99 protein-coding genes, 10 tRNA genes, 1 other RNA gene and 1 pseudogene (2 of these 111 cut by a window edge) are annotated in these 115,343 nt (G+C 52.0%); 53 read left to right on the top strand and 58 right to left on the bottom strand.

Annotated features, from left to right (window positions below; genetic code table 11):
* Positions 1 to 128, top strand: the final stretch of a protein-coding gene (gene yvcK / locus ACMV8I_RS00845; RefSeq protein WP_498863344.1) for a uridine diphosphate-N-acetylglucosamine-binding protein YvcK. 781 nt of this gene lie to the left of the window's left edge; only the last 128 of its 909 coding nucleotides appear in the window; the start codon falls outside the window, past its left edge; its stop codon occupies positions 126 to 128.
* Here yvcK and ACMV8I_RS00840 read toward each other — a convergent pair.
* Positions 125 to 484, bottom strand: coding sequence for a VF530 family DNA-binding protein (locus ACMV8I_RS00840; protein WP_498863343.1), 360 nt, complete (start codon positions 482 to 484; stop codon positions 125 to 127). The two genes, yvcK and ACMV8I_RS00840, sit on opposite strands and share 4 nt — an antisense overlap.
* Positions 485 to 682: 198 nt before the next feature.
* A complete protein-coding gene (gene uvrB / locus ACMV8I_RS00835; RefSeq protein ID WP_498863342.1) occupies positions 683 to 2,689 on the bottom strand; it encodes an excinuclease ABC subunit UvrB in 2,007 nt (668 codons plus the stop codon).
* Positions 2,690 to 3,671: 982 nt separating this feature from the next.
* Between uvrB and ACMV8I_RS00830 the strand changes: the two genes are divergently transcribed.
* Complete coding sequence (locus ACMV8I_RS00830) at positions 3,672 to 4,382, top strand: ABC transporter ATP-binding protein (protein ID WP_498863341.1); 711 nt, start codon at positions 3,672 to 3,674, stop codon at positions 4,380 to 4,382.
* Here ACMV8I_RS00830 and bioD read toward each other — a convergent pair.
* The 4 genes from bioD to bioB form a co-directional block, all read right to left on the bottom strand.
* The gene (gene bioD / locus ACMV8I_RS00825; protein WP_498863340.1) at positions 4,372 to 5,052 is read right to left on the bottom strand and encodes a dethiobiotin synthase; all 681 of its coding nucleotides are present in this window, start codon (positions 5,050 to 5,052) and stop codon (positions 4,372 to 4,374) included. The two genes, ACMV8I_RS00830 and bioD, sit on opposite strands and share 11 nt — an antisense overlap.
* Positions 5,053 to 5,194: 142 nt before the next feature.
* Positions 5,195 to 5,986, bottom strand: coding sequence for a malonyl-ACP O-methyltransferase BioC (bioC, locus tag ACMV8I_RS00820; protein ID WP_498863339.1), 792 nt, complete (start codon positions 5,984 to 5,986; stop codon positions 5,195 to 5,197).
* A complete protein-coding gene (gene bioF / locus ACMV8I_RS00815) occupies positions 5,970 to 7,121 on the bottom strand; it encodes an 8-amino-7-oxononanoate synthase (RefSeq protein WP_498863338.1) in 1,152 nt (383 codons plus the stop codon). The genes bioC and bioF overlap by 17 nt, the downstream gene beginning before the upstream one ends.
* Before the next feature lie 3 nt (positions 7,122 to 7,124).
* Positions 7,125 to 8,162: a biotin synthase BioB gene (bioB, locus tag ACMV8I_RS00810; protein ID WP_498863337.1), complete on the bottom strand. Its 1,038-nt coding sequence runs from the start codon at positions 8,160 to 8,162 to the stop codon at positions 7,125 to 7,127.
* A gap of 250 nt (positions 8,163 to 8,412) precedes the next feature.
* On the opposite strand from bioB, the gene bioA reads away from it, so the two are divergent.
* Positions 8,413 to 9,687 (top strand): adenosylmethionine--8-amino-7-oxononanoate transaminase, encoded by a 1,275-nt coding sequence (gene bioA, locus ACMV8I_RS00805; protein WP_498863336.1) that lies wholly within the window; start codon positions 8,413 to 8,415, stop codon positions 9,685 to 9,687.
* 57 nt (positions 9,688 to 9,744) lie between these two features.
* Here bioA and ACMV8I_RS00800 read toward each other — a convergent pair whose 3' ends face one another.
* Entirely contained in the window at positions 9,745 to 10,707 is a 963-nt protein-coding gene (locus tag ACMV8I_RS00800; RefSeq protein WP_498863335.1) for a LysR substrate-binding domain-containing protein, read from the bottom strand.
* A 153-nt stretch (positions 10,708 to 10,860) separates the two neighbouring features.
* Between ACMV8I_RS00800 and ACMV8I_RS00795 the strand changes: the two genes are divergently transcribed.
* A complete protein-coding gene (locus tag ACMV8I_RS00795) occupies positions 10,861 to 12,015 on the top strand; it encodes a methionine aminotransferase (protein WP_498863334.1) in 1,155 nt (384 codons plus the stop codon).
* 40 nt (positions 12,016 to 12,055) lie between these two features.
* Positions 12,056 to 12,835, top strand: a complete 780-nt coding sequence (locus ACMV8I_RS00790; RefSeq protein WP_498863333.1) for an ABC transporter substrate-binding protein — start codon at positions 12,056 to 12,058, stop codon at positions 12,833 to 12,835.
* 71 nt (positions 12,836 to 12,906) lie between these two features.
* On the opposite strand, the pseudogene aphA reads toward ACMV8I_RS00790, so the two are convergent.
* A pseudogene (gene aphA, locus ACMV8I_RS00785) lies at positions 12,907 to 13,032 on the bottom strand (acid phosphatase AphA); the annotation flags it as partial.
* Positions 13,033 to 13,335: 303 nt separating this feature from the next.
* Between aphA and curA the strand changes: the two are divergent.
* From curA to ACMV8I_RS00765, 4 genes are all read left to right on the top strand, one after another.
* Entirely contained in the window at positions 13,336 to 14,379 is a 1,044-nt protein-coding gene (gene curA, locus ACMV8I_RS00780; protein WP_498863332.1) for an NADPH-dependent curcumin/dihydrocurcumin reductase, read from the top strand.
* Positions 14,380 to 14,423: 44 nt separating this feature from the next.
* The gene (locus tag ACMV8I_RS00775; RefSeq protein ID WP_498863331.1) at positions 14,424 to 15,116 is read left to right on the top strand and encodes a type 1 glutamine amidotransferase domain-containing protein; all 693 of its coding nucleotides are present in this window, start codon (positions 14,424 to 14,426) and stop codon (positions 15,114 to 15,116) included.
* Between the two features lie 54 nt (positions 15,117 to 15,170).
* On the top strand, positions 15,171 to 15,653 hold the full coding sequence (locus ACMV8I_RS00770) for a kinase inhibitor (RefSeq protein WP_498863330.1): 483 nt from the start codon (positions 15,171 to 15,173) through the stop codon (positions 15,651 to 15,653).
* Between the two features lie 92 nt (positions 15,654 to 15,745).
* Complete coding sequence (locus ACMV8I_RS00765; RefSeq protein WP_498863329.1) at positions 15,746 to 17,059, top strand: putative acyl-CoA thioester hydrolase; 1,314 nt, start codon at positions 15,746 to 15,748, stop codon at positions 17,057 to 17,059.
* 117 nt (positions 17,060 to 17,176) lie between these two features.
* Here ACMV8I_RS00765 and pgl read toward each other — a convergent pair whose 3' ends face one another.
* The gene (pgl, locus tag ACMV8I_RS00760; protein WP_498863328.1) at positions 17,177 to 18,193 is read right to left on the bottom strand and encodes a 6-phosphogluconolactonase; all 1,017 of its coding nucleotides are present in this window, start codon (positions 18,191 to 18,193) and stop codon (positions 17,177 to 17,179) included.
* Positions 18,194 to 18,373: 180 nt separating this feature from the next.
* Here pgl and ACMV8I_RS00755 point away from each other — a divergent pair, with 180 nt between their 5' ends.
* Entirely contained in the window at positions 18,374 to 19,195 is an 822-nt protein-coding gene (locus tag ACMV8I_RS00755; RefSeq protein WP_498863327.1) for a pyridoxal phosphatase, read from the top strand.
* A 64-nt stretch (positions 19,196 to 19,259) separates the two neighbouring features.
* On the opposite strand, the gene modC is transcribed toward ACMV8I_RS00755, so the two are convergent.
* The 4 genes from modC to ACMV8I_RS00735 form a co-directional block, all read right to left on the bottom strand.
* Entirely contained in the window at positions 19,260 to 20,321 is a 1,062-nt protein-coding gene (modC, locus tag ACMV8I_RS00750) for a molybdenum ABC transporter ATP-binding protein ModC (RefSeq protein ID WP_498863326.1), read from the bottom strand.
* A complete protein-coding gene (gene modB, locus ACMV8I_RS00745; RefSeq protein WP_498863325.1) occupies positions 20,321 to 21,010 on the bottom strand; it encodes a molybdate ABC transporter permease subunit in 690 nt (229 codons plus the stop codon). Before modB ends, modC begins: the two co-directional genes overlap by 1 nt.
* 273 nt (positions 21,011 to 21,283) lie before the next feature.
* Entirely contained in the window at positions 21,284 to 22,057 is a 774-nt protein-coding gene (gene modA, locus ACMV8I_RS00740) for a molybdate ABC transporter substrate-binding protein (protein WP_498863324.1), read from the bottom strand.
* Positions 22,058 to 22,227: 170 nt separating this feature from the next.
* Complete coding sequence (locus ACMV8I_RS00735; protein ID WP_498863323.1) at positions 22,228 to 22,386, bottom strand: AcrZ family multidrug efflux pump-associated protein; 159 nt, start codon at positions 22,384 to 22,386, stop codon at positions 22,228 to 22,230.
* Positions 22,387 to 22,576: 190 nt separating this feature from the next.
* On the opposite strand from ACMV8I_RS00735, the gene modE reads away from it, so the two are divergent.
* From modE to ACMV8I_RS00690, 9 genes are all read left to right on the top strand, one after another.
* Positions 22,577 to 23,359 carry a molybdenum-dependent transcriptional regulator gene (gene modE / locus ACMV8I_RS00730; RefSeq protein ID WP_498863322.1) on the top strand — a complete coding sequence of 261 codons (783 nt, stop codon included), beginning with the start codon at positions 22,577 to 22,579 and terminating at the stop codon, positions 23,357 to 23,359.
* 125 nt (positions 23,360 to 23,484) lie between these two features.
* Complete coding sequence (modF, locus tag ACMV8I_RS00725) at positions 23,485 to 24,957, top strand: molybdate ABC transporter ATP-binding protein ModF (RefSeq protein WP_498863321.1); 1,473 nt, start codon at positions 23,485 to 23,487, stop codon at positions 24,955 to 24,957.
* Positions 24,958 to 25,199: 242 nt separating this feature from the next.
* Positions 25,200 to 26,216: a UDP-glucose 4-epimerase GalE gene (galE, locus tag ACMV8I_RS00720; RefSeq protein ID WP_498863320.1), complete on the top strand. Its 1,017-nt coding sequence runs from the start codon at positions 25,200 to 25,202 to the stop codon at positions 26,214 to 26,216.
* A gap of 33 nt (positions 26,217 to 26,249) precedes the next feature.
* On the top strand, positions 26,250 to 27,299 hold the full coding sequence (gene galT / locus ACMV8I_RS00715; protein WP_498863319.1) for a galactose-1-phosphate uridylyltransferase: 1,050 nt from the start codon (positions 26,250 to 26,252) through the stop codon (positions 27,297 to 27,299).
* Entirely contained in the window at positions 27,299 to 28,447 is a 1,149-nt protein-coding gene (gene galK / locus ACMV8I_RS00710; protein ID WP_498864680.1) for a galactokinase, read from the top strand. Before galT ends, galK begins: the two co-directional genes overlap by 1 nt.
* On the top strand, positions 28,441 to 29,487 hold the full coding sequence (gene galM, locus ACMV8I_RS00705; protein ID WP_498863318.1) for a galactose-1-epimerase: 1,047 nt from the start codon (positions 28,441 to 28,443) through the stop codon (positions 29,485 to 29,487). The genes galK and galM overlap by 7 nt, the downstream gene beginning before the upstream one ends.
* 181 nt (positions 29,488 to 29,668) lie before the next feature.
* The gene (locus ACMV8I_RS00700) at positions 29,669 to 30,001 is read left to right on the top strand and encodes a PsiF family protein (RefSeq protein ID WP_498863317.1); all 333 of its coding nucleotides are present in this window, start codon (positions 29,669 to 29,671) and stop codon (positions 29,999 to 30,001) included.
* Positions 30,002 to 30,155: 154 nt separating this feature from the next.
* Positions 30,156 to 30,908, top strand: coding sequence for a 2,3-diphosphoglycerate-dependent phosphoglycerate mutase (gene gpmA, locus ACMV8I_RS00695; RefSeq protein WP_498863316.1), 753 nt, complete (start codon positions 30,156 to 30,158; stop codon positions 30,906 to 30,908).
* A 114-nt stretch (positions 30,909 to 31,022) separates the two neighbouring features.
* Entirely contained in the window at positions 31,023 to 32,480 is a 1,458-nt protein-coding gene (locus tag ACMV8I_RS00690; RefSeq protein ID WP_498863315.1) for an MFS transporter, read from the top strand.
* Between the two features lie 46 nt (positions 32,481 to 32,526).
* On the opposite strand, the gene aroG is transcribed toward ACMV8I_RS00690, so the two are convergent.
* Positions 32,527 to 33,579, bottom strand: coding sequence for a 3-deoxy-7-phosphoheptulonate synthase AroG (aroG, locus tag ACMV8I_RS00685; RefSeq protein ID WP_498863314.1), 1,053 nt, complete (start codon positions 33,577 to 33,579; stop codon positions 32,527 to 32,529).
* Positions 33,580 to 33,802: 223 nt separating this feature from the next.
* On the opposite strand from aroG, the gene ACMV8I_RS00680 reads away from it, so the two are divergent.
* The 4 genes from ACMV8I_RS00680 to zitB all read left to right on the top strand — a co-directional run bounded on the left by ACMV8I_RS00680 (position 33,803) and on the right by zitB (position 39,048).
* Positions 33,803 to 34,144 carry a protein YbgS gene (locus ACMV8I_RS00680; RefSeq protein WP_498863313.1) on the top strand — a complete coding sequence of 114 codons (342 nt, stop codon included), beginning with the start codon at positions 33,803 to 33,805 and terminating at the stop codon, positions 34,142 to 34,144.
* Positions 34,145 to 34,271: 127 nt separating this feature from the next.
* Positions 34,272 to 34,886, top strand: coding sequence for a response regulator (locus ACMV8I_RS00675; RefSeq protein ID WP_498863312.1), 615 nt, complete (start codon positions 34,272 to 34,274; stop codon positions 34,884 to 34,886).
* Positions 34,883 to 38,086, top strand: a complete 3,204-nt coding sequence (locus ACMV8I_RS00670) for an ATP-binding protein (protein WP_498863311.1) — start codon at positions 34,883 to 34,885, stop codon at positions 38,084 to 38,086. The genes ACMV8I_RS00675 and ACMV8I_RS00670 overlap by 4 nt, the downstream gene beginning before the upstream one ends.
* A gap of 8 nt (positions 38,087 to 38,094) precedes the next feature.
* Positions 38,095 to 39,048: a CDF family zinc transporter ZitB gene (gene zitB / locus ACMV8I_RS00665; RefSeq protein WP_498863310.1), complete on the top strand. Its 954-nt coding sequence runs from the start codon at positions 38,095 to 38,097 to the stop codon at positions 39,046 to 39,048.
* A 74-nt stretch (positions 39,049 to 39,122) separates the two neighbouring features.
* On the opposite strand, the gene pnuC is transcribed toward zitB, so the two are convergent.
* The 26 genes from pnuC to sdhC all read right to left on the bottom strand — a co-directional run bounded on the left by pnuC (position 39,123) and on the right by sdhC (position 61,420).
* Positions 39,123 to 39,845, bottom strand: coding sequence for a nicotinamide riboside transporter PnuC (pnuC, locus tag ACMV8I_RS00660; RefSeq protein ID WP_498863309.1), 723 nt, complete (start codon positions 39,843 to 39,845; stop codon positions 39,123 to 39,125).
* Positions 39,846 to 39,895: 50 nt separating this feature from the next.
* Positions 39,896 to 40,957, bottom strand: a complete 1,062-nt coding sequence (nadA, locus tag ACMV8I_RS00655) for a quinolinate synthase NadA (RefSeq protein ID WP_498863308.1) — start codon at positions 40,955 to 40,957, stop codon at positions 39,896 to 39,898.
* Between the two features lie 241 nt (positions 40,958 to 41,198).
* Positions 41,199 to 41,313: non-coding RNA, RtT sRNA (locus ACMV8I_RS00650), on the bottom strand.
* 14 nt (positions 41,314 to 41,327) lie between these two features.
* Positions 41,328 to 41,403 (bottom strand) — tRNA-Lys (locus ACMV8I_RS00645).
* 49 nt (positions 41,404 to 41,452) lie between these two features.
* Positions 41,453 to 41,528 (bottom strand) — tRNA-Lys (locus tag ACMV8I_RS00640).
* A gap of 50 nt (positions 41,529 to 41,578) precedes the next feature.
* Positions 41,579 to 41,654 (bottom strand) — tRNA-Lys (locus ACMV8I_RS00635).
* Positions 41,655 to 41,703: 49 nt separating this feature from the next.
* Positions 41,704 to 41,779, bottom strand: a tRNA-Lys gene (locus ACMV8I_RS00630).
* Between the two features lie 183 nt (positions 41,780 to 41,962).
* On the bottom strand, positions 41,963 to 42,760 hold the full coding sequence (cpoB, locus tag ACMV8I_RS00625) for a cell division protein CpoB (RefSeq protein ID WP_498863307.1): 798 nt from the start codon (positions 42,758 to 42,760) through the stop codon (positions 41,963 to 41,965).
* Positions 42,761 to 42,769: 9 nt separating this feature from the next.
* The gene (gene pal / locus ACMV8I_RS00620) at positions 42,770 to 43,279 is read right to left on the bottom strand and encodes a peptidoglycan-associated lipoprotein Pal (protein ID WP_497232852.1); all 510 of its coding nucleotides are present in this window, start codon (positions 43,277 to 43,279) and stop codon (positions 42,770 to 42,772) included.
* A gap of 44 nt (positions 43,280 to 43,323) precedes the next feature.
* Positions 43,324 to 44,616, bottom strand: coding sequence for a Tol-Pal system beta propeller repeat protein TolB (gene tolB / locus ACMV8I_RS00615; protein WP_498863306.1), 1,293 nt, complete (start codon positions 44,614 to 44,616; stop codon positions 43,324 to 43,326).
* Positions 44,617 to 44,748: 132 nt separating this feature from the next.
* A complete protein-coding gene (gene tolA / locus ACMV8I_RS00610) occupies positions 44,749 to 45,963 on the bottom strand; it encodes a cell envelope integrity protein TolA (protein ID WP_498863305.1) in 1,215 nt (404 codons plus the stop codon).
* 127 nt (positions 45,964 to 46,090) lie between these two features.
* Positions 46,091 to 46,522 (bottom strand): colicin uptake protein TolR, encoded by a 432-nt coding sequence (gene tolR, locus ACMV8I_RS00605; RefSeq protein ID WP_140470461.1) that lies wholly within the window; start codon positions 46,520 to 46,522, stop codon positions 46,091 to 46,093.
* A 12-nt stretch (positions 46,523 to 46,534) separates the two neighbouring features.
* Complete coding sequence (gene tolQ / locus ACMV8I_RS00600) at positions 46,535 to 47,224, bottom strand: Tol-Pal system protein TolQ (protein ID WP_188469651.1); 690 nt, start codon at positions 47,222 to 47,224, stop codon at positions 46,535 to 46,537.
* Positions 47,221 to 47,625, bottom strand: a complete 405-nt coding sequence (gene ybgC, locus ACMV8I_RS00595) for a tol-pal system-associated acyl-CoA thioesterase (protein WP_498863304.1) — start codon at positions 47,623 to 47,625, stop codon at positions 47,221 to 47,223. Before ybgC ends, tolQ begins: the two co-directional genes overlap by 4 nt.
* A 137-nt stretch (positions 47,626 to 47,762) precedes the next feature.
* Entirely contained in the window at positions 47,763 to 48,068 is a 306-nt protein-coding gene (gene ybgE, locus ACMV8I_RS00590; protein WP_498863303.1) for a cyd operon protein YbgE, read from the bottom strand.
* The gene (gene cydX / locus ACMV8I_RS00585) at positions 48,068 to 48,187 is read right to left on the bottom strand and encodes a cytochrome bd-I oxidase subunit CydX (protein ID WP_498863302.1); all 120 of its coding nucleotides are present in this window, start codon (positions 48,185 to 48,187) and stop codon (positions 48,068 to 48,070) included. Before cydX ends, ybgE begins: the two co-directional genes overlap by 1 nt.
* A gap of 27 nt (positions 48,188 to 48,214) precedes the next feature.
* Complete coding sequence (gene cydB / locus ACMV8I_RS00580; RefSeq protein WP_498863301.1) at positions 48,215 to 49,354, bottom strand: cytochrome d ubiquinol oxidase subunit II; 1,140 nt, start codon at positions 49,352 to 49,354, stop codon at positions 48,215 to 48,217.
* 14 nt (positions 49,355 to 49,368) lie between these two features.
* The gene (gene cydA / locus ACMV8I_RS00575) at positions 49,369 to 50,937 is read right to left on the bottom strand and encodes a cytochrome ubiquinol oxidase subunit I (protein WP_498863300.1); all 1,569 of its coding nucleotides are present in this window, start codon (positions 50,935 to 50,937) and stop codon (positions 49,369 to 49,371) included.
* Between the two features lie 721 nt (positions 50,938 to 51,658).
* The gene (gene sucD / locus ACMV8I_RS00570) at positions 51,659 to 52,531 is read right to left on the bottom strand and encodes a succinate--CoA ligase subunit alpha (protein WP_498863299.1); all 873 of its coding nucleotides are present in this window, start codon (positions 52,529 to 52,531) and stop codon (positions 51,659 to 51,661) included.
* On the bottom strand, positions 52,531 to 53,697 hold the full coding sequence (gene sucC, locus ACMV8I_RS00565; RefSeq protein ID WP_498863298.1) for an ADP-forming succinate--CoA ligase subunit beta: 1,167 nt from the start codon (positions 53,695 to 53,697) through the stop codon (positions 52,531 to 52,533). Before sucC ends, sucD begins: the two co-directional genes overlap by 1 nt.
* A gap of 93 nt (positions 53,698 to 53,790) precedes the next feature.
* The gene (gene odhB / locus ACMV8I_RS00560; protein ID WP_498863297.1) at positions 53,791 to 55,023 is read right to left on the bottom strand and encodes a 2-oxoglutarate dehydrogenase complex dihydrolipoyllysine-residue succinyltransferase; all 1,233 of its coding nucleotides are present in this window, start codon (positions 55,021 to 55,023) and stop codon (positions 53,791 to 53,793) included.
* A gap of 21 nt (positions 55,024 to 55,044) precedes the next feature.
* The gene (sucA, locus tag ACMV8I_RS00555; RefSeq protein ID WP_498863296.1) at positions 55,045 to 57,852 is read right to left on the bottom strand and encodes a 2-oxoglutarate dehydrogenase E1 component; all 2,808 of its coding nucleotides are present in this window, start codon (positions 57,850 to 57,852) and stop codon (positions 55,045 to 55,047) included.
* Positions 57,853 to 58,182: 330 nt separating this feature from the next.
* Positions 58,183 to 58,899, bottom strand: coding sequence for a succinate dehydrogenase iron-sulfur subunit (locus ACMV8I_RS00550; RefSeq protein ID WP_498863295.1), 717 nt, complete (start codon positions 58,897 to 58,899; stop codon positions 58,183 to 58,185).
* Positions 58,900 to 58,919: 20 nt separating this feature from the next.
* On the bottom strand, positions 58,920 to 60,686 hold the full coding sequence (gene sdhA, locus ACMV8I_RS00545) for a succinate dehydrogenase flavoprotein subunit (protein ID WP_498863294.1): 1,767 nt from the start codon (positions 60,684 to 60,686) through the stop codon (positions 58,920 to 58,922).
* A 3-nt stretch (positions 60,687 to 60,689) separates the two neighbouring features.
* A complete protein-coding gene (gene sdhD, locus ACMV8I_RS00540; protein WP_498863293.1) occupies positions 60,690 to 61,037 on the bottom strand; it encodes a succinate dehydrogenase membrane anchor subunit in 348 nt (115 codons plus the stop codon).
* Positions 61,031 to 61,420: a succinate dehydrogenase cytochrome b556 subunit gene (gene sdhC, locus ACMV8I_RS00535; RefSeq protein ID WP_498864679.1), complete on the bottom strand. Its 390-nt coding sequence runs from the start codon at positions 61,418 to 61,420 to the stop codon at positions 61,031 to 61,033. The genes sdhD and sdhC overlap by 7 nt, the downstream gene beginning before the upstream one ends.
* Before the next feature lie 952 nt (positions 61,421 to 62,372).
* On the opposite strand from sdhC, the gene ACMV8I_RS00530 reads away from it, so the two are divergent.
* Entirely contained in the window at positions 62,373 to 63,659 is a 1,287-nt protein-coding gene (locus ACMV8I_RS00530) for a citrate synthase (protein WP_498863292.1), read from the top strand.
* Positions 63,660 to 63,753: 94 nt separating this feature from the next.
* Here ACMV8I_RS00530 and nei read toward each other — a convergent pair whose 3' ends face one another.
* Genes nei through pxpB form a run of 5 tightly spaced genes read right to left on the bottom strand, consistent with a single transcriptional unit; the run spans position 63,754 to position 67,552 of the window.
* Positions 63,754 to 64,548, bottom strand: coding sequence for an endonuclease VIII (nei, locus tag ACMV8I_RS00525; RefSeq protein WP_498863291.1), 795 nt, complete (start codon positions 64,546 to 64,548; stop codon positions 63,754 to 63,756).
* Positions 64,548 to 65,198 carry a pyroglutamyl-peptidase I gene (gene pcp, locus ACMV8I_RS00520; RefSeq protein ID WP_498863290.1) on the bottom strand — a complete coding sequence of 217 codons (651 nt, stop codon included), beginning with the start codon at positions 65,196 to 65,198 and terminating at the stop codon, positions 64,548 to 64,550. Before pcp ends, nei begins: the two co-directional genes overlap by 1 nt.
* A gap of 26 nt (positions 65,199 to 65,224) precedes the next feature.
* A complete protein-coding gene (pxpA, locus tag ACMV8I_RS00515) occupies positions 65,225 to 65,974 on the bottom strand; it encodes a 5-oxoprolinase subunit PxpA (protein ID WP_498863289.1) in 750 nt (249 codons plus the stop codon).
* Complete coding sequence (gene pxpC, locus ACMV8I_RS00510) at positions 65,964 to 66,893, bottom strand: 5-oxoprolinase subunit PxpC (RefSeq protein ID WP_498863288.1); 930 nt, start codon at positions 66,891 to 66,893, stop codon at positions 65,964 to 65,966. Before pxpC ends, pxpA begins: the two co-directional genes overlap by 11 nt.
* Positions 66,887 to 67,552 (bottom strand): 5-oxoprolinase subunit PxpB, encoded by a 666-nt coding sequence (gene pxpB / locus ACMV8I_RS00505; RefSeq protein ID WP_498863287.1) that lies wholly within the window; start codon positions 67,550 to 67,552, stop codon positions 66,887 to 66,889. Before pxpB ends, pxpC begins: the two co-directional genes overlap by 7 nt.
* Positions 67,553 to 67,856: 304 nt before the next feature.
* On the opposite strand from pxpB, the gene ACMV8I_RS00500 reads away from it, so the two are divergent.
* Positions 67,857 to 69,320 carry an MFS transporter gene (locus tag ACMV8I_RS00500; protein WP_498863286.1) on the top strand — a complete coding sequence of 488 codons (1,464 nt, stop codon included), beginning with the start codon at positions 67,857 to 67,859 and terminating at the stop codon, positions 69,318 to 69,320.
* Positions 69,321 to 69,324: 4 nt separating this feature from the next.
* On the opposite strand, the gene ACMV8I_RS00495 is transcribed toward ACMV8I_RS00500, so the two are convergent.
* From ACMV8I_RS00495 to ACMV8I_RS00475, 5 genes are all read right to left on the bottom strand, one after another.
* Positions 69,325 to 70,068 (bottom strand): type 2 GTP cyclohydrolase I, encoded by a 744-nt coding sequence (locus ACMV8I_RS00495; RefSeq protein WP_498863285.1) that lies wholly within the window; start codon positions 70,066 to 70,068, stop codon positions 69,325 to 69,327.
* Between the two features lie 73 nt (positions 70,069 to 70,141).
* A complete protein-coding gene (locus ACMV8I_RS00490; protein ID WP_498863284.1) occupies positions 70,142 to 71,125 on the bottom strand; it encodes an MBL fold metallo-hydrolase in 984 nt (327 codons plus the stop codon).
* A gap of 38 nt (positions 71,126 to 71,163) precedes the next feature.
* Positions 71,164 to 72,603, bottom strand: coding sequence for a deoxyribodipyrimidine photo-lyase (gene phrB / locus ACMV8I_RS00485; RefSeq protein ID WP_498863283.1), 1,440 nt, complete (start codon positions 72,601 to 72,603; stop codon positions 71,164 to 71,166).
* Between the two features lie 10 nt (positions 72,604 to 72,613).
* Positions 72,614 to 73,567: a YbgA family protein gene (locus ACMV8I_RS00480; protein WP_498863282.1), complete on the bottom strand. Its 954-nt coding sequence runs from the start codon at positions 73,565 to 73,567 to the stop codon at positions 72,614 to 72,616.
* Positions 73,568 to 73,796: 229 nt separating this feature from the next.
* On the bottom strand, positions 73,797 to 74,003 hold the full coding sequence (locus tag ACMV8I_RS00475) for a DUF2517 family protein (protein WP_188469591.1): 207 nt from the start codon (positions 74,001 to 74,003) through the stop codon (positions 73,797 to 73,799).
* 333 nt (positions 74,004 to 74,336) lie between these two features.
* Between ACMV8I_RS00475 and ACMV8I_RS00470 the strand changes: the two genes are divergently transcribed.
* The 6 genes from ACMV8I_RS00470 to kdpE all read left to right on the top strand — a co-directional run bounded on the left by ACMV8I_RS00470 (position 74,337) and on the right by kdpE (position 82,336).
* A complete protein-coding gene (locus tag ACMV8I_RS00470) occupies positions 74,337 to 74,426 on the top strand; it encodes a K(+)-transporting ATPase subunit F (protein WP_482018168.1) in 90 nt (29 codons plus the stop codon).
* On the top strand, positions 74,427 to 76,115 hold the full coding sequence (gene kdpA, locus ACMV8I_RS00465) for a potassium-transporting ATPase subunit KdpA (protein WP_498863281.1): 1,689 nt from the start codon (positions 74,427 to 74,429) through the stop codon (positions 76,113 to 76,115). It begins immediately after the preceding gene.
* Positions 76,116 to 76,154: 39 nt separating this feature from the next.
* The gene (gene kdpB / locus ACMV8I_RS00460; protein WP_498863280.1) at positions 76,155 to 78,221 is read left to right on the top strand and encodes a potassium-transporting ATPase subunit KdpB; all 2,067 of its coding nucleotides are present in this window, start codon (positions 76,155 to 76,157) and stop codon (positions 78,219 to 78,221) included.
* 37 nt (positions 78,222 to 78,258) lie between these two features.
* On the top strand, positions 78,259 to 78,852 hold the full coding sequence (kdpC, locus tag ACMV8I_RS00455) for a potassium-transporting ATPase subunit KdpC (RefSeq protein WP_498864678.1): 594 nt from the start codon (positions 78,259 to 78,261) through the stop codon (positions 78,850 to 78,852).
* A 104-nt stretch (positions 78,853 to 78,956) separates the two neighbouring features.
* Positions 78,957 to 81,650: a two-component system sensor histidine kinase KdpD gene (kdpD, locus tag ACMV8I_RS00450; protein ID WP_498863279.1), complete on the top strand. Its 2,694-nt coding sequence runs from the start codon at positions 78,957 to 78,959 to the stop codon at positions 81,648 to 81,650.
* Entirely contained in the window at positions 81,647 to 82,336 is a 690-nt protein-coding gene (kdpE, locus tag ACMV8I_RS00445) for a two-component system response regulator KdpE (protein WP_498863278.1), read from the top strand. Before kdpD ends, kdpE begins: the two co-directional genes overlap by 4 nt.
* A gap of 148 nt (positions 82,337 to 82,484) precedes the next feature.
* Here the strand turns inward: kdpE and pgm are convergent, their stop codons facing one another.
* Both pgm and seqA read right to left on the bottom strand, forming a co-directional pair.
* Entirely contained in the window at positions 82,485 to 84,128 is a 1,644-nt protein-coding gene (gene pgm, locus ACMV8I_RS00440; protein ID WP_498863277.1) for a phosphoglucomutase (alpha-D-glucose-1,6-bisphosphate-dependent), read from the bottom strand.
* 24 nt (positions 84,129 to 84,152) lie between these two features.
* The gene (seqA, locus tag ACMV8I_RS00435) at positions 84,153 to 84,710 is read right to left on the bottom strand and encodes a replication initiation negative regulator SeqA (protein ID WP_498863276.1); all 558 of its coding nucleotides are present in this window, start codon (positions 84,708 to 84,710) and stop codon (positions 84,153 to 84,155) included.
* A 251-nt stretch (positions 84,711 to 84,961) separates the two neighbouring features.
* Here seqA and ybfF point away from each other — a divergent pair, with 251 nt between their 5' ends.
* Together ybfF and ybfE are read left to right on the top strand one after the other, a co-directional pair.
* Positions 84,962 to 85,744 (top strand): esterase, encoded by a 783-nt coding sequence (ybfF, locus tag ACMV8I_RS00430; RefSeq protein ID WP_498864677.1) that lies wholly within the window; start codon positions 84,962 to 84,964, stop codon positions 85,742 to 85,744.
* A 259-nt stretch (positions 85,745 to 86,003) separates the two neighbouring features.
* Entirely contained in the window at positions 86,004 to 86,285 is a 282-nt protein-coding gene (gene ybfE / locus ACMV8I_RS00425) for a LexA regulated protein (RefSeq protein WP_498863275.1), read from the top strand.
* A 76-nt stretch (positions 86,286 to 86,361) separates the two neighbouring features.
* Here the strand turns inward: ybfE and ACMV8I_RS00420 are convergent, their stop codons facing one another.
* A complete protein-coding gene (locus tag ACMV8I_RS00420; protein ID WP_498863274.1) occupies positions 86,362 to 88,026 on the bottom strand; it encodes a methyl-accepting chemotaxis protein in 1,665 nt (554 codons plus the stop codon).
* Between the two features lie 421 nt (positions 88,027 to 88,447).
* Here ACMV8I_RS00420 and fldA point away from each other — a divergent pair, with 421 nt between their 5' ends.
* Together fldA and fur are read left to right on the top strand one after the other, a co-directional pair.
* Entirely contained in the window at positions 88,448 to 88,975 is a 528-nt protein-coding gene (gene fldA, locus ACMV8I_RS00415) for a flavodoxin FldA (protein ID WP_498863273.1), read from the top strand.
* Between the two features lie 319 nt (positions 88,976 to 89,294).
* A complete protein-coding gene (gene fur / locus ACMV8I_RS00410; protein WP_498863272.1) occupies positions 89,295 to 89,750 on the top strand; it encodes a ferric iron uptake transcriptional regulator in 456 nt (151 codons plus the stop codon).
* A 148-nt stretch (positions 89,751 to 89,898) separates the two neighbouring features.
* On the opposite strand, the gene ACMV8I_RS00405 is transcribed toward fur, so the two are convergent.
* The 4 genes from ACMV8I_RS00405 to nagE form a co-directional block, all read right to left on the bottom strand.
* Positions 89,899 to 92,574 carry a beta-N-acetylhexosaminidase gene (locus ACMV8I_RS00405; RefSeq protein WP_498863271.1) on the bottom strand — a complete coding sequence of 892 codons (2,676 nt, stop codon included), beginning with the start codon at positions 92,572 to 92,574 and terminating at the stop codon, positions 89,899 to 89,901.
* Between the two features lie 86 nt (positions 92,575 to 92,660).
* Positions 92,661 to 94,142 carry a chitoporin ChiP gene (chiP, locus tag ACMV8I_RS00400; protein ID WP_498863270.1) on the bottom strand — a complete coding sequence of 494 codons (1,482 nt, stop codon included), beginning with the start codon at positions 94,140 to 94,142 and terminating at the stop codon, positions 92,661 to 92,663.
* 488 nt (positions 94,143 to 94,630) lie between these two features.
* Positions 94,631 to 96,301 carry a glutamine--tRNA ligase gene (glnS, locus tag ACMV8I_RS00395; protein ID WP_498863269.1) on the bottom strand — a complete coding sequence of 557 codons (1,671 nt, stop codon included), beginning with the start codon at positions 96,299 to 96,301 and terminating at the stop codon, positions 94,631 to 94,633.
* 183 nt (positions 96,302 to 96,484) lie between these two features.
* The gene (gene nagE / locus ACMV8I_RS00390; protein WP_498863268.1) at positions 96,485 to 98,521 is read right to left on the bottom strand and encodes an N-acetylglucosamine-specific PTS transporter subunit IIBC; all 2,037 of its coding nucleotides are present in this window, start codon (positions 98,519 to 98,521) and stop codon (positions 96,485 to 96,487) included.
* Positions 98,522 to 99,005: 484 nt separating this feature from the next.
* Here nagE and nagB point away from each other — a divergent pair, with 484 nt between their 5' ends.
* The 11 genes from nagB (at position 99,006) to ACMV8I_RS00335 (ending at position 106,072) form a co-directional block, all read left to right on the top strand.
* The gene (gene nagB / locus ACMV8I_RS00385) at positions 99,006 to 99,806 is read left to right on the top strand and encodes a glucosamine-6-phosphate deaminase (protein ID WP_498863267.1); all 801 of its coding nucleotides are present in this window, start codon (positions 99,006 to 99,008) and stop codon (positions 99,804 to 99,806) included.
* Between the two features lie 145 nt (positions 99,807 to 99,951).
* Positions 99,952 to 101,091, top strand: a complete 1,140-nt coding sequence (gene nagA / locus ACMV8I_RS00380; protein WP_498863266.1) for an N-acetylglucosamine-6-phosphate deacetylase — start codon at positions 99,952 to 99,954, stop codon at positions 101,089 to 101,091.
* Positions 101,092 to 101,110: 19 nt separating this feature from the next.
* Positions 101,111 to 102,331, top strand: a complete 1,221-nt coding sequence (nagC, locus tag ACMV8I_RS00375; protein WP_498863265.1) for a DNA-binding transcriptional regulator NagC — start codon at positions 101,111 to 101,113, stop codon at positions 102,329 to 102,331.
* A 33-nt stretch (positions 102,332 to 102,364) separates the two neighbouring features.
* Positions 102,365 to 103,117, top strand: coding sequence for an HAD-IIA family hydrolase (locus ACMV8I_RS00370; RefSeq protein ID WP_498863264.1), 753 nt, complete (start codon positions 102,365 to 102,367; stop codon positions 103,115 to 103,117).
* A 378-nt stretch (positions 103,118 to 103,495) separates the two neighbouring features.
* The gene (gene asnB / locus ACMV8I_RS00365; RefSeq protein WP_498863263.1) at positions 103,496 to 105,157 is read left to right on the top strand and encodes an asparagine synthase B; all 1,662 of its coding nucleotides are present in this window, start codon (positions 103,496 to 103,498) and stop codon (positions 105,155 to 105,157) included.
* 230 nt (positions 105,158 to 105,387) lie between these two features.
* Positions 105,388 to 105,464, top strand: a tRNA-Met gene (locus ACMV8I_RS00360).
* Between the two features lie 10 nt (positions 105,465 to 105,474).
* Positions 105,475 to 105,559 (top strand) — tRNA-Leu (locus tag ACMV8I_RS00355).
* Positions 105,560 to 105,583: 24 nt separating this feature from the next.
* Positions 105,584 to 105,658, top strand: a tRNA-Gln gene (locus ACMV8I_RS00350).
* A gap of 65 nt (positions 105,659 to 105,723) precedes the next feature.
* A tRNA-Gln gene (locus ACMV8I_RS00345) sits at positions 105,724 to 105,798 on the top strand.
* An 83-nt stretch (positions 105,799 to 105,881) separates the two neighbouring features.
* Positions 105,882 to 105,958: transfer RNA gene (locus ACMV8I_RS00340), tRNA-Met, on the top strand.
* Positions 105,959 to 105,997: 39 nt separating this feature from the next.
* Positions 105,998 to 106,072: transfer RNA gene (locus tag ACMV8I_RS00335), tRNA-Gln, on the top strand.
* Positions 106,073 to 106,276: 204 nt separating this feature from the next.
* Here the strand turns inward: ACMV8I_RS00335 and ubiF are convergent.
* On the bottom strand, positions 106,277 to 107,461 hold the full coding sequence (gene ubiF, locus ACMV8I_RS00330) for a 3-demethoxyubiquinol 3-hydroxylase (protein ID WP_498863262.1): 1,185 nt from the start codon (positions 107,459 to 107,461) through the stop codon (positions 106,277 to 106,279).
* Positions 107,462 to 107,667: 206 nt separating this feature from the next.
* On the opposite strand from ubiF, the gene miaB reads away from it, so the two are divergent.
* From miaB to ACMV8I_RS00295, 7 genes are all read left to right on the top strand, one after another.
* Positions 107,668 to 109,092, top strand: coding sequence for a tRNA (N6-isopentenyl adenosine(37)-C2)-methylthiotransferase MiaB (miaB, locus tag ACMV8I_RS00325; protein WP_498863261.1), 1,425 nt, complete (start codon positions 107,668 to 107,670; stop codon positions 109,090 to 109,092).
* A gap of 271 nt (positions 109,093 to 109,363) precedes the next feature.
* Positions 109,364 to 110,440, top strand: coding sequence for a PhoH family protein (locus ACMV8I_RS00320; protein WP_498863260.1), 1,077 nt, complete (start codon positions 109,364 to 109,366; stop codon positions 110,438 to 110,440).
* Positions 110,437 to 110,928 carry an rRNA maturation RNase YbeY gene (gene ybeY / locus ACMV8I_RS00315; RefSeq protein ID WP_498863259.1) on the top strand — a complete coding sequence of 164 codons (492 nt, stop codon included), beginning with the start codon at positions 110,437 to 110,439 and terminating at the stop codon, positions 110,926 to 110,928. The genes ACMV8I_RS00320 and ybeY overlap by 4 nt, the downstream gene beginning before the upstream one ends.
* 123 nt (positions 110,929 to 111,051) lie before the next feature.
* Positions 111,052 to 111,930, top strand: a complete 879-nt coding sequence (corC, locus tag ACMV8I_RS00310) for a CNNM family magnesium/cobalt transport protein CorC (RefSeq protein WP_498863258.1) — start codon at positions 111,052 to 111,054, stop codon at positions 111,928 to 111,930.
* Between the two features lie 7 nt (positions 111,931 to 111,937).
* Entirely contained in the window at positions 111,938 to 113,473 is a 1,536-nt protein-coding gene (lnt, locus tag ACMV8I_RS00305; RefSeq protein ID WP_498863257.1) for an apolipoprotein N-acyltransferase, read from the top strand.
* A gap of 361 nt (positions 113,474 to 113,834) precedes the next feature.
* Positions 113,835 to 114,731: a glutamate/aspartate ABC transporter substrate-binding protein gene (locus ACMV8I_RS00300; RefSeq protein WP_498863256.1), complete on the top strand. Its 897-nt coding sequence runs from the start codon at positions 113,835 to 113,837 to the stop codon at positions 114,729 to 114,731.
* 202 nt (positions 114,732 to 114,933) lie between these two features.
* On the top strand, positions 114,934 to 115,343 hold the 5' portion of the coding sequence (locus tag ACMV8I_RS00295) for an amino acid ABC transporter permease (RefSeq protein WP_498863255.1). It continues 331 nt past the right edge of the window; only the first 410 of its 741 coding nucleotides appear in the window; its start codon is at positions 114,934 to 114,936; its stop codon lies beyond the right edge, outside the window.

The following is a 115,343-nucleotide window of genomic DNA, read 5'->3' as shown; positions in this document are numbered from 1 at the left end:
TGAATATCGATGATGCCGGTGAAAGACTGATCGTGCAAACCACGCTCGAGGCCAGCGATATTCCCTACCGTCACGACCGCGAGCTGCTACGCAAAGCGCTGGAAGAGGCGCTACAGCGGATGACTTAAGGTTTTTTGGTCAACGGATGGTTATTCCACGGGCTATCCGCTGCGGGTTTGGCGGTGCTGACTTTAGGTTGTTGCGGTTTCTGCTCGGATAGCGGCGTGCGACGTTTACTGCGGACCATAGTATCCGGGCGCAGATGGCCTTCAACAAAATCCAGATACAGCGTTTCCACTTCTTTGCGTGCCCACGGCGTACGGCGCAGAAACTTCAGGCTGGACTTAATGCTCGGGTCACTTTTGAAACAATTGATATTCACCAGCGCAGCCAGCGCAGGCCAGCCAAAGTTATCGACCAGCGCGGTCAGCAGCGCTTCCAGCGTGAGGCCATGCAGGGGATCTTTCGGTGGCTGTGTTGTCATTGTCTTGTCCTGAATTTTTGCTGGCGCATACCTTAATCAGGTTTACCCAACGGTACAAGTATTTTACCAGGCCAATGCGCTAAATCATTCGAGCCGCAGCAAGGCGGCAACCGAGCAAGCCCCGATGAACTGACATGAGTCAGTGACTCGGGCGAGCAAGGGAAGCCAACGCCGCTGTGGCTTGAAGGATGACGAGCATTAGGAGAGAGCGATAAATTGCGCTCTCAACGCATGCAACTCATCGCGCGTATTGGCCGCTTCCTCAAACTCCAGATTCTGTGCGTGGGCGTACATCTTACTTTCAAGCTCTTTAATGCGCTGGTCCAACGCTTTTGGCGTGAGCAATTTGACGGTTTCAGACGCCGCAGCATCGCGTTTATCTTTATTTTTCTTGGTCTTAGGCTGACCCAGTTGCAAGATGTCGGAAATCTTCTTGTTCAGCCCGGTCGGCGTGATGCCGTGCTCAATGTTATAAGCTTCCTGTTTGGCGCGGCGACGCTCAGTTTCGTCAATGGCTTTCGCCATCGACTTGGTAATTCTGTCGCCATACAGAATGGCCTTGCCGTTTAGGTTACGCGCTGCACGGCCGATAGTCTGAATCAGCGAGCGCTCGGAGCGCAGGAAGCCCTCTTTGTCTGCATCAAGGATCGCCACCAGCGATACTTCCGGCATATCCAACCCTTCACGCAGTAAGTTGATGCCTACCAACACGTCGAATTCACCGAGACGTAAGTCGCGGATGATCTCCACACGCTCGACAGTATCGATATCAGAGTGCAGGTAACGCACCTTCTCGCCGTGTTCTTCCAGATACTCGGTCAAATCCTCAGCCATACGCTTGGTGAGCGTGGTGACCAGCACACGTTCGTTAACTTCGACGCGTTTGCGGATCTCCGACAACAGATCGTCGACCTGCGTACCGACCGGACGTACTTCAATCAGCGGATCAAGCAACCCGGTCGGACGCACCAGTTGTTCAACCACATCGTCGCCCGACTTCTCCATCTCATAGGTGCCAGGTGTGGCTGAGACATAAATACTTTGCGGCGCGGCGGATTCGAACTCTTCAAACCGCATCGGCCGGTTGTCTAGCGCCGAAGGCAGGCGGAAACCGTACTCCACCAGCGTCTCTTTGCGCGAACGGTCACCTTTGTACATGCCGCCAATTTGCGGAATAGTGACGTGAGACTCATCGACAATCAGCAGGCCGTCAGCCGGCAAATAGTCAAACAACGTCGGCGGTGGCTCACCCGGCCCACGCCCTGAGAGATAGCGCGAGTAGTTTTCAATGCCTGAGCAGTAACCCAACTCGTTCATCATCTCCAGATCAAACTGGGTACGCTGACTGATGCGCTGTTCCTCCAGCAGTTTGTTGCTTTCGAGCAAATTTTTACGCCGGTCAGCCAGTTCAACTTTGATCTCTTCTATTGCCTGCACGATGCGTTCGCGCGGCGTCACATAGTGTGTTTTGGGATAGATGGTGAAACGTGGAATTTCGTGCTGTACCTGGCCTGTCAGCGGATCAAACAGCGAGAGGCGCTCTACTTCTTGATCAAACAGCTCAATACGCAGCGCCAGATCGTCAGACTCTGCCGGGAAGACATCGATCACTTCACCACGCACGCGGAAAGTACTGCGCTGGAAAGCCTGATCGTTGCGGGCATATTGTAGCTCCGCCAGGCGACGCAGGATGGCGCGCTGGTCGATGATCATGCCCTTGGTCAGGTGCAACATCATCTTCAGATAAAGGTCCGGATCGCCCAAACCGTAAATAGCAGAAACTGAGGCCACAACGATCACATCGCGGCGTTCCAGCAACGCTTTAGTAGCAGAAAGACGCATTTGCTCGATGTGTTCGTTTATCGAGGCGTCTTTTTCAATAAATGTATCAGAACTAGGTACATAAGCTTCTGGCTGATAGTAATCATAATAAGAGACAAAATATTCAACGGCATTATCCGGGAAAAACTCTTTCATCTCGCCATAAAGCTGCGCGGCCAGGGTCTTGTTCGGTGCCAGAACCATAGTGGGTCGGTTGAGGTCAGCAATCACATTGGCGATGGTAAACGTTTTCCCTGAACCGGTTACACCCAGCAAGGTTTGGTGCGCAAGCCCGTTCTCAAGGCCCTCTTCCAGCGCACGTATAGCCTCAGGCTGATCGCCTGACGGTTTAAAATCGGAATGTAGTTTGAATGCTTTACTCATTGACGGGCTACCTGGCTGAAGAGAAGGAACACACAACACCGGCTAAGGAGATTCAGTATGGAAGACTCCGCGATTTTTGCCAGCCATATAATACTGGATATAAAACCAGCTTCCAATGATTAAATTCCGCGCATTTTTTAAGCCACTGTCATCCTTGCTTTTGAAATATTGCCACTCTGCACTTTTTTAGGTTTTATGATCGTCCTCTTTCTCCCCATCCCAGAACATTTATCCCCAGGTATTTGCGCAATTTAACGTTCTGACAACAGGCTGATGAAAATTGACACGGTCGGGATGCAGCGATTTGACAAAGCTTGATTTTATTTAATTTATTGAAAAATAACACTTTATATAAAAAGCCGAGATTCCAGTCAAACTGAGCGCAACCCGCGTCCTGACTCGCCTGAAGCAACTTTCCCGCCGCTCATGCACATGGTTATCCACAGGAATGGTGGATAACTCACATCACGCCGCTTACAGCGGGACCTGCCAAAAATCGTCCTTTCATCTTCCTCAACGTCTCTGAGATGTTTTTTAGTTATTTTTAGCCATTTTTACTGCTTTATATATACAGATTTTGCCTAGATATCCTGTGCCATTGTTATTGCAAAATGAAAAAGTGCATCCCATGAGGATCTTTTAGCTTAACCACGCTAATGCATTGCACCAAATCAACCGTCTTGCAGCACTGGAAAAGTGCACTAAACGATCTGATATCTGTCCGGCTCAGTTCGGATTATTAACATTTTTTCCTGCGCTGACCGTCTGGCCGTTTGCATTCACGCAACTTACTCTTTAGGAGGGTTATACCTAAACTTGGCCTGAGAGTTGCTAGATCTCCCACAGTCTCAGAACTGGCTTAACAGCACAAAGTCAATGTCAATGTCAGAAATATGACAACGGTCGTCAATTTATATTCATCAATCCCAACGTCACCGCCGATAAAGGGCCAGTGAAAGAAGGAATAAGGAAGGAAATTCTGATGTTAAGCGTTAAATCGGTGAATCAATACTATGGCCAGAATCATATTCTGTGGGATATCAATCTGGAACTATATCGCGGGCAGTGTACCTGTCTTATCGGACGCAATGGCGTCGGTAAAACCACGCTCATTAACTGCATCATGGGTCACCTGCCGGTTAAAAGCGGCACCATTTCCTGGCAGTCAGCCAATGAGGAGCCGCAAAGTTTATTGAATCTGCCGGTGGAAACTCGCGCGCAGATGGGCATTGGTTATGTACCTCAGGGCCGTCAGATCTTTTCGCAAATGAGTGTGGATGAAAATCTGCAAATCGCCATGATGGCCGGGCGCAACAAGACCCGCCGCGTTCCTGAGCAGGTATATGAGCTGTTTCCGTTATTAAAAGAGATGGGAGCACGTAAGGCGGGAGAACTGGACGAAAACCAGCAGCAGCAATTGGCGATCGGCCGGGCGCTGGTGCTGGAACCTGAGCTGCTGATCCTCGACGAGCCAACCGAGCATGCCAGCCCGGCAATGTCGGCGAGCATGGGCAATATCATTCACCGTCTGAATCGGGATCTTAGCCTGACCCTGTTGCTGGTCGGGCACCAACTGCCGTTTATCCGCACCGTAGCAGACCGTTTCTGCTTGCTCGACGGCGGACGCAACGTGGCGCAGGGTACGCTGGCGGAACTCAATGAGGGGTTGGTAAAAGATCATCTCACGGTTTGAGGCAATCCAGGTTGAGATATTGCCCGATATCACCGCCGGTATCCGCACCGAGGAACGGGATCTCGCCCAGCAGCGGCGCAGGCAGCATACGCGTGAGCGTTGCCAGATAGGCCTGATGATGCTTCCCCGTTTCCTGTATGTCATTGGCTATCCAACCGGCCAGGCGTAAACCGCTGTGAGTGATGGCCTCTGCGGTCAGCATCGCATGGTTGATACACCCCAAACGCATTCCCACCACTAAAATCACCGGCAGTTGCTCGGCAATCACCCAGTCGGCAAACGTCTGCTGTTCATTGAGGGGTGTAAACCAACCTCCCGCCCCTTCAACTACTGTCCAGTCGGCCCTGAGTGCGAGATGACGCAGCCCTTGCGACAGGATATCAAGCACAATCGGACGTTGCTCAAGTTGGCTGACAATATGTGGGGAAGTCGGTTCAATGAATGTACAGGGATTCACTTCGTCATAGCTAAGCTGCACCGAACTGTTGGCCTGTAAAGCCTGCGCATCACTGTTACGCGGTCCGTCGGCGGTCATTTCACTACCGGAGGCCACCGGCTTATATCCCGCAGTAGAAAAACCCGCGTGCGCTGCTGCCTGCAAAAACGCCGTCGTCGCAACGGTTTTCCCGACGTCGGTATCGGTACCGGTGATAAAAAAAGTTTGTTTCATTTTCTTGTGACCATTGCTGGAATCCAAAGTCATTGGCGCTGTATCAGGCAGCAAGCAAGCTCATCCCGACGAGCTGACATCAGTCAGTGACTCGGGTGAGCAAACGCAGCTAACGCAGAGACAGCGTCAGGGACGCAGGATTTTATCTTGGGATCAGTTCTTCCACCTGTAACACGCCGTACACCAACCGGTAGGTTAGGGGTAGCATGCCGTCTTGCCGGACGTAGTACTTCTCCAGCAGCGCCAGACGTTCGCGACCACCCAGCCCACCGAGGCGGCCATTTTTGATATGCGTCGCACCGATGCCTTTCAGGGAGCGCAGCAGCGATATAGCATCCGGGAACAATAGGGTGTGCTGGCTGAACTGCACGTCATGACGATAAGGCGCGCAGGCTTCGGCGATTTTGTCCGGCGTCAGGAACTGATTAACATGAGGACGGCCATCTACTTTTTTCCAGGCCGTAGCCAGCTCGCCAAGCGACCCTTCCGCCAGCGTGGAAAATAGCACCAGCCCGCCGATACGCGTGACGCGATGCATCTCTTCGAGCGCACGCGGCAGCGCATTACACCACTGCACGGCCAGATTACTGAAGCAGATATCCAATGAGCCATTGTCCAGCGGCAAACGCTCGATGTCTCCGGGCAGGTAATGATGGGCAGAATCCTGCGCACGGGCCATCTCCAGCATGCCCTGCGACAGGTCCAGTGCGGTGACCTGCTTACCCATCTCACGCCAGCGTCGGCTGAAATAACCGGTGCCGCAACCGGCGTCGAGCAGAGAGCGACCGGCGGCCTGATGGGTGTTTGCCGCCATGCTAATCAGATGTTCACCCACATCGCGCTGCAACTGTGCCGCGCTTTCGTAACTGACCGCAGCGCGGCTGAACGCGTCGGCCACCGCTTGTTTGTTCACTAATTCAGTGACTGCACCCATAAAGGGACTCCAGCAAAAAATCGATATCTTCGGGCAGATGAGCAGCCGTCAGGGTAATGCGCAACCTTGCGCTGCCTAGCGGCACGGTCGGCGGGCGGATCGCAGTGACCCATACACCGCGCTCACGTAGCCGTTGTGCCAGATCCAAGGTTGGCTGATTTTCACCCACAATCAGCGGCTGAATGGCCGAGGCAGAAACCGTAAGCTGATAAGGCAAACCGGCGGCCCCCGCACGGAAACGGACAATATTGCCCACCAGTTTATCACGCAGTTCGTCGCCATGCTGAACGCAGCGCAAGCAGGCCTGTAATGCACAGACCTGCGCGGTGGGCATGGCAGTGCTGTAAATCAGATGGCGGGCAAACTGCAGCAGGTATTCAGCAGTACTCTCATCACACAGCACGGCGGCACCGCTGCATCCGAAAGCTTTGCCGAAGGTCACCACCAGCAGCTCAGGCTTTACGCCCTGTTGCCAACAGCTGCCGCGCCCCTGCTCACCCAGCACGCCGACGCCGTGGGCATCATCGACCAGCAGCCAGGCCGAGTGCGCCTGCGCCAACTGATGCAGTGCTTTGAGCGGTGCTGCGTCGCCGTCCATGCTGAACACCCCTTCGGTTACCACCAGTGTTTCGCCGTCCACCGGCTTCTCCAGCAGACCTTGCAGGGAATCCGACCGATTATGCTGAAAACGCCGCAGTTGCGAAGGCGCATGCGCTGCCGCTTCCAGCAGCGATGCGTGACTGAGTTTATCCGCCAGAACCCGATCGGGTGCCTGCAACAATGCCGCGAGAATCGCCTGATTCGCCGCAAAGCCAGAGATAAACAGCAGCGCACGCGGGTAACCCTGCCAGTCCGCCAGTTGTTGTTCGAACTCGGCGTGAATATCGCTGTAGCCGGTAACATGTCCTGAACCGCCGCTGCCGACACCAAAACGCGCCGCTCCCTTTTGCCAGGCGGTGATCACATCCGGATTCTGGCTGAGCCCCAGATAATCATTGCCGGAGAAATTCAGCCAACGCCGCTTACCCTGCGTCAGCCAACGGGCGTTCCCGCCCGCATTCGGCTGACGAACACGAAACGCCGCAGCTTGTTTGCGCGCATCCACCGCCTCTTCAATGCGTTTCTGCCAGCTCATTGGTCAGACGGCGGCGTTGTAAAACTGCGGAGTATCGGCACGGACCCACTGTTCGGCCAGTGCATCCTCTTGCTGCTCATCGCCCAACTCTGTTTCAAACACCTGCGGGTTAAGACCCAACTTGCCAAATAGAATCAGGTCTTTGTCTTCAGCAGGGTTCGGCGTGGTCAGCAGTTTGCACCCGTAGAAAATCGAGTTGGCCCCGGCCATAAAGCACATGGCCTGCGTCTGCTCGCTCATCTGCTCGCGACCGGCGGACAGGCGCACATAAGATGTCGGCATCATGATACGCGCCACCGCAATGGTGCGGATAAAGTCGAAAGGATCGACGTCGTCGTTATCGGCCAGCGGCGTGCCTTTCACTTTGACCAGCATGTTGATCGGCACGCTCTCCGGCGCGACCGGAAGATTCGCCAGTTGCATCAGTAAACCAGCACGATCTTTTACCGTTTCGCCCAGGCCAACGATACCGCCAGAACAGACTTTAATGCCTGCGCCGCGCACCTCTGACAACGTGTCCAGACGCTCCTGATAGCTGCGGGTGGTGATGATGCTGCCGTAAAATTCCGGTGAGGTGTCGAGGTTATGGTTGTAGAAGTCCAGCCCCGCCGACGCCAGCCGCTGAGCCTGCGTGGTGTTCAGTGAACCGAGCGTCATGCAGGTTTCCATTCCCAACTCTTTTACACCCTGCACCATTTGCTCGAGGTACGGCATGTCACGATCGTGCGGGTTTTTCCACGCGGCACCCATACAGAAACGGGTCGAACCGGCGGCTTTGGCCTGACGGGCGGACTCCAGCACCTGCTTCACCTCCATCAGACGCTCGCTTTCCAGACCGGTTTTGTAGCGCGAACTCTGCGGACAATATTTGCAGTCCTCCGGACAGGCGCCGGTTTTGATCGACAATAAGGTACTGACCTGAACCTGACGCGGGTCGAAGTGCTGACGGTGAATTAACTGGGCCTCAAACATCAGCTCCAGAAAGGGTTTATCAAACAGCGCCTGCGTCTTTTCCAGCGTCCAGTGGGTGCGGGTTGTCATGCGACATCTCCAAAATTAGTCGGCTTACCCTTCATCCTTCGCGCTGCCTCTGCGTTGGCTGCCTTCGCGAGCCCCGGTCACATACTTATGTATGCTCCCAGCGATTCACTCAGTTGCCGTCTTGATCCAGCGCGAATGATTTTGGGCTTAATATTTCTCTCACATTCCGTCAACCATTCTTTATTTGTTTTAGTTTACCGTCAACGTTAAAATTATTTTTTGGTTTACAATATTCATCAAGGACACTGCAATGACTCCCGCCGATCTCGAGTTCGACCAGCGCCACATCTGGCATCCGTATACGTCCATGACCAAACCACTGCCGGTCTATCCGGTGGAATCAGCGTCCGGCGTGCTGTTGCAACTCGCAAATGGCCGTCAGTTGGTAGACGGAATGTCATCGTGGTGGGCGGCGATCCACGGCTATAACCATCCGCAGCTCAATCAGGCAGCCATTGCGCAGATCGGTAAAATGTCTCACGTAATGTTTGGTGGCATAACCCACCCTTCTGCGGTGGCGCTGTCGCGTCAGCTGGTAGAGATGACCCCTGTCGGGCTGGAGTGCGTATTTCTGGCTGACTCAGGATCGGTGGCAGTGGAAGTGGCGCTGAAGATGGCGATACAATACTGGCAGGCGCGCGGTGAGAAACGCCAAACGCTGCTGACCCTACGCAACGGCTACCACGGCGATACGTTCGGCGCGATGTCAGTGTGTGACCCGCAAAATTCGATGCACAGCCTGTATCAGGGCTATCTGCCGGAGCATCTGTTTGTCGCCGCGCCACAGTGCCGGTTTGGTGAAACGTGGAATGAGCAGGATATTGCGCCGTTCGCCACGCTGCTGGAGCAACATCAGCAAAAGATCGCGGCGGTGATTTTAGAGCCGGTGGTTCAGGGCGCTGGCGGGATGCGGATTTATCATCCGACCTATCTCAAACGGGTACGTGAGCTGTGCAATGAATTTGGCGTGCTGCTGATTGCCGATGAAATTGCCACGGGATTTGGCCGCACCGGCAAGCTATTTGCCTGCGATCACGCGGAGATTTCACCCGACATTTTGTGCCTCGGCAAAGCCCTGACCGGTGGTTATATGACGCTGTCCGCCACGCTGACCACCCGCCATGTGGCCGACACCATCAGCGAGGGCGAAGCGGGCTGTTTCATGCACGGCCCAACCTTTATGGGCAACCCGCTGGCCTGCGCGGTTGCCAGCGCCAGCCTCAGCTTGCTGGCGGAAAACCAGTGGCAGGCTCAGGTGGCAAAGATTGAACAACAGTTCAAACGCGAGTTAATGCCGCTGGCAGATCACCCGGCAGTAGCCGAGGTGCGCATACTTGGCGCGATTGGCGTAGTCGAAATGCGTGACCCGGTGAATATGGCCCAACTACAAAAACATTTCGTCAGTGAAGGCGTATGGATCCGGCCCTTTGGCAAACTGATTTATCTGATGCCGCCTTACATTATTTCCCCGCCCCAACTGACCAAACTGACCGGTGCTATCGCCAGCGCACTTGAAATCATTTAACGCGATACCTCCCAAAAATCATTCGAATTGCATCGAGACGGCAAAGGATGACGGGGATTAATTTGAATTAACCAGCCGGTGGGAACTTGAGAGTAACCCGCTCAGTTTCTCCCGGCTAATCCTCGCCTGCTCGTTGAGATAATCGATCGCCACCGTTAGCACAGGCGTAGGATTATCGGGATAGAGCAGCGTGTAAGATGCGCCGCTGGCAACGCACAGCGGGAATGGCGCAATCAACCTGCCCGCCTGCAAATCATCCTCGATCAAGGAGAGATCCCCTATCGCCACACCGTAGCCTTGCAACGCCGAGTTGATCGCCAGATCCAGAGTATCAAAATGCTGAGATTTGGCCGCCGGCAGCCCTTTTATCCCGGCTTCGCGCAGCCATAACAGCCAGTCACGACGGTCGCGCGTCGGATGCAGCAGGGTTTTATCGGCCAGATCGGCTACGTCAAAGCGCCCGTTACGGCGAGGCAAGAAGTCTGGCGTACACACCGGCGTCAGCACCTCGTCAAACAGATGATGTGCGCGGCGCGGTGAGTCAGGTGCACGCCCAAAGACGACGGCGGCATCGAAATGTTCGGTGCTGAAATCCACGCCGTGAGCAATCGAGGCGGTGAGTTCGATACACAGTTCAGGCCGGTCGTTTTGCAGTTGAATAACCCTCGGCAATAACCACCGCATCGAGCAGGTCGGGCATTTTATACGTAATGTATCGGGGTGCGAACCAACGCGTTTCAGCGCTTCCCCCATCATCGCCAGCGCCTGCTCCACCGGTGGCAACAGTTGCGCGCCGCGCGGTGTTAGCGTGAGCCCACGTGCCTGACGCAAAAACAGCGCATACCCCAGCCCCGTTTCCAGCCCGGTGATTTGGCGGCTGACCGCGCCCTGCGTGATATGCAGCAACGTAGCGGCATGGGTCAGATTGAGAGTTTTTGCCACTACGCTGAAAGTTTTCAACACGTTAAGTGAAGGTAGATTGAGCGCCGTCAGATAAGAAAAATCAGGTGAAGTTGCCATTCATACCTCGTAAAAGAGTTCACCAGCCATGATCGGAGATCATACCGAGTATGACAAACTTTCCATTGTCGGCACAGGGGAACTATTGCTTAATCATTGAACATTCGTTTTACCTCTTATGGCCGTCTGGCCTGATCTTTTGGGAAGTCTGCTATGAAAAGCGCACTGTTACCTCAATCAAAGTTGCCTGACGTCGGCACGACCATTTTTACCGTCATTGGCCAATTGAGCGCCGAGCACAATGCGCTGAATTTATCGCAAGGTGCACCCAACTTTTCCTGCCAGCCGTCGCTTATAGATAGCGTGACCAAAGCTATGCGCGATGGTCATAACCAATATGCGCCGATGAGCGGCGTGGCGGCGCTGCGCCATGCGCTGTCCGCCAAAGTTGAGGCGCTTTACGGTTGCCATTACGATGTCGACAGCGAAGTGACCGTGATGGCCAGCGCCAGTGAAGGGCTATACTCCGCCATCAGTGCGCTGGTGCACCCGGGCGACGAGGTGATCTATTTCGAACCCGCCTTTGACAGTTACGCACCGATTGTCCGCTTACAGGGCGCCACGCCGGTCGCCATTGGTCTGTCGATGGCAGACTTCAGCATTGACTGGGACCAGGTCGCCAGCGCGATTAACAGCAAAACCCGGATGATCATCATCAATAGCCCGCACAACCCAACCGGCGCGATTTTTACCCCGGTCGACATTGAACGCCTGACTGCGCTGACTCGCGATACTGACATCGTGATTTTGTCCGATGAAGTCTATGAACACGTCGTATTCGACGGTGAACGCCACGAAAGCATGGCCTGCCATCCGCAACTGGCAGAGCGCAGCGTGATTGTTTCGTCATTTGGCAAAACCTATCACGTCACCGGCTGGCGGGTGGGATATTGTCTGGCACCAGCAGAGCTGATGAATGAGATCCGCAAGGTGCATCAGTTCATGGTGTTTTCAGCCGATACGCCGATGCAGATAGCCTTCGCTGAGGCGCTGGCTAATCCACAGAGTTATCTCGGCCTGGCCGATTTTTATCAGCAAAAGCGCGATCTGCTGGCCAATGCTCTCAGCGGTTCACGCTTTGAATTGCTGCCGAGCCACGGCAGCTTCTTTATGTTGGCCCGTTTCAACCACTTCAGTTCGCTGACCGATGACGAGTTCGTTCTGAGTTTGATCCGCGATCACCAAATCGCCACCATCCCGCTGTCGGCATTTTATAGCCATAACTCACCGACCGGACTTATCCGCCTGAGCTTTGCCAAAGACGACGAAACGCTGTATGAAGGCGCACGTCGCCTGTGCCGCGTGTAAGCGCCCTATTTAATACCCACCGGGAGAAGTGAAAATGATAATGAAAAAATTAAACATCGCCTTGTTGTTAGGTTGTGCCGTTGCTTCGTTTTCTGCGCTGGCAGAGGGTTCAACGCTGAAATTTGGTCTGGAAGCACAATATCCGCCGTTCGAATCAAAAAGCGCCACCGGCGAATTGCAGGGCTTCGACATTGATGTCGGTAACGCCGTTTGTGCGGCCGCCAAACTGAAATGTGAATGGTTCGATACCGCCTTCGACGTGCTAATCCCTGCCCTGCAGGCGCGTAAATTTGACGCGATTAATTCGGCGATGAATGTCACCGAAAAGCGCCGTCAGGCCATTGATTTCACAAACGTGATTTACCGTGTACCCAGCAAGCTCATCGCGAAAAAAGATGCCAGGCTGCTGCCAACCGTTGAGTCTCTGAAAGGCAAGCATATCGGCGTGTTGCAGGGTTCGATTCAGGAAAGTTACGCGCAAGTACACTGGGCGCCCAAAGGCGTGGATGTCGTCTCTTATCAAGATCAGAACCAGGTCTATCTGGATCTCTCTTCCGGCCGCCTTGACGGTACGCTGGTACTGGCACCGGCTGGCCAGACCGGTTTCCTCGACCGCCCGGACGGCAAAGACTATGCCTTCGCCGGCGACGCGGTACGTGATGACAAAATCCTCGGCAGCGGTATCGCGTTCGGTCTGCGCAAAGGCGACACGGCCACCAAAGAGAAGCTGAATGTGGCGATCGCAAAAATCAAACAGGACCGCGTGGTCGAAACGCTATCGAAGAAATATTTCGGCGATATTGATGTGACCGTAAAGTAAGCCCGGACGTTCCGACAAAGCCCCAGCTATCTCCGGCGGGGCTTTTTTCTATTTAAGAATTTCTTTGCTCATCAATACTCCGAATTCACCACCACTTCTTCGCCATACACGCCAGCCTGCGGTAGCGGTTTATAGCTGGAATTTGACGCACGCAGAACCCGGATACCACGGGCACCCACGGTTTGTGCAGCAGGCAAATGACACTGAGTGCCAGTGTGGTTTTACGCATCGAATTTCCTTTTTTATGTTTATTAATCTTGCAGATAAAGTGGAGCAACGGGTCAAAAACCTTACCGAACTTACTTGCGTAAATTTCAGAGTGGAAGGGATTTTTCGGCGGATGTTATAGGAAAAGATGATGATCACACTTTGAGGGAGAATCGTCTGACTTATCACGGGAAAGCATCAACCGCTTCATTCAAAAAAGAATTAGCGTCCTATACTTATTCCCTAATGTTTCGACGCTTCACTCTCTTATATGTAAACGGAAAGGAACGGGTATGTCTCAATTAAAATCTAAAAACCGCCGTATCGTACTGGCCTCACGTCCGCACGGTGCGCCAACCGCAGATAACTTCCGGCTGGAAGAACAAGATGTTCCCACCGCCAAAGAGGGGCAACTGGTGCTGCGCACGCTTTTCCTCTCCCTTGACCCTTACATGCGCGGTCGTATGAGTGATGCGCCCTCTTACGCCGCACCGGTGCAAATCGATGAAGTCATGACCGGCGGCGCGGTGTCAGAGGTGGTAAGTTCGAACAGCGCTGAATGTAAACCGGGCGATCTGGTGGTCGCCAGCACCGGCTGGCAGGAGTACTCAGTGGCCGACGCCAAAACGGTGAAGAAGTTGGAAGGTGCGGCGCTGAAACAACCGTCTCTGGCGCTGGGCGTGTTGGGTATGCCAGGCTTCACCGCCTTTATGGGGCTGCTGGATATTGGCCAGCCGCAGGTGGGTGAAACCGTGGTCGTCGCCGCTGCCACTGGCCCGGTGGGTTCGCTGGTCGGCCAGATTGCTAAAATCAAAGGGTGTAAGGTCATTGGTATAGCCGGTGGCCCGGAGAAATGTCGTTACGCCGTTGAACATTTCGGCTTTGACCAATGCCTGGATCACCGGGCACCTGATCTCGATAAGCGTCTAAAAGAGGCCTGCTCTGACGGCATTGACGTCTATTTCGAGAATGTCGGCGGTGCCGTCTTTGATGCCGTCCTGCCGCTGCTCAATACCAAAGCGCGTATTCCAGTCTGTGGTTTAGTCTCACAGTACAATTCGACTGGCCTGAATGACGGCCAGGATCGCCTTTCTCTGCTGACCGGGACTATCCTTAAGAAACGCCTGCGCATGCAGGGCTTTATCATTTTTGATGATTATGGCCATCGTTATCCAGAATTCGCCAAGCAGATGAGCGAATGGTTTAAAGCCGGAAAAGTGAAGTTCCGCGAAGATATCGTGGAGGGGCTGGAAAATGCGCCACAGGCCTTTATCGGTCTGCTGGAAGGTAAAAATTTCGGCAAATTAGTTGTAAAGGTTAGTCACGAAAATAAGTAAACACAGGTCAGCCAGGCACTTTGACCTGGCTCACAGGAGATAACATGAAATTACTGATTGTATTAACGTCGCACGACAAACTCGGCGATACAGGCAAGAAAACGGGATTTTGGCTGGAAGAGTTTACGGCGCCTTATTATCAATTTCTGGATGCCGGCGCGGAGCTGACGCTGGCGTCACCGAAAGGCGGTCAACCACCGCTGGATCCGGTAAGTGATGAGAAGAATGCCCAGACTGAAACGACCGATCGCTTCCGTCAGGATAAAGAGGCGCAACATGCGCTGGCTAATACCGTCAAACTGGCAGAAGTGAACGTGGCAGATTTTGATGCTGTATTCTATCCCGGTGGTCACGGGCCGCTGTGGGATCTGGCGGAAGACGCAAACTCGGTCAAACTCATCGAAGAGTTCTGGGCGGCAGGTAAGCCGGTGGCAGCAGTGTGCCATGCGCCGGGCGTCTTCCGGGATGTGAAGCAAGCCGATGGCACGCCACTGGTTAAAGACAAACGCGTGACAGGTTTTAGCAACAGTGAAGAAGACGCCGTTGGCCTGACTGACATCGTGCCGTTCCTGGTAGAAGATGAGTTGAAAAAGAACGGCGGCGATTACAGTAAAGCAGCAGACTGGAGCCCTTATGTTATCACTGATGGTAAACTGATCACCGGCCAGAACCCGGCGTCATCTGCAAATGTAGCGCAAGCCCTGCTTAAACTGCTCGGCGGCAGAGTCACCCAATAAGCATAATTTAATTGATGTTAAAAATAATAACCTTTAAACGAGGGCGTTGACTTTATGGCATTCACTTTAATCAGTTCGGACCTTCGCGACGGCGAAAAAATGCCAGACGCACAGGTGTTTAACGGCATGGGTTACAGCGGCGATAACCTCTCCCCGCATCTGGCATGGAGCGGTGCGCCGGAAGGCACCAAGAGCTTTGCCATCACCTGCTACGATCCCGACGCCCCTACCGGCTCTGGCTGGTGGCACTGGGGTGTGGCTAATATCCCGGCCGACGTGACCGAATTGCTGCAAGGTGCAGGTTCAGGCAAACCGGGCCTGCCGTCCGGTGCAGTACAAACCCGCACTGACTTCGGCAAAGCCGGTTACGGCGGCGCAGCACCGCCAAAAGGCGAAAGTCACCGCTATCAGTTCACGGTATATGCCCTGGATGTTGACACGCTGGAAGTCAACGAAGAAGCCAGCGGTGCCTACCTGGGTTTCAACATTCATTTCCATTCTCTCGGTAAATCATCTCTCACGGTGATATACAGCTGAGTGCTGTGGTATAAATAAGAGAATCAGAATACAACGCGGTGGTCAGTTCTGCTGACCGCCGCTTTTTGTCGTTTATCAAGGAGTCAGACCCAGTGAAAATCTCCACCCTGTCGCGCGCCTGCGCCATGTTGTCCGTCAGTCTGGTGTTGGCGGCTTGTAGCAGCAGCCACGAAGGCCTTTCCAGCCAGGTTGCACCGGGCACGGCCGTTGATCCTATTCTCAGCCCAGATGAAGCCGCAAACTTTACGGCCAAACAATATCTGGCCTTCGGCGGTCGCTCCCTGCAGGTTCAGCAGCAGGGCTGGTACCCTAAACTGGTCTCGACCAGCGATGTGAAAACTAACTTCGTGGTCGGTCCGAAAATGGGTAGCGACGGCGCGGCATATACCAGTGTCCAGCAAGCGATTGAAGCGGCCCTGCGCATACGTAACCACGGCGAGCGTGTGTTCATTAAGATCCTGCCTGGCACCTATAATGGCGCAGTTTATATCCCATTAGGTGCACCACCGATCACGCTGTTCGGCACGGGCACCAACCCGGGCGACGTTGTTATCCAACAAGGTTTGGAAGCATCAGTAACGCCGGCGGTTTACCGCGCAACGCTGAGCCCGAATGGCGAGTTTATTCCGGGTAACCGCGCCTGGTATATGTTCAATAACTGTGCCACTCAGAACACCGATACCATCGGTGCTGGCTGTACGGCGACCGTGTGGTCACAGAGCAGCGGTTTGCAGATCCAGAATCTCACCATCGTCAATAGCCTGCTCGACAGCGTTGACGCGGGCGATCACGCTGCCGTGGCGTTGCGCACCGATGGCGACAATATTTTGCTCGACAACGTGCGCCTGATTGGCCGTCAGAACACCCTGATGCTGACCACCGCTAACGAAAAAAATCAGCCAGACAATAAACGCTACAGCCGCGCCTACGTGCAAAACAGCCTGATCGAAGGGGATGTCGATTACGTTATTGGCCGCTCAAGCGCCGTATTTGACCACGTTGAATTCCACACGGTCAGCAGTCGTGGCGTGAAGCAAGCTTCTGTTTTAGCCCCGAATACTCCGGCCAATGTGTCTTACGGTTTCCTGGTGACTAACAGCACGTTCACCACCGACCGTGGTTTCGAAGGTCAGGCGGAGAAAGCTCAGTTGGGGCGTTCGTGGGATGAGGGCGCTCAAAATGGCGGTTATGTTGCAGGTACTACACCGAACAGCCAGGTCGTTATCCGCGACAGCCAGATTGACAACGGTTATAACCTGATGAATCCATGGGGCAACGCGGCCTTCTCTGGCCGTGCTTTCACCGGCAATGTACCAAAAGATGAAAAACAGCAGCGCAATTTGAATGATGTGAACTTCAACCGCCTGTGGCAGTACAACAACATCATGACTCCTCCGGCAAAATAAGCCGAAGTTCAGACATGCAAAAGCCGCCGGGTTTGACTCCGGCGGCTTTTTTATTCGCTAAAATCAGCGTCAGGCGGTCTCTGGGTTTTCGCTGCATGCGAAAGACAAGAACAAAATTCAGAGTGAACCGTTATTATTTCTTAGCTCGATAATGGACACCCACATCGGGCCTTTGCCTACCGGGTAGATGTTGAGAGTGGTCAGCGCACCGCTGTTTTGATCAATCTGCGCCACTTCGATCGCATCGGATTTTTGACCGGCGGTGAGCACAAAGCGCCCACGGTGATCAATATTGAAACCACGTGGCTGAGTTTGCGTGGCGTGATGCCCCACCAGTGCCAATTCGCTGCCATCTTCGGAGACGGTCAACACCGATATCAGGCTGGAACCGCGATCCGACGTGTAAAGATATTTGCCGTTTGGCGTAATATGAATATCAGCCGCCCAGCGGGTCTCTTTGAAATCAGACGGCATGATGTCCAGCGTCTGCACCAGACGGTATTGACCGCTGGTGACATCTTTCTGGTAAACATCGACACTGCCGTTAAGCTCATTCACGCAGTAAGCAAAGTGCTGGTTCGGATGGAAGGCCATGTGACGTGGACCCGCACCCGTGACAGTAGACAGTGATGGTGGCTGATGCGGCGTAGCTTCGCCCTGCTGGCTGAAATCAAACAGACGAATGTGGTCTTCTTTCAGCGCCGGGATCATCAGCAACTGGTTGGTCGGGTCAATATTGGCAGAGTGTGGCGCCTGAATATCTTCCAGCACATGAACCGGTGCCAGCGCCTCACCTTTTTCGTTAATCGGATGGATACTGACATTGTTAAAGCTGTAGGAGGCGGAGAACAGAAAACGCCCCTGCAGGTCAATACCCAGGTGCGTAGGGCTGCCCGGCAAGGGTGCCATCGCGGCTTGCTCCAGCGAGCCGTCATGGTTGATATTGTAGGTCAGCACGCCAAACTCAGGACGTACGCCGACATACAGACGGTGCCCGTCCGGATGGATCACCATCGGTTGAACCTGTCCTGGTACATCAACCGTTTGCAGCAGACTCAGTTCGCCTTCTTCGCCAAGACGAAAAGCATGGATTTGCTGGCTCTCAGGGCTGGCAATGTAGACAACTTGCTTCATCACATCTCCTTATTAAGACTGAATGCGTCGTTATGTTTTTAAAGCATCATTAAGATTAGCACGATAACACCGCTTAAGAGCGAGCCGTTTAGCGCCTGATGCGAGGTTCTCTCACCTGGGCTAAAGGTGTAATATGGCGAGAATTTCTTCGATCTTATGGCTATTTAACGGATTCTAACTATGACTTATCGCGTTATCGCACTCGACCTTGATGGCACCTTACTTGACCGTCAAAAACGTATCCTGCCGGAATCTTTGGCTGCGCTGGCCGAAGCCCGCGCTCAGGGCATTAAGGTCATCGTGGTCACTGGCCGTCATCACGTGGCTATCCATCCGTTTTACCAGGCATTAGAGCTTGATACGCCGGCGATCTGCTGTAATGGCACCTATTTGTATGACTACCAGGCACGTAAAGTCATCACGTCGGACCCGATGGACAAAATACAGGCCAAAAAAGTGGTCGATTTGCTGGAGTTTCACGGTATTCACGGGTTGCTGTATGTCGATGACGCAATGCTGTATGAGCAAGCCAGCGGGCACGTCAGCCGTTCGATTGCCTGGGGCGAAACGCTGCCGGAAGGTCAACGTCCGAGCATCGTGCAGGTTAACAGCCTGCGTGACGCCGCTGACCAAGCACATTCGATCTGGAAATTCGCCACCTCGCATCAGGATCTTGATGCTCTGCATACCTTCGCCTCACAGGTAGAAAATGAGCTGGGCCTGTCCTGCGAATGGTCATGGCACGATCAGGTAGATGTCGCGAAAGGTGGCAACAGTAAAGGTCGTCGTTTGCAGGAGTGGGTAGAATCTCAGGGCATGAGCATGCAGGATGTGGTGGCCTTTGGCGATAACTTCAATGATCTCAGTATGCTGGAGAATGTCGGTTTAGGCGTGGCGATGGGCAATGCAGTGGATGCGATTAAAGAGCGCGCCGCATTGGTGATCGCCGATCACGAACAACCCGGCATTGCCGGCGTGATCCGCACCAAAGTGCTGGTGTAAGTCACACCCGCTAGCCAATAACAGGGCGTGACTTATGCGCCCTGAATGTCATTTCTAAAAACCTTCACCGTCTCAACGATACGCTCTTTATCTGCGCGTACAGCCACTGGCCAGGGCGCACCATCAGTTCGTCACGCGCCCAGGGCGTAATTCTCGCCCAGAGAATGTGGTCAGCCATTGCGAGTTTGACTTCTACCTGCGTGCCGATATCCAGACATTCCAATACTTTGGCGGGCAGAACATTACGGATACTGCTGTTGTTGGCCGTCGGTTGCAACACCAGCGAAACGTCGGCGGCGTTGACCCGCACACGCATCGGCGTACCTTCAGGCGCATCAACTTTGGCAATCCACAGACGCTGATCGCCAATGGCCAGCGCGGTCATCTCATAGCGTGGGTGATGCTCCAATACGCTAACATTCAGCACACTGCTCTGCTCCTCACGCGGTAACCAGGGACGCATGATATTACTGGCCCAGACGGTTTCCAGATCGCCCATTGCCAGGACTTTGCCGTTATCCAACACCAACACTTTATCGGCCAACCGCAGGATCTCATCCAAGCTATGAGTGACATACAAAATTGGGATGCTAACTTCTTTCGCCAGTTTTTCCAGATAGGGCATCAACTCACGCTTGCGCGGTAAATCGAGTGCGGCCAGCGGTTCATCCATAAGCAGGAGTTCCGGTGCCGTCAGCAAAGCCCGACCAATTGCCACCCGCTGTTTTTCACCACCAGATAGCGTCAGTGGGAAACGACTCAGCAGCGGGCCAATCCCCAATAACGCAACGATATTGTCAAACTGATCGCGCATTGAGGCCGCCATGCCATATTGCAGATTTCCCTGTACGCGGTAGTGCGGAAACAGCCGGGCATCCTGAAAAACATAACCGATACGCCGCTTTTCTGGCGGCAGGAAAATGCCCTTGTCAGTATCTGACAACACGCGCTCGTTGAGTGAAATACGGCCGCAATCAGGACGGGTCAGCCCGCCGATTGCGTTGATCAGTGAAGTTTTTCCCGCGCCGGAAAGCCCGAAAATCGCCGTAATGCCCTGAGCCGGTAAATTTTGGGTGACCTCTAAAGTCAAGTCACCGAGCTGCTGGCTGAAATCGAGTTTGAGCATCAGCCCCCCAGTCTTATCCGGCTACGCTTGGCGAGCCAGTCGGAAATCATCAGTGAAGCCAGCGAGAGAACAATGGCAAGAACGCAGAGCCGGGCTGCGGCACCTTCGGCACCCGGTGTTTGAATCAGGGTATACATCGCCAACGGAATAGTGCGGGTTTCGCCGGGAATGTTGGAAACGAAAGTGATAGTGGCACCAAATTCCCCCAGCGACCGGGCAAACGCCAGTACGATGCCGACGATAATTCCCGGCACCGACAGCGGCAACGTAATGGTAAAAAACACCCGCCACGGCGATGCGCCCAGCGTGCGTGCGGCAAGTTCAAGTTTGGTATCTACCGCCTCCAGCGACATACGGATCGCCCGCACCATCAGCGGAAAAGCCACCACCGCCGAGGCCAGCACGGCACCGTGCCAGCTAAAACTGAAGCTGAAACCGAACCAGTCATATAACCATTCGCCAACCACGCCACGTTTTCCCATAACCACCAGTAATAAATAGCCAATCACCACAGGTGGAAGCACCAGGGGCAGGTGGATAATACTGTCGAGCAGGGATTTACCGGGAAAGCGGCAACGGACCAGGATCCAGGCCATTAGAATACCCAGTGGCAAACTGCATATCACGGCCAGGCTGGACACCTTCAAACTGAGGAGTACCGCTTGCCACTCATATTCACTCAACATCATGTCGGTTTGTTAATCCTGAATTAATATGACACCAGAGATACAATATCGGCAGAAACGTCCGAGGCTTTAATCGTCCACATTCATTCGGTTCAACACCCTGCCGCCAGGAAATCCCCGTTGTCACTCACCGGGCTCACTGAGAAGAGCAGCACCATCGGGAAGCATTCAGAATTCTATTATGGCATAGCCTAATGGAATAAATAGAGAGTTAAGTGGGTGCCCACTAACGTCATCCCACAGGTATGACGTTAGGGTGATAACGAGGCCGCAGGTTTAACCGCGCGGTGTAAATCCGTAGTGTTTGAAGATCGCAGCAGCGGCAGGCGTTTTCAGGTAATCATAAAACGCAGTGACAGCAGGATTTTCATGACCTTTTACAATCGCCATCGGGTATTCCACTGGCTTGTGACTTGCCGCCGGGAATATTCCAATAACTTTGACTTTTTTGCTGGCAATCGCGTCTGAACCGTAGACGATGCCAAGCGGTGCTTCTTCGCGCTCAACCAGCGCCATGGCGGCCCGAACATCGCTGGCGCGTGCCAGTTTAGGTTCGAGCGTGGTCCAGGCACCCAGTTTTTGCAGGGCTTCTTTGGCATAAATACCGGCTGGTACGTGATCCGGATCGCCCACCGCTAAGCGACTGTCGCCCAGCATTTTGGTCCATTCCGTTTTATCGTTGATATCAACCTTGTCGATTTTGCTGGCTTTCGCTGCAATCAGTACCAGTTCGTTGCCGAGAAGGGTATAGCGGGTGTTATCCACCATCTGTTGCTTCTGAATACTGTAGTCCATCCATTGCTGATCGGCAGAAATAAACAGATCGGCCGGAGCGCCCTGCTCTACCTGGCGCGCCAGTGTCGAGGAGGAAGCAAAAGATGAGACGACTTGTACGCCCTTCTCTTTCTGATATTGAGCGGCAATATCCTGCATTGCGTTGGTCAATGATGCAGCGGCAAAGACGGTGATTTTATCCGCCGCCTGCGCCTGAATGCTAAAACCGGCAACCAGTACACTGGCGGTCAGCATTTTACTCCATGACATTTTCATGTTTTTTCCTCGTTAAATTAAACACCTCGTTATATAGGCGTCAATATAGCGTAGAAAAAGAGGTCGCGGTTTGATTTATCAGCAGGAATTTAAATAAATAGATGATTGTTGATCTGAATCCATAAAAAACCCGGCCGAATGGCCGGGCTTCAGAATACAGTAATGCCGTTTCAGTGCTGTTGCGGTTGCTCGCGTTTTTCTTTGGAGTGGCCAACGTTGGAGATAACGTTGCACACAGAGCCGATACCCCAAATCATTCCTAGTATCAAAGCGATAAACAGTGGAACCATGATCACCACAAAGACTAAACTTTCCAGAATCTCTAACATGATAGCCTCATTTAGCTGGCTGGCACACGCCTGAATGGCGGTGGTAAACATACCTGTTGATGATAATAACAGCCGCGACGCCAGATTACTTTAGCTTTTAACCAACTTGGCGGGGCAAAATGCCTCATGCGGTTCAAGTCACTGAGTGGATCGACGACAATGTTGCCATCGTCTTTAAAGGAAGCCCTTTATGCAAGCTGAAATACTGTTAACGCTCAAACTCCAGCAGAAAATTTTTGCCGATCCTCGCCGTATTGCATTGCTCAAGCAGATCAAAATAACCGGCTCAATCAGCCAAGGCGCGAAACTGGCGAGTATCAGCTATAAAAGCGCCTGGGATGCCATTAACGAAATGAATCAACTGGCAGATCAAACGCTGGTCGAGCGCAGTACCGGCGGCAAAGGTGGTGGCGGTGCTATTTTGACGCGCTACGGGGATCGGCTGATTCAGCTATATGACCTGTTGGCGCAAATTCAGCAGAAAGCCTTCGACGTATTAAAAGAAGATACGTTGCCACTCGACAGCCTGCTGGCCGCAATTTCCCGCTTTTCATTGCAAACCAGCGCACGTAATCAGTTCTTCGGCACGGTGGTGGGGCGCGACCATCAGGAGGTTCAGCAGCACATCGACGTCCTGCTCAATGACGGTAACACGCATATTCGCGCCGCCGTAACCCAGCAAAGCGCCGATCGTCTGATACTTTCGCCGGGCAAAGAAGTGCTGGTGCTGATCAAAGCGCCGTGGATCACTCTGACAACCCAGATTGCCAATGCTCACAACTCCCTGGCAGGCAAAGTGCTGAGCATTCAGCACGGGGCTGAAAACAGTGAAGTGCTGGTCACCCTTGAGGGCGGCGAAACATTATGCGCAACGGTGTCTGAGACTGAGATTGAGCATCTTGAATTGCACGAGGGACAGAATGTGTTTGCCGAATTTGGTGATGATAAGGTAATCATCGCCACGCTGTGTTGAAAATATATTTATATATCAATATATTGCGAAATACGATTCGACAGTTTGCAGAATTGTCAATTGACTTAGATGACTGATGCGCTTATCCCTTAAGCCATAATATCGCCACTATAAATGGATGAGACATGTCATCTTTGCATATCTCGCAAGGCGTTTTCCGCCTCAGCGATACCCGCACCCTTACACTGCCTGAACTATGCATTAAGCAGGCCGAAAGCTGGGCTTTTGTCGGCTCGAACGGCAGCGGTAAGTCAGCGCTGGCCCGTGCACTGGCAGGTGAATTGGTCATGCTGACAGGGGATTCCCGCAACACCTTCAGCAATGCCGTACGCCTCTCTTTCGAACAGTTACAGAAACTGGTGGAAGAAGAGTGGCAGCGCAACAACACCGATCTGCTGAGTGAAGGCGAGGACGATACCGGCCGCACCACCGCCGAAATGATTCAGGAACAGGTCAAAAACCCGCAACGCTGCGCCGAACTGGCCGCCCGGTTTGGTATGACTAAACTGCTGGATCGCCGCTTTAAATATCTCTCCACCGGTGAAACCCGCAAAACCCTGCTTTGTCAGGTATTGATGCAGCAACCCGATCTGCTGGTGCTGGACGAGCCCTTCGACGGGCTGGATGTCAATGCCCGTGCGCAACTGGCAGAATTGTTAGCTGGATTGCCACAGCAGGGGCAAACGGTGGTGGTGGTGCTCAACCGTTTCGATGACATTCCTCCGTTTGTTCAGCACGTCGGCGTTTTGGCGGATTGCACCCTGGCGACGTTCGGCCCACGTGAGAGCGTAATGGCCGACGCGCTGGTGGCACAGCTGGCGCACAGTGAAAATCTTGAAGGGATGGCACTGCCGGAGTCGGAAGACCCGAGCCAGCGCGTCAGGCCACCTGCCGACGGCCCGCTGATTATCTTGCGCAATGGTGTAGTGCAATATAACGATCGCCCTATTTTACATCACCTCTCCTGGCAGGTTGATCAGGGTCAGCATTGGCAGATTGTCGGTGAAAATGGCGCAGGGAAGTCGACCTTACTCAGTTTGATCACCGGCGATCACGCCCAGGGTTACAGTAATGATCTGACGCTATTTGGCCGTCGTCGCGGCAGTGGCGAAACCATTTGGGATATCAAACGCCATATCGGTTATGTCAGCAGCAGTCTGCATCTCGATTACCGCGTCAGTTCCAGCGTGCGTAACGTTATTACCTCTGGCTTTTTCGATTCCATTGGCATTTATCAAGCGGTGTCTGACCGCCAGCAATTTTTGACCAGTCAATGGCTGGAGCTGCTCGGCCTTAGCGGCAGCCAAGGCGACACACCGTTCCATAGCCTGTCGTGGGGTCAGCAGCGTTTGGCACTGATTGCGCGCGGTCTGGTCAAGCATCCGGCGCTGCTTATTCTGGATGAACCCTTGCAGGGGCTGGACCCGATCAATCGCCAACTGGTGCGACGTTTTGTTGATGTCATGATTGGCGAAGGTGATACCCAGTTGCTGTTTGTCTCACACCATGCTGAGGATGCGCCTGAGTGCATCACTCATCGCCTCTCTTTTGTTCCAGATGGCGATATTTATCGCTATCAACTGGACGAATTGAAGTAGAAATCTTCTAAATACGCGGGCGAATTCTATTGTGTTCGCGTCATTCATTTAAGTGTAATCGATTACACTTATTGTCTGCACTGCCTCTTGCTGCTCTGACGCGGCCCCTGCCCTGACTGTCTTAAACCTTCTGAGAGTGTTAAACTTGTAGTGTAAGCGATTCCATATAATCAGGCACAGATCACCTTTTTCAACCTTAGCGCATGATATTGTTGTCCCAACATTACTATCGAGGAGCATTTATGTACGTCTTAGTCACTGGTGGTAGCGGTTACATTGGCAGTCATACCTGCGTGCAACTGATCGAGGCAGGCTATACGCCCATCATTGTTGATAATCTTCATAACAGTAAGGCCAGCGTGCTGGAACGAATCAATACGCTCACCGGCAAAACACCGCTGTTTTATGAAGGTGATATTCGTGACCGCACCATCCTCGACCAGATTTTCAGCGAGCACAAAATCCACTCTGTGATCCACTTCGCGGGCTGGAAAGCGGTGGGCGAATCTGTCTCCAGGCCGCTGGCGTACTATGACAACAACGTCACAGGTACTCTGGTATTGGTTGAGGCCATGCGTGACGCTGGCGTAAAAAACCTGATTTTTAGCTCCTCAGCGACCGTTTATGGCGACCAGCCGAAAACCCCTTACGTAGAAGACTTCCCGACCGGCAACCCTTCCAGCCCTTACGGGCGCAGTAAGCTGATGGTCGAACAAATTCTTGAAGATGTGCAGCGAGCTGAACCCGAATGGAGCATGACGCTGCTGCGCTATTTCAATCCGGTGGGTGCGCATCCATCAGGCCTGATGGGCGAAGATCCGCAAGGAGTGCCGAATAATCTGATGCCATTTATCGCGCAGGTTGCAGTAGGCCGCCGCGAATCGGTGTCTATTTTCGGCAACGACTACCCGACGCCCGATGGCACAGGCGTGCGCGACTATATTCACGTGGTGGATCTGGCTGACGGCCATATCGCAGCGATGAAAACCCTGAATAACCAAGCCGGTGTTCATATTTACAACCTCGGCGCAGGCTTCGGCCACAGCGTACTGGACGTCGTGAATGCCTTCAGTAAAGCCTGTGGTAAGCCGGTGAAATACCATTTTGCACCGCGCCGCGACGGCGATTTGCCAGCCTACTGGGCTGACCCGACCAAAGCCGCCAATGAATTGAACTGGCGCGTCAGTCGCTCGCTGGAAGATATGGCTAACGATACCTGGCTGTGGCAATCGAAAAATCCGCAGGGTTACCCTGACTAAACACCGGATAATATCCCGAATAAAGGAAGAAGCATGTCAGAATTCAACCCTGTCGATCACCCGCATCGACGCTATAACCCACTGACTGATCAGTGGGTTCTGGTCAGCCCGCACCGTGCAAAACGTCCGTGGCAGGGCCAACAAGAAACCCCGTCGCAGGAGATTCTGCCGCAGCACGATCCCGACTGTTTTCTTTGTCCGGGCAACACCCGCGTCACCGGAGACGTCAACCCTCATTACACCGGCACTCACGTTTTCACCAATGATTTTGCGGCACTGATGCCGGATACACCATTTGCATCGGAAAGTGAAGATCCGCTGATGCGGATCCAGAGCGCACGCGGCACCAGCCGGGTGATCTGCTTTTCGCCAGATCACAGCAAGACCTTGCCGCAATTGACGGTGCCTGCACTGGAAGAGGTAGTGAAAACCTGGCAGGAGCAGAGCGCTGATTTAGGAAAAACCTATCCCTGGGTGCAGGTGTTTGAGAATAAAGGCGCCGCGATGGGCTGCTCAAACCCACATCCACACGGCCAGATTTGGGCCAACAGCTTCCTGCCGAACGAAGCCGAACGCGAAGACCGACTGCAACGCGCCTATCAGGAGCAACAGGGCTCACCGATGCTGGTCGACTACGCGCAGCGTGAACTGGCCGATGGCAGCCGTACCGTAGTAGAAACCGAACACTGGCTGGCCGTCGTGCCTTATTGGGCAGCGTGGCCATTCGAAACCTTGCTGTTGCCGAAAGTACATGTTCAGCGTATTACCGATCTCACTGACGCACAGCGCAGTGATTTAGCCCTGGCGCTGAAAAAACTGACCAGCCGTTACGACAATCTGTTCCAGTGCTCCTTCCCCTATTCCATGGGTTGGCACGGCGCGCCTTACACTGAAGGCGACCACAGTCACTGGCAGCTACATGCGCATTTTTATCCTCCGCTGTTACGTTCAGCGTCGGTACGTAAATTCATGGTCGGCTACGAAATGCTGGCTGAAACCCAACGCGATTTGACCGCTGAACAAGCGGCAGAACGTCTGCGTGCAGTGAGTGATATCCATTATCGTGAGGCCGGAGTGAAATGATGAAACTGAAAAACAAGACCCTGGACATTTTTGAGCAAAAATTCGGCTACCCGGCCACCATCACTATCAAAGCACCGGGTCGTGTCAATCTCATCGGCGAACATACCGACTATAATGACGGTTTCGTTCTGCCCTGCGCGATTGACTATGAAACAGTGATCGCTTGCGCCCAGCGTAACGACCGCCAGATCCGCGTGGTCGCAGCAGATTTTGACAATGAAGAAGATCTCTTCTCCCTTGATGAACCGATCCTCAGCAGTGAAAACCATCCCTGGGCCAACTATGTGCGCGGCGTGGTGAAACACCTGATGCAGCGCAGCAACGATTTCTCCGGTGCCGACATGGTCATCAGTGGCAACGTGCCTCAGGGCGCGGGGCTCAGCTCTTCTGCATCGCTGGAAGTGGCGGTCGGTCAGGCGCTGAAATCCCTTTATGACCTGCCGCTCGACGGCGTGGCGCTGGCACTGAACGGTCAGGAAGCAGAAAACCAGTTTGTCGGGTGTAACTGCGGGATCATGGATCAACTGATTTCAGCGCTCGGTAAACAGGATCACGCACTGTTGATCGACTGCCGTTCGCTGGAAACCCGCGCCGTTTCCATGCCAAAAAACGCCGCCGTGGTGATCATCAACTCCAACGTGAAACGCGGTCTGGTCGACAGTGAATACAACGCGCGTCGGGAACAGTGTGAAACAGCCGCCCGCTTCTTTGGTGTCAAAGCACTGCGCGACGTCGATCCTTCTCTGTTTTTCTCCATTGCTGACGAACTTGATCCGGTAGTTTCACGTCGCGCCCGTCACGTGATCACTGAAAACGATCGCACCCTGGCAGCAGCTGATGCGCTGGCCGCCGGTGATTTGAAAAAGATGGGCGAGCTGATGGCGGAGTCTCATGCGTCAATGCGTGATGATTTTGAGATCACCGTTCCACCCGTCGATACTCTGGTCGAGATCGTCAAAGGTGTGATCGGCGATAAAGGCGGCGTGCGCATGACCGGTGGAGGCTTCGGTGGCTGCATCGTAGCGCTCATCCCGATTGATTTGATTGATGCCGTGCGCGAAACCGTCGCCCGTGAATACCCGGCACAAACTGGCCTGAAAGAGACGTTTTATGTCTGTACCGCTTCGCAAGGAGCCGGCATATGCTGAAACCAGAGAACACCTTGTTAGCACCGGATGGCGAACCTTTCGAACGGGTTACCCTGAAGAACGCAGCTGGTACCACCGCCACATTGATGGACTGGGGCGCGACGTGGCTGTCGCTCGAATTACCGCTGGCAAAGGGTGAGAAACGCGAACTCCTGCTGGGCTGTGAAACCCCACAGGCTTATATCAACCAGAATGCCTATCTGGGTGCAACGGTAGGCCGTTATGCTAACCGGATTGCCCGTTCACAGATTCAGATTGACGGTAAGCCGCATCTGCTGGTCGCTAATCAGGGTGTACATCAGTTGCACGGCGGTCCGGAAGGTTTCCATGCACGTCGCTGGAAAATCTTGTCGCAGAATGCGCAGCAAGTCAGCTTTCAGCTGTTTTCAGCCGATGGTGATCAGGGCTATCCGGGGGATATGACCGCTGAAGTTCAATATCAGTTGACGGACGATAACCGCCTTGAGATCCGCTATAAAGCGACGGTGGATAAGCTGTGTCCGGTTAATCTGACCAATCACGCGTACTTCAATCTTGACGGTGAAGGCAAAGATGCACGTCAACAGACGCTGCAACTGTTCGCCGACCGCTTCCTGCCCATCGACAGTGACGGTATTCCCTGCGCAGATCCGACGACGGTTGAGCACACCGGTATGAATTTTAACGTACCAAAAACGCTGGCTAAAGATTTCCTGAGTGATCGCGATCAGCAGCGGGTCAAAGGCTATGATCACGCTTATTTGCTCAACCGCGGCTGTAACAGCGGTGAACATCCTGCAGCGCATTTGTGGTCCGCGGACGGCAAAGTGAAAATGAGCGTGTTCACATCGGCCCCGGCCCTGCAGCTTTACAGCGGCAATTTTCTGAGCGGTACGCCAAACCGCACCGGCGGAAAATATGCACAATATCAGGGTGTAGCACTAGAGAGTGAATTCCTGCCTGACAGCCCAAATCACCCAACCTGGCCTCAACCAAGCTGCTGGATAAAGCCCGGTCAGACCTACCGCTCGCAAACGGTTTATCAATTTTTTGCATTATAAGCTGAGCTAATATGATATCAGCAGGGCCGAAGGGCTCTGTTGTTTTTAGCATTCGCCCGCCCTCTTCCTGTAAAATGTGACCTCTTGCTCATCCTGCTGCGCTTTTTTTCTGTGCTAAAGCGCCTTTGCCCATCTACGCTTATGGAATGTCCTGCCAATTGGACCGGATAAGGAATCTGTTATGCGTTTAACCGTGATTTTACCGCTTCTCACTACCCTGTTAATGGGGGGTCAGGCACTGGCCGCTGACACAGCGAAAGCCCCTTCTGCCGCACAGGCTGCGCAACGTCAAAAAATGACTGACTGTAACCAACAAGCCGCCGGCCAGTCGCTCAAGGGCGATGATCGCAAAACCTTTATGAGTCACTGCCTGAAAGCAGAAACCAAACCCGATAAGAAAATGACAGAGCAGCAGAACAAGATGAAAAACTGTAATGCCGATGCAGGGAAAAAAGAGCTTAAAGGCGACGCCCGCAAGACCTTTATGAGTACCTGTCTGAAAAAAGCCAGCTAACGGCTGAAGTGAACGCTTAAATTCGCTATGGTGAAAGGACCTTGGGCGACACAGGTGGCAACGCACAATCAGATTCAGATTGCCGTCTGCGCCGCTCAGACCCTATAATGATAACAGTTATCATTGGAATTTCAGTTAATTGAGGATTTTAGCTATGGCTGTAACCAAGCTGGTTCTGGTAAGACACGGCGAAAGTGAGTGGAACAAAGAAAACCGTTTTACCGGTTGGCATGATGTCGAACTTTCTGACAAGGGCCGTACCGAAGCAAAAGCGGCCGGTCAGTTGCTGAAAGACGAAGGCTTCCATTTCGACTTCGCTTACACTTCTGTGCTGAAACGTGCCATTCATACATTGTGGAGCGTTCTGGACGAACTGGATCAGCCTTGGCTGCCAGTTGAGAAATCCTGGAAACTGAACGAACGTCACTACGGCGCGTTGCAGGGTCTGGATAAAGCAGAAACCGCCAAGAAATATGGTGACGAACAAGTTAAACAATGGCGTCGTGGCTTTGCCGTGACTCCACCTGAACTGGAAAAAAGCGATGAGCGCTTCCCTGGACACGATCCGCGTTATGCGAAACTGCGTCCTGAAGAACTGCCAACGACTGAAAGCCTGGCATTGACCATCGAGCGCGTTATTCCTTACTGGACTGACGTTATCAAACCACGCATTGAAAGCGGCGAGCGCGTGATCGTTGCTGCACACGGTAACTCCCTGCGTGCGCTGGTTAAATACCTGGATAACCTGGGTGAAGACGAAATTCTTGAACTGAACATCCCTACCGGTGTGCCATTAGTTTACGAATTCGATGAAAACTTCAAACCGATTAAACATTACTATCTGGGCAATGCCGACGAAATCGCAGCGAAAGCGGCGGCCGTGGCAAACCAGGGTAAGGCTAAGTAATTTCGCGGCATCTGCGTGATATTACAAGTGCAGAGAAGGGATAGCGCAAGCTGTCCCTTTTTTTATGGTTTTCAGTATAAAATCTGCAGATGAACCCCAGAACAGGAATGAGTCATGTCACGCGCTGACGCACAACCCGATCAAACGTCTCAGTCAAGCGATAATCCAGACCGCTGCGCAGGGCTTTCTCCCACGGCACTGCTGGTGGCTGGGGCTTTCTTCATGGAGTTTCTGGACGGTACAATCATTGCCACAGCGCTACCGGCTATGGCGCACTCTTTTGGTGTGTCAGCGGTTGATTTAAACATTGGTATCAGTGCCTATCTGCTAACCCTCGCGGTTCTGATACCCGCCAGCGGCTGGATCGCCGAACGTTTCGGGGCCCGCAACGTCTTCAGTGCCGCCCTGCTTATCTTCACACTCTCTTCGTTATTTTGCGGGCTGGCACATAATGTCACTGAATTTGTCGTCATGCGTATTATTCAGGGAATTGGCGGCGCCATGATGGTGCCGGTTGGCCGGCTGGTAGTTCTGCGCACTACGCCGAAAGATCAGTTGATTAAAGCGATAGCAACACTCACGTGGCCTGCGCTGGTTGCCCCTATTCTCGGCCCACCGATAGGCGGTTTTATTACCACTTATGCCAGTTGGCACTGGATATTTTTTATCAATGTTCCCCTTGGCGCCCTGGCGATTATTTTGGCCTGGCGACTGCTCCCCAACAAGATATCCTCGGGAAAACAGCCCTTTGACATCAAAGGCTTTATCATGATGGGTGTCGCAATGCTCTGTTTAGTGATCGGGCTCGAACTGTGCAGTAAGCAGCAGGTAAATCTGACTTATACGCTAAGCCTACTGACCATCGGTGGCATCGCACTGTGGATGGCGGTCAGGCATCTGCGTAATGCCGCTTTTCCGATGATCAGGCTAGATTCGCTTAAGGTAAACAGCTTCAGGATCACCATGCGCGGTGGGTTTATTTTCCGTACTACCATCAGTGCTGTGCCCTTTATGTTACCGCTGATGTTTCAGGTGGGATTCGGATTGGATGCCTTTCACTCTGGTGTTCTGGTGCTGGCGGTATTCGCCGGGAATCTGATGATGAAGCCGGCAACTACGCCGCTGATTCGCTATTTTGGTTTTAAAAAATTACTGATCGGTAACGGCCTGCTCAGCGCACTCTCTTTGCTGGTGTGCGCTTTTCTCACGCCTTCCAGCCCGGAAGTGCTAACAATTATGATGCTGTTCTGGGGCGGATTGTGTCGTTCGATGCAGTTCACCGGGATAAGCACGCTGGCATTTGCCGAGGTACCGGATACCGAAATGAGCTCAGCCAATACGCTTTTCAGCACCTCATTGCAGCTGGCGGCGGGCCTTGGGGTGACCCTCGGCGCACTCAGCATTCGGGCGGGAGAATTAATCGCCACCTATGCGGGGTTAACGTCAATTCCTGGCATCGCCTTCAGGCTGGGCTTTGCGATGATTGCACTGGTGACCGCGCTAGCGGTGATCGACATTGCCCGTTTGGCCCCCAACGCAGGCGATGTCGTATCACGGCAAGCTAAAAAATGAAAAAGCCCCGCAAGCGGAGCTTTAGATGCTTTATCTTTCGAACGGGTTAACCGCGACGCGCTTTTACCGCATCCGCCAGTTCACGCAGAAGGATTTCGGTATCTTCCCAGCCTATGCAGGCATCGGTCACGCTCTGGCCATAAGTCAGGGGTTCACCGCTGTCGAGGTTTTGATTCCCTTCGACCAGGTGGCTTTCCACCATCACACCCATAATGGCCTGCTCACCATTAGCCAACTGACCGCAAACGTCGGTGCAGACTTCCATCTGTTTTTTGAACTGTTTGCTGCTGTTCGCATGACTGAAGTCGATCATAATTTGCGCTGGCAAACCGCCTTTTTTCAGGCTTTCTTTCACTTCTTTCACATCTTCAGCACTGTAGTTTGGTTTTTTGCCGCCGCGCAGGATGATGTGGCAGTCGTTGTTGCCGCTGGTGCTAACAATCGCCGAATGGCCCCATTTGGTGACGGACAGGAAACAATGCGGTGCGCCGGCAGCATTAATAGCGTCGATAGCCACTTTGATAGTGCCATCAGTGCCATTTTTGAATCCCACCGGGCAGGAAAGGCCCGACGCCAGTTCACGGTGAACCTGAGATTCCGTGGTACGCGCACCAATAGCACCCCAACTCATCAGATCGGCTAAATATTGCGGCGTGATCATATCAAGAAATTCACCGGCTGCCGGTAAACCTGAGTCATTAATATCCAGCAACAATTTGCGGGCAATACGCAAACCCTCATTAATCTGATAACTGTTGTTCATTTGCGGGTCGTTAATCAGCCCTTTCCAGCCCACGGTGGTACGCGGTTTTTCAAAATACACGCGCATCACAATTTCCAGCTCACCCTGCAACTCTTGGCGCATGGTCAGCAAACGGGCTGCGTACTCTTTCGCGGTCTTAGGATCGTTAATGGAGCAGGGTCCAATGACAACGAGTAAACGATCATCATTTCCTTTCAATATCTTATGAATGGCATTGCGTGCCTGAGATACTGTTTTTGCTGATTTGTCGGTCGCCGGGAATTTCTCCAGCAGTGCCACCGGGGGCAAAAGTTCCTTGATTTCTTTGATGCGTAAATCGTCGTTTTGATAATTCATAACTGTTCCATAAGGTCTTTCAAAATGAAGGCGGAGCGAAATGCCGAACGACTCCAATCTAGCCGCATTGCGTGCCAGTGTAAATGCACTTTGAGACAGAGAAGCCTTTACGAATAGTCTCAATAATATTGCAGTCACCTAATCATCAGCTAGGCTTTAGATATAGAGCTTATACAGCCATACAAAGACGATATATCACAACCATAAGATGGAGAGACAAGATATGAACAAGCTTGCGATTATGATTCTTGCCGCAACAATGACGTTAGGTAGTGGTGCAGCTTTTGCTGAGGGGACTGATGCAGGTTCCAACAATGGTGCAGCGAACCAATCCGGTAGCCCAGGTTCGATTCAAAAGATCGCCCCCAAAAGTGTTGATAACAGTAAGATCAATAATACCGATAAACCGGTAAATGAAGTCCATAACAAAGCGCATAAATCTACAGATAAGACCCATCACAAAATGAGCAGTAAAACAGCCGATCACGAAAAAACCATGTGTAAAGACGGCCGCTGCCCTAATCAAGTTCCGGGTAGTGAGAAATCTAAAGCCACGGGTAACTGATTTCGTCGACTGACTCATGAGTGAATCTGCAAATGGGGGCTTCGGCTCCTATTTTTGTGGACGTTTGCAAGTGATACCGCTTCGGTTATGCTGAAAGTCCCTTTATCTCTTAGCGTTGAATATCCTCATGCCTATTCTGTCTCTGCTGCTGGTCGACGATCACCCTTTAGTTCAGGTGGCGCTGGAAGCCGCGTTGCAGAGATCGGAACAACAATGGCAACTATTCAGCGCTGCTGCTGATGTGCAAGCCATGCATTGCCTGGCGGAGCGCACCTTCAAACTGGTAATTCTGGACATTGGCCTGCCGCAGGTCGACGGTTTACAACTGATGAAGCGGATGCTGCGACACTACCCTGCGCTGAACATTCTGATTTACACCGCACAGGAAGAGGACGTGTATGCCCGTCTGGCGCAATATGGTGGAGCTTGCGGCTTTGTCAGTAAAGGCCAGCCGATGAGCGAATTGATCGCCGCCGTTGATGCGGTCAGTAAGGGAGAGCGTTTCTTTCCTGAATGGGTAACCTATCCGACGCCTGAGGACACCGGTGAATCGCAAGTGTTAACCCCGAAAGAATTGCAAGTGATCGGTTTGCTGGCAAAGGGTTTATCGAATTTACAGATTGCCGACATGCTCAGCATCAGTAATAAAACCGTTAGTACGCATAAAAATACAATTTTACGTAAAACCGGTGCCACTAATTTGCTTGAACTGGCGGCGGTGTACAAAGAGCTGCAGCAGTGAAAGCGCTGATTCACGCCGGTTGGCTGCTGATTTTCCTGTTTTTTTTCACCCCGCTTCAGGCGGCATCTCCGCCGCTGCATCTGGCAAATAATCTCAATTTACCCACCGACGTGCTACTTAACGGCGTAAAGAATCCGTGGCGCGGAAAAACGCTGCACATCGGTATTCTCAGCGATAACACCAGTCCGTATAACATTTTGATCGACAATGATTATTACGGCCTGAATGCCGACTATCTGAGTTACGTTCAGCAGGCGATGGGCATAACGCTGGACCTGCGCGGCTATCCTTCACTCTCAGCGCTGCAAAGCGCCCTTAATCAGGGCGATATTGATCTGTTTTATGGCGTGCCGCTTAATGCGATGCCGCCTGGTATGTGGGCGTCGAAGCCTTACTACATTAGCCCGCTGCGGGTGCTACGCAGCCGGCAGAACAGCCGTCAGATCATGGTAAATTCCCGCGATGCGCAGATTGCCATCAGCAAAATGACCGGCATGCAGGCTTTCGACCGCATCAGTAAACTGACGCCCGATGTACATCTGTTCGACAATAATCTACAGGCAGTCTACTCCCTGCTCAACGGCAAGAGTGATTACCTGATCGCCGATGAAGCCAGCGCCAGTTTTATTCTTGATCAGTTACAGCTCGGCCAGATTTACCGCATCGAAAGTGCGCTGGATTTCGGCAATCTCTCTTTCGTATTCGCCAGCAATGATCCGGCCCTGCTCGAGGTCCTGAATCAGACTATCGCCACCACGCCGATGGAGGTAATGAATACCCTTCAGGGCCGCTGGAATAAACCCATCCCGAGTTATCTTGACGCAGGAAATGCGTCGCTCACGCCGCTCGAGGAACGGTGGGTTCAGCAACATCGGCGGGTACCTTATGCAGCAACGGAGAACAATTACCCCTTTGTCTATCGCGGCTCTGACGGGGAGCCGCACGGCTATGTGGTCGATATTCTCAATATCATTGCGCAAAATACCGGGCTGACATTTGAACCGGTATGGGGCCGTGACGCACAGCAGGCCGACAAACTTGTTAGTCAGGAAAAGGCGCTATTTCGGGCAGTGCTGCCACTGTCGCCGGATTCACGCGGTCGTTACCTGAGCAGCATGCCGTTTCACCGTTCTCTGTGGGGTGTTTATATTCGCCAGAGCAGCGAGGGGGTTTCTACATGGCAGGATTTACAGGGCAAACGCATCGGTGTAATAAGGGGGGATTTGGCTGCCGCACTTGTTCCTGCTAATGATACGAGAATTGAATTCAATAACGTTCAAGGACTTTACGACGCACTGGCCAGAGGCCAGATTGATGCACTGGTCGATAACATCGTTTCTGCCAATTTCATTTCATTATCACGCTACGCTGGGGCGATAAAACTGGCCTTCGCTGCCAACAACATTTCTTATCCCATCTCCTTTGGTGTAGGCCTGCACTCCCCTTTTCTGCTCTCTATTCTGGATAAAAATCTGCAGCAGATCCCGCCACAAACCTTGCAGTCGCTACGCGATGAGTGGACCAGCGACCGCCGTAACGTGATTGACGCCGTAAACGATAACCGTATGCAGCCGCAAACCACCTGGTTACTGAGCTTACTGGCAGCAGTGGTGGCAATCTTGGTGCTGATTCTGGCCCGCCGCCTGTGGCTACTACGCCGGGAACGGCGCAGGGAGCGTGAAGCAAGAGCGCGGCTGGAGCTGGCCCGGCAACAGGCTGAGATGGCAAACCGCAACAAAAGCCAGTTTCTGGCAACGCTCAGCCACGAACTGCGCACGCCTATGCATGCAATCCTCGGCCTGCTGGAACTGGAGCTTCAACGCCAGTTCACTCCTGGGGAAAACCTGCCGTTGATCTACAGTTCGGCTTCATCATTAATGAATCTTCTCAATGACTTGCAGGATTACGCTCGTCTCGATACCGGAACCCTGACGTTGTCACCCAAGCCAATGTCATCGTCAACCTGGATGACTCAACTGACACAGCTGTACCCACCGCTGATAGCTCAGCGTCCAGTCATTTTTGATGTTAAACCCTTCACCCCGCTGCCTGACATGCTGATGATCGATAGCGACCGGCTGATGCAGGTGATGAATAATCTGATCGGTAATGCCATTAAATTTACGGCACAAGGGAAAATCAGCGTCGGAATTAGCTGGAGAGAAGATGCTCGTCGCGGCGAGTTGCTGGACATCGTGGTCAGTGATACCGGCTGCGGAATTGAACCACAGGAGATCGACAAACTTTTCGAACCTTACTATCGGGGTAAAGGCGCACAGCTGTTTTCCGTTCAGGGCAGCGGCCTTGGGTTATCAGTATGCAAAGAGATCGTGGAGACAATGGCAGGCACTCTTTATCTCAACTCTCTGCCTGATATTGGCACAGAAGTCCGTGTCATCTTCCCTGCGCCGAGGGCCTTTGCGGTGAAACAACATGTGCAGCCTGACAAGAGCCAGCCTCTTAGCGAGAACCTGCGCGTGGCAGTCATTGACGATCATCCGACCAATTTGCTTTTAATGCAGCGACAACTCTCCACGCTAGGCATTACGGCCTCTTTATTCGATAGCGGCCGGGCCTTCTTACGTGCGCACGCCCAGACACCTTTCGGATTACTGTTCGTGGATTATAATATGCCGCATCCAGATGGCATTACACTGGCAAAACTGGTGCGACGTCAGGAACGCCAGAATCCACAACCTCTGCGCATTCAGATTGTGCTGTGTTCAGCCGATGTGCAGGAGTTCACCCGCATGTCGCTCCGTCACCTCGACGTGCAACATTGCCTGACCAAACCGATCTCTCTCGCTGATATCCGCCAGGTGTTATTGCCTGCTCCTGCCCCGTTTAGCGATCTGCCGGAGCGCCTCGCACACACCGGCAATCAGGATCAACAACTGATAGCACGCCTAATCCAGACACTGCAACTGACGATGGACGGGGATCTGCGCAAGGCAGAAATAGCAAAGGGTTGCGGGGATTTCTCCGCGCTGAAAGACGCAATCCATCGGATAAAAGGCAGCCTGCTGATCCTGGGTTATCCCGTGCAAGCGGCCCTATGCCAGGAAGCCATCGAAGAATGTCATCAAGGCAATATATCTTGTGTTGCCTATAATAAAATGCACCGGTTATCTCAGGATTTGCTCAATAAGCTCAGCATGCAAGAAGCTGCTTCCTCGCTTCATCCGGTTTCACTTAGATAAGGAAAGATATGTCAGCAACGTCATTTTTACCTCAGGATAAAAACAGTCGCCGGTTACTGCTGGCCTTTATGATCACCGTGGTCTTTATGGTCGTGGAAGTGATCGGCGGCTTGATCTCCGGCTCACTGGCACTGCTGGCCGATGCGGGTCATATGTTGACTGATGCCGCCGCTCTGCTCATTGCATTACTGGCGGTACATTTTGCCAAGCGAAAACCCAGCGCCAGCCACACATTTGGCTATCTGCGGCTGACCACTATGGCCGCCTTCGTGAATGCGGCGGCGTTACTGGTGATCGTGATTTTGATTGTTTGGGAAGCCATCACCCGTTTCGTTAATCCGCAGCCGGTGATGGGCGGAACCATGCTGGTCATTGGTATCGCCGGGCTGTTCGCTAATCTGGTTTCTTTCTGGTTGCTGCACCAAGGAGAAGAGAAAGCCAATATCAACGTGCGCGCTGCGGCATTACACGTGATGGGCGATTTGCTGGGTTCAATCGGTGCCGTCGCTGCTGCACTTATCATCATGAAAACTGGCTGGACGCCCATTGACCCGATTCTGTCGGTACTGGTGTCATGCCTGGTGCTCAGCAATGCATGGCGCCTAATGAAAGAGAGTTTTCATGAGTTGCTCGAAGGTACGCCACAAGAAGTGGATATTGAGAAACTGCGAAAAGACCTCTCGGGCGCTATCCCCGAAATTCGCAGTATTCATCATGTTCACGTATGGCAGATTGGCGAACAGCGCCTGATGACGCTGCATGCGCAGGTCGTTCCCCCACACGACCACGATGCATTATTGGGTCGGATACAGAAGCACCTGCTGGATAAATACCGTATCGGTCATGCCACTATTCAGATGGAGTATAGCGAGTGCAGCACGCCGGACTGCCTGATTAATGAAAGCAGTACCGCAGAAGCTGGGCACGAACACCACGGGCACAGTCACGCGCATCACCATTGACCGCTTGATTTGCTCTTCAAACGCACAGCGCCTCCATTAAGGAGGCGCTACGATAAATCCTATTCTATAGCGAGTTAAACGCGCTGAAGGGGCTTAGAATCGTTCTCAGCCGCACTTTTGATCCACAGCCAAGATCCATTCAGCGCAATCAGCGTCAGCAATACATATTCCAGCGCCATGGCATACACGCCCTGATAAGCAAAAATTGCCACGCTTATCACATCAATCACTACCCATATCAGCCAGTTCTCCACGTATTTACGGGTCATCAACAACATCGCAATAATCGACAACACCATCATGGATGAGTCCCAGAATGGGAAGGCATCCGGCTGCAGCACAGGCATCTGCACATCCAACCCCATCGTCTGCATCAGATTCACGGCAATCTGGCTTAAGGCTGCAAAAACGCGGTCAATATTAAAAGTCATCAACAGAATACCGACCACGCAGACCAGACTCCAGACCAGTGCTTTTCCACGCGGAAGCCAGCGGATTTGTAACTCAGCCTGCTTGTCTGCCGTCTGACGGCTCCAGGCATACCAGCCATAAATATTGGCGGCGAAGAAGAAAATTTGCAGCAACAGGCTTGCATAGAGCTGGATCTGAAAGAAAATCACCGCGAACAGGGTGACGTTAATCAGTCCAAACGGGTAGTTAATGATCTTCTCTTTGCTGGCATACCAGATGCATAACAGGCCAAACAGAGTACCTATTGCCTCTATCCACGAGAGATCATAACCGCCCTTACCCAGCGGAATATGGACCAAAATATGGCTAGTACTGAAAAAATCCATAGCGATTCCCTTCTTTGCATTATTCGGGCAGGAGCAGAACTCCCTCAGTTTTACGCATTACCCTGCACGCGCAGTTTAAGCTGCGCGGCAAAATCCAGCATCCGGTTCAACGGGATCAGTGATTTGATCCGCAGCACTTCATCTACTTCTATCACATGCTGAGCACCGCCCAGTTCCAAACCCTCAGCAATGGCTTTCAGGCCGTTCATCGCCATCCACGGGCAGTGCGCACAGGTACGGCAGCTCGCACCCTCGCCGGCAGTGGGCGCTTCGAACAGCTCTTTATCCGGCACAGCCTGCTGCATTTTGTAAAAGATACCGCGATCGGTGGCAACAATAAGTTTGTTATTAGGCAGCGTTCTCGCCGCCTGAATCAGCTGGCTGGTTGACCCCACGGCATCGGCCATATCGACAATCGCCTGTGGTGACTCCGGGTGCACCAGTACGGCGGCATCCGGATACAGCACTTTCATACGTTCCAGCGCCTGGGTTTTGAATTCGTCATGCACAATACATGCGCCCTGCCAGCACAGTATATCCGCGCCAGTCTGCTTACGGACGTAATTCCCTAAATGGCGGTCCGGTGCCCAGATAATTTTCTGGCCCAGACTGTCGAGATGCTCGATAAGCTCTACAGCAATACTTGAGGTGACCACCCAATCAGCACGTGCTTTCACCGCAGCGGAAGTATTAGCGTAGACCACAACGGTGCGGTCAGGATGGCTGTCGCAAAAATCAGAGAACGCTTGTTCCGGGCATCCCAGATCTAATGAGCACTCAGCATTGAGCGTCGGCATAAGCACAGTTTTTTCGGGGCTGAGGATCTTGGCTGTCTCCCCCATAAAACGCACGCCAGCAACCAGCAACGTAGATGCAGTATGCTGACTTCCGAAACGCGCCATCTCCAGCGAATCAGCCACGCAACCGCCGGTCTCTTCTGCCAGCGCCTGAATTTCCGGATCAGTGTAATAGTGCGCTACCATCACCGCATTGCGCTGTTTAAGCAGGGTTTTGATTTTAGCTTTATAGAAGGCTTTTTCATCTTGGCTCAGCGGGGCCGGCTTAGGAGGAAAAGGGTACACTGCAGCATTCAGGTCTAAAGTCTCGCTCATCGCTCATCATCTCTTGTGGCCGGGGGCTCAGCCCGGACTCAGGAAGCAGTAACGGAATAAATTCGCCCGTTTGTTTTGTATGCTAAACAAAATACCGCAGATAAGTGGGAAAGTCGCTGGGATTTTACTCTTTAAGCAGAAAGTGTTTAAGGAACTTAAAAAATTGAGGAGGGAAATGATTTTCAGGGGCTAGAAACAACAAAAACGCCTTGAGGCGTTCTAGTCTGGTACCACTCGCAGGTGGTGGACCGTGCTGGATTGATTCGGCCTCACCCTGCGGGCAGCGCATTGGCGTTGTCGTCTCGCTTCGCTCGGCTCGAACCAGTGGTTCTCATCCTGCACTGCTTTACTACCAGTTCTATTTTAAAAGTGGTGGGCCGTGCTGGATTCGAACCAGCGACCAATTGATTAAAAGTCAACTGCTCTACCAACTGAGCTAACGGCCCACGGTCTACTTCTCAATATTTCTTATTTTGCGATGTGCTCTACCTGAAATGGTGGGCCGTGCTGGATTCGAACCAGCGACCAATTGATTAAAAGTCAACTGCTCTACCAACTGAGCTAACGGCCCGTGCGATATCACGGTAGTACAGACGGTTAATGAGTTTAGCAACTAAGAAGTGGTGGGCCGTGCTGGATTCGAACCAGCGACCAATTGATTAAAAGTCAACTGCTCTACCAACTGAGCTAACGGCCCACGGTCTACTTCTTAATATTTCTTATTTTGCGATGTGCTCTACCTGAAATGGTGGGCCGTGCTGGATTCGAACCAGCGACCAATTGATTAAAAGTCAACTGCTCTACCAACTGAGCTAACGGCCCGCACAAAGCTAAATATCTCACTGCTTTAACGTCTTACAGTTGCCTAGGCAACGGCGGCATATATTACTTATATAACTTTTCAGTGCAATGTTTAATTGAAGAAAAAGGCCTGACTGCTTGTTCTTCACGCATTCAAGCCCAGAAAACAGACGAAATCTGTATTTTCCGGGCCTGAATGGCAATTTACTGTGAAGACAAACGTTTTTGAGCTTGTTTGGCCGCATCGGTATTTGGGTACTGTTTTACGACCTGCGAATAGACGGCTTTGGCTTTATCCACCTGCCCTTTCTCTTGCATGATCACCCCAACCTTGTACATCGCGTCCGAACTTTTTGGCGACTTGGGAAAGTTTTTGACGACAACCGCATAAAAATAGGCGGCATCGTCTTTCTTACCTTTGTTGTAGTACAACTGCCCTAACCAGTAGTTGGCGTTAGGTTGATAAGTTGATTTCGGGTACTGCTTAATAAATGCCTGGAAGGCAGAAATAGCCTGATCGTACTGTTTCTTTTCCAGAGCGAGTGCAACTGCAGCATTGTAGTCGCTGTTTTCATCACCCGTGCTGGCAGGAACCTGTGCGGGTGCTGCATTCGACGAATCAGTAGCACCGCCAGCGGCAGCTCCGGCAGCAGCGCCTGAAGCGGCAGCATTCGCATTAGCCGCTGAACCTTGGCTGCTTAGGCTGTCCATCTGCTGATAGATTTGCTTTTGACGATCAACAACCTGACTTAACTGATATTGGTTTTCCTGAATCTGGCCTCGAAGAGAGTCAATATCGCGTTGGGAGTCAGAGAGTTGTTGCTGAAGTTGAGTTAATAGCTGGCTATGAGCGTTAGAAATACGCTCCAGAGAGGTGACCCGATCTTCAATCGAGCCTGAGCCGACATCACTGATTGGCGCTTGGGCAGTAGCGGCCCATGGGACCGCTACGCCAACCAGTAACGACAGACCCAACAGGTGAGTTCTGAAGTTACTGCTCATGCGACTCTCTTAGTATACCAGTACGGCACGACGGTTTTTAGCGTAAGCCGCTTCGTCATGGCCGAGTACAGCTGGTTTTTCTTTACCGTAAGAAACGATAGAGATTTGATCTGCAGAAACGCCTTTGCCTTGCAGATACATTTTAACTGCAGTAGCGCGACGCTCACCCAGAGCGATGTTGTATTCCGGAGTACCACGTTCATCAGCATGACCTTCAACAGTCACTTTGTATGAAGGGTTGCTGCGCAGGAATGCTGCATGCGCGTCCAGCATTTGAGCGAAGTCAGAAGCGATATCGAATTTGTCTAAACCAAAGTAAACGATATTGTTCTTTTGCAGTTCTTGCATCTGCAGACGTGCTTGCTCTTCAGAAGACATGTTGCCGCTTTCTGCACCAGTGCCAGCGCCAGCGCCCATACCAGATTGGCCATTGTCTGCGCTTTTGTGAGAACTACACGCGGCGATTGCCAATACAGGCACAGCCAGCAGCAGCCCTTTAAGCACTTTGTTCAGTTGCATCTCGTTGATCCTTTTATAATTTGCCATACATAGCTATATATGCATCACAGGTACGGCGACCAGGCAGGGAATTTTACCTGTCCATCAGTTGCCGGAAGACGTGCTTTGAAACGCCCATCAGTCGAGACCAACTGCAACACGGAACCCATGCCCTGAGAGGAGCTATAAATAACCATGGTGCCATTCGGTGCGATACTAGGCGTCTCATCCAGGAACGTGCCCGTTAATACTTGAACGGCTCCCGTTACCAGATCTTGTTTGGCGATGTGCTGGGAACCACCATTGGTGCTTACCATAACCAAGAATTTACCATCTGTGCTTATATCAGAGTCTTGATTCTGAGAACCTTCCCAGGTCAGACGCTGAGGCGCACCGCCATTAATATTCACTTTATACAACTGTGGACGACCACCCTGATCCGACGTGAAAGCCAAGTTTTGGCTATCTGGGAACCAGGTGGGTTCAGTATTGTTGCTGCGTCCATCGGTAACCTGGCTGATTTGACCGGAGCCCAGATTCATAACATAAATGTTCAGACTACCGCCTTTAGACAAGGCGAAGGCCAGTTTGCTGCCGTCTGGTGAGAATGCTGGCGCACCGTTATGACGTGGGAAAGAAGCAATTTGCTTGATCGCGCCATTAGACAGAGTTTGCACAACCAACGCAGAACGACCGCTTTCGAAAGTCACGTACGCCAGTTTGCTGCCGTCCGGTGACCATGCAGGAGACATCAGTGGTTCCGGTGAACGGTGAACAACAAATTGGTTATAGCCATCGTAGTCAGCAACGCGCAGTTCATACGGGAATTTACCACCGTTGGTCTGCACAATGTAAGCAATACGGGTACGGAATGCGCCTTTAATATTGGTCAGCTTCTGAAACACCTCATCGCTGGCAGTATGTCCAGAGTAACGTAACCACTGCTTGGTGATTTGATACTGATTTTGTGCCAGAACGGTACCTGGGGAACCCGCAGTATCCACTAACTGGTAAGAAACCAAATATTTTCCATCTGCGCTTGGCTGAACCTTGCCAACCACAACCGCGTCGATACCCAATGCTGTCCAGGCCGCAGGTGTCACTTCGGATGCACTTGACGGTTGCTGAGGCATGCGGGATGCATCAATCGGATTAAATTTGCCGCTGTTACGTAAGTCAGCCGCCACAATGGCACCAATATCTTCAGGTGGAGCACCCGGGCCTTCCCATTTAAAAGGCACAACGCCAATTGGGCGAGCAGAATCCACCCCTTGGGTAATTTCAATGCGAACTTCTGCATGTAACACAGATGCCCACAGGATCAAAAGACCGAACGCTACTCGAAATGCATGCTTCATTGTATTTCCCTTATCTGGACCGATCTGCCCGCGATAATTTAGCAGAATTTTAACAAACCAACGCACACAAAACTAGAATTTCAACCGACATACCATAGTAAAAGTCTGAAAAAAAAGTATTTTCAATAATGACTATGGCTTGAAGTCTAATGGTGCATTTTTAAAGACATCATAAACAGCTTCTGAAGGTGGTTTAGGGAACTTCGCCTGCCTTGCTGCGGCAAGTGCCGCCTGGCAAAGCGCAGGATCGCCACCTTCAGCCTTCACATCAATAAGTAAACCATCGGGTGCCATCTTAACGCGCAATGTGCAGGTTTTGCCCGCATAGGATTGCGCATCATAGAATTTGCTCTCAATCGCCGCCTTAATCTGGCTGCCGTAGTTAGCAATATCTGCACCGGATGCGCCAGCCTTCTTCTGAGTCCCCTTACCTGCCGGAGCGCTTGCTCCACCAGCAGCCCCACCTTTCGGAGCATTTTTAGAGTCTGCCAGACCACCAAAGAGATCGTCGACTGATTCAGATTGCTTGGCTGCAGCGGCTGCAGCAGCTTTCTTATCGGCGGCGGCTTTTTTGGCAGCGGCGGCAGCTTCAGCTTTTTTCTCTGCCGCGGCAGTGGCTTTAGCATCGGCCGCTGCTTTCGCGTCAGCAGATGCTTGTGCTTTGGCATCGGCGGCGGCCTGAGCTTTTGCTTCAGCTGCAGCTTCTTTCTTAGCATCAGCTTCGGCCTGTTTCTTAGCCATCGCAGCGGCGGCGGCGGCTTCAGATTCAGCTTGTTTCTTAGCTTCGGTCGCGGCTTTTTTCTGAGCATCTGCGGCGGTCTTCGCTGCTTTATCTGCTTCAGCTTTCGCCTTGGCAGCCGCTTCAGTCTGTGCTTTCGCTGCTTCCGCTTTGGCTTTCGCCGCCGCATCTTCAGCTTGCTTCTGTTGTTCCTGCGCCTGCTTTTGCTGTTCGGCGGCTTGTTTTTGTTGCTTAGTCTCTTCCTGAGCCTGTTTAGCGTCATCCTGCGCCTGCAGACGTTCTTTCTCTAATTCTTTCAGTCGTTGCTGCTCTGCTGCCTGCTTCTGCTGAAGTTCTTCAGCCTGCTGTTCCGATTTTTTCTGACGGGATTGTGCTGCACGTTGAGCATCAGCCGACTGCTGCTGCTGCCGGTTGTACTGATCAACCACCGCACTAGGATCTACCATCACAGCAGAGATATCGCTCCCGCCACCACCGCCACTCATGCTGGTATCTTCGGATAGCGATCCCCAGATCAACAGGGCTATTATGATGACATGCAGAACGACCGAAACAATAACGGCGCGTTTGAGCTTAGCGTTTTGTTCAGTTGCAGTTGCCTTTACCAAAATAGATTTCCCAACACAGGATTGCCAAAAACCCGGATTTCTTCAGCGTCAGTCATCGCTATACGGACCACCGTTTTATTAGGCTAAGAAAAGCCGGGTTTCTAATAAGTGTTACAAATGCCTATCGTCAGATAGGTTGTGTCATCAGGCCAACAGATTTAACTCCTGCCTGATGCAGCATGTTCAGCGCTTTTATGATCTCATCATACGGCACATCTTTTGCACCGCCGATCAGAAACACCGTCTTCGGATTAGCTTTGATACGGTTAGCAGCCTCGGCCACAACCTGCTGTTCCGGTAACTGTTCCATACGCTGGTGATCCACCACAATGGTGTACTGACCCACACCGGAGACTTCAACAATGACCGGCGGATTATCATCGCTGGACACTGTTTTTGAGTCTGTCGCATCCGGAAGATCAACTTCCACACTTTGCGTAATAATCGGGGCTGTTGCCATAAAAATCAGCAGCAGAACCAACAGCACGTCAAGCAGCGGAACAATATTGATCTCCGACTTACCTTCGCGACGGTTACGACGACCTCGAACTCGAGCCATGCTATCCCCCCTTTAGTTACTGCTGCTTTCGCGAGAGAAAGCCTGACGGTGCAGGATAGCCGTGAATTCTTCCATGAAGTTATCGTAATTTTGTTCAACTTTGTTAACACGCTGGTTCAGACGGTTATAGGCCATAACCGCAGGGATCGCGGCGAAAAGACCGATTGCAGTGGCAATCAATGCCTCAGCGATACCAGGAGCAACCATCTGTAAGGTCGCCTGTTTCACAGAACCCAAACCGATGAAGGCGTGCATAATCCCCCACACCGTCCCAAAAAGACCGATATACGGGCTAATGGAACCAACGGTGCCAAGGAATGGAATGTGCATTTCCAGCGATTCCATCTCGCGGTTGAAAGAGATACGCATCGCACGGGAGGAGCCTTCAATAACCGACTCTGGCGCATGACTGTTTGCACGGTGCAAACGGGCGAACTCTTTGAAACCTGAATGGAAAATCTGTTCGGCGCCCGTGAGACTCTCACGGCGACCCTGGCTTTCCTGGTAAAGACGAGAAAGCTCAATACCGGACCAGAATTTATCTTCAAAGGCTTCTGCCTCACGGGTAGCGGCATTCAATACTTTCGTACGCTGAATGATGATCGCCCAAGACGCGACAGAGAAGCACACCAGAATAAGCATAATCAACTTAACCAGGATGCTGGCCTTTAGAAACAAATCAAGCATGTTCATGTCAGTCACTGCTTAAACTCCGCGACAATAGACTTAGGAAGCGCTTTTGGCTTCATTTGGTTTGGATCGATGCATGCAATCAACACCTCTGCAGAACAGAGAAGGTTGCCACTCGCATCAAGAATTTGTTGTGCAAAAGTAAGTGAAGCCCCTCGGATAGACGTTATCTCACTTTGAACATCAAGCAAGTCATCGAGACGAGCTGGAGCCAAGTATTCGACCGTCAAGCGGCGGACAGCAAAAGCGATGTGTTCATCCAGCAACTGCTGCTGGTGAAAATTGCGTTGGCGTAACATCTCTGTGCGAGCCCTTTCAAAAAAGGCGACATATCGGGCGTGGTAGACCACCCCTCCCGCGTCGGTGTCCTCGTAGTAGACACGAACCGGCCATCGGAACAACGAATTACTCACTCTACATCCCGTAATGCAATTTGACGGGCCTACTATACGCAAGAGCTTTATGGTTGGGAATGGGTTGTAGGACGAGAATGCAAATAATTATGGGCCTAAACGGCCCACAGGAAAAGTCGTGTAAATATCTATCATTATTAGATAAAAAACGGCCTAAAAAAGTAAAGAAGCCCTGCGAGCAGGATAACCATCGCCGGTAGCGGAGAAAAAAACGCTTTCCATACAGACCGGTGAGGGCGGAATCCAAAGCCGTGAACCAATCCGGTGCAGACTGCCCAAATCAGAATGATCCCGTGCCAGACTTCCAACTTGCTGGTTGAAGAGGCAAATTGGGCAGGTTGCCAGAACACGCACCCTGCTAGTACCAGTGCCATTGCAAGTGAAAGAGCCCGCAAGGGGCCCTTGTCAGTGACAGCGTACAGTTTATCAGCGAGCAAACTCATTATTGCCCATCTTTCGCTGCAGCGGCTTTGTTCTCTTCACTATGCTCGTAAGCCAGCGCAGTAATAATACCGAACGAACAAGCCAGCAACGTTCCGAGTATCCAGGCAAAATACCACATGGTGTTATCTCCCGTTCAGTTGAACGATTAGTACAAAGAGTGTTTGTTGTTGTCGATGTATGTCTTGTCGAGACGACCAAACATCTTGTAATACGCCCAACTGGTGTAGATAAGGATGATGGGCACGAAAATACAGGCCACAACGGTCATCACTTTCAACGTCAACAGGCTGGAGGTTGCATCCCACATTGTCAGGCTGGCATCAGGCGTCGTGCTTGATGGCATAACAAACGGGAACATAGTGATCCCCGCAGTCAGGATCACACAAGCAATGGTCAGTGAAGATGACACAAATGCCAGCGCGCCTTTATTGACACGAGATAACAGGATAGTCAGCAGTGGCAGAATGACGCCCAATGCCGGAATAGCCCACAGGCCAGGCATTTTGTTATAATTCAGCAGCCACGCACCAGCCTGATGCGCTACGGTTTTACGCAGCGGATTGGACTCTCCTGCCGTATTAAGCGCAGACGTCACCACAAAGCCATCGATCCCTTTCACCAACCACACACCGGCAATCAGGAAACAGACCATCATGACGAGTGCAGAAATCTGCGACGCAGCCCGGCTACGCAAGTGCAGCTCACCGGTAGTACGCATTTGCAGATAGGTCGCACCCTGTGTGATAAGCATCGTCAGGCTGACAATCCCGGCCAACAAACCGAACGGATTGAGCAACTGCAGCAAACTGCCGGTGTAATAAAGGCGTAAATACTCGTCGATATGGAAAGGCACGCCTAGCAATAAGTTGCCGAACGCCACGCCAAATACCAGTGCAGGGACGAAGCTACCAATAAAAATGCCCCAATCCCACATGCCACGCCAGCGTGGGCTTTCCAGTTTAGAACGGTAGTCGAAACCTAGCGGACGGAAGAACAAGGCGCACAGCACCAAGATCATCGCACCGTAGAAGCCGGAGAAGGCAGCGGCATACACCATCGGCCAGGCAGCAAACAGCGCGCCACCGGCAGTGATAAGCCATACCTGATTGCCGTCCCAGTGCGGGGCGATGGAGTTAATCATAATACGGCGTTCAGTATCGGATTTACCGATGACCCGTATCAGGATGCCCACGCCCATATCAAATCCATCGGTGACCGCGAACCCAATAAAAAGGACACCAATCAATACCCACCAGATGAACCGTAAAACTTCATAATCAAACATATGTGGACTCCCTATTACCGAGCTTGCTCAAGCGGCGCTGAAGGTTGTTCAAAGTGATAGCGGCCAGTTTTCAGGCTGCTTGGCCCCAGACGGGCAAACTTGAACATCAGGAACATTTCAGCGATCAAGAACAGGGTGTACAGACCGCAAATTAACCCCATTGAAATCAGCACATCTGTTGCCGTTAATGAAGAGTTAGCCACTGCGGTCGGTAACACTTCACCAATCGCCCACGGCTGACGGCCATATTCAGCAACAAACCACCCAGCTTCAATCGCAATCCACGGCAATGGCAGCCCGTAAAGTACCGCTCGGTGCAACCAGCGTTTTTGCCCCATCTTGCCACGAATTACCGTCAAGAATGACAGACCGATCAGCGCCAGGATCAGGAAGCCGCAACCAACCATTATGCGGAAAGCGAAGTAAAGAGGCAGAACGCGTGGAATGGAATCTTTGGTCGCTTGCTGGATTTGCGCTTCGGTCGCGTCGGAGACGTTAGACGTATAGCGTTTGAGTAGCATACCGTAACCGAGATCCTGCTTAATGCTTTCGAAATTGCTACGCACAGCCGGATCAGTATTACCTGAACGCAACTCTTCCAGCAGGTTGTAAGCTTTCATACCATTACGGATACGCACTTCATGCTGCGCCATCAGATCTTTCAGACCGGTGACTGGCGTATCGACAGAACGTGTGGCAATCAGGCCAAGCAGGTATGGGATTTGAATAGAATATTCATTTTCCATCTTGTCCTGATTTGGCAGGCCGATCAGCGTGAAGTTAGCGGGTGCCGGCTGGGTATCCCATTCAGCTTCAATCGCGGCCAGTTTGGTTTTTTGTACGTCACCCATTTCATAACCAGATTCATCACCCAGTACGATAACGGACAATACAGCCGCCAGACCGAAGCTCGCCGCGATAGCAAATGAGCGTTTGGCAAAGCCAACGTCACGGCCTTTGAGCAGGTAATAAGAGCTGATAGCCAGAATAAACATTGCACCGGTGACATAACCTGCCGCCACGGTGTGAACGAACTTAACCTGCGCAACCGGGTTCAGGACCAACTCGGAGAAGCTGACCATTTCCATACGCATAGTTTCGTAGTTGAAGTCTGAGGCGATCGGGTTTTGCATCCAGCCGTTGGCGACCAAGATCCAAAGAGCAGATAAGTTAGAACCGAGGGCAACAAACCAGGTCACCGTCATGTGTTGAACTTTCGTTAAACGGTCCCAACCAAAGAAGAATAAACCGACTAAGGTGGATTCTAGGAAGAACGCCATCAAACCTTCGATGGCCAACGGGGCCCCAAAGATATCACCGACGTAATGTGAGAAATATGACCAGTTAGTCCCGAATTGGAATTCCATGGTCAAACCCGTGGCCACGCCCAGAGCGAAGTTAATTGCAAATAACTTACCCCAGAATTTGGTCATATCTTTATAGATTTGTTTGCCAGAAAGCACATAGACCGTTTCCATAATTGCCAACAGAAACGCCATACCGAGCGTTAATGGGACAAACAGAAAATGGTACATGGCGGTTAAAGCAAACTGCAAACGCGACAGTTCAACGATATCAAACATCTTGACCCCTAGCTCCTCGGAGGAAGACTCCAACTTGCAACTCTCTGACGAACCGGTTGCCGGTACGCCTCATGACTTCCAATTTCAAAAATCTGCCAAACAAATAAAACCTGTCTTAAAACGCTTTTCACTATCAATGATTTTCACAATCAATCAGTTCAAATACGCCGGATACCCAACCTCACTTCGTGCCGACGCAGGAAAACGGCAAGGCCAGCCGCAGCGAACGGTAGTGAGGAGCAGGAAAAGTTAACAATCTCAGACCTATTCTTGGATACTCATGTTACAGGTGCACAATGTTACGCCACTAATCCCATACAATAAATAGGTTTTTACGTGACCTAAATCTAATTTCCATCTACAGGTCAATTAACAGCCCAAACACTCTCACTCCATAAAATTGATCTACAGCAATTTAAGCCTATCTCGCTGTTTATTTCTATATTGTTCTCACAGTTTCTCAAAAAATCCGAAATATTGTTAATTATTGGTTTAATAAGGTTTTATTGAAAGATTGGATGTTAATTTACTGTGACGGCAAGGTGAAATAAATATCTCCAGTTACGCGTAATAATACTCGTTATTAACCTTTCACTCCCTTTTCACATTTAATGCGTTGTTAATAGTTTTCATTAAAATGATGCGTTGTTAAATATTATAGCAGTAATAAAAAAGCCACCCGTAGGTGGCCTTTGATGATAAGTAATAACTGTAGGTTTATTTATTGCGGCAGAACGGCTTTCACTGCATCACCAATATCGGCCAAGCTGCGAACAGTTTTCACGCCAGCGGCTTCCAGCGCAGCAAACTTGTCCTCTGCAGTACCTTTACCACCGGCAATGATGGCGCCAGCGTGGCCCATACGTTTGCCTTTAGGGGCCGTCACACCCGCGATGTACCCGACTACCGGCTTGGTCACGTGAGCTTTGATGTAAGCCGCAGCTTCTTCTTCTGCGTTCCCGCCGATCTCACCGATCATCACGATCACTTCAGTCTGCGGATCTTCCTGGAACAGCTTCAGGATATCGATGAAGTTAGAACCTGGGATTGGGTCACCACCGATGCCTACACAGCTTGATTGGCCAAAACCGTTGTCTGTAGTCTGCTTAACTGCTTCATAAGTCAGTGTACCAGAGCGAGAAACAATACCCACTTTGCCCGGCTTGTGGATGTGTCCCGGCATGATGCCGATTTTACATTCACCTGGAGTAATAACGCCCGGGCAGTTTGGCCCAATCATTACCACGTCGCTCTGTTCAAGCTTCATTTTCACTACCAGCATATCCAGCGTCGGGATGCCTTCAGTGATACAGATGATAAGCTTAATGCCAGCGTCGATAGCTTCTAAAATCGAGTCTTTACAGAAAGGTGCTGGAACATAAATCACAGATGCCGTAGCACCCGTGGTTTCCACTGCTTCACGCACGGTATTGAAAACCGGCAGGCCCAGATGCTGTGTGCCGCCTTTGCCCGGCGTAACGCCACCGACCATCTGCGTGCCGTAGGCGATCGCCTGTTCAGAGTGGAAAGTCCCTTGGCTGCCGGTAAAACCCTGGCAAATCACTTTGGTATTTTTGTTGATTAAAATCGACATTATTTCCCCTCCACTGCCGCGACGACTTGTTGAGCCGCATTGGTCAGGCTGGTCGCTGCAATGATGTTCAAACCGCTGTCTGCCAGTTTCTTAGCACCCAGCTCTGCATTGTTACCTTCAAGACGCACCACCACCGGTACGCTGACGCCCACTTCTGCCACCGCGCCGATGATACCGTCGGCAATCAAGTCGCAGCGAACGATGCCGCCGAAGATGTTGACGAAGACCGCTTTCACTTTTTCGTCAGACAAAATAATTTTGAACGCTTCAGTTACGCGTTCTTTGGTTGCACCACCACCGACGTCGAGGAAGTTAGCCGGTTCACCACCGTGCAGCTTCACAATGTCCATGGTACCCATGGCCAGACCGGCGCCGTTTACCATGCAACCGATGTTGCCATCAAGAGCCACATAGTTCAGTTCCCACTGCGCTGCCTGAGATTCACGGGCATCTTCCTGGCTGTGGTCGCGCATTTCGCGCAGTTCTGGCTGACGGAACAAGGCGTTGCCATCTGCACCCAATTTACCATCAAGGCAAATCAGGTCACCGGCTGTCGTCACGACCAGCGGGTTGATTTCGATCATCGCCAGGTCGCGCTCAAGGAAAATAGCGGCCAGACCCATGAAGATCTTAGTGAACTGCTGAACTTGCTTACCGGTCAGACCCAGTTTGAAAGCCAGCTCGCGGCCCTGGTAAGGCTGCGGACCGGTCAGAGGATCAAGCGCTATCTTGTGAATCAGGTGCGGGGTTTCTTCTGCAACAGTTTCGATTTCCACGCCGCCTTCGGTAGACGCCATGAACACCACACGACGTGAGCTGCGATCAATTACCGCACCGAGGTACAGTTCTTTATCGATGTCAGTCGCTGCTTCAACCAAGATTTGGTTTACCGGCTGGCCGTGTGCGTCTGTCTGGTAAGTCACCAGACGCTTGCCCAACCAATTTTCAGCAAAAGTGCGGATCTCTTCTTTGCTTTTAACCACTTTCACGCCGCCCGCTTTACCACGGCCACCGGCATGAACCTGACATTTCACTACCCACGGACCGGCACCGATTTTCGACGCAGCTTCTTCCGCTTCACGCGGTGTGGAACAGGCAAAGCCCGTTGGTGCTGGCAGGCCGTAGCGCAGGAAAAGCTGTTTCGCCTGATACTCGTGTAAATTCATGATGTTCTATCCATTCTTAGTAGTAAGGCTTATCAGGACACGGCGAACCGTGCCACAGATTTTAATGATCTCTTTTGCTTCTATCCGCCGGGACTAGACGTCCAGCAGCAGACGAGCCGGATCTTCCAGCATTTCTTTGATGGTCACCAGGAAGCCCACTGACTCACGGCCGTCAACCAAGCGGTGATCATAGGACAGCGCCAGATACATCATCGGCAGGATAACAACCTGTCCGTTCACTGCCATCGGACGATCTTTAATGGCATGCATGCCAAGGATCGCACTCTGCGGTGGATTGATGATCGGGGTAGACATCAGCGAGCCAAAAACGCCACCGTTGGTCACGGTGAAGTTACCGCCGGTCAGCTCTTCAACTTTCAGCTTACCGTCGCGGCCTTTCACGGCCAGCTCTTTGATATTCTTCTCGATATCGGCCATGCCCAGCGTATCTACATCACGCAGAACCGGCGTAACCAGACCGCGTGGGGTCGAAACCGCGATACTGACATCGAAGTAGTTGTGGTAAACCACGTCTTCGCCATCAATAGAGGCATTCACTTCCGGGAAGCGTTTCAACGCTTCGACCACGGCTTTCAGATAGAAAGACATAAAGCCCAGACGTACGCCGTGACGCTTCTCGAATGCGTCTCCGTACTGCTTACGCATGTCCATGATTGGCTTCATGTTGATTTCGTTAAACGTCGTCAGCATGGCAGTACTGTTTTTCGCTTCCAGCAGACGCTCGGCCACGCGTTTGCGCAGACGGGTCATCGGAACGCGTTTTTCACTGCGAGCGCCAATAGCCGGAGCCGCAGAAACTGCCGCTTTAGCCGTTGTTGCATCCGCCGCAGGCTTAGCATCTTTAGCCGATTTAGCCAGATGTGCTTCGATATCTTCACGAGTCAGACGACCGCCGACACCGCTGCCTTTAATGGCATTAGCATCGAGAGAGTGCTCAGCGATCAGACGGCGGATAGCCGGGCTGAGCGCGTCGCTGCTCTCATCTTCCAGTGCCGCAGTGTGGCGCTGGGAAGGCGTAGACTCTTTAGCGGAATTTTTTTCCTGACTCGCCTTACCGGTACTGTTACCCGGACGCAGACGCGCCAGGATCTGGCGGGAAATAACGGTCGCGCCTTCGTCTTCCAGAATGCTCTCCAGAATACCGGCTTCGCTTGCCGGCACTTCCAGCACAACTTTGTCTGTCTCGATCTCAACCAGCACTTCATCGCGCTCTACACTGTCGCCCGGCTTTTTGTGCCAGGTGGCAACCGTCGCATCCGCAACGGATTCAGGAAGGTCTGGGACCAAAATATCTACGCTACTCATTCTCAATCCTTCTTAAAATCGTTAATTAACGTTTAACGCATCATTAACCAGATCTTGCTGCTGCTTCTGGTGAACAGACATATAGCCTACTGCCGGAGAGGCAGACGCCGGACGCCCTGCGTAACGTAAAGAAGCCCCGAAAGGAATCACTTCACGGAAATTGTGTTGGCTGCAGTACCAGGCGCCCTGGTTCAGGGGCTCTTCCTGACACCAGACAAAATCATGGACCTGAGAGAATTTCTCAAGCACTTCCTGAATAGCCTTGTGCGGGAACGGATACAGCTGTTCAATACGGACGATGGCCACATCGGTCTGCTCGTTTTTACGACGTTGCTCCAGCAGATCATAATAGACCTTGCCTGAACACATCACGACGCGCTTGACCTGTTTTGGATCCATCTCGTCGACTTCGCCAATCGCTGGCAGGAAGCTGCCGTTGGCCAATTCATCCAGCGTAGAAACCGCCAAAGGATGACGCAACAGAGACTTCGGTGACATAACGATCAGCGGGCGGCGCATTCCGCGCAGCGCCTGACGACGGATCATGTGGTAAACCTGCGCTGGAGTAGACGGGATGCAAACCTGCATATTTTGCTCAGCGCAAAGTTGCAGATAACGCTCCAGACGTGCGGAGGAGTGCTCAGGACCCTGACCTTCGTAACCATGCGGTAACAGCATCACCAGGCCACACATGCGGCCCCATTTCTGCTCGCCGGAACTGATGAACTGGTCGATAACCACTTGAGCACCGTTGGCAAAGTCACCAAACTGCGCTTCCCAGATGGTCAGGGTACGCGGTTCTGCGGTGGCGTAACCATATTCGAAAGCCAGAACGGCCTCTTCGGATAACACCGAGTCCCAGACGTTAAACTCGCCCTGACTGTTGTGTATGTTTGCCAGTGGCACATAAACGGAACCGTTTTTCTGGTTATGAACCACAGCATGACGGTGGAAGAAGGTTCCACGACCGGTGTCTTCACCCGAGAGGCGGATAGGAATACCTTCGTCTACCAGCGTGGCGTAAGCCAGGTTCTCGGCACCGCCCCAGTCGAACTTCTTATTGCCTTCAGCCATTTCATTACGGTCGCCATAAATTTTGGCAACGCGTGCCTGCATTTCGATGGCTTCCGGTACATGGCTGACGCGATGTGCCAATTCCTGCAAACGCTTCGGTTCAACTTTGCTCGGGTACTCTTCATCCCATTCGTGATTCAGGTACGGCGACCAGGTGAAGGTATGCATGTCGTTCGGACGCCATTCGTCCACCACACAATCACCGGCGTCGAGGGCATCACGATACAGATTGACCATTTCAGTAGCATCTTCAAGACTGGCGACGTTTTGCTCAGTCAGAATGTCGGCGTAGATTTTACGCGGCGTTGGATGCTTTTTGATTTTATGGTACATCAGCGGCTGGGTTGCACTCGGCTCATCGGCCTCGTTATGGCCATGGCGGCGATAACATACCAGGTCGATCATCACATCACGTTTGAAGGTGTTCCGAAAATCCAGCGCCAGACGGGTAACGAAAGCCACGGCTTCCGGGTCATCTGCATTGACGTGGAAAATCGGTGCCTGCACCATTTTGGCAATATCAGTACAATATTCAGTGGAGCGGGCATCTTTCGGGTTCGAGGTGGTAAAGCCCACCTGGTTATTGATGACGATACGCACCGTACCGCCCACTTCATAACCCCGCGCCAGTGACATGTTCAGAGTCTCCTGAACCACGCCCTGCCCGGTAATGGCCGCATCACCGTGAATAGTGATTGGCAGAACCATATTACTACGCGCTTCGTCCAGACGATCGCGACGCGCACGTACCGAACCGATAACAACCGGGCTTACGATCTCAAGGTGCGACGGGTTAAACGCCAGCGCCAGGTGAACCATGCCACCTTCGGTTTCCACATCAGACGAATAGCCCATGTGGTATTTCACATCACCGGTACCCAGATGTTCTTTATGCTTGCCGGAGAACTCATCGAACAGGTCCTGCGGTTTCTTGCCCAGCACGTTGATCAGGACATTTAAACGCCCGCGGTGCGCCATACCCAGCACCACTTCACGCGTACCGTTTTTACCGGCGTGACGGATCATGTCTTTGAGCATCGGCACCAACGCATCACCACCTTCGAGTGAGAAGCGTTTAGCACCCGGGAATTTTGCGCCAAGATAACGTTCCAAACCCTCTGCTGCGGTTAGTTCTTTCAGGAACGTTTTCTTCTCGGTATCGCTGAAATTGGCACGACCCGCTACAGACTCGATACGCTGCTGTATCCAGCGCTTTTCGTCGGTGTTGGTGATGTGCATATACTCAGCACCGATTGAACCGCAATAGGTTTGCTTCAGTGCTTTATACAGCTCGCCGAGCTGCATGGTCTCTTTGCCAATGGCAAAAGAACCTACATTGAAGGTTTCCTGGAAATCAGCGTCAGTCAGATTGTGGAAAGCCGGATCCAAATCAGCCACGTCGTCCTGTTTCCACAAACCGAGTGGATCGAGGTTGGCATTCTGATGACCACGGAAACGGAAGGCGTTGATAAGCTGCAACACCTTAACTTGCTTGGCATCCGTTTGTGGATCGTTGATGGCTGAATTATAACGTGAAGTGTCTTTCGCCAGGCGGCGGAAGTAGTCGCGTGTTTGAGAATGGAGTTGCTCTGGTTTAACACCCACTGTAGGAAGCTGTTTAAAAATTGAACGCCAGCTATCGTCAACGGAACCAGGATCGGTTAAGTAGTCTTCATAGAGTTGTTCTATGTAAGACTGGTTTGCACCCGCCAGATAGGAGGAATCCAGCCAGGCCTTCATTGCGCCGTTCTGCATCGTGATCCCTTAAGCTTTGAAGCTTTAGTTTTCGCCGTGGTTAATAATATTGACCGTGCTACACCGCGGTAAGACGGTTTTCCATACAAAAACAGTTCATTGGTCTGGAGCCTGCGGCTCGTACAAGGAACCTCCAAAAGAAAACTCGCAGGTATCTCACATGCTGTCTTTTGGCGCTGCCCTGCTGGATCTGACCTAATTATCTCTTCCCTGACTATCCTACTCTACTTAGGAGCAACTTTGTTGCACCTTGTTGCGAATATGTTACCAGTAGCTCACTTAATTTTAGCGGGAACTCAGGTTCCCGCTATTAAGTATACTCTGTTGAACTCAGGCACCGCGCTGTAGCAGCATTGATTTGATATGACCGATGGCTTTGGTCGGGTTCAATCCTTTCGGACATACGCTGACACAGTTCATTATGCTGTGGCACCGGAATACACTGAAAGCATCGTCGAGATCGTCAAGACGCGATTGCGTTTCCGTATCGCGGCTGTCGATCAAGAAGCGATATGCCGCCAGTAATCCAGCCGGACCCACGAACTTGTCGGGATTCCACCAGAAAGATGGGCATGAGGTTGAGCAACAGGCGCAAAGAATACATTCGTACAATCCGTCCAGTTTTTCGCGCTCTTCCGGCATCTGCAAATGCTCGCGGGCCGGAGGATTTTTCCCATCATTCAATAAGTAAGGCTTAATCTTCTCATACTGCTTATAGAATTGCCCCATGTCTACTACCAGGTCACGAACCACCGGTAAACCAGGCAAAGGACGAATGACAATTTTCTTACCAGCCTTCTGTAGAACAGACACTGGCGTGATACAAGCCAGGCCGTTTTTGCCATTCATGTTGACGCCGTCTGAGCCACAAACACCTTCGCGACAGGAACGACGGAAAGAGAGAGTTGGGTCCTGCTCTTTCAGCTGCATTAAAGCATCCAACACCATCATGTCGCGCCCTTCTTCCGCTTCCAGCACGTAATCTTTCATGTGCGGCGCGTCGTCAATGTCCGGGTTATAGCGATAAATCGAAAATTCGAGTCTCATAGTTTGTCTCAGCTCATGCCCTAGTAAGTACGCGCTTTCGGCGGGAAGGCCGCACGAAGCTTAGGCTGCATGTTCACCTCACGGCGGGTCATGCTTTCGGTTTCCGGCTGATAGAGCGTATGGCAAAGCCAGTTGGCGTCATCACGATCAGGGAAGTCAAAGCGGCTGTGTGCCCCACGACTCTCGGTCCGGTAGTTGGCAGAAACGGCGGTTGAGAAGGCTGTTTCCATCAAGTTATCCAGCTCCAGACACTCAACACGCTGAGTGTTGAACTCCGTGGAGGTATCATCCAGACGAGCAAATTTCAGACGCTCGCGTATCACCTTCAACTGCTCCAGACCTTCGGCCATCGCATCACCTTCGCGGAACACCGAGAAGTTATGCTGCATACAGGTTTGCAAGTCTTTACGGATAGCCACCGGATCTTCACCCGAACGGGTATTGTTCCAGCGGTTCATACGTTCAAGAGAGACATCGATATCATCCTGCGACGCATCACGACTTTCACCCTGTTCGTTGATCGACTCTTGTAGATGCAGACCCGCCGCACGGCCAAACACCACCAGGTCCAACAGCGAGTTGCCGCCAAGACGGTTGGCACCGTGAACGGATACGCAGGCGATTTCGCCTACCGCGAACAGACCCGGGATCACCACATCTTCGCCCTTCTCGTTCACTCGCAGTGCCTGACCGGTCACTTTGGTCGGAATACCACCCATCATGTAGTGGCAGGTTGGCAGAACAGGGATCGGTTCTTTAATCGGGTCAACGTGAGCAAAGGTGCGGGACAGCTCAAGGATACCCGGCAGACGAGATTCCAAAACGTCACGGCCCAGGTGGTCGAGTTTTAATTTAACGTGCGGGCCCCACGGACCTTCGCAGCCACGGCCTTCGCGGATCTCGATCATGATGGAACGTGCCACCACGTCACGACCCGCAAGGTCTTTAGCATTCGGCGCGTAACGCTCCATAAAGCGTTCGCCATCTTTGTTCAGCAGATAACCGCCTTCACCACGGCAGCCTTCTGTCACCAGAACGCCTGCGCCCGCAATACCCGTTGGGTGGAATTGCCACATTTCCATATCCTGCACCGGCACGCCTGCGCGCAACGCCATACCCACGCCGTCGCCGGTGTTGATGTGTGCGTTAGTGGTGGACTGGTAAATGCGACCGGCACCGCCGGTCGCCAGCACGGTAGCTTTCGCTTTGAAGTACACCACTTCACCGGTTTCGATACATATTGCGGTACAGCCAACAATCGCACCATCCTGATTTTTCACCAGATCCAGTGAATACCATTCGGAGAAAATGGTAGTGCCTTTTTTCAGGTTCTGCTGATAAAGAGTGTGCAACAGCGCGTGACCGGTACGATCTGCCGCTGCCGCTGTGCGTGCCGCTTGCTCGCCGCCGAAATTCTTCGACTGGCCACCAAACGGACGCTGATAAATGGTGCCGTCATCAAGACGGGAGAACGGTAATCCCATATGTTCCAGCTCAAGAATCGCTTCAGGGCCGGTTTTACACATATATTCGATCGCGTCCTGATCACCGATGTAGTCGGAACCCTTGACAGTGTCATACATGTGCCATTGCCAATCATCTTCATGGGTATTGCCCAGCGCCACGGTGATACCACCTTGCGCTGATACCGTATGAGAGCGGGTCGGGAAAACTTTCGAAATCAGGGCACAAGTTTGCCCCGTTTCTGAAATCTGTAATGCGGCACGCATACCGGCGCCACCTGCGCCAATAACGACAGCATCAAACTCTCTGACTGGCAGATTCATTAACTAGGCTCCCCAAACAACAATTGTTCCATAAAGTAGATAAACCACTAAAGTCACGACGATAGCCAGTTGCAACACCAGTCGCACCGCCAGCGGCTTAACATAGTCCGTTAACACCTGCCACATACCAATCCACGCATGGATCAGAATCGACAGCAACGTCAGCAGGGTAAATACTTTGGTAATAGAGGAAGCAAAGAAGCCTTGCCAGACATTAAAATCAATATCCTTGGCAATCACAACGAAGCCAATAATATAGAGGATATACAGAGTGATAACGATCGCGGAGGCACGCAGCAGCAGCCAGTCGTGAACGCCGTTGCGTCCTAATGCCGAAACATTGTTTACCATACGAAGACTCCAGCCAGAATGGACAGCAGGACGGTCAAACCGAACACCACTTGGGCAGAACGGGTACCGACAGCCAAACTCTCTTCGAGATAGCCAAAATCCATCAGCAAATGGCGGATGCCACCGCAGACGTGATAGGCCAGAGCAGTGAGTATTCCCCAGAAGATGAATTTAACGATGAAGCCATTCATGATTTCAGCTGCGTGTGCAAACCCTTCAGGCGAAGAGAGAGACATGCCGAGCAGCCAGAGGAGGATACCTACAGCGACGAAGGTAATTACGCCGGAGACACGATGTAAGATGGACGCTATCGCAGTAACAGGAAACTGGATCGTTTGCAGATCCAGGTTGACAGGTCTTTGTTTTTTCACGGTTTTGCCCACACACCTCATAGAGCCTTTCGTATCGCAGCGAGCGCGTTGATTACGACGGCACTTATTATTTTCCTTCCTCCGGCCTTGGCGGTATTCAGACAGCATCATCCTTTTCTTGACTGAGGTTACAGATGCGTTGCTCTCGCTCGCACGAATCACTTACTAATGTAAGCTCATCACGACTTGCTCAATCGCCGCCTTCCTGCAACCTCACTCACTTCGAGCATGAATAAGCCATAAGCCCTTCACGTCATACGCTCAAACAACGACATCCATTGTAATCAAGACGCGTAGACTGAATTTCATACTTCGAACGATTTCAAATTCCTGCCAGACGGTAAGTGTGTAAATCCCTTGAAGCTTACATAGGTAAGTGTTCAGGGTACACTCACGCAGCCAAAAGCGCTGTAATTTGAAAGACAAAGAAGGTGTGCTGGGTGCTCCTACTTCGGGTTATCCGGAGACCTGCGAGAAAGTATAGGTCGATCACATTCCTATTACAATTCCCCTACAAACGCTTTGGTCACATTTCTGCGAAACAGTGATTTGGCTCGCAGTTTTCACAATAGACATAAAATTAATTATCTAGTTTGACATTGGATCAACATTTCCATTACATATTAGCCATTCGCTCACTTCCGTGATGACTTCGACAGACACATCTGCGCTTCCCTGTTACTCCAAGTTATGCAAAAGTGGGGATTGCTTAAACCCTCATACTCGTCGCAAGTTGTCTATAATTTGAGCACAAGAAAATAATGATCTATCGGATCTTTAACAACGATGAAACGCTGCTTGTCCGTCAAATAGTGGTCTAAAGCCACAAAACGATTGCGCTCTACGCTCTCATATCAAAGCGATCGCAGAGCCCGCCGGCATAATAATGACGGAATTTAGGGTCGCATTTTAGGCTGTTAAGTTGTTGAGGATTTTTAAAATAAAGGCGCTAAGGAGACTGTAAATGGCTGATAAGAAAGCGACACTTACCCTACAAGGTCAAGACCCTATTGAACTCGACGTGCTATCCGGCACATTGGGCCAGGACGAAATTGATATTCGTACCCTCGGTTCCAAAGGCTTGTTCACCTTTGACCCAGGCTTTACCTCTACTGCATCCTGTGAATCCAAAATTACTTATATCGACGGTGATGAAGGCATTTTGTTGCATCGCGGATTCCCTATCGATCAGTTGGCAAAAGAGTCCAACTTCCTCGAAGTGAGCTACTTGCTGCTGTACGGCGAGGTGCCCACCCAGAAACAGTACGATGACTTCAGAAAAATCGTCGAACGCCACACCATGGTTCACGAACAAATCACTCGTCTGTTCCACGGCTTTCGCCGTGACTCCCACCCCATGGCCGTACTGTGCGGCGTGACCGGTGCGCTGGCAGCGTTCTATCACGACTCTATCGACGTTGAAAATGAACGTCATCGTGAAATCGCCGCTTACCGCCTGCTGTCAAAAATGCCGACCGTGGCCGCTATGTGTTACAAATATTCCATCGGCCAGCCGTTCATATATCCGCGCAACGAACTCTCCTATGCCGGTAACTTCCTGCATATGATGTTCGCGACACCTTGCGAAGAATACGTCGTGAACCCCGTTCTGGAACGCGCTATGGACCGTATTCTGATACTGCACGCTGACCACGAACAGAACGCATCCACCTCAACCGTACGTACTGCCGGTTCATCCGGTGCTAATCCATTCGCCTGTATCGCTGCCGGGATTGCTTCCCTGTGGGGACCGGCTCACGGCGGTGCCAACGAAGCTGCACTGAAAATGCTTGAAGAGATCAGCAGTGTTGAGCACATTCCTGAATTCATCAAACGTGCGAAAGACAAAAACGATTCTTTCCGTCTGATGGGCTTCGGTCACCGTGTTTACAAAAACTATGATCCACGTGCCACAGTTATGCGTGACACCTGCCATGAAGTTCTGAAAGAACTCGACCTGAAAGACAACAACTTGTTGGAAGTGGCGATGGAGTTAGAACACATTGCGCTGAACGACCCGTACTTCATCGAGAAAAAACTCTACCCGAACGTCGACTTCTACTCCGGTATCATTCTGAAAGCCATGGGTATTCCGTCTTCAATGTTCACCGTCATCTTCGCCATGGCTCGTACCGTTGGCTGGATAGCGCACTGGAATGAAATGCACCAGGACGGTATTAAAATCGCCCGTCCTCGTCAGCTGTATACCGGCTATGACAAGCGTGATTTCCATTCACAGTTGAAAAAATAAATATTGACCTTGCACAAAAAAAGGTCAACAAAAACAAAAGTGGCACCTTCGCGAGTGCCACTTTTTTATTCTCTGTATCCACAACGTTCTGTTTCTACACCTGACACACCGGGCACCAGAAGAAAGGTCGCGATGACATGCTGCCTTTGGCAATCGGATCGCCACAACGCTCGCAAGGTTTACCCGTCCGGCCAAATACCTTGAAACGAAACAGTGCGCCGTGATGCACATTTTCCTCCATCGTGCCGCGCGTGGAGTAAGACAACCGCGCGACGGACAAACAGGCATCAGCCAGCACATCCAGCACCGACGCGTTCAGCTCTTTAGGCTTATGCGTTGGCAGCAGTTTCGCCAGCCACAAAATTTCCGCGCGCAGATAATTCCCAAGGCCGGCCAAAAATGCCTGATCCAGCAGCATACCGCCGAGTTGACGATTTCGGAACTTAGGTGAAAGTAGCCGCTCACGCACTTGCAGAACCGTCAGGGTTTCATCCAGCACATCCGGTCCGATACGCTGCAGGAAGGGGTGGTTTTCTATTCCCGCAGTATCATAAATGGCTATCTCCGATGCGCTGTACAGCAGGATCGTCGCGTCGGTAGTGGCCAACTTCACCCGCAGAGAACGTTGGGTTTCTTTAGGTGCTTCATCGGCATTGACTACCCGCCAGACACCGTATAGCTGATTGTGGCTGTAGAGCGTAAGACCATTAGAAAAATGCGTCAGCAGCGCCTTACCACGGGTTTCAATCGCCGTGATTTTGGTGCCCTGCAGCGCCGACTGATAGGGTTTTAACGACGGAAAAGCGAACCAGACTTCCGTGAGTGTTTTGTTAACGACTGCGCGAACCAACAGATCGGCAGCGCGGCGAATTTCAGGACCTTCAGGCATCAGTGCGTTGCGCCCTCCGCCACCCGCAGATCCTGCTCAGTATGCAGGGCAATCGCGATGGTCAGTTCAAGTGCTTCAAGCACGGTCTTTACCGACATGCTCGGCTGGCCCGGGTGTGCCGCTGCTTGCTCCGGCAAATAGGGAATATGAATAAACCCGCCCTTCACTACTTTACAACTCGGCTGTGCCAGACGATGCAGCAAGCCATACATAACATGGTTACAGACGTAGGTTCCGGCAGTTTGTGATACCGACGCCGGAATACCGGCATCGCGTAATCCATTCACGATAGCCTTAATCGGCAGTTGCGAAAAGTAGGCTGACGGCCCGTCAACAACGATGGGAAGGTCTACTGGCTGATTGCCTTCGTTATCAGGAATACGTGCGTCATTAACGTTTATCGCCACGCGCTCGACGCTGAAATCAGCCCGACCACCGGCCTGCCCTACCGCAATAACCATCACGGGTTCAATCTCATCGATCGCCACATTAAGCGCTTCGATAGCTTTGCCAAACACGCAGGGAAGCTGACGGATCACAATGCGGACACCTGAGAGTTCCAGATCTTCCAGCAGCTTCACCACTTCCCATGACGGGTTAAGACGTTCGCCGCCAAAGGGTTCAAATCCGGTAACCAAAACTTTACGCATAGCCTCTCCTTATGTTGTTAACAAACTCAGCCTGCACTGACCAAAATATCCTGTTCACGAAACGCGTCTCGCAAGCGGCGGGCAAAGTCGAGAGCATGTTCGCCATCGCCGTGCAGGCACACCGTATCGGCCTGAACGGGAACATTGATCTTGTCACGGCTTATAACAGTCTGCAGCTGAACCATCATCAGCGTTTGCCGCAGGGCCAGTTCATCACTTTCAATCAGCGCGTCAGGCTGGCTACGGGGGACTAAAGTACCGTCACTCTGGTAGCGCCGGTCAGCGAACACTTCCTGCCGCGTTGCCAAACCAAGACGATCTCCGGCACGAATCAATTCACTGCCAGCCAGGCCCACCAGTCGCAATGTCGGGTTAACGCTGCAAACCGCGCGGGCGATGGCGTCAGCAAGCAGAGGGTCGGCCGCGGCCTGGTTGTAGAGCATGCCGTGCGGTTTTACATGAACCATTTCCCCGCCCTCTGCATGACAGAGCGCGGCCAGAGCACCGAGCTGATATACCACCTGCGCAAAAACGGTCTCTGGCGGTAACTGCATGGCAGTGCGCCCAAAGTTTTCGCGGTCAGGAAAACTGGGGTGAGCGCCGATCGCCACACCATATTTCAGCGCCCAACGGACCGATTGCCGCATGGTCTGCACGTCACCGGCATGAAACCCACAGGCAATGTTCGCGGAACTGATCAGTTGCAATAATGCTTCATCATTGGCGCATCCTTCGCCGAGATCGGCATTTAAATCTACTGTGGTTTTAACGTCCATGCAGGCCCCATTTGACCTGGTCGATAAAACGCTGCTGCTCACGCAGCGCCGTTTGCGCGTCATCGAGTGAACACTTAACAAAATGTACCGGTTCGCCAAGACGGATCTGCGCCAAATTATATAAATCGGCTTCAATCACGCAGGCAATACGCGGATAACCGCCGGTGGTTTGGGCATCGGCCATCAGTACGATCGGCTGGCCGGCATGTGGCACCTGAACAACGCCGGGTAACAGGCCGTGCGACAGCATCTCGCGGTCAGTATCACGCTTGAGTGCATGACCATGTAGACGGTAACCCATACGATTACTCTGCGGGCTGAGCTGCCAGGAAGTGCGCCAGAAAGAGTCCCGGGCATCCGTACTGAACTCTTGATATTCCGGCCCCGGTAATGCGCGAATACGATTGCCGAACAGCAGTTGTTTAACACCGCGAGAGTGCTGCGGTTCCAGCCCCTTTTTACCGACCATCAGATGGTCGCCATCACGCAGCGGACGCCCTGACAGGCCGCCGAAGCCCGTTTTGAGATCGGTACTGCGTGACCCCAGCACCTCAGGAACATCTATGCCACCAGATACTGCCAGATAGCTGCGCATTCCACGCATCGGGGTTTTCATGCTCAGGATCTGACCGGGTTTCACAGCATAACGCCAGCCGGTCCACAGTGATTTGCCGTCCAGTTCCGCGTGGCAGCCCGCTCCGGTAAGCGCAATCCAACCTGCTCGGTTAAACTCGGTACTGAACTGGCCGAGGGTGATTTCCAGACCCGCAGCATTTTCGTTATTACCCACCAGCAAATTGCCGATACGCAGCGCAGGTGCATCCAGCGCCCCCGTCTGGCTGACGCCAAACTGGCGATAACCACTACGGCCTAAATCCTGCACGGTGGTAAATATTCCTGCGCGAAGAATGTTTAACATACGCCCTCCTTCTGCGGTACAAAACGTACTTTATCGCCCGGACATAACAAGGTTGGCAGGGATTTTTGCGGATCAAACATCACCAATGATGTATACCCTATCACCTGCCAGCCACCAGGGGTGATCAGCGGATAGATACCGGTCTGTCCACCGCCGATACCCACAGAACCGGCCGGCACTGCCAGGCGTGGCTCAGCGTGACGCGGAGTCACCAAAGCTTCCGGCATCCCTCCGAGATAAGGAAAACCGGGCTGGAAACCAAGGAAATAGACAATGTACTCAGCGCCGGAGTGCATATCGACCACCTGACGCGGGCTCAAACCAGTGTGCTGCGCCACAAACTCCAGATCGGGGCCTCCGCTGCCGCCGTAGACCACCGGGATCTCAATCAGGCGTGACTCGGGTTCAATAGCCTCACTCTCTTCCCACCAGCGCTGTAAACGCTCGATGGCATCCAGTGCAGAGTCTTGCGCATCGGTCAGCAAGACCGTCAGATTATTCATTCCCGGAATGGTTTCACGGACGCCCGGATAGGCGCTGTGGTCCTGCAAACGTTGTGCCAGTCCCCAAATCCGTTGCTGGCTGGCCAAAGAGACCGGCGGCTCAAGCTCCAGTACGACTGCGCGTTCGCCCAGCAGATAACATCGTGCTCGTTGCACAAAACACTCCTAAGAAAAGATGGCTGTAATCGAAATCAACCGCAAAAAATTCGTTAGACTGGAAACAGTTATGCGGGAAATAGACCGTCAATGTCAACTCGACGCCCCCTGTTTCAGACCCTTCGGGTTTCGCCCATCAGTTTCAACTGCTACTCTCCCCCTTGTCACTGTTTTCTCAACCCAAGTCATTGGGGTTGCAGCAAGGCAGCAAGGGAGAGAATACCGAATCACTGACTTCAGTAAGTGATTCGGTATTCTTGAGTGCAGCGAACGCCGCTGCAAATTCAAGAACGAAGGGAAGAGTGTGAAGAAGCCGCTGGCCGTATTTTTTCCGTTATATACCACCACGTTGCTTATGCTGCTTGGCTCCGGTTTACTCACCACCTACATCTCTTTAAGGCTGTCGGCTATCCACGTCAGTGGCGCGATGATCGGTGCAATCATTGCGGCCAATTACGCAGGATTAGTGATCGGCGGTAAAATCGGACATTTCCTGATCGCTCGCGTCGGCCATATCCGCGCTTACGTCTCCTGCTCTGGGATCATCACCGCCGCCGTTCTCGGACATGGTTTAACCGAAATGATCCCGGTATGGGTCGTCTTGCGGCTGATCATCGGTCTGTGCATGATGGTGCAATATATGGTGCTGGAAAGCTGGCTGAACGATCAGGCGGAACCGGCCCAACGCGGTGTGGTATTTGGTTTTTACATGGTGGCGTCCTATCTCGGCATGTCGTTGGGCCAGGTGGTTCTGATGGTCAGCGATGGTCTGGGAATGAGCACGCTTATCATCATCGCGCTCTGTTTCGCCCTTTGTTTGGTGCCGATTGCCCTGACCACGCGAACCAATGTCGGGCATATGTCTCCTGCACCCATGGAGCTTAAATTCTTTATCAGCGCCATTCCCAACGTACTGGCCATCACTCTGCTGATCGGCATGGTCGTGGGTTCGTTCTATGGTCTGGCGCCGATTTACTCCAGCCAGCAGGAATTTACTACTCAGCAAACCGGTCTGTTTATGGCGCTGGCCATTTTCGCCGGCCTGCTGGCCCAGTTCCCTCTGAGCTGGCTGTCCGATCACTACAACCGTAATATGCTAATGCGCATCAACGCCATACTGCTGGCGCTTGCCGCGCTGCCGTTGGCGGTCCTAACGCATATATCCTTCCCAGTGCTGCTTGGTATCGGATTTATTGTCAGCCTGATGCAGTTTACGCTCTATCCACTGGTGGTCGCGCTGGCGAATGACATGATTGAACCGGAGCGACGTGTGTCGCTTTCCGCCTGTCTGTTGATGGCCTTTGGCGTGGGTGCCTGTATTGGGCCACTGGCGGTAGGTGCGCTGATTGAACCGCTGGGCGGGAATATTCTGTACGCGTTCTTCGCGCTGTGTGGCGTCGGGATCGTGGCACTGAGCCGGACTTCCGCCAAAGAAGAGGTGACGGTCATGGCGGTGGATGCCCCGCTGCCGCATATTGCCATGCCGGACAGTCTGAGTAGCTCACCTCTTTCACCTGCGCTAAACCCGGCGTTTGATGAGCAGATGATTCAGGACACCATGCCCGCGCCTGAAATGAGCAATGAAGATGCCGCTGCCAATGACATCGCCAATGAAAATGCGGCGCAGGATGAAACCGAAGAGGAGAGCCAGTTTGCACCCCAGGGCGCCGACCCGGATGCCGATACTGGCTTACAACGTGCCTTTACCCTGCTGGAAGACAGCGTTCCGGAAGAAACACTGACCGAAGCGGAAAGGCAAATAAAATAGTCTTTTAGGCTGGGTTGTCGATGTCGATAAATGTCACATCCAGCCCGTGTTCTTCGACCAGCCATTCACCCAGTGCTTTCACGCCGTAGCGTTCGGTGGCGTGATGGCCTGCGGCGTAAAAATGCAGCCCCATTTCGCGGGCGATATGAATAGTTTGTTCTGAAACTTCACCGCTGATAAACGCATCGACACCAAACTCCGCCGCCTGCTGAATAAAGCCCTGACCGCCGCCTGAACACCAGGCCACGCGGCGGATTTCGGCTGGTCCGCCCTGCGCACTGTGCAACACGTTGCGGTCGAGCAGCACTTCGATACGCTGGCGCAACGCCTCACCGCTGAGCGGAACATCCAGTTCGCCGTAAGGCACCAACGGCATCACTTCACCCTGTACTTGAATGCCAAACATGTTTGCCAACTGAGCATTATTACCCAACTGCGGGTGCGCATCGAGTGGCAGATGGTAACCGTATAAATTAATATCGTTGAGGAGCAATGTTTTCAGACGATTACGCTTCATGCCGCGCACCACCGCCGGTTCGTTTTTCCAGAAATAGCCGTGGTGTACTAGGATCGCGTCCGCTTGATGCTCCACTGCCGCGTCAAGCAACCCTTGCGAGGCCGTCACACCCGTAACAATCCGTCCGACCTCAGTACGCCCTTCCACCTGCAAACCGTTCGGTGCGTAATCCTGGAAGCTATTAACGTCGAGTTTTTGATTGATAAGGGCTTCTAGCTGAAGATTATTCATGGTAGTCAGCATCTCAGTTAGGATCTACATGATTGATAATAATGCTATAGGGAAAGGCCACCCCCTTATTTGCCTAATCGAGCTTCAGCGAATCACCCTGCTGTAATCGCACAAACTTCACGCCCAGCGCATCACCGGCTGAAAGCTGCTGCATAATCTCGGCTTCAGGGTCAGCGGCCGCTTTCAGACTCGGTTTCACGTGGCTGATGATCACCGTCAGTCCTTTGAGTGAACCATCACCACCGCTGTCTTGCTCCAGCACTTTCAACTCTTTCAGCAACCAAACCGGCGTTAAATGGCCAAACAGTTTACTGTCAGGCACACCGTCAGGATACGACGTTTCAATGATGATGCCTTTCAGCCGCTTGGCCTTCACTTCTTCACTCAGTACTCGCCAGATGGTTTCAAGGTTTTTGGATTTCTCCACCGCATCCGGGCCTGTATCGCCAAAGTAGGCAAAAGACTCATCATTACGGCTGACTAAAATCATGCTCGAAGGGGTACCGCCGTGGCTAAGCGGGTAGATAGTGCCATCCAGGCCAGTCAGGCCGAGAGAGAAACGCTGTGCAGGACGCGGCGCATTCAACCGATAGGTGCCGATGCGCGTACCGCTGCCAGAATCAGTGAAATTTGGCCACACCTTACCGTTGAAGTAGTGATTGCTTAGGGTGCCGATAGTGTCTGCAGAGCCGTAAATCGGTTTGCGGCTGTCTTCCGGCGAACTAATGATAAGCCCGGCAAGATGATCAAGATGGCCGTGACTGATGAAATAACCACCGATCAGGTTGCGGAACACTGCGCCCTCCGGCGTATAAGGTACGGAATTTTCGACCGTTATCTGCGGGAAGGCGCCTTTTTCCAGCGCTTTGCTGATGCCGGGCAGAACCGAACCAGCATCAAGCCCGAGATACAATTGTTGAGAGTCACTGCGAATCAAATAGGAAGTGAGATTCCCCTCTTTCACGCCGCCGTAAACGCCAAGCGCCACCACGTCAAACCCAGCGATTGCCTGACCGGCGGTACAGGCCAGGACCAGCGCCAACATCTTGTGTTTCATCACATCGCTCCGTGTGTGGTGAAGAATTCTTTGGGTGATCAGCCCGTTGGCTGACCCCTTCGTTTTGCCGATTCGAATGCCGCCAGCGTGTCTTTGCGAGCCTGGGAGTGGTCGATAACCGGCAACGGATAGTCTAACACGCGCTGTTGTTTCTCCGCCCAACGATGCGGCTGATGGATCTCTTTTTCTGCGACATGGTTCAACTCCGGTACCCAGGTTTTAATAAAGCGACCCGCCTTATCAAATCGTTCTCCCTGAGTAGTCGGGTTGAAGATTCGAAAGTAAGGCGCGGCGTCCGTACCGGTGGATGCGCCCCACTGCCAACCGCCGTTATTGGCTGCCAGATCGCCGTCGACCAACTGCGACATGAAATAGCGCTCGCCTTCGCGCCAGTCGATCAGCAAATCCTTTACCAGAAAACTGGCGACAATCATCCGCAGCCGGTTGTGCATCCAGCCGGTGGCGTTGAGTTGACGCATGGCGGCATCGACAATCGGATAACCGGTCTTACCCTCTTTCCACGCCTGTAAATCTTGCGGCGCATCACGCCAGCTCACGTTGTCGGTCCATTCTATAAACGGCTGGTGTTTGCAAAGTTTCGGCCAGGCCACCAGCAGATGACGGTAAAACTCACGCCATATCAGCTCATTGAGCCAACCGAAGGCACCGCCGTCCCGGCGCTCAAGCACGTCCGGACATTCGGTGCGCAGACGATTAAAACATTGTCGCGGTGACAACACGCCAATGGCCAGATACGGCGATAGTGAACTGGTGCCGTCCACGGCTGGCAGGTCGCGCTGTTCGAGGTAATCCTGCACGGTTTCGCGGCAGAATGTACGCAGACGATCGCGTGCCGCCTCTTCACCGACGGGGAAGTCTTCACCCACCGTCTGTTGAGGAAAATCGAAGGGCGTCAGCGGATGCATTGTCACATCTTCCTGATTATTGCGGGCTTTCGCCGCAGGCAGTGAACGGCTGTCGGACGCAGTAAGGCGGTCGAGAAAAGCGCGGCGAAACGGCGTATACACCTTATACATCGAACCTTCTCCAGTGGTGACCGAACCCGGCGGCAACAGCAGGCTGTCATCAAAACTGCGGCAAATTACCCTGCCCTGCAATAAGGTTTCGAGGGCAGCATCACGCTTGTGCTCGTTGATTTCATACTGTTTATTGTAAAATAGCGAATCCACCCGCTGTTGCTGACAGAAGCCTTTCAGCCAGTTAACGCTGGCGGCAAAGTCGTCGCACTGATGGTAAAACAGTTCGATACCGCGAGCGGCCAGTGACGCCTGTAAACACTGTAAATGCTGGTAGATAAACGCTGCCTGGCGTGGTGCCATCACATGGTTTTTCCACTGTTTCGGCGTCGCGACAAACACCGCGATCACTCTCGCCTGCGGATCCTCACAGGCAGCATGCAACGCAAGGTTATCGGTTATACGCAGGTCATTGCGAAACCAGACGAGATGCGTGGTCATAGCATTCCTTTTAGTGTCCGTAGCGTAAGCGCAGGGCTTCAGGATAGGGTTCAAAATAGCGTTGCCCGGCCAGATAGTCATCCGGATATTCCGACATGTAATGCTTCAGCAAGGTGATCGGGGCCAGTAAAGGCTGCACGCCCTGACGATAGCGGTCGATAAGCTGAGTTAGCTCCTGCCGTTGATGCGCATTCAACTGGCTGCGGAAGTAGCCTTGTACATGCATCAGCACGTTGGTGTGGTTGCGACGTGTGGCCTTGTGTTGCAGCAAATCCATCAGCCGCTGGCGATATTCAATGAAATACTCCTCCAGCGATGCCCACTCCGCCATACTGGCCACAAAACGACCCAGCTCCCGGTACTGTGGCTGGGAGTGCGACAATAGCGAAAGTTTGTAACGGCTATGGAAATCCATCAGTTTTCCGCGAGTCAGACCGCTGGCGCGCAACTGATTCAGCTCGTACAGCGCAAATACCCGCTCGACAAAATTCTCCCGCAGCACCGGATCATTCAGGCGGCCATCTTCTTCCACCGGCAGCCAAGGGAAACGTTTCATTAGCGCCGCAGCATAAAGGCCCACGCCAATTTTTTTTCCATCTTTACCGTTGGCACTGTAAATCCGCACGCGCTCCATACCGCAACTTGGCGATTTGGCACAAAGAATATATCCGCATAAATGACCCAGCGGTTCGATGCGCTGTTCAGAGTAGTTTTGCATTTTCTCAGTAATGTCGATGCTTTCATCATTGCTAAAACGCATCGCCACACCTTCATCGAGCCTGACCAGGCGCAGCGCAGGCCGTGGGGTCGGCAGACCAATGGCCATCTCCGGACAAATCGCTTCGAAACGGACATAAGGGGCCAGTTGTTCGACGGCAAACGCCAGCCGCTTATGCCCGCCATCAAAACGGACATTTTCCCCCAACAGGCAGGCGCTGATCCCAACCGGAATATGTTCACTCATGGCGACTCCCTGACTCTCATATGGAAAAAAGGGTTGAAGAAGAACATTCATCAACATTCGTTATGATTCAGTATAAATTATACAAAAAAATAATGTTGTACAGGTTTGAGATTCAGGCAATAAAAAACCCCGATCGGTTAATCGGGGTTTAAGAAAGTATTTTGAAAACATTAATTCGAATTCGACAAATCCACTAAGTCACTGGCGTTTACAGCAAGGACGACGGGATTTAATAAAAATCCTGCGTAGCAACCTCTGCATGACTCAGCCAGACCGGTTTATCGCTGGTTTTTAGCCAGACGCGGTGTAAATAGCTGTAAAAACGCGCGCGGTCCTGGCGGAAAAGCATCACCGGGAGTGCCAGCAGGCCTGCGGCCAGCACCAGAGCGCGGCGGGTGATGATGCGGGTCAGCGTATACGGCGTGTAATCAGACATAGCGTTGCTCCTTTCGGGAAGTTTTAGACTGTTTAATCAAATATTCGAAGACTCAAAATTGAACAAATCTTATCCTAGTTAGTGAAAGTTTACTACTCATCTGACCACCTTTCGTGTAAAAAAACGCCAATTTTTATCTATAGCTGTAATTAAGTTACAGAATGGTTAAATAAATACTTCAACTAATCGACTGAAGCAAATACTGCCAAGGCATCAAGGGCACAGGAATTTTTTATACTTTCTTTACACCTGAGGCCCTTATCTTTTCAGGATCTTTGCCCGCGTTTTTCTATTCTCGCTACAACATAAAAAACACACCTGTGGAGGTGGACTGTGACTGTTGGCGTAATCTGCGGCGCACTGCTGGTTCTTTTGCTGCTCGGCTATCTGATTTATGCCTTGCTGAATGCGGAGGAATTTTAAATGGCAGCTTCGGCATTCTTACTCATTGCCAGCTTTATGCTGGCGCTATTGCTGCTTTCTAAGCCACTGGGCAATTTTATTGCCCAGTTAATTGAAGGTCAGCCTGCCTCGTTTTTACAAGGGTTTGAACGTGGCATATTACGCACGGCGGGCAGCACCGAAACAGAAATGAACTGGTGGCAATATGCGCTGGCCATCATGGTTTTCAACATTCTGGGGATTATCATTTTAATGGCGCTGCTGATGGCGCAAGGCTCATTACCGCTCAACCCACAGAATTTTGGCGGTTTATCATGGGATCTGGCCTTTAACACCGCCATCAGTTTCGTCACTAATACCAACTGGCAAGCCTACAGCGGTGAAAACACGCTGAGTTATTTAAGCCAAATGGTTGGTTTGACCGTCCAGAATTTCCTTTCTGCCGCGACCGGAATATCCGTGGCCTTTGCGTTGATCCGTGCTTTTGCACGTCCTTCTGCACAAACCATTGGTAATGCCTGGACTGATTTGTGGCGCATCACGGTTTATCTGTTGATCCCACTGTCGTTGCTGATCGCGCTGTTCTTCGTCAGTCAGGGTGTGCTGCAAAATTTTGAGGCCTATCAGCACGTCACCACGCTCGAAGACTTGCAGCAAACGCTGCCGATGGGGCCAGTCGCCTCGCAGGAAGCGATCAAAATGCTCGGGACTAACGGCGGCGGTTTCTTTGGCGCTAACTCGGCGCATCCGTTTGAGAACCCGACTGCGCTGACCAATATGGTGCAGATGCTGGCAATTTTCCTCATCCCTTGCGCGCTGTGCTTCGCCTTTGGCCGGGTGGTTGGCGACAACCGTCAGGGCCATGCCTTGGTGTGGGCGATGTCGCTGATTTTTGTCGTTTCAGTGGTCGTTATCATGTACGCCGAATTGCAAGGTAACCCGCATCTCACCCAGCTCGGTGCCACCAGCAATATTAATATGGAAGGCAAAGAGAGCCGTTTCGGCATCCTGGCATCCAGCATGTTTGCAGCCGTCACCACGGCAGCCTCATGCGGTGCAGTTAACGCCATGCATGATTCCTTCACCGCAATGGGTGGGATGATGCCGATGTGGCTTATCCAAATTGGTGAAGTGGTATTCGGCGGTGTGGGTTCTGGTCTATACGGCATGCTGCTGTTCGTACTGCTGACGGTGTTCATCGCCGGTCTGATGATTGGCCGCACACCGGAATATCTCGGCAAGAAGATTGATGTTTACGACATGAAGATGACCGCACTGGCGATCCTGGTGACACCAACGCTGGTGCTGCTCGGTACCGCGCTGGCACTGGTCACCGACGCCGGACGCGCAGGGATACTCAATCCTGGCGCACATGGTTTCAGCGAAGTGCTGTACGCCGTTTCTTCTGCTGCCAACAACAACGGCAGCGCCTTCGGGGGCCTGAGCGTCAATACACCGTTCTACAACGTGCTGTTGGCTGTATGTATGTTCCTCGGCCGCTTCGGGGTGATTTTACCGGTTCTGGCCATCGCAGGTTCTCTGGTCGCGAAAAAACGCCAGAAAGCCGGTAACGGTACGCTGCCAACTTCAGGCCCGCTGTTTATCGGCCTACTGGTCGGCACCATTCTATTAGTCGGTGCCCTGACCTTCGTTCCTGCCCTGGCCTTAGGCCCGGTAGCAGAACATTTGCAGGTGTGGTCCGGCCAATAATGCCGTGTATCCCGTTGAACTGATGAGTGAGAGACAAAAATGACGCGTAAACAACGTGCGCTTTTCGAACCGCGCCTGATCCGCACCGCGATGCTCGACTCGGTGAAGAAACTGGATCCCCGCGTCCAGTGGCGCAACCCGGTGATGTTCGTGGTTTATCTGGGCAGTATCCTAACCACCGTCATCTGGCTGGCTATTCTTTTTAAACAAACTGATGGCAGCGCTGGGTTCACCGGTAGCGTGTCACTGTGGCTGTGGTTCACCGTACTGTTTGCCAACTTTGCCGAAGCTCTGGCAGAGGGCCGCAGTAAGGCGCAGGCAGAAAGTTTAAAAGGGGTACAGAAAACCAGCTGGGCGAAGAAAATTTATGAACCTCGCCCGGAATCACCGGTAATTAAAGTCGCTGCTGATAGCCTGCGTAAAGGCGATATAGTGCTGATTGAAGCCGGTGATACCGTGCCCTGCGACGGTGAAGTGCTGGTCGGCGGAGCCTCCGTGGACGAAAGCGCCATCACCGGTGAGTCTGCACCGGTGATCCGTGAGTCCGGCGGTGACTTCTCCTCGGTCACCGGCGGTACCCGCGTGCTGTCTGACTGGCTGATCGTCGAATGCTCGGCTAACCCCGGCGACACTTTCCTCGACCGGATGATCGCCATGGTGGAAGGCGCAAAACGCCGCAAAACGCCAAACGAAGTTGCGCTGACCATTCTGCTGGTGGCGCTGACGCTGGTATTCGTGCTGGCCACTGCGACGCTGTATCCGTTCTCACTGTTTAGCGTTGATGCCAGCCACATCGGTGTTCCGGTGTCAGTTACCGTGCTGGTGGCGTTGCTGGTCTGCCTGATCCCAACCACCATTGGTGGTCTGCTGTCGGCTATCGGTGTGGCAGGTATGAGCCGTATGCTGGAAGCCAACGTGATCGCCACCAGTGGGCGTGCGGTAGAAGCGGCCGGTGATGTCGACGTGCTGCTGCTGGATAAAACCGGCACTATTACCTTGGGTAACCGGCAGGCATCCCAGTTCCTGCCAGCTCCGCAAGTCACGGAGCAGGAACTGGCCGATGCCGCGCAGTTATCTTCGCTGGCCGACGAAACGCCGGAAGGCCGCAGTATTGTGGTACTGGCAAAGCAGCGTTTCAATCTGCGCGAGCGCGACATTCACTCGCTAAATGCGACCTTTGTGCCCTTCTCTGCACAAACCCGCATGAGCGGCGTGAACATCGGCGATCGCAGTATTCGTAAAGGTGCCGTAGACGCCATCCGCCGTCATGTGGAAACCAACGGCGGTAACTTCCCGCAGGCTATTGAGGGGCTGGTGGAAACCGTCGCCCGCAAAGGCGGCACACCGCTGGTCGTGGCCGAAGGTGCCCGCGTGCTTGGCGTGGTCGAGCTGAAGGATATCGTTAAAGGCGGTATTAAAGAGCGCTTCGCCGAACTGCGTAAGATGGGCATCAAAACGGTGATGATCACCGGGGATAACCGTCTCACCGCCGCAGCGATTGCTGCCGAAGCGGGCGTGGATGATTTTCTGGCCGAAGCGACACCGGAAGCCAAACTGGCTCTGATTCGCCAATATCAGTCAGAAGGCCGTCTGGTGGCGATGACCGGCGACGGCACCAACGACGCCCCGGCATTGGCGCAGGCGGATGTGGCAGTAGCCATGAACTCCGGGACTCAGGCGGCAAAGGAAGCCGGTAACATGGTCGATTTAGACTCCAACCCGACCAAGCTGATCGAAGTGGTGCACATTGGTAAACAGATGCTGATGACCCGCGGCTCACTGACCACCTTCAGTATCGCCAACGACGTCGCCAAGTATTTCGCCATCATTCCGGCGGCCTTCGCAGCGACCTATCCGCAGCTGAATTCACTGAACGTGATGCACCTGCATTCACCGTCATCCGCCATTTTATCAGCGGTTATTTTCAACGCCTTAGTGATTGTGTTCCTGATCCCGCTGGCGCTTCGCGGTGTCAGCTATAAAGCCATGAGTGCCGCATCCCTGTTGCGCCGTAACCTGTGGATTTATGGCGTGGGTGGGTTGCTGGTGCCATTTGTGGGCATCAAGCTGATTGACGTGATCCTGACTGTTTTACATCTGAGCTAAGCTTTCTTTGAGGACAATGCACATGTCTGTTACGACAATGAAAAGTACCCGTCACAGTTATATACGTCCGGCTATCGTGATGACGATGTTACTGACGCTGGCAACCGGGGTCATTTACCCGCTCCTCACCACCGGTATTTCAACGGCCCTGTTCCACCAGCAGGCGCAGGGGTCACTGATTCTGGAGGGTGATAAGCTAATAGGTTCTGAACTGATTGGTCAGAATTTTACCCATAGCAACTACTTCTGGGGACGCCCGTCGGCGACATCCGATACGCCTTATAATGCGATGGCATCCGGCGGCAGCAATCTGGCAGTGAGCAATCCGGTGCTGGACAAAGCCGTGGCAGATCGTGTGACGGCATTGCGACTGGCAAATCCGCAAAGTTCACCACAGGTTCCGGTTGATTTGGTGACAGCATCCGCCAGTGGTTTAGATCCGCAAATCTCTGTAGAAGCGGCACAGTGGCAGGCCCGGCGCGTCGCCAGCGCCCGTGGTTTAACTGTGGCGCAAGTGACTAAACTGATTGATGATAATACCGCCTCGCCGTTGGTGAATTTTCTCGGCCCAACCGTGGTGAACGTAGTTCAATTAAATCATGCATTGGATCAGGTAAAACCAGCGCAGTAGCCAGCCGAATCTATTCAGGGCGCAACATGTTGTACCTTTCAGGGAAGTCACCGGAAGGCGCAACATGCTGCGCCCGTTCGGCTTTCAATTAAACAAGGATCATCATGGTTGAAGAATCAAACAGACCCGACCCGGACACGCTTCTGGCACTTGCCAATGAGAAACCTCGCGGGCAGTTGAAGGTCTTTTTCGGTGCCTGTGCCGGCGTCGGGAAAACTTACGCCATGTTACAGGAGGCCCAACGTCTGCGTGCCACGGGTCTGGACGTGCTGATCGGCGTGGTAGAAACGCATGGCCGTAAAGAGACGGAAGCGATGCTGCCGGGCCTGAGCCTGTTACCGCCAAAACGCATTCAGCACCGCGGGCGTCAGGTGCAGGAGTTTGATCTTGATGCCGCCCTGGCCCGTCATCCGGCACTGATTCTGATGGACGAACTGGCGCACAGTAACGCCGCTGGCTCACGTCATCCCAAACGCTGGCAAGATATTGAAGAGTTACTCGACGCAGGCATTGACGTGTTCACGACCGTCAACGTTCAGCATCTGGAAAGCCTGAATGATGTGGTCAGCGGCGTCACCGGTATTCTTATTCGCGAAACCGTGCCCGACCGCCTGTTTGACGACGCCACCGAAGTGGTACTGGTTGACCTGCCGCCCGATTCGCTGCGTCAGCGCCTGAAAGAAGGCAAAGTCTATATCCCCGGCCAGGCCGAACGCGCCATCGAGCATTTTTTTCGTAAAGGCAACCTGATTGCCCTGCGCGAACTGGCGCTGCGCCGTACCGCCGACCGGGTTGATGACCAGATGCGCGAATACCGTGACGACCGGGGTGTTCACCGTGTGTGGCATACCCGCGATGCGCTGCTGTTGTGCATCGGGCACGGCGGCGGCAATGAAAAACTGGTGCGAGTGGCCTCGCGTCTGGCCGCCAAACTGGGCTGCGTCTGGCATGCGGTTTATGTTGAAACACCGCGTCTGCACCGCCTGCCGGAAGGCCAGCGCCGTGGCATTTTACGCTCGCTGAAGCTGGCTCAGGAGCTGGGCGCAGAAACCGCCACCCTCTCCGACCCGCAAGAGGAGCAGGCGATTTTACGCTATGCCCGTGAACACCGGCTGGGCAAAATCATCATGGGCCGCCGTAAAGAGCAACGCTGGCGAATAGGCGGAAGTTTCGCTGACCGTCTGGCCCACATCGGCCCGGATTTGGATCTGATCATTGTCGGGCTGGAAGATGCCCCGCCGGTCCAAACGCGCAAAGAGCATGATGTTCGTACTTTCGCCGAAAGATTCAGCCGCCAGCTACAAGGCTGCGCGGTTGCGGTGGCATTGTGTGCAGTGATCACCATGTTTTCCCAATGGCTGGTGCCGACCTTCGATCAGGCCAATCTGGTGATGGTCTATCTGCTCGGCGTCGTGGTCGTGGCACTGTTTTATGGTCGCTGGCCGTCAGCACTGGCGGCGGTGATCAACGTTGTCAGCTTTGACCTGTTCTTTGTGCAGCCACGCGGCTCACTGGCAGTTACCGACGCGCAATATCTGGTGACCTTCGCGGTCATGCTGATTGTCGGTATTCTGATTGGTAATCTGACTGCCGGAGTCCGCTATCAGGCCCGCATCGCCCGCCACCGCGAAAAACGGGCACAACACCTTTATGAGATGTCAAAGGGGCTGAGTCAGGCACTGACACCGGAGGCCGTCGCGCAGACCAGCCGCCACTTCATCTCCTCCAGTTTGAACGCTAAAACAGCCGTGCTATTGCCGCAGGAGAATGGCAATTTGCAGCCGGCGGCTTTCGCGGAAGGCACCAGCATTGTGGTGGATGATGCTATAGCACGTTGGAGTTTCGATAAACAAATGCCCGCCGGGGCAGGCACCGATACCTTGCCCGGCGTGCCTTACCAACTTCTGCCGCTGGTGGCATCCGGTCAATCGCTCGGGCTACTGGCGGTTGAGCCAAGTAACGTACGCCAACTGATGGTGCCAGAACAGCAGCGGCTGTTACAGACCTTCACCGTGCTGATTGCCAACGCCCTGGAACGCCTGCATCTGTCGGCCAGCGCTGAATCCGCACGGCTGGACGCAGAGCGAGAGCAACTGCGTAACTCACTGCTCTCCGCCCTCTCCCATGATTTACGTACGCCGCTGACTGTGCTGTTTGGTCAGGCTGAAATTCTGACCCTGGACCTGGCAGCAGAGGGGTCAAAACACGGCCCGCAAGCTAACCAGATCCGCCAGCAGGTATTGAGCACCACCCGTCTGGTGAATAATTTACTGGATATGGCACGGATTCAGTCCGGTGGTTTTAATCTGCGAAAAGAGTGGCAGTCGGTCGAGGAGATTGTCGGCAGCGCCTTGCGAATGCTGGAAACCGTACTCAGTTCCCATGAAATCAAGATCGCGTTGCCGGAGGAGTTATTGCTGGTCAACTGCGATGGCAGCCTGCTCGAACGGGTGTTCATCAACCTGCTGGAGAATGCTCATAAATATGCGGGCGCAGGGGCAGTCATCGGTATCCGCGCGACGCCGTTGGATGACTGGCTGGAGATGGAAGTATGGGATAACGGACCGGGGATCGCGCCGGGCGGTGAGCGTGCCATCTTTGACAAGTTCTCGCGCGGCAATAAAGAGTCCGCAATACCAGGAGTGGGCTTGGGGTTAGCGATTTGTCGTGCCATTATTGATGTACACCACGGGCGGATTTGGGCCGAAAATGGCCCGAACGGCGGTGCGCGTTTCCGCTTCCGACTGCCGCTCGAAAGTCTGCCTGAAATGGAAACTGACATGAAAGAGGATCTGTGACTGCTTCCCCCATTAATATTTTGATTGTTGAAGATGAAAAAGAGATCCGGCGCTTTGTTCGCACAGCGCTGGAAGGTGAAGGTTTACGCGTATTTGAGAGCGACACATTGCAACGGGGGCTGATTGAAGCCGGCACCCGCAAACCGGATCTTATTATTCTCGATCTTGGTTTGCCAGACGGTGATGGCCTGACGTACATTCGCGATTTGCGCCACTGGAGCGCCATCCCGGTGATCGTGCTGTCGGCACGCACCAGCGAAGAGGACAAGATTGCCGCACTGGATGCCGGTGCCGATGACTTCCTGACCAAGCCGTTTGGCGTCGGTGAGTTACTGGCCAGGGTCCGCGTAGCACTTCGACGTCATGCCGGTGGTAGTCAGGAGAGCCCACTGGTGACTTTTTCAGATGTCACGGTGGATCTGATCAACCGCCGCGTTCAGCGACACGGGGAAGATTGTCATCTGACACCGATTGAATTTCGTCTGTTGGCTGAACTGCTGGCTAACAGCGGTAAAGTGATCACTCAGCGTCAGTTATTGAGCCACGTCTGGGGCCCGAACTACGTCGAACACAACCACTATCTGCGTATTTATATGGGCCATTTGCGGCAGAAGTTGGAGGCCGACGCCACCCGTCCTCGCCATCTGCTGACAGAAACAGGCGTCGGCTACCGCTTTCTGCCTTAAGACTCCATCGGGTTGTCGGCTAATTTTGCATCCTCAGGCTGAACAGGGGACTTTCACCCCCGAACTGCTGAGCATGCCCGGCACACCATAAAAAAAGCGCTGAATAATCAGCGCTTTGTTGGAATAAAAACGGGGAAGGAAATCGGGCTTATTTGGCGTCGGCAAGCACTTTGCTGACGATATCCACGGCTTCTTTCTCAATCTTTTCCCGGTGTTCAGCACCAAGGAAGCTTTCACAGTAAATCTTGTAAGCTTCTTCTGTACCTGACGGGCGCGCGGCAAACCAGCCATTTTTGGTCATCACTTTCAGACCACCAATGGAAGCACCATTGCCTGGCGCATTGGTCAGGCGCGCGGTGATCGGGTCACCCGCCAGGGTGTCAGCGGTTACCTGTTCAGGAGAAAGTTTAGACAAAGCCGCTTTCTGCGCATGCGTGGCAGGCGCCTGAATACGATTGTAGCTTGGCGCACCGAAACGGGCCGCCAGCTCATCGTAATGTTCCTGCGGATTTTTACCGGTTACAGCCGTGATCTCAGCCGCCAGCAAGCACATGATGATGCCATCTTTGTCAGTCGACCAAGGCGTACCATCAAAGCGCAGGAAGGAAGCACCCGCACTTTCTTCACCACCAAAACCGAAGCTGCCGTCAAACAGGCCATCGACGAACCATTTGAAACCGACTGGAACTTCGACCAGTTTACGGCCTAAATCTTCAACCACGCGGTCGATCATCGCGCTGGAGACCAGCGTTTTACCCACGGCCACGTCTTTGCCCCACTGCGGACGATGCTGGAAGAGATACTGGATAGCAACGGCCAGATAGTGGTTCGGGTTCATCAGCCCTTTCGGCGTGACGATACCGTGGCGGTCATAGTCCGGGTCATTGGCAAAGGCCAGCTCGAACTTGTCACGCAGCGCCAGCAGACCCGCCATGGCGAATTCAGACGAGCAGTCCATACGGATAATGCCGTCGTGGTCGAGATGCATGAAGCGGAAAGTTTGATCTACCGAGTCATTCACCAGCGTTAAGTCCAGCTCATAATGCGCAGCAATGCGTTTCCAGTATTCGATACCGGAACCACCGAGCGGATCAACACCCAGCTTCAGGCCGGCTTTCTGAATCGCTTTCATGTCAACGATGTCGCCCAAGCCTTCAATGTAAGGCTGAACTAAATCAATCGCAGTCAGGTGTCCGCTTTTCCAGGCAGCATCCAACGTCTGGCGCTGTACGCCGTCGAGTTTGGCGGCCAGCAGCGCGTTGGCGCGTTTTTCAATCACCGAGGTCAGATCGGTATCAGCCGGTCCGCCGTTAGTAGGATTGTATTTGATGCCGCCGTCTTCCGGCGGGTTGTGTGACGGCGTGATAACAATGCCGTCAGCCAGTGCGCCGCCGTTACGATTGTGTGTAAGGATCGCATGCGATACCGCAGGCGTCGGCGTGAAACCGTTGTCTTCCTGAACAATAACGTCAACGCCATTCGCGGTCAGCACTTCCAGTACGGAAATGAAGGCAGGTTCTGACAGCGCATGGGTATCTTTGCCCACGTAGCAAGGGCCGGTAGTGCCATGCTCTTTACGCACTTCGGCGATCGCCTGAGCGATGGCCAGAATGTGATTTTCGTTAAAGCTGTGGCGTTCTGCGCTGCCACGGTGACCGGAAGTACCGAATTTCACCGCATGCGCGGTATTCGCTGGGTCCGGTTGCAGGACGAAATATTGTGACGTCAACTGCGCCACGTTTATCAAATCGCTTTGCTGAGCAGGTTGCCCTGCACGGGGGTGATTAGCCACGGACGCTTCTCCCTTATGCTGAAATTAGAGGGTGCCGCACACTTTTTCTGTCAGCTCCACCGGGAGCTGCATCAATTGCATGATGTGTTCGATCATGCTGCGTTTGCGACCGGTGTTGGTATTTGTGATCACCCAATACGGCGTTCCGGGAACATGTTTGGGTTTGGTATGAATGCCGTTTTGCAGCAGGGTTTGCTGGTCACCGGCAAAATAGGTGCGTGTACGGCCGCGAAGGGAATCTGTCGCGACAGCAAATTCTTTAGGATTCAGGCAATACAGCGTAGACAGAATCAGCATGAAACGGTTTACCGCTTTGGTCTGCTCTGCGTACTCATCAGAAAGCAGAAGTTCCCGCACGGCGCGGATTTTTTCACGCGCAGTGTTGGCAGCGACGGCAGGGGCTTTCTCCTGGGCGGCGGCAACCGAAACTGCTGAGCCCGCAACGGCAGGCGTGGACTTCACTTCCTGACCGGCAGAAAACTTCAGCATACGGCGCAAAATATCCGACGCTGTTTCACCGATATGCTGCGTATGGCTGGCAATATAACGGTAGAGTTCTTCGTCAACCTCAATAGTTTTCATCTTTTTCCAGTACTGTTTTTCTACTAAATTCATTTGAAAGGATTATACAAATTTATCTGCGCCCGCAACAGATGAATAGTGACACGGCACAAAAAGCAGATTTATACCCGCTTTCCTCTCGCGCCTTCATCCGTTGGCCTCGCACTGTCATATCCCACTCAGTTTTCTGGCAGAAAACTTTCCGTTTTAAACCTTTCTGGTTTTAAACATGTCCAGCCACTCATGATAACCTAATGAGATTGTTTATCTGCATGAACTTCGCCATGAAATTACATTACCGTCTGCAAGAATCTGCCACACCAGAAACAGAAACCTTACCGGTTTTGCTGATCCACGGTTTGTTCGGCACGTTGGATAACCTCGGCGTGCTGGCCCGAGACCTGAAACAACAGCATAGCCTGTTGCAGGTTGATATGCGTAATCACGGTCAATCTGGACGTTCCGATGAGATGTCTTACGCCGCCATGGCGCAGGATTTACTGGAAACAATGGATGATGCGCATTTCCAGAAAGCCATTGTTATCGGGCATTCCATGGGCGGTAAAGCCGCAATGGCGATGACCGCGTTGGCCCCGGAACGGGTGGCTAAACTGGTGGTGATTGACGTCGCACCGGTGGATTACCAGACGCGTCGCCACGACGAGATATTTGCCGCTATCAACGCCGTCACCCATGCTGGTGTGAGCGATCGCAGCGCCGCCGCAGTATGTATGCGTGAGTATATAAAGGAAGAAGGCGTTATTCAGTTCCTGCTGAAGTCATTCCAACAGGGAGAGTGGCGTTTTAATGTGCCGGTGCTGATGAAGGAATATGAGAAAATCACCGGCTGGGAGAATATTCCTGCATGGCCACATCCGGCGCTGTTTATCCGCGGAGGGCTTTCGTCTTATGTGCAGGATAAATATCGTGACGCCATTGCAAGTCAGTTTCCACAGGCGCGGGCACATGTGGTAGCCGGAACCGGTCATTGGGTACATGCCGAAAAACCGGAAGCCGTACTGCGTGCTGTACACCGTTTCATCGATGAAGCCTGAGGTGTAATAACCTGGGGATAAATTGTGCAAAAAGCCTGCATAACTTAACCACTTGGCCATAATTCAGGGCTTTTAAGCGTTGTGAACCCCAGTGTGGCTGGGGTATGATTGCGCGCTGAAATTTTGCCTCCTCACGCTCTGTTGTATGGAGCTGTGCGGGGGAATAGAGTTAGGGTTATTTTAGCCCGAAATATATAAGGCAATCGTCTGAAACGGCGTGCCGTTTTCCGATGTAACTTCCCTGGTTGTACCGCTACCTATGGCAAAAGAACAACTGGATCGCACGACGATTGATCTGTTCGCAGATGACCGCCGTCCGGGACGTCCAAAAACAAATCCGCTATCCCGTGATGAACAGCTCAGGATCAACAAGCGCAACCAGTTACGTCGAGATAAAGCGAGTGGGCTGCGTCGCGTAGAGCTGAAAATGAATGCCAATGCTGTTGATACTCTTAATAAGCTGGCAGAAGAACGCAATATCAGTCGTAGCGAATTGATTGAAGAAATGCTGCTGGTGCATCTTAACGGTCATGAAGGCTGATTGAAAACGGGTAACCCTTTCTGGCTACCCGTTTGTTTTTCTGTTTATTGCCCTACTTCCCACCTCACTGCATGACTCAGAACGTTTCCCAGTTTTCAGAGCTTTTCGCCGAAATCAGCCTTGTATCAGGTCGTAATAACGGTGCTGAAATTGCGCTGGCCGATTTTGAACCAACACCCAAGACGCTGTCTTTTAACTTGAAGGTTGCCACGGCGTTGTTGAGCAATGAGGCCTGCTCTTCCAGCGATACTGCAGCCTGTGAAGCTTCTTCAACCAGCGCAGCGTTCTGCTGAGTGACGCTGTCCATCTGTGTGACGGCGGTAGCAACCTGACTAATGCCCTTACTTTGCTCGTCTGACGCCGAAGCAATCTCAGCCATGATATCAGTGACGTGCGTTATCGATCGCACCACGTCATCCATGGTCGAACCGGCGGCTTCCACCAATTTTGATCCGCTGTCGACTCTTGATACCGATTCGCTGATCAGCTGTTCGATCTCTTTGGCAGCCTGTGCGCTGCGCTGCGCTAAATTACGGACTTCGCTGGCGACAACGGCAAAACCACGCCCCTGCTCACCCGCACGGGCAGCTTCAACGGCGGCGTTTAACGCCAGAATATTGGTTTGAAACGCAATACTGTTGATCACAGAGGTGATCTCAGCGATCTTCTTCGAGCTGCCAGAAATCTCTTTCATGGTGCTGACCACATCAGCCACAATGCTGCCCCCTTTACGGGCGGTCGTAGAAGCTTCCACCACCAGCTGGCTGGCGTGATGGGCATTGTCAGCATTATGTTTCACGGTCGCAGTGAGCTGCTCCATGCTGGCGGCCGTCTCTTCAAGAGCCGACGCCTGCTGTTCGGTACGTGAAGAGAGATCATTATTTCCAGCAGAAATCTCTGAGGCTCCCTGATAAATATTGTTAGTACTGTTACGGATGGTTTGCACCGTATTGATCAGACTGGCCTGCATCGCATTAAGCAGCGGGATCAGTTTCCCGGCGCAGTTTTTACCGAACTCTTCCAGTTCATGCGTCAGGTCACCCCGCTCAATGCGCGCAAACTGATCGCGGATCTTATCCAGCGGCTTAACCAGCGCCATCACCAGGTAGCGATCGGTCAGGAAAAGAATCACGATGCCCAGGCCAAACGCGGTCAACAGGATGATTTTGCTCATCTGGGTCAGACGACTGGATTCCGTTTGCGCAGCACTGAAGTCAACCGCAATCTGGCTGCTGACTTTTTCCATTGCGGCGCCAAAACTACGGCTTAATGGCGGTGTGATTGAATTGGCTAACTGATTATACGCATCAATATTTTTACTGCTGGCGGCCTCAAATAACGGCGTCACACCTTGTGTGGCAAGGCTCTCCCAACTGGTGATCAACGCTTGAATCGCCGTATCTTCCAGACCCGGATGTGGAGCGGCCTTGAAACTCGCCAGAGCCTCAGTCAGACCATCAAGAGATTGTTTTGCGGCATCAAAAATTTCCGGCCCTTTGGTTGGGTCGGCCTGAAGCTGGGCGACTGCACGACTTAACCGGGTTACGGTACGAAAATACTGATCATTTCCTTTGCTGATCAACGCCATATTGTTGACAAGTTCGGAACTGCTCTTAGTGTTTTGTGTCAAAACATTAAGTGAACTGACGGTGTAAAGAGAGACTCCAGCCCACATAACGCAAAATATGCCAAGTATGGAAAGCAACGCTGTCCTGATAGTAATGTTTTTCAAAAATTGCACAATGTGCCTCTCGGTGAGACGATAACGTCCCTTTTTGAGGATTGACGGGGATGCGGAGAATCATGACAGATCACGGCCAGAGTTTTGTACCGGGACATGGTTGAACACCTCTCCGGGCATCGATTTCTTTATTATGTTGAGATTCCTCTCGCATTATCTATCGGCGATTTAAAGGTAATATTTAGTGCCGTTGACAACTTTATCTCACATCTGCGAATACCCGCATTAAACCCAGGGACAGGCTATATCAACATCAAGCACACGAAGGCGATAACGCTGTGCACTAATGCCCGATAAACTTATGCTCCGATCCGCAAGGTGTGCCGCAGGCATGTTCTCCGTGCGGCGAGTTTGCTATTATCTGCGGCATTATTGCCTGCAGAGTAAGGCTTTTCATTGAGAACAAGAGGTTAGAAATCTTATGGCCGTAGTAGGAATCTTCTTTGGATCCGATACTGGTAACACCGAAAACATCGCAAAAATGATCCAAAAACAGCTGGGTAAAGATATTGCCGAAGTCCACGACATTGCGAAAAGCAGCAAAGAAGATCTGGAAAAATTCGATATTTTGCTGATCGGTATTCCTACCTGGTATTACGGTGAAGCGCAGTGTGACTGGGACGACTTTTTCCCAACGCTGGAAGAGATAGATTTCGAAGGTAAGTTGGTCGCGCTGTTTGGTTGCGGCGACCAGGAAGATTATGCCGAATATTTCTGTGACGCGATGGGCACCGTGCGTGACATCATCGAGCCGCGTGGCGCAGTGATTGTTGGTCACTGGCCAACGGATGGTTACCATTTCGAAGCTTCTAAAGGCCTGGCTGACGACAAGCACTTCATTGGTCTGGCGATCGACGAAGATCGTCAACCTGAACTGACCAATGAACGTGTTGATGCCTGGGTTAAGCAGGTTTCACAAGAATTGAGCCTGGCTGAGATTATTGGTTAATCTGTCTGCCTGAATTCATTCAGGGTCAGGCGTTACATACTCGCAACATTTAGAGGCGAGCTGATTGGCCCTGAGTCGTTTATAATGAATTGAAAGGCGCTATCTATTATTGAAATTAACAATTTAATCGCTACAAAATTGTAACTTTCGACGGTATCAAGGTACACTCAGATCTGCTGTTTTTACTCATGATCAAGCCGTTGCGATATCTTCACTGCAACCATAAAAGATATGATCTTTGTTAACAGGAAATCGTTTTATCTTGAACCACAGGCTTCATGCCTCAACGCGACTCGCATAGTAACAGGACTGAATCCGCATGACTGACAACAATACCGCACTGAAAAAAGCTGGCTTAAAAGTCACGCTTCCGCGACTCAAGATCCTGGAAGTGCTGCAAGCGCCGGAAGGTCATCACGTCAGTGCGGAAGATTTGTACAAGCAACTGATTGATATGGGCGAAGAAATTGGTCTGGCGACGGTTTACCGCGTACTGAACCAATTTGATGATGCGGGGATCGTAACCCGTCACAATTTCGAAGGCGGTAAATCTGTTTTCGAACTGACTCAGCAACATCACCACGATCACCTGATTTGCCTGGATTGCGGCCGTGTGTTCGAATTCCGCGATGAATATATTGAAGGTCGTCAGCGTGAGATTGCCAAGAAACATGGCATCAAACTGACCAACCACAGTCTTTATCTCTACGGCCACTGCGAACTGGGTGATTGCCGCGAGAATGACAACCTGCATAACGACAAACCCTTAGTATAGTTTTCCGGTTTTGACATCATGCGTACTGTCATGCAGAACTATAATTAACCGCTGAAAAGCGGTTTTTTTATGTCTGCTATTTCACGCCCGCTCTTTTGCAGAGATAAAAACCCCGGTGAACCGGGGTCAGATAGTATGAGAAAGAGGGTTAAGATTTACCGTCAACCTGCTCAGCACGGCTGAAACGCTTACCCTCTGCTGAAGCGGAGCGAACCCAAACCTTGCCACTGACCTGCGGTTTTTGCCCGTCATCATAACGCAACCACTGCTCACCTCCATCCAGTGAATATTCGATAGACAGTCCCGGCAGTGAAACGTTAGCTTCCAGTTTGCCATCCGCAATACGAGCACCCGGAACGGGTAGACGGTAAACGACTCCGGCCGCGTCCATTTTCGGTAATTCACGCTGGCCCATCAGGTTAGCGAACAGTATCCACTCTTTATGTAACGCCTGGGTATCGACGTGGTGCGTTTTTCCGCCGGCAAACTCACGCCCTGCTTTGTAATCCATTTCCCAGTCCGCGCGGTGCCACGCACGTTCAGCCAGTGGCAACAGGCGCGGATAAATCATGTATTCCATGCGCTCATCGGTCCGCACCACTTCGCTCCACAACTGGGCTGAAATCCCGAAAGCACCCGGCCATGGTTTATCACTTTTCGCTTCGAAGACGTTGCCGTCACGGTCAACCGACGTTTCTGCGTTCTGCGGCAGGTTGTCCGGTGCAAAGCTGAACACTTTGGCTTCGTCGCTGAAACGCGTGCCCCAGTAGAAGCCCTTTTCCTGTGGATTAACTTCATACGGGAAGTCAAAATAGACGTAGTCCGGGTTAGAAATGATGACTTCGTAGCCTTTGTTAGCCCAGTCGTTCACCGTGTCGAAACCACCCCAGTAGAGGGTATCCCAGAAATTTACGCCGGTACGTTGGGTGGCGAATGAGGAGGCATCTTTCGCATCTTTGAGGCCATCCTGCCATGCCTGCATTTTCTCAATACCATGGGCTTTAACCATTTTACTGACTTCAACGGCGAAGTAGCTGGGTAAGTGTTCAACGTCCTGCACTTTGCCCTCTTTAACCATTGCCTGACACACCTGCGACTGCGCCCACGGCTTGTCCTGCTTGCTAAGGTCGATCAGGCCCTTGCCCGGTTCGACTTTGTCGTTTTTGTCCTGATAACCCGGGCCGAGGAAGATATTTTTCGCTTCATCACCACCGAAGTGCCAGATAGTCAGCGGTTGGCCGGCCTGTCGGTGCATCTGCGCGACTTCGCCAATCACTTTATCAGCGAAGCGTTTTGACGAGTCCATACACGGATTCAGATAGCCGTGACGATCGTAGAACTGTACGCCCGTAGTGTTAGAGGCATCGGTTGGATCCAGTAGGCGGAACTCATTGGCCTCTTTCTCTTTACCTTCTCCCATCAGTTTGTTGTAACGCGCTTCCATCGAAATCACCGCTGCGCGGGCGTGCGCTGGCATATCAATTTCCGGAATGACGTTAATCTGGCGCGCGCTGGCGTACTTCACGATGTCGATATAGTCCTGGCGCGTGAAGAAACCGCTGCCGTTATTGGTGGTATCAGGCCCAGAACCTAACTGAGGCAACAGACATTTCGTTTCTGTTAGATCGTGGCAACGCTTACCACCGATTTCAGTCAATTCCGGCAGACCCGGGATCTCAATACGCCAGCCTTCATCATCACTGAGGTGGAAGTGGAAAGTATTCAGCTTGTAAGCCGACATTTGATCCAGCAAGCGCAGCACCGCTGCTTTGGTGTGGAAGTTGCGACCTACGTCGAGGAAGATAGCGCGGTAATCGAAGCGCGGGGCATCTTTGGCATCCAGTTGGGCAATTGTCTTGCTGCCGTCAGACGGTACTAAGCTCAGGATAGATTGCAAACCGTAGAACACACCAGCCTGATCGTAACCCGTCACTTGTGCACCTTGCTTGCCGATGTTCAGGATGTATGCCCCGTACACAGCCTGTTTCCCGGCAAATTTAGATTTCTCAATATAGGTAGTTATCGGGTAGCCGCCTGCATTTTCGGCAATACCTAGCAGGGTAAAGCGTTGGGAGACAGCCTGTGCCGCCGTTTTTTCCAGCGCGCTGAGACCCAGTGCCACACCCTTGGTTAAATCAATATCGCCAGCATGGATCTTCACTTCAAGCGGCGTCGGTACAATCTGCCCGCGCAGCGTGGCGGCCGGTAATACCGCCAGCGTTTCGTTTTTGACAAAACGGCTGGCCGGTGTCATCAGCACGTTGTTATCGGTGGAGGTGCGTTTCCACTGGTTGCCTTTAAACGGCGTCACAAACTGATGTAAATCTTCAGTGTCGGTGTTTGCCAGTACTTTTGGCTGGGCGTCCCCGGACGTCGCATACCAGCGCGGGATCATGTCACTTTCGAACAGTTGCCAGTACTCACCAACAATCGGAATACTGACGCTCTGATTAGCGGAAAAACCGGTGAATTTATCAGTGGGTTCGAGTTTGTGCAGATCGCCGGTGATGCGCGTAATGGTGAATTGGTCATTATCCACTTTTAAAATACGGCGAATGTTGTGAAAGTAAATCGCCCAGTCTTTACCCTTGATCTCCTGCCCGGCATTGGTCAGCGTGATGTTGGCCGTGTTACAGGCCGCCCAGTCTGCGCCCAATAGACTGCAATCAATGCCATGTTCACCCGCTTGATTATCCTGCACAGCGTAGTTCACTTTTAACTGGCTGAGTTGATCCACACGTTGCTGATCGGCCATGGCACTCCCGCCAACCATTCCGCCCATCAGAGTTGCTGCGGTTAGCGCTTTCAATCTGAATTTTTTCATCTGCAATCACATCCTTGATTCATTGTGTCAGGTGCATTGTGCGTTCTGATTTCTTGTCATGGAATTTCTCATCACGACAGCTGGCGTCAGAAGATAGTGAACGGAGCCATCACGATAAACTTCACGTCTTTCTCGTCCTGGAAAATATTGCCGTAACCGCCGCCCCAGCTTGGGGTGTCGGAGTGGTTGTCGTACTGGGTGTAGTGCAGTTTGAACAGCGTGCCTTTGGCGCGGCCTTCCTGAATGGTGTAAAGGGCATCGAGGCTCCAGGCGCTTTCTTTCAAGCGCTGGCTCTGATCGTACGTAGCGTTGGTACTGGGTTTTGCATCCCACGCATAGACGTAGGAACCGCCAACGGCCAGACCGGGAAAGTCCCATTGGGTCAGGTCGTAAAGTACTCCGGCATATACGGCTTTTTCGCCGTTAGCGTTGAAGTCTGAGCGGTTATCCCACCACACATCCAGGCGTCCATTGGAAGAGGCGTAGGTTGGGGTCATACGTTGCAGGAAGAAGCCTTGATTGCCTTCAGCTTTCACCATGGTGCCTTCAAGGCGCCAGTTAAACTGTCCAGTGGTATAACCAAAGGTCAGAGCCTGTAACCAGGCGAGTCCGTCATAAATACTGTTGGGATCGTTTTTATCGCTAATACGGTCCTGAGCACCATAAAACTGATAACTGGTGGTCAGCGGATTTCCCGCCAGATCCATTTTATAAGAGGCTTTTGCAAAGTACTGGTCGACATAGCTTTCAGCCTGGCCGTAAGCCCCTTCCAGCACGACGTCATTTTTGAAGTCATATTTCGCGCCGAGGGAGTGAATGTAAGAGACACCGGTGGTACGGTCATTCTCCCGGAAATTATCCATCTCCAGATGCCATGGCGATTTGTACCTGTCCGCCCACATGTAGGAGAAACTCAGCTCACCTGGCTCACCGAAGTCATGCTTGTAACCTGCCTCAACACCACGATAGGTGCCCGGCATAAGGCTCCAATGTGGCGCAATTAGCGTTTGTCCGGTCGGCTGGATATAGCCTGCATGGCCCCAAAAGCCGCCATACTTAAATTTACCCGCTGCTTTATACAGGGTAACGCCACTTTTATCGCCAGAAAAACTCTCGCTATAGGCGCGGTCGCTGGAAGAAAAAGCAATTTCATTGGGATGACCGCTGTCACTGGACTCGGCCATTTCAATAGCGGTAAATGCTGCAACGTCGAGACCAAACATGTCCCAAGCATAGCCAGAGGAGAAGTCCAGATTCAGGTTGGCAGTAGAATGTGAAAGGTTGGTGGCATATTTATTGTAGTCAGGGTTGTTTACCGTCACTTTGCTACCGTCAGGACGAGTTTCTTCTTTGGTTTTATTCAGATCTTTACGATCACGTTCACGTTGCCAGTAATACACCCCACCGGTCAGCGTTGAATCATCAATAAAACCCGCCGCATGCGCGTCAGGTGTGGTCATCATTCCACCTGTCAACAACGTGCTGGCAAGAGCGAAGGCGAGCGGTTTTATTGTGGCTGTCGGGTTAAGGTCAGTGGCTGTCCTGCCTTGGTTAAGGAGCTTAAACATAAAAAATCCTTTTTTATTTGAAAGTTAACGCAAACCAAAATGGGTTATCGGCCGGTCATCAATCAGCTATACCTGCACAAAAACCAAGGTTAAGACTATTTTTCGCAGCGCGAATTATCAACAAATAATTTAAGCTAATTACCATAAGTATGACAAAGTGCACATAAACATGTATTTATGTAATGTTTAAATAAAATGGAATAATGATGAGGGAATAATATTTAAATATTTAAAATCATAAAGTTAGATTGGGCGTTCAACTACTATACTCTTTAATGCAGAGACATATTCAAAGCGAGGAGGTTTCTTTCAAACAGTCTGGAAACGGAATTAATTCAGAGTGGTCAGTAAATTGCGATCTTTTTTAAAATTAAAAATTAAGATAAATTGCACCTTATCGTCGGCACGTCTATACAGACAAAATATTGACGTAAAAAAACGCAGCCAAAGCTACGTTTCTAATTACCGTGCTAAATCACAAGAAACGGTCAAACAGCCGGTTTGCTTTCCCATGTATCACGCAGACCCACAGTGCGGTTAAACACCAAGTGATCGGCGCTGGAGTAGCGATTGTCAGCACAGAAGTAACCTTCACGTTCGAACTGGAAGCTGACTTCAGGCTGCGCGCCGCCCAGACCTGGCTCGACAAAGCCCTGAGCAATAACCAGAGATTCCGGATTGATCGTGGTCAGGAAGTCTTCGGCCTGCGCCGGGTTGGCCACGCTGAACAGGCGATCATACAGACGGAACTCCGCCGGTTTTCCTTCTGTCGCGGACACCCAGTGGATCACGCCTTTCACCTTGCGGCCATCAGCAGGATCTTTACTCAAAGTATCAATATCATAGCTACAGAAAATGGTAGTGATATTGCCTTCGGCATCTTTATCAATGCGTTCAGCTTTGATAACAAACGCATTGCGCAGACGAACTTCTTTACCCAGCACCAGACGCTTGTACTGCTTGTTTGCTTCTTCGCGGAAGTCAGCCTGATCGATGTAAATCTCACGGGTAAACGGCACGTCACGAGTGCCCATTTCTGGCTTGCCCGGATGATTTGGCATTTTTACCATTTGTACGGCGTCGCCAGTGAAGTTCTCAATGACCACTTTCAGCGGGTTGATCACTGCCATCGCACGTGGGGCATTTTCATTCAGATCATCACGGATACAAGATTCCAGCGCCATCATCTCGACGTTATTGTCCTGCTTGGTCACGCCGATACGACGGCAGAATTCGCGAATAGACGCAGCGCTGTAGCCACGACGACGCAAACCTGAGACCGTTGGCATACGGGGATCATCCCAACCCTCTACGAACTTCTCAGACACCAGCAGTTGCAGCTTACGCTTGGACATGATGGCGTATTCGAGATTCAGACGGGAGAACTCGTATTGACGCGGATGACAAGGGATGGTGATGTTATCCAGAACCCAGTCATACAAACGGCGGTTGTCCTGGAATTCCAGCGTACAGAGAGAATGGGTGATCCCTTCCAGCGCATCGGAAATGCAGTGGGTGAAATCATACATCGGGTAGATGCACCATTTATCGGCAGTCTGGTGATGATGTGCAAATTTAATGCGATAGAGCACCGGGTCACGCATTACGAAGAATGGTGATGCCATATCGATTTTAGCGCGCAAACACGCAGCGCCTTCGGCAAACTCACCGTGACGCATTTTGGCAAACAGTACGATGTTTTCTTCAACAGTGCGATCACGATAAGGACTGTTTTTGCCCGGAGCAGTCAACGTCCCGCGATACTCGCGGATTTGCTCAGGCGACAGTTCATCAACGTAAGCCAGCCCTTTATTAATAAGCTCCAGCGCATAGTCGTGTAACTGGTCAAAGTAGTTGGAAGAGTATTGAATCTCTCCACTCCACTGGAACCCCAGCCATTGAACGTCATGCTTGATGGACTCAACAAACTCGATATCTTCTTTGGCCGGGTTGGTATCGTCAAAACGCAGGTTACATTGCCCCTGATAGTCTTGCGCAATACCAAAGTTCAGGCAGATAGACTTGGCATGGCCGATATGCAAATAGCCATTAGGCTCAGGCGGGAAACGGGTGTGAACAGTGTTGTGTTTCCCGGATGCCAGATCTTCATCGATGATCTGGCGGATGAAATTTGTTGGGCGGGCTTCAGCCTCACTCATTATGCAATTCCTCTACGCGACATTAGCTCTACGGATAACCGCTTATGTTCCAACAAGCCACGTCGGGAAACAACCGTTAGTTACATAAAATAGGGGTTAACCGGTTTTGAAACAAAAAACGGGAAGAGATTGCTCTCTTCCCGTTCAGATTTAGTGCGAAAACAGGAAAATTATTTGCCCTGCTTATTTGCCATGGATGTCGAACAGTTTAGTCTGACCAGCCACCACGGAGCCGCTTGCCAATGATACCACACCTGAATAGTCATCAATGTTGCTGACGACAACAGGGCTTATCATCGAACGTGCGTTAGCGTTCAGGAAGTCAAGATCCAGTTCAAGCACAGGCTGACCGGCTTTCACCGTGGCCCCTTCTTCAACCAGACGGGTGAAGCCTTTTCCTTCCAGCGCCACGGTATCAATCCCCATATGCACCACGACTTCAGCGCCGGCATCAGTTTCGAGGCAGAACGCATGGTTGGTGTTGAAAATTTTCACCACGGTGCCATTGGCAGGAGAAACTACGATTTTGTCGGTTGGGCGAATCGCCACACCGTCACCTACCGCTTTGCTGGCAAAGGCTTCATCAGGAACCTGATCCAAGGCAACAACATCACCGGTGATAGGGGAAACCAGTGTTTCAACCACGCCTTTAGGCGCGTTAGGCACCGCCTGAGGCTTGATATCAGCCGCAGGCGCAACAGGCGCGGCGCTTACACCAGCAATCGGACCTCCAGTCATGGCAGTGCGCATTGCCCCTGCGATGATTTCAGCACGAGTACCCACAATCACCTGAACGCTTTGCTTGTTAAGACGGATAACGCCAGAAGCACCCAGACGCTTAGCCAGGGAATCATTGACCATTCCAGAATCTTTCACGCTCAGACGCAGACGGGTGATACAGGCATCGATACCTGTCAGGTTTTCTGAACCGCCAATCGCGCTGATATAACGACGTGCTAAAGCCACCGTTTCGTCAGTTTTATTACCGCCTGATTCCACATCAACGTCGTAACCGTCGGTTTCGTCACCGGCAACGGCCAGTTCACGACCCGGAGTCAGCAGGTTGAATTTGTTGATAGTGAAACGGAATACCACGTAGTAGATAGCGAAGAACACCAGACCTTGTGGGATCAGCATGTACCAATGCGTCGCCAGCGGGTTACGCGAGGAGAGCACCATATCCACAAGACCTGCGCTGAAGCCGAAACCGGCGATCCAGTGCATGCTTGCAGCAATGTACACGGAAATACCGGTCAGCACGGCGTGGATGACGTACAACACCGGAGCTACGAACATGAAGGAGAATTCCAGCGGTTCGGTGATACCGGTGAAGAAGGCAGCGAAAGCCCCTGCCATCATGATACCCGCAACTTTCGCACGGTTTTCAGGACGTGCGCAGTGGTAGATGGCCAGTGCTGCACCCGGCAGACCGAACATCATGATCGGGAAGAAACCAGCCTGATAACGACCGGTGATACCCACAACGGCTTTACCCGCTTCGATAGATTGCTGACCACCCAGGAAGTTAGGGATATCGTTAATACCTGCGACGTCAAACCAGAATACCGAGTTCAGCGCATGGTGCAGACCGACCGGAATTAACAGACGGTTGAAGAACGCGTAGATACCCGCACCCGCAGAGCCAAGCTTTTGGATGTGCTCACCGAAGCTCACCAGACCGTTGAAGACCATCGGCCAGATGTACATCAGGATGAAAGCAACCAGGATCATCAGGAAAGAGACCAGGATTGGCACCAGACGGCGACCGCTGAAGAACGACAGTGCTTTAGGCAGTTCGACGTGACTGAAGCGGTTGTAGACTTCGGCAGAGATAATACCCACCAGGATACCCACGAACTGATTCTCAATCTTGCCAAAGGCGGCAGGAACCTGATCGAGAGGAATTTTCTGAATCATTGACACGGCAGCCGGTGAACACAATGTGGTCACTACCAGGAACCCGACAAAACCGGTCAGTGCAGCCGCTCCGTCTTTGTCTTTGGACATACCGTAAGCCACACCAATGGCGAACAGAACCGACATATGTTCAATAATAGCCGAACCGGACTTTATGAAAAGTGCCGCCAGAGCGTTGTCCCCACCCCAACTTACCGGGTCGATCCAATAGCCAATACCCATTAAAATGGCCGCCGCAGGCAGCGTAGCGACAGGAACCATCAGGGCCCGGCCTATTTTTTGCAAGTAACTAAGAATGTTCAATATTTCCCCCTATTCGCCCCAAAGCGAATCACCTAAGTAGTTGAATAACCATGGTTACTATCTTTATAAAAGCTTTTTAGAAAATCTGATTTCACCGATTACACTGTGAGTGTAAAAAAATTATTTCGTATCGCAAATTAAAACCTCGTTTTTTGTGATAAAAATCACTAAAAAACAGTATTAACAGGCCGCGACACTGGTCAATACACCAAACTTATTTTATGATTAAAAAAATCTAGACGGCTTTGTGCCGCTCCGTAAACCCGCTCTCTGGTTTACGCTTACAGTAATGAATTTTTGAGCCACAGCTTTCGAATCCCATACAGCATATACACCAAATAATTCGAGATGCAGGAAGGCGGCAAGTAAGTGAATCCCGATGAGCTTACACGAGTAAGTGACTCGGGTGAGCGCGTGCAGCCAACGCATCTGCAACTTGAAGTATGACGGGTATATTCAAGTTCTGAAAACTAAGAGGTATGTAATGAGACTAATTCCTTTAAACAACACGACCGACGTTGGCAAATGGGCTGCACGTCATATCGTTGAACGAATCACTGCCTTCAAACCCACCGCTGAGCGCCCTTTCGTTCTCGGCCTGCCTACCGGCGGTACACCACTTGAAGCCTATAAACACCTTGTAGGTATGCACAAAGCGGGCCAGATCAGCTTCAAAAATGTAGTCACCTTCAATATGGACGAATATGTGGGTCTGCCGCAGGAGCATCCTGAGAGCTACCATACTTTCATGCATAAAAATTTCTTTGATCACGTTGATATCCCAGCCGAAAATATCAACCTGTTGAATGGCAATGCGCCAGACGTGAACGAAGAGTGCCGTAAGTACGAAGAAAAAATTAAGTCTTATGGCAAAATTAATCTGTTTATGGGCGGCGTAGGTAACGACGGCCACATTGCTTTCAACGAGCCTGCTTCTTCTCTGGCATCACGTACTCGTATCAAAACCTTGACTCATGAAACCCGTATCGCCAACTCCCGTTTCTTTGACAACGATGTGTCTCAGGTGCCTAAATTCGCCCTAACCGTCGGTGTAGGCACACTGTTAGATGCCGAAGAAGTCATGATCCTGGTCACCGGTCATGCAAAAGCCCAGGCTCTGGAAGCTGCGGTTGAAGGTAACATTAACCACATGTGGACCATTAGTTGTCTCCAACTGCACGCAAAAGCGGTTGTCGTGTGCGATGAGCCATCAACGATGGAACTCAAAATGAAAACAGTCAAATATTTCCGCGAGTTAGAAGCGGAAAACATGAAGAATCTTTAACTAAAAATTATGCCCGAAGCCAGTCCGTTGCGGCAGGGCGGCAACGAAACAAATCTCCGGGAGCTTACTGAAGTAAGTGATCGGAGTGAGGCAGCCAACGCAGCAGCAGCGTGACTGAAGAAGGGCAAACGTATCAGGGGGCATGATGTACGCATTGATTAACGGCCGTATTTATACCGGCCACGACGTGTTGGATAACCACGCGGTGGTGATTGCCAATGGCAAGATCGAACGGGTCTGCCCGTTAGCAGATCTGCAGGCCAATATGGAAACACGTGATCTGGCTGGCGCACGCCTTGCCCCTGGATTTATCGACTTGCAGCTTAACGGCTGTGGCGGCGTGCAGTTCAACGATTCACTGGAAGCCATTTCCGTTGAAACGTTAGAAATAATGCAAAAAGCTAATGAAAAATCTGGCTGCACTAGCTATTTACCGACGCTGATCACCTGTAGCGATGACTACATGAAGCACGGCATCAAGGTGATGCGCACCTATTTGGAAAAACACCCCAATCAGGCGCTGGGTCTGCACCTTGAAGGACCGTATCTCAGTCCATTGAAAAAAGGCACTCACAACCCAATTTTCATCCGCAAACCTGACAGTGCAATGATCGACTATCTCTGCGCCAATGCGGATGTCATCACCAAAGTGACGTTGGCTCCTGAGCAGGTTGAGGACAAATTTATTCAACAGTTGCGTGACGCAGGCATCATTGTTTCCGCCGGACACTCCAACGCTACCTATGAAGAAGCGCGCAAAGGCTTTGCCGCAGGGATCACCTTCTCGACACACCTTTTCAACGCCATGCCCGCGATTACTGGCCGCCAACCAGGGCTGATCAGCGCTATCTTTGATACTGCCGAAGTCTATACCGGCATCATCGTTGACGGACACCACGTGGCATGGGCAAACGTACGCAATGCGAAAAAACTCAAAGGCGACAAACTGGTACTGGTGACTGATGCCACAGCACCCGCAGGCGCCGACATTCAGGAGTTCATTTTTGCTGGTAAAACAATATACTATCGCGACGGACTTTGTGTGGACGAGCATGGTACCCTCAGCGGCTCAGCGCTGACGATGATCGAAGCGGTACAAAACAGTGTCGAACACGTTGGTATTGCATTGGATGAAGCGCTACGTATGGCGACATGGTATCCGGCAAAAGCGATAGGGCTAGAGAAGCAACTGGGTACTATCGAAGCCGGAAAAGTAGCTAACCTGACCGCGTTCACCCCGGACTTCAAAATTACAAAAACTATCGTTAATGGTGACGAAGTTTAATTGACGGATAAAAGTATTGATGACGACTGGCGGACAGGCACAAATCGGCAACGTTGATCTGGTGAAGCAGCTAAACGGCGCGGCGGTTTACCGCCTGATTGATCAGCAAGGGCCAATTTCCCGTATACAAATTGCGGATCACAGCCACCTGGCTCCGGCCAGCGTCACAAAAATTACCCGCCAATTTTTAGAGCGCGGGCTGATCAAAGAAGTCGATCAGCAGGCTTCCACCGGAGGCCGCCGCGCAATTTCGATCATCGCCGCAACCCGCCCTTTCCATACCATCGCTATCCGTCTTGGACGCAATGATGCGACCATCACGCTGTATGACCTTAGCGCCAAAGCGCTTGCAGAGCAGCATTACGCTCTGCCGGAACGCACGCAGGAAACGCTGGAAAATGCACTATTCTCGGCCATCGCTAACTTCATTGAATTAAATCAGCGCAGGATCCGTGAGCTGATTGCGATCTCCGTGATCCTTCCCGGTTTGGTTGATCCAAACAAAGGTATTGTGCGCTATATGCCACATATCAGCGTTGGCAACTGGAAATTGGTCGATGCGCTGGAAGAAAAATTCAACGTCACCAGTTTTGTCGGTCACGATATCCGCAGTCTGGCACTCGCAGAGCACTATTTCGGTGCAACACGCGATTGTCAGGACTCCATTTTGGTTCGCCTGCACCGGGGTACAGGGGCAGGTATCATCGTTAATGGGCAAATTTTTCTCGGCAGCAACGGCAACGTCGGTGAGATTGGCCATATTCAGGTTGACCCATTGGGTGAGCGCTGCCACTGCGGTAATTTCGGCTGTCTGGAGACCGTGGCCGCCAACTCTGCGATTGAAAACCGCGTTCGTCACCTGTTAAAACAGGGTTATCCGAGCAAACTATCACTTGATGACTGTTCAATCAGTGCCATCTGTAAAGCCGCAAACCGCAGCGATGGGCTGGCCTGCGAAGTCATTGAATACGCAGGTCGCCAGTTGGGCAAAGGCGTTGCTATCGCCATTAACCTGTTCAATCCGCAGAAAATCGTGATTGCCGGTGAAATCACCGATGCCGAAAAGGTGCTGCTGCCAGCCATTCAGAGCTGCATTAACGCTCAGGTATTGAAGGATTTCCGCCATAATCTGCCGATCGTGAAATCCGAACTTAATCATCACTCTGCGATTGGCGCTTTTGCGCTGGTCAAGCGGGCGATGCTCAATGGCGTTCTGCTACAGCGTCTGATGGAAAATTAAGCCGTGGTATATTGAGGAAGGGAATAGGGATTTATGACGATTAAGAACGTAATTTGTGATATTGACGGCGTGCTGTTGCACGACAATACCCCGATACCAGGCGCCGATCTGTTTCTCGCCCGTATTCAGGAACAGGGGATGCCGCTGGTCGTGCTGACCAACTACCCGTCGCAAACCGCACAGGATTTAGCCAACCGTTTCTCGGCCGCCGGTCTTGATGTGCCTGAGAGCGCATTTTATACCTCAGCGATGGCAACCGCTGATTTCCTTAAGCGTCAGGAAGGTAAAAAAGCCTATGTCGTTGGTGAAGGCGCACTGATCCATGAGCTGTATAAAGCCGGTTTCACCATCACTGATATCAACCCTGATTTCGTGATCGTCGGCGAAACGCGCTCCTATAACTGGGATATGATCCATAAAGCGGCTTTCTTTATCGCTAACGGCGCACGCTTTATTGCCACTAACCCCGACAGTCATGGGCATGGCTTCTCGCCAGCTTGTGGTGCTCTTTGCGCACCGATTGAAAAAATCACGGGTCGCAAGCCGTTCTATGTTGGTAAACCAAGCCCATGGATCATTCGGTCAGCACTGAACAAAATGCAGGGCCATTCTGAAGAGACAGTGATTGTCGGTGATAACTTGCGTACTGATATCCTTGCTGGCTTTCAGGCGGGTCTGGAAACCATTCTCGTGCTGTCAGGCGTATCCACATTAAATGATGTCGAAGAGATGCCGTTCCGCCCATCATGGATTTATCCGTCAGTGGCCGACATCGAAATTATTTAGCAGCCGACATAACGTCTGCCCGTCAGGTCAGACGTCTCCCTCTCCTGATTATTTCCTGGCTGTATTTTCACTGTATGTCGAATTGCCTGGAAAAATTGCACATTCTTCAATTTAAATAGCCATAAACTGAGAATCCATCAAAGCCAGACCCTCTTCTATAAACTATTTTTCAGAAGAAGGTGAAACTACTTGCACACTATGGTGGTTTTGCCGCATTTTCTTAGTCAACCACACAGCGAAGTCGAACCTTTTATGAGAATTCGGCAAAGCGCTTAGCAAACAAGATAAAATAGTTATACCCAAAATTATTCGAGTAGCAGGTGCGTTGGCTACCAGAAGAATGAAGGGTATTGAGAAAAGTCTTTAGGAGAAAGAGATATGTGTTCTATTTTCGGTGTGCTCGATATCAAGACAGACTCCATTGAACTGCGTAAAAAAGCGCTGGAGTTGTCCCGCCTGATGCGCCATCGCGGCCCCGACTGGTCCGGTGTCTACGCCAGCGATAAAGCCATTCTGTGCCACGAACGTCTGTCGATTGTCGACGTCAACAACGGTGCGCAGCCACTGTATAACGCCGCGCACACTCACGTATTGGCCGTCAACGGCGAGATCTACAACCATCAGGCTCTGCGTGCAGAATTGGGCGACCGTTACGAATTCCAGACCGAATCTGACTGCGAAGTGATCCTGGCGCTTTATCAGGAAAAAGGCCCGGAATTCCTCGATGAGCTTCAGGGCATGTTTGCCTTCATCCTGTATGACACAGAAAAAGACGCCTACATGATTGGCCGCGACCATCTCGGCATCATCCCTCTTTATTATGGCCACGATGAACACGGCAACATGTATGTGGCATCAGAAATGAAATCGCTGGTGCCAGTTTGCCGCACTATCAAAGAATTCCCCGCAGGTAGCTACCTGTGGAGCCAGGACGGAGAAATCCGCGAGTACTATCATCGTGACTGGTTTGACTACGACAATGTCAAAGACAACGTGACCGACGCCGCAGCCCTGCGCGACGCACTGGAAGAGTCAGTAAAAAGTCACCTGATGTCTGACGTGCCTTATGGTGTGTTGTTGTCTGGCGGGCTGGACTCGTCGGTTATTTCTGCCATCACCAAGAAATTTGCCGGGCGCCGTATCGAAGATAAAGATCAAAGCGAAGCCTGGTGGCCTCAACTGCATTCATTTGCGGTGGGCCTGATAGGCTCACCGGATTTGAAAGCGGCGCAGGAAGTGGCGACGCATCTGGGTACCGTGCATCATGAAATTCACTTCACCGTTCAGGAAGGTCTTGATGCCATCCGTGACGTGATTTATCACATCGAAACGTATGACGTCACCACCATCCGCGCCTCAACACCAATGTATTTAATGTCTCGTAAAATCAAAGCGATGGGCATTAAGATGGTATTGTCCGGCGAAGGTGCTGACGAAATATTGGGCGGTTATCTGTACTTCCATAAAGCGCCAAATGCTAAAGAGTTCCACGAAGAGACAGTGCGTAAATTGCTGGCCTTGCACATGTTTGACTGCGCACGTGCTAACAAAGCGATGTCAGCATGGGGCGTGGAAGCGCGCGTGCCATTCCTGGATAAAAAATTCCTCGACGTTGCTATGCGCCTGAACCCGAAAGATAAGATGTGCGGCAACGGCAAAATGGAAAAACATATCCTGCGTGAATGTTTTGAATCCTACCTGCCCCACAGTGTTGCATGGCGCCAGAAAGAACAGTTCTCCGATGGCGTGGGCTACAGCTGGATTGACACCTTAAAAGAGGTCGCTGGCCAGCAAATTACCGACCAACAGCTCGAAACTGCGCATTTCCGCTTCCCGCATAACACGCCGGGCTCGAAAGAAGCGTATTTATACCGCACCATTTTCGAAGAATTATTCCCGCTCCCAAGCGCGGCAGAATGTGTGCCTGGCGGCCCGTCAGTCGCCTGCTCATCGGCTAAAGCCATTGAGTGGGACGAGTCATTCAAAAACATGAACGATCCGTCAGGACGTGCAGTAGGCGTGCATCAGTCGGCCTACTGATCCTAAATAGTCGTCATGATTCATCCCCATTAACGGGCCTTTCCAGGCCCGTTTTTTCGTAACTAAAGCCATTAGAAATAATGTGTTTTGCTGTTTTAATCACCACACTGGTTATAAGCCAGACAAATGACAGCTCTCAGGGCTTTTTCGTCAAAAAAGAGGTTGACGCAAAACGGTCAACTCCGCATAATGCGCCCCGCAACGCCGATGAAGGTTTAGCAAAAAAAGATGGCTACGTAGCTCAGTTGGTTAGAGCACATCACTCATAATGATGGGGTCACAGGTTCGAATCCCGTCGTAGCCACCATCTTTTTTTTGCGGGAGTGGCGAAATTGGTAGACGCACTAGATTTAGGTTCTAGCGCCGCAAGGTGTGCGAGTTCAAGTCTCGCCTCCCGCACCATTTCCTGATATCGGTAAGCACAGTTGGGGTATCGCCAAGCGGTAAGGCACTGGTTTTTGATACCAGCATTCCCAGGTTCGAATCCTGGTACCCCAGCCATTTTTCTTTTTTTTATATCTCTGATATATCGCTAAAGAAAACCCAATTTGAAGTAGTTGTACCATTGGGGTATCGCCAAGCGGTAAGGCACTGGTTTTTGATACCAGCATACCCTGGTTCGAATCCAGGTACCCCAGCCATACTTCTTATTGATAAGCACTTGAAATTCATTATTAAATTAGTTAATTTGTGCTTGAAGTTTTGCAGTAAATCAGTAAAGATTGGCTACGTAGCTCAGCTGGTTAGAGCACATCACTCATAATGATGGGGTCACAGGTTCAAATCCCGTCGTAGCCACCATTTACTGTCTGATGAGTGTTTAGATTTATCTTGTACTTTTGGGGTGTCGCCAAGCGGTAAGGCTCTGGTTTCTGATACCAGCATACCCAGGTTCGAATCCTGGCACCCCAGCCACATTAGAAAGGCCCGCAAACATCAATGCGGGCCTTTTGCTTTTAAATGTCTCCCCTTCATACTTTAAGCTACCGATGTGTTGGCTGCACTCAGTCACCCGAATCACTTACTTGAGTAAGCGCATCGGGTTCCTTCCTTTACCGCCTTCCTGTAACTCGAATTATTTGGGAGATGGGTAAACAAATTTATCTACTTCCATCTAATTTAAATCCCCAGTGCATATTTCAGCGCTTTGGTTTTAAGGACCCCGGCCCGTTGCGCGGTCATCAATACCAGGTTTCTCAGCACTTTTACCGGCGGTAAATCATTGCTGAATGCGGTATAGAAGAGATCCATACCGCTTTGCATCAGCAGATTATCCAAACGACGTTGACGCTGGTAGCGTAACAGCACACGCTCATCGCCCCAGGATTCATCACGGGCGTGCGCTTTTGCCAGCACATCCAGTAAAGCCTCAACATCACGATAGCCCAGATTCACTCCCTGCCCCGCCAGCGGATTAATGGTGTGTGCAGCATCCCCGACCAGTACCAGCCCAGGCAGGACATAACGCTGTGCGTGCCGCCGAACCAGCGGGAAAGCGCCAGCAGATTTTGCGGTGATCTCGCCAAGGCGCGCAGGGAACGCTTTCATCACTTCGACGGTCAGTTGCGGCATACTCAAAGATTGCAGATAGCGGATGCGCTGCGGACTGTCGTACCACACCAGTGATGCGTTATTGCCGGACAGCGGCAAAAATGCGCGCGGGCCTGAAGGGAAAAACTGTTGCCAGGTGGTGTCCTGATCTGGCGATGATGTTTCAACATTAATTAACATACAGTTCTGACGGTATTGCCAGCCGTCAATGCCGATACCCGCTAACTGACGCACCATTGAATTAGCCCCATCGGCGGCGACTACCAGTTGCGTGCTGATCACTTCCCCGGTCGTTAACTGAAGTGTCCAGCGGTTATCTTCATGCGACAGCAGATGACGTAATTTCGACGGACAAAAACAGGTGAGATTGGGTAAGTCAGCGAACTGTTGCCATAGCGCCCACTGTAAAACACGATTCTCCACCATGAAACCCAGCTCAGGCAAACCTAACGATGTCGCATCGAAAATTACCTCAGAGCCCTGATTTTCCCAGGTTTCCAGCCGCCGATAGGGCGTCGAACGCATCTGTTCAACGGCTGTCCAGGCATCCAACTTCTGTAGAAAACGCACCGACGCGCAGCCAATGGCCGAGATACGCAAGTCAACCGGCGCCATAGCGTCGAATTCGACCGGACTTTCGTTTTCAATCAGGGCAACCCTAAAACCACTCTGTGCCAGCCCCAGGGCCGCCGCTGCGCCCACCATGCCGCCGCCAACGACGACCGCATCAAAAGATTTTTCAGAGTTATTCATTTTCATCCGGCTTGATAATGGAAATCACTGGCTAAAGTGTACCGGATTTCTAGGCTATCTTCAGAGTCGAAGCTGCCACTGGTCACCACCTTTGTGAGGGTCTACACTATGTTCTCTTAGCATCCACGCCGCTCTCACCTTACTTTTACCCTGCAGAACGGACACCGCTTTAACGCTTTTCACCCGCATTGAGTAATGACAAGCCGATGATGAAAAAACTGCACATCAAAACCTGGGGTTGCCAGATGAATGAGTATGACTCATCCAAAATGGCCGATCTGCTCGAAAGCACGCATGGTTACCAGTTGACCGACATCGCTGACGAAGCCGATATCCTGCTGCTGAATACCTGCTCGATACGGGAAAAAGCTCAGGAAAAAGTGTTCAGCCTGCTCGGCCACTGGAAATTACTTAAAAAGAACAACCCGGATGTGATCATCGGCGTAGGTGGCTGTGTGGCCTCGCAGGAAGGTGAGATGCTGCGCCAGCGTGCACCTTGTGTCGATATCGTCTTTGGCCCGCAAACGTTGCACCGTCTGCCGGAAATGATCAACCACGTGCGCGGTACTAAAAGCCCCATTGTCGATATCAGCTTTCCCGAGATAGAGAAATTTGACCGTCTGCCAGAACCCCGTGCCGACGGACCGACGGCGTTTGTATCGATCATGGAGGGCTGCAACAAATATTGCAGCTTCTGCGTCGTACCTTATACCAGGGGTGAAGAAGTCAGCCGCCCGAGCGATGATGTGCTGTTCGAAATCGCCCAGCTCGCCGCGCAGGGCGTCCGTGAAGTCAACCTGCTTGGGCAAAACGTTAACGCTTACCGTGGCTGCACCTTTGACGGTGGAGTATGCAGTTTTGCTGACCTGTTACGCCTGGTTGCGGCTATCGACGGCATTGACCGTATCCGCTTCACCACCAGCCATCCAGTGGAGTTCACCGATGACATCATCGACGTCTATAAAGACACGCCTGAGCTGGTGAGCTTCCTGCACCTGCCTATTCAGAGCGGTTCTGACCGTATCCTGACCATGATGAAACGCCCGCACACGGTGCTCGAATACAAAGCGATTATCCGCAAACTACGCGCGGTGCGGCCCGATATTCATATGAGTTCTGACTTCATCATTGGCTTTCCGGGTGAGACTCACGAAGATTTCGAAAAAACCATGAAACTTATCGCTGAGATTAATTACGACGTGAGCTTCAGTTTCATTTACTCTTCTCGCCCCGGCACGCCAGCCGCCGACATGGTGGACAATGTCAGCCTGGAGGAGAAGAAGCAGCGTTTACAGATGTTGCAGGACCGTATAACGCAGCAGGTGGTCCGTTTCAGCCGCGCAACGCTGGGCACCGTACAACGCATTCTGGTGGAAGGGACTTCACGTAAAAACGTGATGGAACTGACCGGACGCACCGAGTGTAATCGGGTAGTGAACTTCGAAGGTACGCCGGACATGATCGGCAAATTCGTCGATGCCGAAATTGTGGATGTCTACACCAACTCCCTACGCGGCGTGATAGTGCGCACAGAACAGCAGATGGCGATGCGCATGCATCAATCACCGGAGTCGGTTATTGCCCGCACCCGTAAAGAAAATGGGATTGGCGTGGGTCTCTATCAGCCCTGATCTCTCATTTTGTATGAACGATTCATCGACAGGGCGCTTCGGCGCCCTGTTTCTTTTTTTTGATTGGTATAAGAAAACGGCCAACTTAACCTTCACTACGGTTTAATTTTTCGAGACAGGCCGCATATTGTAACTAAGGTATACACAGTTCAACGGGTAACAAGGCATATTTTGCCAACGGCATGTATTATTAACCAAGGTATGGTGAGCTTTTCGCCTCAATTGTACGATGCGCTAAAGCGAAAATATCAGGCACATCAACAGGTCCAGCGTGGCCCACAGGAATAGTTTGAACGTTGTAACACAAGAGATTTTGCTGGAGCCCGAAGACAATCAGCGTTTGCTGAGCCTCTGTGGGCCATTTGATGACAACATCAAGCAACTGGAACGCCGGTTGGGCGTCGAAATCAACCGTCGTGATAACGTCTTTAAACTGGTCGGTAAGCGTTTGCCGGTGGACGCTGCAATCAATATTCTGCGTAATTTATACGTGGATACTGCGCCACTGCGAGGCGAAACTCAGGATATTGATCCTGAAAAAATCCATCTGGCGATTAAAGAGAGCCGTGTTCTGGAGCAGACTGCCGAAAACGTCCCTGACTTCGGCAAGTCGGTGATCATCAAAACCAAACGCGGCATGGTTAAGCCACGTACGCCGAATCAGGCGCAGTACATTGCCAATATTTTTGACCACGATATTACCTTTGGCATCGGCCCGGCCGGTACCGGTAAAACCTATCTGGCGGTGGCAGCGGCAGTAGATGCGCTTGAACGTCAGGAAGTACGTCGCATCCTGCTGACCCGCCCTGCCGTCGAAGCCGGTGAAAAACTGGGCTTCCTGCCAGGCGATCTCAGCCAAAAAGTCGACCCTTATTTGCGTCCGCTGTATGATGCGCTGTTCGAGATGTTGGGTTTTGAGAAAGTGGAGAAGCTGATCGAACGCAACGTGATTGAAGTGGCGCCATTGGCCTACATGCGTGGGCGTACGCTCAACGACGCTTTTATTATTTTGGATGAAAGCCAGAATACCTCGATTGAACAAATGAAAATGTTCCTGACCCGCATCGGCTTCAACTCAAAAGCGGTGATAACAGGTGACGTGACGCAAATCGACCTGCCTCGCCATCAAAAATCCGGCCTACGCCATGCTATTGAAGTGCTCTCTGGCGTCGAAGAGCTTAGCTTTAACTTCTTCCACAGCGAAGACGTGGTCCGCCATCCGGTGGTGGCGCGTATTGTGGTCGCTTATGAAGCCTGGGAAGAAGAAGACCAGAAACGGCGCGATGCCATTACAGAGCAGCGCCGTCATGAATCCCATCAGCCGTCGTCCCAACAGGTTAGTCAATGAGTCAGGTTATTCTCGATTTACAAATTGCATGTGAAAGCAGTGACGGTCTACCGGCTGAAAGTGATTTCCAGAAATGGCTGGATGTGGTCCTGCCACAGTTTCAGGAAGAGTCAGAAGTCACCATCCGGATTGTAGATGATGCCGAGAGCCACGAGCTGAATATGACCTATCGTGGTAAAGACAAATCTACCAACGTGTTATCCTTCCCGTTCGAGGCACCTCCAGGCATGGAGCTGCCGCTGCTGGGCGATCTGGTCATCTGCCGACAGATCGTTGAAAAGGAGGCAGCGGAGCAGCAAAAAGCCCTGCTGGCGCATTGGGCGCATATGGTTGTTCACGGCAGCCTGCATCTGCTAGGGTATGACCACATCGTCGATGATGAAGCCGAAGAAATGGAGTCTATCGAAATCGAAATCATGCAAAGTCTGGGCTACCCAGATCCGTATGTTTTCATTGAAGATGCTGAGAAAGACGACCTTCGAGATTAGTGTGATGATTTCCCCAACGTCATTGGAGTTGCAGCGAGCCCCAGCTAACACCGCTGCAGTTTCAAGTAAGAAGGGGCCGCTGATTATTATTTCCATCAATATGAGTAAACATAACCAAACGCCATGAGCGATGACCATTCACAAAATAGTGACAGCCCCAGTCCCAAGAAGGGCTTCTTTTCCCTTATTCTTAGCCAACTTTTTCACGGTGAACCAAAAAACCGTGGCGATCTGGTTGAGCTGATCCGTGATTCCGAACAGAACGATTTGATCGATCCCGATACCCGTGACATGCTGGAAGGCGTGATGGATATCGCCGAGCAACGCGTTCGCGACATCATGATCCCGCGTTCTCAAATGATCACACTCAAACGTAATCAGCCGCTGGAAGAGTGCCTCGATGTGATTATCGAATCCGCACACTCACGCTTCCCAGTGATCAGTGAAGATAAGGACCACATTGAAGGCATCCTGATGGCCAAGGATTTGTTGCCATTTATGCGCACATCCTCCGAGCCATTCAGCATTGATAAAGTGCTGAGAACCGCAGTAGTGGTGCCCGAAAGCAAGCGAGTTGATCGCATGCTGAAGGAGTTCCGCTCACAGCGTTACCATATGGCTATCGTGGTCGATGAATTCGGCGGCGTTTCCGGACTAGTCACCATCGAAGATATCCTTGAATTGATCGTCGGTGAAATCGATGACGAATATGATGAAGTGGAAGATCTTGATATCCGCCAACTCAGCCGTCACACCTACACCGTCCGTGCTCTGGCACAGATTGAAGATTTTAATGAAGTCTTCCAAACCCATTACAGTGACGATGAAGTGGATACGATCGGCGGACTCGTCATGCAGTCGTTCGGCCATTTACCTGCACGCGGCGAAACCATTGAAATCGGTGGTTACCTGTTCAAAGTTGCGATGGCCGACAGCCGACGTATTATTCAGGTTCACGTAAGAATACCGGACGACGCGCCGCAACCGATATTGGAAGAATAAATACTCCATGGCAATTGCCTCTCTATACCAACGCCAGCAGGTTCGCACCCTGCTGGCGCTCTTATTCGGTGCCTGTGGCACACTCTCCTTTTCACCTTACGATCACTGGCCAGCGGCTTTTGTTTCACTGTTCGGCTTACTGGCGCTAACCTTAGATCGCCGTTCAGGCCAGTCCGCCTGGATAGGTTTTTGCTGGGGCATGGGGCTATTTGGCAGCGGCGTAAACTGGGTGTATGTCAGCATCGCTACCTTTGGCGGGATGCCGGAAGCCATTAATCTGTTTTTAGTGGTGCTGCTAGCCTGCTACCTCTCCCTTTACACCATGCTATTCGCCGGTTTATTAACCCGTCTGTGTCCCAAAACCACTTGGTGGAAACTGGCGCTGGCAGCCCCTGCCCTGTGGCAAGTCACCGAGTTTCTGCGCGGCTGGGTGCTGACCGGTTTCCCATGGTTGCAGTTTGGCTATAGTCAGATTGATGGTCCCCTCAAGGGCCTGGCACCGATTACCGGTGTCGATAGCATCACACTGATAATGACCTCTATCAGTGGCCTGCTGGTTTATGCCGTGCATCAGCGTCGCAAATTACCCGCCGTAATTGCGTTGGCGTTGCTGCTGTTGCCTTGGTCGCTGCGCTATGTCCATTGGTATCAGCCGCAGGAAAATAGAAAGGTTGATGTCGCGCTGGTGCAGGGCAACATCGAACAGTCTATGAAATGGGATCCGAACTCATTAGTCAGCGCGCTGCAAACCTATATGGATCTCAGCCGTCCTTATCTGGGTAAAGCGAAGATAATTATCTGGCCGGAGTCTGCTATTTCAGATATCGAATCTGACCAGCAGCAATTCCTGACCATGGTTGATGATCTCTACCGCGCGAAAGGGTCACAGTTAGTCACCGGCATTATTGATGCGCGCCGCACCAGCACAGCGATGCACGTTTACAACAGCGCCATTGTTCTGGGCGGGGACAAACAGTACCGCTATCCGGACAGCAATCGCTTTGATAAACATCATCTGGTGCCGTTCGGCGAGTTTGTTCCGTTGGAATCGATCCTACGGCCACTGGCCCCACTCTTTGATTTACCCATGTCGGGGCTGAGCCGTGGTGACTATGTTCAGAAACCGTTGCTGGTCAGTGGTATGAATCTGACCACGGCCATCTGCTATGAAATTGTCTACGGCGAGCAGGTCCGGGACAATCTACGTCCGGATACAGACTTCCTGCTGACCATTTCCAATGATGCCTGGTTCGGCCACTCTATCGGGCCGTGGCAGCATTTCCAGATGGCGCGGATGCGAGCTCTGGAACTGGGCCGGCCGCTGTTACGCAGTACCAACAATGGTGTTACAGCAGCCGTTGATGCCAATGGCGACGTGATTGCTCAGATCCCACAATTCACCCGCCAGGTGCTGAACGTGGAGGTTACGCCGACCACGGGACTCACACCCTATGCCCGCTTTGGCTGGTGGCCAACCTGGCTTATCACTCTCTTAATGGCAGGTATTGCGCTGATGCTTAACCGACGCCGTCTCCTGAAATAATCCTGATTGATACCGAACTATGGGCGCTCATTGAGCGCCCATTTTTTTATGGCTGAAAAATCTGCCAATGGCATGCATCTTGCTTCATCTAATTGAAAGTTATCTGTTTACTTATTTTTGCTGACAAGATGCATCATTTCGGAACACATCGTTTAAAAAACACACCCCACTATGGTGCAGTGATGTTTTATTGCTTTTATTTGGTGCGTGCCTCGTCTCAAAAAAGAAACATTATTGTTTCATTATCTTCACATTAAGCTATTTTCGAATCAGGTAAATTGAGTAGATAAATACTTCACGACCTATAAGTGCTTCCTGATCCATCCGTTTGGATCCTTAATGACAGCAAAGGAGTTGGAACATGCAAATGCGCAAATTGGCGTTATCGGTACTGCTGGCAAGCCTGGCAGCAAGTAGCGTAGCCCATGCAGAGGACCTGACAGGTACCCTGAAGAAAATCAAAGATAACGGCGTTATTGTCGTTGGTCACCGTGAATCCTCTGTGCCATTTTCTTACTACAACAATGAACAAAAGGTGGTGGGCTACTCTCAGGATTACTCCAACGCTATCGTTGACGCGGTGAAGAAAAAGCTAAATATGCCTAACCTGCAAGTGAAGATGATGCCTATCACTTCGCAAAACCGTATTCCTTTACTGCAAAATGGCACTTTCGATTTCGAGTGCGGCTCCACCACCAACAACGTAGAACGTCAGCAGCAAGCGGCTTTCTCTGACACTATTTTCATCATCGGTACTCGTCTGCTAGTGAAAAAAGGTTCGGACATTAAAGATTTCGATAATCTGAAAGGCAAGACCGTGGTTGTCACTTCAGGTACCACCTCTGAAGTTCTACTGAACAAATTAAATGAAGAGAAGAAGCTGGGGCTGCGCATCATCAGTGCTAAAGACCACGGCGACTCATTCCGTACTCTGGAAACCGGCCGCGCCGTTGCTTTCATGATGGATGATGCCCTACTAGCCGGTGAACGCGCCAAAGCCAAGAAACCAGATAACTGGGAGATCGTCGGTACGCCGCAATCCAAAGAAGCTTATGGCTGCATGATGCGTAAAGATGATGCCGGTTTCAAAACGCTGGTTGATGACACCATTGCGAAAGCGCAAACCTCTGGCGAAGCCAATAAGTGGTTTGATAAATGGTTCAAACAGCCTATTCCTCCGAAAAACCTGAACATGAACTTTGAATTGTCAGACGACATGAAAGCTCTGTTCAAAGCGCCAAACGATAAAGCACTGTAAAAAATACCCGACAGACAGGTATAACCAAGAGAAGTATCAAGTATAAGAGCTGGCCCACCAGCTCGTGATGATGGTCCGAAAGGGCATACAGACCAGATGCGGGGTGGTCGTTCCCCACCCCGCATTTTTTCCGCCACTCAGCCGTGTGTTGGTTACGTCATCACTCAGAGGGGTAGTTTATTACCCGCGTCATGGAGTTTTTATGTCAATAGATTGGAACTGGGGCATTTTTCTGCAAGCAGCCCCCTTCGGCAATACCACTTATCTGGGTTGGATTTGGAATGGATTTCAGGTCACTGTCGCACTGTCGATTTGTGCCTGGCTTATCGCTTTCTTGGTCGGCTCCCTGTTCGGTATCCTGCGTACCGTCCCCAACCGTTTTCTCTCCGGCATCGGTACCTGTTACGTCGAACTGTTCCGTAATGTGCCGTTGATTGTACAATTTTTTATCTGGTATCTGGTGGTACCTGAGCTGCTGCCGGAAAACATCGGCATGTGGTTTAAGTCAGAACTTGCGCCAAACGTACAGTTTTTCTCCTCATCGGTAATCTGTCTTGGCCTGTTCACCGCCGCCCGCGTTTGTGAGCAGGTACGCGCAGCGATCCAGTCACT

The sequence above is a fragment of the Ewingella sp. S1.OA.A_B6 genome (assembly GCF_049889095.1).
Lineage (GTDB): Bacteria > Pseudomonadota > Gammaproteobacteria > Enterobacterales > Enterobacteriaceae > Ewingella.
The sequence above is the reverse complement of the archived record's forward strand: the minus strand, read 5'-3'. Positions and strand labels throughout refer to the sequence as shown.

What these genes read in the sequence shown, in the direction of transcription:
- modB (WP_498863325.1), bottom strand. Translation starts at nt 21,010, where the DNA reads ATGATGTTGAGTGAATATGAGTGGCAAGCGGTACTCCTCAGTTTGAAG.
- ACMV8I_RS00830 (WP_498863341.1), top strand. Translation starts at nt 3,672, where the DNA reads ATGTTAAGCGTTAAATCGGTGAATCAATACTATGGCCAGAATCATATT.
- cydB (WP_498863301.1), bottom strand. Translation starts at nt 49,354, where the DNA reads ATGTTTGATTATGAAGTTTTACGGTTCATCTGGTGGGTATTGATTGGT.
- ACMV8I_RS00480 (WP_498863282.1), bottom strand. Translation starts at nt 73,567, where the DNA reads ATGAGTGAACATATTCCGGTTGGGATCAGCGCCTGCCTGTTGGGGGAA.
- ACMV8I_RS00755 (WP_498863327.1), top strand. Translation starts at nt 18,374, where the DNA reads ATGACTTATCGCGTTATCGCACTCGACCTTGATGGCACCTTACTTGAC.
- modA (WP_498863324.1), bottom strand. Translation starts at nt 22,057, where the DNA reads ATGAAAATGTCATGGAGTAAAATGCTGACCGCCAGTGTACTGGTTGCC.
- ACMV8I_RS00775 (WP_498863331.1), top strand. Translation starts at nt 14,424, where the DNA reads ATGAAATTACTGATTGTATTAACGTCGCACGACAAACTCGGCGATACA.
- ACMV8I_RS00495 (WP_498863285.1), bottom strand. Translation starts at nt 70,068, where the DNA reads ATGAATAATCTTCAGCTAGAAGCCCTTATCAATCAAAAACTCGACGTT.
- ACMV8I_RS00405 (WP_498863271.1), bottom strand. Translation starts at nt 92,574, where the DNA reads ATGAAAAAATTCAGATTGAAAGCGCTAACCGCAGCAACTCTGATGGGC.
- ACMV8I_RS00550 (WP_498863295.1), bottom strand. Translation starts at nt 58,899, where the DNA reads ATGAGACTCGAATTTTCGATTTATCGCTATAACCCGGACATTGACGAC.
- uvrB (WP_498863342.1), bottom strand. Translation starts at nt 2,689, where the DNA reads ATGAGTAAAGCATTCAAACTACATTCCGATTTTAAACCGTCAGGCGAT.
- sdhD (WP_498863293.1), bottom strand. Translation starts at nt 61,037, where the DNA reads ATGGTAAACAATGTTTCGGCATTAGGACGCAACGGCGTTCACGACTGG.
- bioC (WP_498863339.1), bottom strand. Translation starts at nt 5,986, where the DNA reads ATGGGTGCAGTCACTGAATTAGTGAACAAACAAGCGGTGGCCGACGCG.
- chiP (WP_498863270.1), bottom strand. Translation starts at nt 94,142, where the DNA reads ATGTTTAAGCTCCTTAACCAAGGCAGGACAGCCACTGACCTTAACCCG.
- lnt (WP_498863257.1), top strand. Translation starts at nt 111,938, where the DNA reads ATGGCAATTGCCTCTCTATACCAACGCCAGCAGGTTCGCACCCTGCTG.
- ubiF (WP_498863262.1), bottom strand. Translation starts at nt 107,461, where the DNA reads ATGAATAACTCTGAAAAATCTTTTGATGCGGTCGTCGTTGGCGGCGGC.
- aroG (WP_498863314.1), bottom strand. Translation starts at nt 33,579, where the DNA reads ATGAATTATCAAAACGACGATTTACGCATCAAAGAAATCAAGGAACTT.
- ACMV8I_RS00770 (WP_498863330.1), top strand. Translation starts at nt 15,171, where the DNA reads ATGGCATTCACTTTAATCAGTTCGGACCTTCGCGACGGCGAAAAAATG.
- galE (WP_498863320.1), top strand. Translation starts at nt 25,200, where the DNA reads ATGTACGTCTTAGTCACTGGTGGTAGCGGTTACATTGGCAGTCATACC.
- fur (WP_498863272.1), top strand. Translation starts at nt 89,295, where the DNA reads ATGACTGACAACAATACCGCACTGAAAAAAGCTGGCTTAAAAGTCACG.
- sucA (WP_498863296.1), bottom strand. Translation starts at nt 57,852, where the DNA reads ATGCAGAACGGCGCAATGAAGGCCTGGCTGGATTCCTCCTATCTGGCG.
- sucD (WP_498863299.1), bottom strand. Translation starts at nt 52,531, where the DNA reads ATGTCGATTTTAATCAACAAAAATACCAAAGTGATTTGCCAGGGTTTT.
- kdpA (WP_498863281.1), top strand. Translation starts at nt 74,427, where the DNA reads ATGGCAGCTTCGGCATTCTTACTCATTGCCAGCTTTATGCTGGCGCTA.
- nagC (WP_498863265.1), top strand. Translation starts at nt 101,111, where the DNA reads ATGACGACTGGCGGACAGGCACAAATCGGCAACGTTGATCTGGTGAAG.
- zitB (WP_498863310.1), top strand. Translation starts at nt 38,095, where the DNA reads ATGTCAGCAACGTCATTTTTACCTCAGGATAAAAACAGTCGCCGGTTA.
- cydX (WP_498863302.1), bottom strand. Translation starts at nt 48,187, where the DNA reads ATGTGGTATTTTGCCTGGATACTCGGAACGTTGCTGGCTTGTTCGTTC.
- ACMV8I_RS00795 (WP_498863334.1), top strand. Translation starts at nt 10,861, where the DNA reads ATGAAAAGCGCACTGTTACCTCAATCAAAGTTGCCTGACGTCGGCACG.
- seqA (WP_498863276.1), bottom strand. Translation starts at nt 84,710, where the DNA reads ATGAAAACTATTGAGGTTGACGAAGAACTCTACCGTTATATTGCCAGC.
- ACMV8I_RS00735 (WP_498863323.1), bottom strand. Translation starts at nt 22,386, where the DNA reads ATGTTAGAGATTCTGGAAAGTTTAGTCTTTGTGGTGATCATGGTTCCA.
- kdpD (WP_498863279.1), top strand. Translation starts at nt 78,957, where the DNA reads ATGGTTGAAGAATCAAACAGACCCGACCCGGACACGCTTCTGGCACTT.
- pnuC (WP_498863309.1), bottom strand. Translation starts at nt 39,845, where the DNA reads ATGGATTTTTTCAGTACTAGCCATATTTTGGTCCATATTCCGCTGGGT.
- cydA (WP_498863300.1), bottom strand. Translation starts at nt 50,937, where the DNA reads ATGTTTGATATCGTTGAACTGTCGCGTTTGCAGTTTGCTTTAACCGCC.
- galK (WP_498864680.1), top strand. Translation starts at nt 27,299, where the DNA reads ATGAAACTGAAAAACAAGACCCTGGACATTTTTGAGCAAAAATTCGGC.
- ACMV8I_RS00840 (WP_498863343.1), bottom strand. Translation starts at nt 484, where the DNA reads ATGACAACACAGCCACCGAAAGATCCCCTGCATGGCCTCACGCTGGAA.
- gpmA (WP_498863316.1), top strand. Translation starts at nt 30,156, where the DNA reads ATGGCTGTAACCAAGCTGGTTCTGGTAAGACACGGCGAAAGTGAGTGG.
- bioA (WP_498863336.1), top strand. Translation starts at nt 8,413, where the DNA reads ATGACTCCCGCCGATCTCGAGTTCGACCAGCGCCACATCTGGCATCCG.
- pxpC (WP_498863288.1), bottom strand. Translation starts at nt 66,893, where the DNA reads ATGTTAAACATTCTTCGCGCAGGAATATTTACCACCGTGCAGGATTTA.
- bioD (WP_498863340.1), bottom strand. Translation starts at nt 5,052, where the DNA reads ATGAAACAAACTTTTTTTATCACCGGTACCGATACCGACGTCGGGAAA.
- galM (WP_498863318.1), top strand. Translation starts at nt 28,441, where the DNA reads ATGCTGAAACCAGAGAACACCTTGTTAGCACCGGATGGCGAACCTTTC.
- nagB (WP_498863267.1), top strand. Translation starts at nt 99,006, where the DNA reads ATGAGACTAATTCCTTTAAACAACACGACCGACGTTGGCAAATGGGCT.
- pcp (WP_498863290.1), bottom strand. Translation starts at nt 65,198, where the DNA reads ATGCGTAAAGTTTTGGTTACCGGATTTGAACCCTTTGGCGGCGAACGT.
- nagA (WP_498863266.1), top strand. Translation starts at nt 99,952, where the DNA reads ATGTACGCATTGATTAACGGCCGTATTTATACCGGCCACGACGTGTTG.
- ybfF (WP_498864677.1), top strand. Translation starts at nt 84,962, where the DNA reads ATGAACTTCGCCATGAAATTACATTACCGTCTGCAAGAATCTGCCACA.
- pgl (WP_498863328.1), bottom strand. Translation starts at nt 18,193, where the DNA reads ATGAAGCAAGTTGTCTACATTGCCAGCCCTGAGAGCCAGCAAATCCAT.
- pal (WP_497232852.1), bottom strand. Translation starts at nt 43,279, where the DNA reads ATGCAACTGAACAAAGTGCTTAAAGGGCTGCTGCTGGCTGTGCCTGTA.
- pxpA (WP_498863289.1), bottom strand. Translation starts at nt 65,974, where the DNA reads ATGGACGTTAAAACCACAGTAGATTTAAATGCCGATCTCGGCGAAGGA.
- sdhA (WP_498863294.1), bottom strand. Translation starts at nt 60,686, where the DNA reads ATGAATCTGCCAGTCAGAGAGTTTGATGCTGTCGTTATTGGCGCAGGT.
- ACMV8I_RS00530 (WP_498863292.1), top strand. Translation starts at nt 62,373, where the DNA reads ATGGCTGATAAGAAAGCGACACTTACCCTACAAGGTCAAGACCCTATT.
- ACMV8I_RS00370 (WP_498863264.1), top strand. Translation starts at nt 102,365, where the DNA reads ATGACGATTAAGAACGTAATTTGTGATATTGACGGCGTGCTGTTGCAC.
- curA (WP_498863332.1), top strand. Translation starts at nt 13,336, where the DNA reads ATGTCTCAATTAAAATCTAAAAACCGCCGTATCGTACTGGCCTCACGT.
- ybeY (WP_498863259.1), top strand. Translation starts at nt 110,437, where the DNA reads ATGAGTCAGGTTATTCTCGATTTACAAATTGCATGTGAAAGCAGTGAC.
- miaB (WP_498863261.1), top strand. Translation starts at nt 107,668, where the DNA reads ATGATGAAAAAACTGCACATCAAAACCTGGGGTTGCCAGATGAATGAG.
- galT (WP_498863319.1), top strand. Translation starts at nt 26,250, where the DNA reads ATGTCAGAATTCAACCCTGTCGATCACCCGCATCGACGCTATAACCCA.
- corC (WP_498863258.1), top strand. Translation starts at nt 111,052, where the DNA reads ATGAGCGATGACCATTCACAAAATAGTGACAGCCCCAGTCCCAAGAAG.
- modF (WP_498863321.1), top strand. Translation starts at nt 23,485, where the DNA reads ATGTCATCTTTGCATATCTCGCAAGGCGTTTTCCGCCTCAGCGATACC.
- cpoB (WP_498863307.1), bottom strand. Translation starts at nt 42,760, where the DNA reads ATGAGCAGTAACTTCAGAACTCACCTGTTGGGTCTGTCGTTACTGGTT.
- tolB (WP_498863306.1), bottom strand. Translation starts at nt 44,616, where the DNA reads ATGAAGCATGCATTTCGAGTAGCGTTCGGTCTTTTGATCCTGTGGGCA.
- ybgE (WP_498863303.1), bottom strand. Translation starts at nt 48,068, where the DNA reads ATGAGTTTGCTCGCTGATAAACTGTACGCTGTCACTGACAAGGGCCCC.
- ybfE (WP_498863275.1), top strand. Translation starts at nt 86,004, where the DNA reads ATGGCAAAAGAACAACTGGATCGCACGACGATTGATCTGTTCGCAGAT.
- glnS (WP_498863269.1), bottom strand. Translation starts at nt 96,301, where the DNA reads ATGAGTGAGGCTGAAGCCCGCCCAACAAATTTCATCCGCCAGATCATC.
- ACMV8I_RS00690 (WP_498863315.1), top strand. Translation starts at nt 31,023, where the DNA reads ATGTCACGCGCTGACGCACAACCCGATCAAACGTCTCAGTCAAGCGAT.
- ACMV8I_RS00675 (WP_498863312.1), top strand. Translation starts at nt 34,272, where the DNA reads ATGCCTATTCTGTCTCTGCTGCTGGTCGACGATCACCCTTTAGTTCAG.
- asnB (WP_498863263.1), top strand. Translation starts at nt 103,496, where the DNA reads ATGTGTTCTATTTTCGGTGTGCTCGATATCAAGACAGACTCCATTGAA.
- tolR (WP_140470461.1), bottom strand. Translation starts at nt 46,522, where the DNA reads ATGGCTCGAGTTCGAGGTCGTCGTAACCGTCGCGAAGGTAAGTCGGAG.
- phrB (WP_498863283.1), bottom strand. Translation starts at nt 72,603, where the DNA reads ATGACCACGCATCTCGTCTGGTTTCGCAATGACCTGCGTATAACCGAT.
- bioB (WP_498863337.1), bottom strand. Translation starts at nt 8,162, where the DNA reads ATGACAACCCGCACCCACTGGACGCTGGAAAAGACGCAGGCGCTGTTT.
- sucC (WP_498863298.1), bottom strand. Translation starts at nt 53,697, where the DNA reads ATGAATTTACACGAGTATCAGGCGAAACAGCTTTTCCTGCGCTACGGC.
- odhB (WP_498863297.1), bottom strand. Translation starts at nt 55,023, where the DNA reads ATGAGTAGCGTAGATATTTTGGTCCCAGACCTTCCTGAATCCGTTGCG.
- bioF (WP_498863338.1), bottom strand. Translation starts at nt 7,121, where the DNA reads ATGAGCTGGCAGAAACGCATTGAAGAGGCGGTGGATGCGCGCAAACAA.
- modC (WP_498863326.1), bottom strand. Translation starts at nt 20,321, where the DNA reads ATGCTCAAACTCGATTTCAGCCAGCAGCTCGGTGACTTGACTTTAGAG.
- ACMV8I_RS00680 (WP_498863313.1), top strand. Translation starts at nt 33,803, where the DNA reads ATGAACAAGCTTGCGATTATGATTCTTGCCGCAACAATGACGTTAGGT.
- ACMV8I_RS00700 (WP_498863317.1), top strand. Translation starts at nt 29,669, where the DNA reads ATGCGTTTAACCGTGATTTTACCGCTTCTCACTACCCTGTTAATGGGG.
- modE (WP_498863322.1), top strand. Translation starts at nt 22,577, where the DNA reads ATGCAAGCTGAAATACTGTTAACGCTCAAACTCCAGCAGAAAATTTTT.
- ACMV8I_RS00790 (WP_498863333.1), top strand. Translation starts at nt 12,056, where the DNA reads ATGAAAAAATTAAACATCGCCTTGTTGTTAGGTTGTGCCGTTGCTTCG.
- ACMV8I_RS00490 (WP_498863284.1), bottom strand. Translation starts at nt 71,125, where the DNA reads ATGAAACACAAGATGTTGGCGCTGGTCCTGGCCTGTACCGCCGGTCAG.
- kdpC (WP_498864678.1), top strand. Translation starts at nt 78,259, where the DNA reads ATGAAAAGTACCCGTCACAGTTATATACGTCCGGCTATCGTGATGACG.
- ACMV8I_RS00800 (WP_498863335.1), bottom strand. Translation starts at nt 10,707, where the DNA reads ATGGCAACTTCACCTGATTTTTCTTATCTGACGGCGCTCAATCTACCT.
- ACMV8I_RS00300 (WP_498863256.1), top strand. Translation starts at nt 113,835, where the DNA reads ATGCAAATGCGCAAATTGGCGTTATCGGTACTGCTGGCAAGCCTGGCA.
- nadA (WP_498863308.1), bottom strand. Translation starts at nt 40,957, where the DNA reads ATGAGCGAGACTTTAGACCTGAATGCTGCAGTGTACCCTTTTCCTCCT.
- kdpB (WP_498863280.1), top strand. Translation starts at nt 76,155, where the DNA reads ATGACGCGTAAACAACGTGCGCTTTTCGAACCGCGCCTGATCCGCACC.
- nei (WP_498863291.1), bottom strand. Translation starts at nt 64,548, where the DNA reads ATGCCTGAAGGTCCTGAAATTCGCCGCGCTGCCGATCTGTTGGTTCGC.
- fldA (WP_498863273.1), top strand. Translation starts at nt 88,448, where the DNA reads ATGGCCGTAGTAGGAATCTTCTTTGGATCCGATACTGGTAACACCGAA.
- ACMV8I_RS00475 (WP_188469591.1), bottom strand. Translation starts at nt 74,003, where the DNA reads ATGTCTGATTACACGCCGTATACGCTGACCCGCATCATCACCCGCCGC.